At 42.6% G+C, this 115,343-nt stretch carries 95 protein-coding genes, 1 tRNA gene, 1 other RNA gene and 1 pseudogene (1 of these 98 running past the window's edge); 33 read left to right on the forward strand and 65 right to left on the reverse strand.

From position 1 onward, the window contains the following. Positions 1-39: 39 nt before the first annotated feature. Positions 40-1,197 carry a PQQ-binding-like beta-propeller repeat protein gene (locus tag GDK41_RS11320; RefSeq protein WP_232056450.1) on the forward strand — a complete coding sequence of 386 codons (1,158 nt, stop codon included), beginning with the start codon at positions 40-42 and terminating at the stop codon, positions 1,195-1,197. 109 nt (positions 1,198-1,306) lie between these two features. On the opposite strand, the gene GDK41_RS11325 is transcribed toward GDK41_RS11320, so the two are convergent. The 10 genes from GDK41_RS11325 to GDK41_RS11370 form a co-directional block, all read right to left on the reverse strand. Beyond that, a complete protein-coding gene (locus GDK41_RS11325; protein WP_232056451.1) occupies positions 1,307-2,545 on the reverse strand; it encodes a hypothetical protein in 1,239 nt (412 codons plus the stop codon). 358 nt (positions 2,546-2,903) lie between these two features. After that, a complete protein-coding gene (locus tag GDK41_RS11330; RefSeq protein WP_152086519.1) occupies positions 2,904-3,767 on the reverse strand; it encodes a PD40 domain-containing protein in 864 nt (287 codons plus the stop codon). A 190-nt stretch (positions 3,768-3,957) separates the two neighbouring features. Then, entirely contained in the window at positions 3,958-4,362 is a 405-nt protein-coding gene (locus tag GDK41_RS11335) for a DUF6010 family protein (protein WP_197739484.1), read from the reverse strand. Between the two features lie 58 nt (positions 4,363-4,420). Further along, positions 4,421-5,575: a helix-turn-helix domain-containing protein gene (locus GDK41_RS11340; protein WP_152086521.1), complete on the reverse strand. Its 1,155-nt coding sequence runs from the start codon at positions 5,573-5,575 to the stop codon at positions 4,421-4,423. A gap of 67 nt (positions 5,576-5,642) precedes the next feature. Beyond that, positions 5,643-6,116: a DUF1203 domain-containing protein gene (locus tag GDK41_RS11345; protein ID WP_232056452.1), complete on the reverse strand. Its 474-nt coding sequence runs from the start codon at positions 6,114-6,116 to the stop codon at positions 5,643-5,645. A 319-nt stretch (positions 6,117-6,435) separates the two neighbouring features. Further along, positions 6,436-7,620, reverse strand: coding sequence for a serine hydrolase domain-containing protein (locus GDK41_RS11350; RefSeq protein WP_172971603.1), 1,185 nt, complete (start codon positions 7,618-7,620; stop codon positions 6,436-6,438). A 249-nt stretch (positions 7,621-7,869) separates the two neighbouring features. Continuing rightward, entirely contained in the window at positions 7,870-10,335 is a 2,466-nt protein-coding gene (locus tag GDK41_RS11355; protein WP_152086523.1) for a penicillin acylase family protein, read from the reverse strand. A gap of 317 nt (positions 10,336-10,652) precedes the next feature. After that, the gene (locus tag GDK41_RS11360; RefSeq protein ID WP_152086524.1) at positions 10,653-11,027 is read right to left on the reverse strand and encodes a nuclear transport factor 2 family protein; all 375 of its coding nucleotides are present in this window, start codon (positions 11,025-11,027) and stop codon (positions 10,653-10,655) included. A gap of 66 nt (positions 11,028-11,093) precedes the next feature. After that, positions 11,094-11,303, reverse strand: coding sequence for a YHS domain-containing protein (locus GDK41_RS11365; protein ID WP_152086525.1), 210 nt, complete (start codon positions 11,301-11,303; stop codon positions 11,094-11,096). Between the two features lie 57 nt (positions 11,304-11,360). Beyond that, positions 11,361-11,723, reverse strand: a complete 363-nt coding sequence (locus tag GDK41_RS11370; protein ID WP_152086526.1) for a HopJ type III effector protein — start codon at positions 11,721-11,723, stop codon at positions 11,361-11,363. Between the two features lie 168 nt (positions 11,724-11,891). Here GDK41_RS11370 and GDK41_RS11375 point away from each other — a divergent pair, with 168 nt between their 5' ends. Further along, positions 11,892-13,265, forward strand: a complete 1,374-nt coding sequence (locus tag GDK41_RS11375) for a hypothetical protein (RefSeq protein WP_152086527.1) — start codon at positions 11,892-11,894, stop codon at positions 13,263-13,265. Positions 13,266-13,388: 123 nt separating this feature from the next. Here GDK41_RS11375 and GDK41_RS11380 read toward each other — a convergent pair whose 3' ends face one another. Both GDK41_RS11380 and GDK41_RS11385 read right to left on the reverse strand, forming a co-directional pair. After that, positions 13,389-13,739 (reverse strand): outer membrane protein assembly factor BamB family protein, encoded by a 351-nt coding sequence (locus GDK41_RS11380; RefSeq protein WP_232056453.1) that lies wholly within the window; start codon positions 13,737-13,739, stop codon positions 13,389-13,391. Positions 13,740-14,028: 289 nt separating this feature from the next. Continuing rightward, positions 14,029-14,709 carry a DUF4386 domain-containing protein gene (locus GDK41_RS11385; protein WP_152086528.1) on the reverse strand — a complete coding sequence of 227 codons (681 nt, stop codon included), beginning with the start codon at positions 14,707-14,709 and terminating at the stop codon, positions 14,029-14,031. Between the two features lie 331 nt (positions 14,710-15,040). Here GDK41_RS11385 and GDK41_RS11390 point away from each other — a divergent pair, with 331 nt between their 5' ends. After that, positions 15,041-16,918, forward strand: a complete 1,878-nt coding sequence (locus GDK41_RS11390; RefSeq protein ID WP_152086529.1) for a winged helix-turn-helix domain-containing protein — start codon at positions 15,041-15,043, stop codon at positions 16,916-16,918. Positions 16,919-16,961: 43 nt separating this feature from the next. Here GDK41_RS11390 and GDK41_RS11395 read toward each other — a convergent pair whose 3' ends face one another. Beyond that, positions 16,962-18,416 carry a hypothetical protein gene (locus GDK41_RS11395; protein WP_152086530.1) on the reverse strand — a complete coding sequence of 485 codons (1,455 nt, stop codon included), beginning with the start codon at positions 18,414-18,416 and terminating at the stop codon, positions 16,962-16,964. Between the two features lie 308 nt (positions 18,417-18,724). On the opposite strand from GDK41_RS11395, the gene GDK41_RS11400 reads away from it, so the two are divergent. After that, positions 18,725-19,135, forward strand: coding sequence for a MerC domain-containing protein (locus tag GDK41_RS11400; protein WP_152086531.1), 411 nt, complete (start codon positions 18,725-18,727; stop codon positions 19,133-19,135). 354 nt (positions 19,136-19,489) lie between these two features. Here the strand turns inward: GDK41_RS11400 and GDK41_RS11405 are convergent, their stop codons facing one another. The 5 genes from GDK41_RS11405 to GDK41_RS11425 form a co-directional block, all read right to left on the reverse strand. After that, complete coding sequence (locus GDK41_RS11405; RefSeq protein ID WP_152086532.1) at positions 19,490-20,494, reverse strand: sphingomyelin phosphodiesterase; 1,005 nt, start codon at positions 20,492-20,494, stop codon at positions 19,490-19,492. 900 nt (positions 20,495-21,394) lie between these two features. Beyond that, complete coding sequence (locus tag GDK41_RS11410) at positions 21,395-21,667, reverse strand: hypothetical protein (protein ID WP_232056454.1); 273 nt, start codon at positions 21,665-21,667, stop codon at positions 21,395-21,397. A gap of 151 nt (positions 21,668-21,818) precedes the next feature. Next, positions 21,819-22,169 (reverse strand): hypothetical protein, encoded by a 351-nt coding sequence (locus GDK41_RS11415; protein ID WP_152086534.1) that lies wholly within the window; start codon positions 22,167-22,169, stop codon positions 21,819-21,821. A gap of 547 nt (positions 22,170-22,716) precedes the next feature. Next, on the reverse strand, positions 22,717-23,115 hold the full coding sequence (locus tag GDK41_RS11420) for a hypothetical protein (RefSeq protein WP_152086535.1): 399 nt from the start codon (positions 23,113-23,115) through the stop codon (positions 22,717-22,719). 19 nt (positions 23,116-23,134) lie between these two features. Then, positions 23,135-26,326 carry an nSTAND1 domain-containing NTPase gene (locus GDK41_RS11425; protein WP_152086536.1) on the reverse strand — a complete coding sequence of 1,064 codons (3,192 nt, stop codon included), beginning with the start codon at positions 26,324-26,326 and terminating at the stop codon, positions 23,135-23,137. Positions 26,327-26,702: 376 nt separating this feature from the next. Between GDK41_RS11425 and GDK41_RS20230 the strand changes: the two genes are divergently transcribed. Beyond that, complete coding sequence (locus GDK41_RS20230; RefSeq protein ID WP_197739485.1) at positions 26,703-28,493, forward strand: phosphatidylinositol-specific phospholipase C domain-containing protein; 1,791 nt, start codon at positions 26,703-26,705, stop codon at positions 28,491-28,493. Positions 28,494-28,743: 250 nt separating this feature from the next. On the opposite strand, the gene GDK41_RS11435 is transcribed toward GDK41_RS20230, so the two are convergent. From GDK41_RS11435 to GDK41_RS11455, 4 genes are all read right to left on the reverse strand, one after another. Next, positions 28,744-29,232 (reverse strand): GNAT family N-acetyltransferase, encoded by a 489-nt coding sequence (locus GDK41_RS11435; protein WP_152086537.1) that lies wholly within the window; start codon positions 29,230-29,232, stop codon positions 28,744-28,746. A gap of 343 nt (positions 29,233-29,575) precedes the next feature. Next, positions 29,576-29,875: a hypothetical protein gene (locus GDK41_RS11440; RefSeq protein ID WP_152086538.1), complete on the reverse strand. Its 300-nt coding sequence runs from the start codon at positions 29,873-29,875 to the stop codon at positions 29,576-29,578. A gap of 125 nt (positions 29,876-30,000) precedes the next feature. Further along, a complete protein-coding gene (locus tag GDK41_RS11450) occupies positions 30,001-30,612 on the reverse strand; it encodes a LysE family translocator (protein ID WP_152086539.1) in 612 nt (203 codons plus the stop codon). Positions 30,613-30,781: 169 nt separating this feature from the next. Then, positions 30,782-31,492: a hypothetical protein gene (locus GDK41_RS11455; RefSeq protein WP_152086540.1), complete on the reverse strand. Its 711-nt coding sequence runs from the start codon at positions 31,490-31,492 to the stop codon at positions 30,782-30,784. Positions 31,493-31,614: 122 nt separating this feature from the next. On the opposite strand from GDK41_RS11455, the gene GDK41_RS11460 reads away from it, so the two are divergent. Beyond that, positions 31,615-32,769, forward strand: a complete 1,155-nt coding sequence (locus GDK41_RS11460) for an IS110 family transposase (RefSeq protein WP_152086541.1) — start codon at positions 31,615-31,617, stop codon at positions 32,767-32,769. 410 nt (positions 32,770-33,179) lie between these two features. Here the strand turns inward: GDK41_RS11460 and GDK41_RS11465 are convergent, their stop codons facing one another. The 4 genes from GDK41_RS11465 to GDK41_RS11480 form a co-directional block, all read right to left on the reverse strand. Next, positions 33,180-33,596 (reverse strand): hypothetical protein, encoded by a 417-nt coding sequence (locus GDK41_RS11465; protein WP_152086542.1) that lies wholly within the window; start codon positions 33,594-33,596, stop codon positions 33,180-33,182. A 111-nt stretch (positions 33,597-33,707) separates the two neighbouring features. Further along, the gene (locus tag GDK41_RS11470; RefSeq protein WP_152086543.1) at positions 33,708-34,136 is read right to left on the reverse strand and encodes a hypothetical protein; all 429 of its coding nucleotides are present in this window, start codon (positions 34,134-34,136) and stop codon (positions 33,708-33,710) included. Positions 34,137-34,268: 132 nt separating this feature from the next. Continuing rightward, positions 34,269-35,717, reverse strand: a complete 1,449-nt coding sequence (locus GDK41_RS11475; RefSeq protein WP_152086544.1) for a hypothetical protein — start codon at positions 35,715-35,717, stop codon at positions 34,269-34,271. Between the two features lie 133 nt (positions 35,718-35,850). Next, positions 35,851-36,258, reverse strand: coding sequence for a hypothetical protein (locus tag GDK41_RS11480; RefSeq protein ID WP_152086545.1), 408 nt, complete (start codon positions 36,256-36,258; stop codon positions 35,851-35,853). Positions 36,259-36,471: 213 nt separating this feature from the next. Between GDK41_RS11480 and GDK41_RS11485 the strand changes: the two genes are divergently transcribed. Continuing rightward, the gene (locus GDK41_RS11485) at positions 36,472-37,362 is read left to right on the forward strand and encodes a tyrosine-type recombinase/integrase (protein ID WP_152086546.1); all 891 of its coding nucleotides are present in this window, start codon (positions 36,472-36,474) and stop codon (positions 37,360-37,362) included. After that, a complete protein-coding gene (locus tag GDK41_RS11490; protein ID WP_152086547.1) occupies positions 37,359-38,450 on the forward strand; it encodes an IS91 family transposase in 1,092 nt (363 codons plus the stop codon). Before GDK41_RS11485 ends, GDK41_RS11490 begins: the two co-directional genes overlap by 4 nt. A 263-nt stretch (positions 38,451-38,713) precedes the next feature. On the opposite strand, the gene GDK41_RS11495 is transcribed toward GDK41_RS11490, so the two are convergent. From GDK41_RS11495 to GDK41_RS11505, 3 genes are all read right to left on the reverse strand, one after another. Further along, positions 38,714-39,145 carry a hypothetical protein gene (locus GDK41_RS11495; protein WP_152086548.1) on the reverse strand — a complete coding sequence of 144 codons (432 nt, stop codon included), beginning with the start codon at positions 39,143-39,145 and terminating at the stop codon, positions 38,714-38,716. A gap of 690 nt (positions 39,146-39,835) precedes the next feature. Continuing rightward, positions 39,836-39,932, reverse strand: an RNA gene (gene ffs / locus GDK41_RS11500) — signal recognition particle sRNA small type. A 123-nt stretch (positions 39,933-40,055) separates the two neighbouring features. Continuing rightward, on the reverse strand, positions 40,056-40,955 hold the full coding sequence (locus tag GDK41_RS11505; protein WP_152086549.1) for a DUF3014 domain-containing protein: 900 nt from the start codon (positions 40,953-40,955) through the stop codon (positions 40,056-40,058). Positions 40,956-41,111: 156 nt separating this feature from the next. Here GDK41_RS11505 and GDK41_RS11510 point away from each other — a divergent pair, with 156 nt between their 5' ends. Next, positions 41,112-42,266: a patatin-like phospholipase family protein gene (locus tag GDK41_RS11510; protein WP_152086550.1), complete on the forward strand. Its 1,155-nt coding sequence runs from the start codon at positions 41,112-41,114 to the stop codon at positions 42,264-42,266. A 7-nt stretch (positions 42,267-42,273) separates the two neighbouring features. Here GDK41_RS11510 and GDK41_RS11515 read toward each other — a convergent pair whose 3' ends face one another. Further along, positions 42,274-44,241 (reverse strand): cation:proton antiporter domain-containing protein, encoded by a 1,968-nt coding sequence (locus tag GDK41_RS11515; RefSeq protein ID WP_152086551.1) that lies wholly within the window; start codon positions 44,239-44,241, stop codon positions 42,274-42,276. 144 nt (positions 44,242-44,385) lie between these two features. Here GDK41_RS11515 and GDK41_RS11520 point away from each other — a divergent pair, with 144 nt between their 5' ends. After that, positions 44,386-45,282, forward strand: a complete 897-nt coding sequence (locus GDK41_RS11520) for a GGDEF domain-containing protein (RefSeq protein ID WP_152086552.1) — start codon at positions 44,386-44,388, stop codon at positions 45,280-45,282. A 45-nt stretch (positions 45,283-45,327) separates the two neighbouring features. Here GDK41_RS11520 and GDK41_RS11525 read toward each other — a convergent pair whose 3' ends face one another. The 19 genes from GDK41_RS11525 to rpsB form a co-directional block, all read right to left on the reverse strand. Further along, positions 45,328-45,678, reverse strand: a complete 351-nt coding sequence (locus GDK41_RS11525) for a hypothetical protein (protein WP_152086553.1) — start codon at positions 45,676-45,678, stop codon at positions 45,328-45,330. Beyond that, positions 45,668-46,984 (reverse strand): tRNA lysidine(34) synthetase TilS, encoded by a 1,317-nt coding sequence (gene tilS / locus GDK41_RS11530; RefSeq protein WP_152086554.1) that lies wholly within the window; start codon positions 46,982-46,984, stop codon positions 45,668-45,670. Before tilS ends, GDK41_RS11525 begins: the two co-directional genes overlap by 11 nt. 52 nt (positions 46,985-47,036) lie before the next feature. Further along, positions 47,037-47,993 carry an acetyl-CoA carboxylase carboxyl transferase subunit alpha gene (gene accA / locus GDK41_RS11535; RefSeq protein ID WP_152086555.1) on the reverse strand — a complete coding sequence of 319 codons (957 nt, stop codon included), beginning with the start codon at positions 47,991-47,993 and terminating at the stop codon, positions 47,037-47,039. Positions 47,994-48,009: 16 nt separating this feature from the next. Continuing rightward, entirely contained in the window at positions 48,010-51,501 is a 3,492-nt protein-coding gene (gene dnaE, locus GDK41_RS11540; RefSeq protein ID WP_152086556.1) for a DNA polymerase III subunit alpha, read from the reverse strand. 2 nt (positions 51,502-51,503) lie between these two features. Further along, positions 51,504-52,100 (reverse strand): ribonuclease HII, encoded by a 597-nt coding sequence (rnhB, locus tag GDK41_RS11545; protein ID WP_152086557.1) that lies wholly within the window; start codon positions 52,098-52,100, stop codon positions 51,504-51,506. Next, a complete protein-coding gene (lpxB, locus tag GDK41_RS11550; protein ID WP_152086558.1) occupies positions 52,090-53,244 on the reverse strand; it encodes a lipid-A-disaccharide synthase in 1,155 nt (384 codons plus the stop codon). Before lpxB ends, rnhB begins: the two co-directional genes overlap by 11 nt. A gap of 81 nt (positions 53,245-53,325) precedes the next feature. Further along, positions 53,326-54,096: an acyl-ACP--UDP-N-acetylglucosamine O-acyltransferase gene (lpxA, locus tag GDK41_RS11555; RefSeq protein ID WP_152086559.1), complete on the reverse strand. Its 771-nt coding sequence runs from the start codon at positions 54,094-54,096 to the stop codon at positions 53,326-53,328. A gap of 2 nt (positions 54,097-54,098) precedes the next feature. Next, positions 54,099-54,551, reverse strand: coding sequence for a 3-hydroxyacyl-ACP dehydratase FabZ (fabZ, locus tag GDK41_RS11560; RefSeq protein ID WP_152086560.1), 453 nt, complete (start codon positions 54,549-54,551; stop codon positions 54,099-54,101). Between the two features lie 15 nt (positions 54,552-54,566). Next, a complete protein-coding gene (gene lpxD, locus GDK41_RS11565; protein WP_152086561.1) occupies positions 54,567-55,607 on the reverse strand; it encodes a UDP-3-O-(3-hydroxymyristoyl)glucosamine N-acyltransferase in 1,041 nt (346 codons plus the stop codon). Then, complete coding sequence (locus tag GDK41_RS11570) at positions 55,607-56,098, reverse strand: OmpH family outer membrane protein (protein WP_442960211.1); 492 nt, start codon at positions 56,096-56,098, stop codon at positions 55,607-55,609. The genes lpxD and GDK41_RS11570 overlap by 1 nt, the downstream gene beginning before the upstream one ends. Positions 56,099-56,135: 37 nt before the next feature. Next, entirely contained in the window at positions 56,136-58,607 is a 2,472-nt protein-coding gene (gene bamA / locus GDK41_RS11575) for an outer membrane protein assembly factor BamA (protein ID WP_152087576.1), read from the reverse strand. Positions 58,608-58,678: 71 nt separating this feature from the next. Next, positions 58,679-60,031 carry a sigma E protease regulator RseP gene (gene rseP, locus GDK41_RS11580; protein WP_152086563.1) on the reverse strand — a complete coding sequence of 451 codons (1,353 nt, stop codon included), beginning with the start codon at positions 60,029-60,031 and terminating at the stop codon, positions 58,679-58,681. 3 nt (positions 60,032-60,034) lie between these two features. Beyond that, positions 60,035-61,228 (reverse strand): 1-deoxy-D-xylulose-5-phosphate reductoisomerase, encoded by a 1,194-nt coding sequence (gene ispC / locus GDK41_RS11585; RefSeq protein ID WP_152086564.1) that lies wholly within the window; start codon positions 61,226-61,228, stop codon positions 60,035-60,037. Further along, the gene (locus GDK41_RS11590; protein ID WP_152086565.1) at positions 61,225-62,091 is read right to left on the reverse strand and encodes a phosphatidate cytidylyltransferase; all 867 of its coding nucleotides are present in this window, start codon (positions 62,089-62,091) and stop codon (positions 61,225-61,227) included. The genes ispC and GDK41_RS11590 overlap by 4 nt, the downstream gene beginning before the upstream one ends. Before the next feature lie 12 nt (positions 62,092-62,103). After that, complete coding sequence (locus GDK41_RS11595; protein WP_152086566.1) at positions 62,104-62,877, reverse strand: isoprenyl transferase; 774 nt, start codon at positions 62,875-62,877, stop codon at positions 62,104-62,106. Positions 62,878-62,953: 76 nt separating this feature from the next. Then, positions 62,954-63,511, reverse strand: a complete 558-nt coding sequence (gene frr / locus GDK41_RS11600; protein WP_152086567.1) for a ribosome recycling factor — start codon at positions 63,509-63,511, stop codon at positions 62,954-62,956. Positions 63,512-63,534: 23 nt separating this feature from the next. Further along, entirely contained in the window at positions 63,535-64,272 is a 738-nt protein-coding gene (pyrH, locus tag GDK41_RS11605) for a UMP kinase (protein WP_152087577.1), read from the reverse strand. A 172-nt stretch (positions 64,273-64,444) separates the two neighbouring features. Further along, positions 64,445-65,296, reverse strand: coding sequence for a translation elongation factor Ts (gene tsf / locus GDK41_RS11610; protein WP_152086568.1), 852 nt, complete (start codon positions 65,294-65,296; stop codon positions 64,445-64,447). Positions 65,297-65,400: 104 nt separating this feature from the next. Continuing rightward, positions 65,401-66,129: a 30S ribosomal protein S2 gene (gene rpsB, locus GDK41_RS11615; RefSeq protein WP_152086569.1), complete on the reverse strand. Its 729-nt coding sequence runs from the start codon at positions 66,127-66,129 to the stop codon at positions 65,401-65,403. A 268-nt stretch (positions 66,130-66,397) separates the two neighbouring features. Here rpsB and map point away from each other — a divergent pair, with 268 nt between their 5' ends. Genes map through dapD form a run of 3 tightly spaced genes read left to right on the forward strand, consistent with a single transcriptional unit; the run spans position 66,398 to position 70,650 of the window. After that, the gene (map, locus tag GDK41_RS11620) at positions 66,398-67,183 is read left to right on the forward strand and encodes a type I methionyl aminopeptidase (protein ID WP_152086570.1); all 786 of its coding nucleotides are present in this window, start codon (positions 66,398-66,400) and stop codon (positions 67,181-67,183) included. A gap of 9 nt (positions 67,184-67,192) precedes the next feature. After that, on the forward strand, positions 67,193-69,811 hold the full coding sequence (gene glnD / locus GDK41_RS11625) for a [protein-PII] uridylyltransferase (RefSeq protein WP_152086571.1): 2,619 nt from the start codon (positions 67,193-67,195) through the stop codon (positions 69,809-69,811). 11 nt (positions 69,812-69,822) lie between these two features. After that, entirely contained in the window at positions 69,823-70,650 is an 828-nt protein-coding gene (gene dapD, locus GDK41_RS11630) for a 2,3,4,5-tetrahydropyridine-2,6-dicarboxylate N-succinyltransferase (RefSeq protein WP_152086572.1), read from the forward strand. 57 nt (positions 70,651-70,707) lie between these two features. Here the strand turns inward: dapD and GDK41_RS11635 are convergent, their stop codons facing one another. The 9 genes from GDK41_RS11635 to pspA form a co-directional block, all read right to left on the reverse strand. Continuing rightward, positions 70,708-71,451: a pteridine reductase gene (locus GDK41_RS11635; protein ID WP_197739486.1), complete on the reverse strand. Its 744-nt coding sequence runs from the start codon at positions 71,449-71,451 to the stop codon at positions 70,708-70,710. 280 nt (positions 71,452-71,731) lie between these two features. Continuing rightward, on the reverse strand, positions 71,732-72,076 hold the full coding sequence (locus GDK41_RS11640) for a 4a-hydroxytetrahydrobiopterin dehydratase (protein WP_152086573.1): 345 nt from the start codon (positions 72,074-72,076) through the stop codon (positions 71,732-71,734). An 11-nt stretch (positions 72,077-72,087) separates the two neighbouring features. Further along, complete coding sequence (gene phhA, locus GDK41_RS11645) at positions 72,088-72,885, reverse strand: phenylalanine 4-monooxygenase (RefSeq protein ID WP_152086574.1); 798 nt, start codon at positions 72,883-72,885, stop codon at positions 72,088-72,090. Between the two features lie 218 nt (positions 72,886-73,103). After that, positions 73,104-74,282: a methionine gamma-lyase gene (gene megL, locus GDK41_RS11650; protein ID WP_152086575.1), complete on the reverse strand. Its 1,179-nt coding sequence runs from the start codon at positions 74,280-74,282 to the stop codon at positions 73,104-73,106. A 150-nt stretch (positions 74,283-74,432) separates the two neighbouring features. Continuing rightward, a complete protein-coding gene (locus tag GDK41_RS11655; RefSeq protein WP_152086576.1) occupies positions 74,433-75,491 on the reverse strand; it encodes a TIGR01620 family protein in 1,059 nt (352 codons plus the stop codon). Then, positions 75,488-76,894 carry a YcjX family protein gene (locus tag GDK41_RS11660; RefSeq protein WP_152086577.1) on the reverse strand — a complete coding sequence of 469 codons (1,407 nt, stop codon included), beginning with the start codon at positions 76,892-76,894 and terminating at the stop codon, positions 75,488-75,490. Before GDK41_RS11660 ends, GDK41_RS11655 begins: the two co-directional genes overlap by 4 nt. A 77-nt stretch (positions 76,895-76,971) precedes the next feature. Continuing rightward, the gene (pspC, locus tag GDK41_RS11665) at positions 76,972-77,373 is read right to left on the reverse strand and encodes an envelope stress response membrane protein PspC (RefSeq protein WP_152086578.1); all 402 of its coding nucleotides are present in this window, start codon (positions 77,371-77,373) and stop codon (positions 76,972-76,974) included. Next, complete coding sequence (gene pspB, locus GDK41_RS11670) at positions 77,370-77,603, reverse strand: envelope stress response membrane protein PspB (protein ID WP_152086579.1); 234 nt, start codon at positions 77,601-77,603, stop codon at positions 77,370-77,372. Before pspB ends, pspC begins: the two co-directional genes overlap by 4 nt. Before the next feature lie 75 nt (positions 77,604-77,678). Beyond that, positions 77,679-78,341 carry a phage shock protein PspA gene (pspA, locus tag GDK41_RS11675; protein ID WP_152086580.1) on the reverse strand — a complete coding sequence of 221 codons (663 nt, stop codon included), beginning with the start codon at positions 78,339-78,341 and terminating at the stop codon, positions 77,679-77,681. 186 nt (positions 78,342-78,527) lie between these two features. Between pspA and pspF the strand changes: the two genes are divergently transcribed. From pspF to GDK41_RS11705, 6 genes are read left to right on the forward strand one after another with little or no spacing between them, the layout of a single operon-like run. Beyond that, positions 78,528-79,619 (forward strand): phage shock protein operon transcriptional activator, encoded by a 1,092-nt coding sequence (pspF, locus tag GDK41_RS11680; protein ID WP_152086581.1) that lies wholly within the window; start codon positions 78,528-78,530, stop codon positions 79,617-79,619. 2 nt (positions 79,620-79,621) lie between these two features. After that, positions 79,622-81,226 (forward strand): ABC transporter substrate-binding protein, encoded by a 1,605-nt coding sequence (locus tag GDK41_RS11685; protein WP_152086582.1) that lies wholly within the window; start codon positions 79,622-79,624, stop codon positions 81,224-81,226. Next, positions 81,226-82,260, forward strand: coding sequence for an ABC transporter permease (locus GDK41_RS11690; RefSeq protein WP_152086583.1), 1,035 nt, complete (start codon positions 81,226-81,228; stop codon positions 82,258-82,260). Before GDK41_RS11685 ends, GDK41_RS11690 begins: the two co-directional genes overlap by 1 nt. Next, positions 82,247-83,140 (forward strand): ABC transporter permease subunit, encoded by an 894-nt coding sequence (locus GDK41_RS11695; protein ID WP_152086584.1) that lies wholly within the window; start codon positions 82,247-82,249, stop codon positions 83,138-83,140. The genes GDK41_RS11690 and GDK41_RS11695 overlap by 14 nt, the downstream gene beginning before the upstream one ends. Continuing rightward, positions 83,140-84,147 (forward strand): peptide ABC transporter ATP-binding protein, encoded by a 1,008-nt coding sequence (locus tag GDK41_RS11700; protein WP_152086585.1) that lies wholly within the window; start codon positions 83,140-83,142, stop codon positions 84,145-84,147. The genes GDK41_RS11695 and GDK41_RS11700 overlap by 1 nt, the downstream gene beginning before the upstream one ends. Then, the gene (locus GDK41_RS11705; RefSeq protein ID WP_152086586.1) at positions 84,132-84,893 is read left to right on the forward strand and encodes an ATP-binding cassette domain-containing protein; all 762 of its coding nucleotides are present in this window, start codon (positions 84,132-84,134) and stop codon (positions 84,891-84,893) included. The genes GDK41_RS11700 and GDK41_RS11705 overlap by 16 nt, the downstream gene beginning before the upstream one ends. 42 nt (positions 84,894-84,935) lie before the next feature. On the opposite strand, the gene GDK41_RS11710 is transcribed toward GDK41_RS11705, so the two are convergent. Together GDK41_RS11710 and GDK41_RS11715 are read right to left on the reverse strand one after the other, a co-directional pair. Next, on the reverse strand, positions 84,936-88,112 hold the full coding sequence (locus tag GDK41_RS11710) for an amidohydrolase family protein (RefSeq protein WP_152086587.1): 3,177 nt from the start codon (positions 88,110-88,112) through the stop codon (positions 84,936-84,938). A 107-nt stretch (positions 88,113-88,219) separates the two neighbouring features. Further along, positions 88,220-89,050: a M90 family metallopeptidase gene (locus GDK41_RS11715; protein ID WP_152087579.1), complete on the reverse strand. Its 831-nt coding sequence runs from the start codon at positions 89,048-89,050 to the stop codon at positions 88,220-88,222. Between the two features lie 104 nt (positions 89,051-89,154). On the opposite strand from GDK41_RS11715, the gene GDK41_RS11720 reads away from it, so the two are divergent. The 4 genes from GDK41_RS11720 (at position 89,155) to GDK41_RS11735 (ending at position 97,264) form a co-directional block, all read left to right on the forward strand. After that, a complete protein-coding gene (locus GDK41_RS11720) occupies positions 89,155-91,482 on the forward strand; it encodes a helicase-related protein (protein ID WP_152086588.1) in 2,328 nt (775 codons plus the stop codon). A 120-nt stretch (positions 91,483-91,602) separates the two neighbouring features. Next, positions 91,603-93,399 carry a hypothetical protein gene (locus GDK41_RS11725; protein WP_152086589.1) on the forward strand — a complete coding sequence of 599 codons (1,797 nt, stop codon included), beginning with the start codon at positions 91,603-91,605 and terminating at the stop codon, positions 93,397-93,399. 51 nt (positions 93,400-93,450) lie between these two features. Next, positions 93,451-94,641: a hypothetical protein gene (locus GDK41_RS11730; protein ID WP_152086590.1), complete on the forward strand. Its 1,191-nt coding sequence runs from the start codon at positions 93,451-93,453 to the stop codon at positions 94,639-94,641. Between the two features lie 406 nt (positions 94,642-95,047). Then, positions 95,048-97,264 carry a TonB-dependent receptor gene (locus GDK41_RS11735; protein ID WP_152086591.1) on the forward strand — a complete coding sequence of 739 codons (2,217 nt, stop codon included), beginning with the start codon at positions 95,048-95,050 and terminating at the stop codon, positions 97,262-97,264. 201 nt (positions 97,265-97,465) lie between these two features. Here the strand turns inward: GDK41_RS11735 and uvrB are convergent, their stop codons facing one another. Together uvrB and GDK41_RS11745 are read right to left on the reverse strand one after the other, a co-directional pair. Beyond that, positions 97,466-99,475: an excinuclease ABC subunit UvrB gene (gene uvrB, locus GDK41_RS11740; RefSeq protein ID WP_152086592.1), complete on the reverse strand. Its 2,010-nt coding sequence runs from the start codon at positions 99,473-99,475 to the stop codon at positions 97,466-97,468. Further along, on the reverse strand, positions 99,475-100,851 hold the full coding sequence (locus GDK41_RS11745) for an MATE family efflux transporter (RefSeq protein WP_152086593.1): 1,377 nt from the start codon (positions 100,849-100,851) through the stop codon (positions 99,475-99,477). The genes uvrB and GDK41_RS11745 overlap by 1 nt, the downstream gene beginning before the upstream one ends. Before the next feature lie 1,027 nt (positions 100,852-101,878). Between GDK41_RS11745 and GDK41_RS11750 the strand changes: the two genes are divergently transcribed. The 9 genes from GDK41_RS11750 to nth all read left to right on the forward strand — a co-directional run bounded on the left by GDK41_RS11750 (position 101,879) and on the right by nth (position 110,971). After that, positions 101,879-101,955: transfer RNA gene (locus tag GDK41_RS11750), tRNA-Asn, on the forward strand. A 123-nt stretch (positions 101,956-102,078) separates the two neighbouring features. Continuing rightward, positions 102,079-104,022 carry an EAL domain-containing protein gene (locus tag GDK41_RS11755; protein ID WP_152086594.1) on the forward strand — a complete coding sequence of 648 codons (1,944 nt, stop codon included), beginning with the start codon at positions 102,079-102,081 and terminating at the stop codon, positions 104,020-104,022. A gap of 195 nt (positions 104,023-104,217) precedes the next feature. Further along, positions 104,218-104,799: an electron transport complex subunit RsxA gene (rsxA, locus tag GDK41_RS11760; protein WP_070993143.1), complete on the forward strand. Its 582-nt coding sequence runs from the start codon at positions 104,218-104,220 to the stop codon at positions 104,797-104,799. 2 nt (positions 104,800-104,801) lie between these two features. Continuing rightward, entirely contained in the window at positions 104,802-105,356 is a 555-nt protein-coding gene (gene rsxB / locus GDK41_RS11765) for an electron transport complex subunit RsxB (protein WP_152086595.1), read from the forward strand. A 9-nt stretch (positions 105,357-105,365) separates the two neighbouring features. After that, entirely contained in the window at positions 105,366-107,936 is a 2,571-nt protein-coding gene (gene rsxC, locus GDK41_RS11770; protein WP_152086596.1) for an electron transport complex subunit RsxC, read from the forward strand. Beyond that, positions 107,933-108,991 carry an electron transport complex subunit RsxD gene (gene rsxD, locus GDK41_RS11775; protein WP_152086597.1) on the forward strand — a complete coding sequence of 353 codons (1,059 nt, stop codon included), beginning with the start codon at positions 107,933-107,935 and terminating at the stop codon, positions 108,989-108,991. Before rsxC ends, rsxD begins: the two co-directional genes overlap by 4 nt. Beyond that, positions 108,988-109,623: an electron transport complex subunit RsxG gene (gene rsxG / locus GDK41_RS11780; RefSeq protein ID WP_152086598.1), complete on the forward strand. Its 636-nt coding sequence runs from the start codon at positions 108,988-108,990 to the stop codon at positions 109,621-109,623. Before rsxD ends, rsxG begins: the two co-directional genes overlap by 4 nt. Further along, positions 109,623-110,321 carry an electron transport complex subunit E gene (locus tag GDK41_RS11785; protein ID WP_152086599.1) on the forward strand — a complete coding sequence of 233 codons (699 nt, stop codon included), beginning with the start codon at positions 109,623-109,625 and terminating at the stop codon, positions 110,319-110,321. The genes rsxG and GDK41_RS11785 overlap by 1 nt, the downstream gene beginning before the upstream one ends. A gap of 17 nt (positions 110,322-110,338) precedes the next feature. After that, complete coding sequence (nth, locus tag GDK41_RS11790; RefSeq protein ID WP_152086600.1) at positions 110,339-110,971, forward strand: endonuclease III; 633 nt, start codon at positions 110,339-110,341, stop codon at positions 110,969-110,971. A 325-nt stretch (positions 110,972-111,296) separates the two neighbouring features. On the opposite strand, the gene GDK41_RS11795 is transcribed toward nth, so the two are convergent. The 3 genes and pseudogenes from GDK41_RS11795 to GDK41_RS11805 all read right to left on the reverse strand — a co-directional run bounded on the left by GDK41_RS11795 (position 111,297) and on the right by GDK41_RS11805 (position 114,305). Then, positions 111,297-111,704 carry a S41 family peptidase gene (locus GDK41_RS11795; RefSeq protein ID WP_172971604.1) on the reverse strand — a complete coding sequence of 136 codons (408 nt, stop codon included), beginning with the start codon at positions 111,702-111,704 and terminating at the stop codon, positions 111,297-111,299. 171 nt (positions 111,705-111,875) lie between these two features. Next, a pseudogene (locus GDK41_RS20465) lies at positions 111,876-113,363 on the reverse strand (methyl-accepting chemotaxis protein); the annotation flags it as partial. Positions 113,364-113,789: 426 nt separating this feature from the next. Beyond that, on the reverse strand, positions 113,790-114,305 hold the full coding sequence (locus GDK41_RS11805; protein WP_152086603.1) for a hypothetical protein: 516 nt from the start codon (positions 114,303-114,305) through the stop codon (positions 113,790-113,792). A 165-nt stretch (positions 114,306-114,470) separates the two neighbouring features. Between GDK41_RS11805 and GDK41_RS11810 the strand changes: the two genes are divergently transcribed. After that, positions 114,471-115,343 carry the 5' portion of a helix-turn-helix domain-containing protein gene (locus tag GDK41_RS11810; RefSeq protein WP_152086604.1) on the forward strand. Its footprint extends 174 nt past the window's final position, so 873 of the gene's 1,047 nt are visible here — the first part of the coding sequence; its start codon is at positions 114,471-114,473; its stop codon lies beyond the right edge, outside the window.

The following is a 115,343-nucleotide window of genomic DNA, read 5'->3' on the forward strand; positions in this document are numbered from 1 at the left end:
ATCGCGTTTAAGGTTTGCACAAATCACTAGGAGAACATGATGAAAACAACTAAAAAACTAAAACACTTAACAGCCGCCCTAGCCTTATCGTCTTGTTTGATGAACATCGGTTTTGCAGCCAGTGGCGATTACCTTTATAGCTTCAACGTTGGCGCTGAAAACTGGGGAAGCGTAAGCTATAAAGATCACACAGCCTACTTTGGCAGCGACGATGGCAAGTTATATGCTCTAAATGTTGAACAACCCTATTTAAAATGGACTTATAGCACACAGGGCATCGTTCGCTCCAAGCCGGCAATTAGTAATCATCAGCTGTTTTTTAGTAGTGATGACGGCTATTTATATGCGCTAAACCGTTGGAGCGGCACACTTTTATGGAAAGCGAATTTAGATGATGCAGATATACCCAGATACTTACCAGCCAATCATGCTCCATGGGAGTTTGACTACGCCAAGTCAAGCCCCATAGTGAACGGGGCTCATGTTTATGTGGGGAGTGCGAACGGTAAACTGTATGCATTATCAGCATATAGTGGCCAAGTTTTGTGGACCTTTGATACCAAAGGCAAAATCAGATCAACACCTATCATTAAAGATAATTTATTGTATATCAGCAATTTCAACGGCACGACCTATGCCATCAATAGATTTACTGCAGATCAAGTATGGAGCCACCAAAGTAGTGGTGCCATTACCTCACATCCAGAAATTGTAGATGATGCCTTGGTCATCGGTTCAAGAGACACAAAACTCTATGCTTTAGACTTAATAACCGGTAAGGAGCATTGGCATTTACAGTACCCTGAAGCTTCTTGGGTCGACTCATCGGCAAGCGCAGATCCCAATGGCAAGTACTTCTATATCGGCAGTTCAGATCTCAACATGTTGTACAAAATCAACATTGAAAACGGTGATATTGAATGGCAATTTAATACCGGAGGATGGGCTTGGGGTAAACCACAAGTGAGCAAGGGTGTGGTTTATATGGGCAGTGTGGGCCATGATGAACCTAATTGGTATGATACAAAACGGGGGTTTTACGCAGTAGATACCCAAACAGGCAAATTGAAATGGCAGTATAACCCTGAAAAAATCAATCAATTTGTACACGGCGGTGTGCATGGCACCCCAGCCATTGGGTACGGTAAAGTGATCGTCCCAGATCTTGACGGCTATATTCACGTATACGAGCAATAATAAATTAATGCCCAGGTAATACAAAACCTCAATTTTACTAAATAACCTCAGCTGAGGTTAAATAAAAGCCCAGGCAAGGCTAGTCTGGGCTTTCGTTATCATACTTAAATTAGAAAATGCGTGTTAATTGAGATTCAATTTCACCGTTTTCTTCTAAAATAGCCAATGTATCATCTTCAACACTCACCTTAAATTCACCGCTTTCGCAAGGTGACGACTGAGTGCCAGTACATTGCAAACTCTCACCCCAGTAAGAGTAAGTAATAACGAACGATAGTGTATTGGCATCAAATGTATATTTACCCACCTCATATCCAGCTTCAAAATGCCCTTCTTTATCAAACTCTACTAAATAATACTCACCTTGTGCTGTCAAAGTCATGTATTGAACTTCGTACTCACTTTCAAGTAACCAAGTCCCAGCAACTGACTCATCACTTACAGAGACATTTGCAATTTTAAGTGGCTCTTCTGAGTTTGGCGCTAAGACGATATCTCCATCTGATAGAGCAAAATCAAGCGTTAAGTCGTCAGTACATAACTCTCCACGAGGAGCACTACAAAATAGCGCTTCGCCATCACTGTTACCTGTTGTGTGAAAAGTGACTTGTGTGTCGGTAAGGGTATAGTCGCCATTTTCAACGCCTATCCAACCTGCATCTTCTTGCCACTGCATAGCAAGGTATTCATTATTATTGAAAAAATGAAATAATACAGACTCATCTTCGATTTTGTATACACCTGCAAAAGAATCGAATGCAACGCCACCTTGCTGTAGTGTATTAGTAAAATGTGAAACGGCCTGTTGAGGTGTAATTAACGATTCAACGAAACTATCTTGACCGCCATTTTGTACCAGGTTAACTACATCTGGGTTTGTCGCAAACTCGTCTAGAGCTAGATTAAAATCAACAGGCACTGCTGTCGCTTTAGCAGTATCAGAAATGGTAATACCATTTTCTGGGTTTGCGTCTGTATCCAACGTTTGTAGCAAGCGCAACATATTAACCACATTGGGTGCGTTAACGTTCTCAGTACCGGCAAGAGTTAATGGCGTCACAACACTTTGAGCATTTACAGCAGGAAACTCAAGGAGCCCTAATGAGAATGTCACTGTTTCACCATCAGCATATTCAAACTCACCTTGCGCGTTGGTAACACCAGATAAAGTTTGTGTCTTGTAGTCAATGTTAGCTACGGCACTGTCCAAAAACAGGCCTTTTTTTGTAACGACGACAGGTTGCACAACCTCTTCTTTAACTTCTTCTTTAATCTTATCGCTGTCGCTGGAGCACGCAGTCAAAGCAAGTAGCACCGCAGAAATAGAGAGTGTGTTTTTTACATTCATAGTAAGCCGCTCATTAAAAAATATCATAATAAATACCTATAACGCATCGGTTATAGGTTACAAAAAGCGGCGAAATAGTAATGAACCAGAAAAAAATCGCAATAGCAGCTCACGACAAAAAATGCACAAAGCGAAACTATCAATATGTTACAGCAGTATTTCACTGTATATATTTACAAACGTTTACATTGCATATTCCATTCACGCTAGCTGAACCGAATAGCTAACCAACCTACATATAGAGTCTTCTGGCTCTATTTTCGCACACCAAAATGAAGCCAAACATAAAGGTGTACGTGCAAAAACACTCAAAACAACTATTTACTTATCAACAACAAAAGCAAATATACAGCCACAGTTAGTTCGCTGGGCGCAATTGCTCTATAAAGTCTGCACTAACCCAGAATATATCGATATCTCCCTCTTTGGATACTTTTCGATTGAAGAATAAATACTTACCGTCAGGTGTTACGCTGGCAAGTGCTTCCCATTCATTGGTATTTATCTTATTGCCTAAATTAATTGGTGTGCCCCATGTGCCATTTTTTTGTTTATAACTAATGTATAAATCAGATCCCCCAAAACCACTCTCTCGGGTACTATCAAAAATGAGGTACGATTCATCGGGTGCAATAAATGGATGAAAGCTTTTGCCGTTATTAATTTCTTTATTCAGCAACTTGGGGGCTTGATATTGGCCATTCACTCGCTTTGAGTAACGAATATCGCCAGTCAGGTCGTTTTTAAACTCATCAAAAAATACCGTGCCATTCGCTGAGGCAGATAAACGCATGATCCGCCAAGTATCTAGCGCTTCAGCTAATGGCTGTAACTCAGACCAGCCGTTTTCAGTGCGCTTTCGATAGCGCTTACCCAAATGCATGATGTCACCATTTGGAGAAAATAACGGTGTGCCATGACGAGGGGAAAATATACTTTCGTGCCAAACCCCATTTTTACTCTTAAACTCAACAATTTCTTGCTTGTTGCTCTGTTCATTGTTGCGAATATAGTAAAAGGCTGAGAGATCAGGCGTAAATACACCACTGACTTCCCATCCATTGGTAGACACGATATCGGGAGCAAACACGGTAGGCGCAGAGCCCGGTGGTATTTGTCCAAGATAAGGTCCCGTTAAATTTTTATGGGTTACTTCTTTACTAAGCCCATCGAAACTGATTGCCAACAAACACAAAACAAATAGACAACTAATACAACGCATCTTAATTTATCCTTACTTTTCAATAAACAAGATCAACAACGTGCGGCGACGCTACACTGAGCTACATATTAAAAAATGTAAGAATAAAAAACCTGATGTCTTGATGAATTATGTCTGATTTAACGTTGTGGCCACTCATTTTGTAAAACCAAGTGATTAATGGCCTTGCTCGCTCACATTTAAAATCCGGCTAGAGAGCGACTTTTTGCCTTTTGAACAATACAATTAAATAGCCACCTACAGTGATGTCGAAGGAAATACACATAATTGCGTACCAGTTAGGTGCAAAATGAGTGTCAGGCCAGTATAAATGCAGTACCACATCCCACACAGGATGAACTAACCAACCGAGCGCTAAAAAGTATCTGCTGTGCGTACGCGACAGCATAACCATTATGCCAAACAGCAACACGCCCACCGTTTCTATCAAAACCCAAGCAAGCTCAAATGCCAAAACCGCAAAGCCAACATAAATCAGCGATGCGATGATCAACGCATAAGCAAACAACGCCATTTTTGACTGCAAAGAGCGAGATTGGCCAAACCGAATCAATATCAGACTCGTTGCAAACCCAAACGCTAACCAAAAAGCCACACTCACTATCTTGCCCCCATACAAAATCTTTCCATTTTACGAATTATAGAGCAATGGATCAGTTATCAGTTTTAGTGAGCTTTACTTGTTTTCTGTACGCTGATGGTGTTAAGCCTACGGCATTTTTAAATGCCGTATTAAAAGTAGAGCGCGAATTAAACCCTGATTCTAATGACACATCGATAATAGAGCGCTCTGTTGTTGCTAACAAATGCTTGGCCTCTGCAACGCGATACTCGTTTATTAGTTGAAAAAAGTTGATCCCTAAGTGCTGGGATAAAGTTTCCGATATATGATTCTCTGACACATTAATCGCACTAGATAAGCGGCTCAGAGACAGTTCATTATCACTGAACAAGCGGTCTTGCTGCATGATATTACGTAACTTATCGGCAATGCGCGTCATGCGTTGCTGATCCAAAATAGCAACCCGCGGCACAGTTCCTGTCTCTTGGGTTTTATGTTCTTCATCTAACACCGGTTGATTTAACGCCAATTGAGCAAAAGCCACGAGTAACGCAAATTCAAGTAAAGGGATCGCAACACCTGAGCCAAACCACTTAAAACCAACAAAACCCAAAAAGTACTCAATTGAGTAAAGTGTCCAAGCCGCCCCCCACAAAAGCAGTATAATACGCAACCAATCTAACGATTTTTTCTCTATGTCAGAAAAGCGCTGCATAAGCTGCTCTCTGTGTTTAGCCTGCAGCACATATGCAGCTCTAAAATATAATAACGTGGTACTTAAAAACACCAAGGTGGTAACTAAGCACGTTAAAAGTGCAAACCGATAAAGCTCGGGATCTCGCGTTGCAGGGTTTGCCAGCGCAAGTTTTTGTTCAGCGCTAAGCAGCAGAGCAAAAGGCATAAAGCTGAGCATAACCAACAGCGGTCCTACGCAAGCGAGTAAAATAGACTTGCTGCTTATTGCACTCGAACGCAGTATTAAAGAGCGCGCATAAAAGTAAAAGGCAGGCCCAATAAAAGTAGTTAGTGGTAATTGTAACCCAACCAAATTTGGCACATAACGATAGCCACCCGACACTATCATTAAATCGCCAAGGGCATGTATAGAAAACAAAACCAATACAGCCGCCAAAAAGTAACGATATTTTTGCAGGTCATCATGACCAAAAATTGTTTGGGAAATCGCTAATCCAGCAACGCCTAACTTGGCAGAAAAAATAATCGTTGGAAATATCGCAATGCTCATAGGTTATCTTATTAATTGTTTGGTTTTTGAGGGCTAGCTTATTTACTCACACGTGACGCTATTAAGATTATACGCGACTTACTTTACAACAAAAGCAGCCGGGGCTTGCATAATGAAGATGAATATATTCAACGCTCGGGTTAGCGAACGGCACCTGCAGCTTTAATTTAAGCTCAGAGCCTTCACAAATATCGTGAGCAATCATCATATTTGTTGCGTCGTATGCTCTAATTGACAATAACCTATGCTCTAGCATTTGTGGTACCTCATTGATACCTAACTGTGCAGTTTGGGCAAATTCTCTGACGAGAATAGTCCCCATAGCTTTATACGCCGAGTCGACATTGTGATGCCAATAAGGCAAAAACAACACTCGCTCACCGATTTTAGCGTCTTGCATAGATACTCTGCATGGATAGCCAGGCTCTTCATCAACAATCATCCACTTCGCATGGCGAGCTGCCAACTCAGTATCATCTAACGCCTTAAACTCGATAAAATCATCCATTGCTAGCGGAATAAATTGAAAATCCGTTGCCACAGGTTAGTTGCTCCTCAATTGATATTAACGTCGTTTGCACAATCTAACATGTTGAAAAAAATAAAAGTAGTAAACTGAGCAATATAGCTTTTTACACAGGCAACAAGCAGTCCAGAACTTACTTAACCTCAGCTATGGATAAGAGTTTTGGTAGTTCACAATAGAAACGTTATAACCCCTTCAACATCCAATGATGATATTTCGCTCAATATCAAGGCATTTTCGCGAAGTAATAGCGCGCTATTACAAGTAAAAATAACGCAGAGAGTGAGCGAAATAGCTTTATTGGGCAAATTCACTTATGTGCAACTGAGGTTACTTATCTAATTTGTAAAAACGAATCGACTACGGCAAAAGTAAAGTCTTGGAATGCCGATTCGCAACGTGAATTTACCCCACAATTTACAAACGCGGTTATACTCACATCCCCATCTGGAATATAAATATTCTGGGTGTAATACCCAAATTCAGTGCCGCCGTGGTGATAAAACTTTTTTCCTGCGATTTCTTCAACCCATACACCTAGCCCATAGCGAAACTTAGACGCGCTATAAAAACGCGGACCAGATGAAGCCACTAAGTACTGCTCTCCTATCATCTGGTTTCTTACCCAATCACTGATCACTTTATTATTGCGCACTATGGCTCGCAGTAGGTTCGCCATGTCAATAACACTTGATGCCAGAGGGGCATCGGATGTCGCTGTTGTACCAATGATCTGTTTCATATCTACCCATGTATTCATCGGTATGGGAAAATCAGGCTCCTCATCATTAATAAAAAAGCCCGAAGCAAGCGCGGGCTGATGGTCCTCAACGCCTTTTGAGTAACTAGATGTCATACCCAGTGGCTGTAAAATCTGACTTCTAATTGCGCTTGCTGGATGAGCCTTTAGCACGTTTTCTAGTATCACTCCTGTCAGTGCATAGCCCGTATTAGAATAAGAAAACCCCTCAGTTGGTTTAAATTCCGCATCTTGGTTTAGCGCAAAACTCAATGGAAACTCGTCTGTAGTGACTTCGTTTTGCTTTGCGTATTGCGCTTTAAAAAACGCATAGTCTCCCACATCGTTGTATTCAACAATGCCACTGGTGTGGTTGAGTAACTGCCTTAAGGTCATGTTTTCTGAGTGATGGATTTGTCCGAGTAGCTTTTTGTCTAAATAACGGCTGATAGGCGCATCCAGATCTAGTAAACGTTGCTGAGCAAGCATGGCCACCAGCAGTGCAGTGAGCTTTTTACCAGCACTCCCATTGGGGATCACTATATCCGTTGTCATTGGCTGTTTTTGTTGCAAGTCTTTATATCCTGCGCTGCCCAAAAAAAGCCCTTGCTCTGACTCAATATAAAGCACCGCACCGGGTATATGCTCTGAAACCAGTTTATCTAGCAAAGGTTGATATGTGGCTTGGTAATTTTGCTGTGTACTTGTATGAGTCCGTGCGATTAGTTGACATGACGTCAACAAAACAAGCCATGCAATAATGATTATTCCTTTATTCACAGGTGCGTCCTTAAAATCGTTATTTCGTATTTCATGCCCAATCAAATCGGCAAATAGCTTCAACAGTAATCGTACCACGTATTAAACAACTTTCCCGATATCACGCTCGTTACTTCTGGTACTAATGTTTGTAGCCAAACCATAGTTCATTAAACTCATAGACATGATTTGATGAAGCGCTCACAAAAAAGCACCTTGCAGCAGTGCTAAAATGCCCGCTGCTAGGTGCTTGCTAACTATCATGCCAACCTATGGGATCAGCTTAATTTGCTCTACCGTGTTCTCGTCAATTAAGTTACTCGAATAAAACAACGGTATGCTCTCATCTGCAGCCCATTGCTGCGCTAGGTTTTGATAAAAAGAACTACTTGGGTCGCCCGATTGCCCGGGTGCATTCATCACTTTTGAGTTATCCCACTGACCGACATCGATCACCATACGCCATGTGGTACCAGCCACCGTCGAGAAGTTTCCTGTTAGATTATACGCATGCCAATTGGCATTTACCGTATCCATTGACCCTCCTCTTTTCAGGGTTTGCCAAGGATTAAAGTAACTGTGATAAGCCTCTGGTAATAGAGGCGTAATCGGATGTACTAACCTAGCCGCATGGCTTTGCCCCCAAGAGGTTGTTAAGTTTGTCGGCTCTGATGCACACGCCAACAATGTATTTGTTATTAGACTTGTCATCTGCGCTTGAGTTGTTTCATCCGAGCTTAAAAAGGCCGTTTTAACCATATTCAGCAGCACCGCTTGGTCGCCAAAGCTAGACAAGTCTGCTAGATAAGGAAATGCCTCGTTTGGAGCGAGTGTACTAACAATGGTTGGGCGTAAATAACGATGCCACCACGTACTAAAAAAGTTTGCTTGTGTGGATGAGCTTGTCATTTGCTTATCCCATAGCTGCAGGTTGATCAGTAATTGTTGTGCAATCGGGTTGCTAATTTTGGCAAGAGGGATCGCCTCTACTAGCTCTTTAGCTGGCAGCGATAAGGTATCTGCCTGCAGCGCTAAGCTGTCTGCAATACTGTGTTCGTTGCTCTCATCAAGTACTTGCGCTATGCGTCGATAACGGTAATCTCCAGCCCATTCGTACCCCACATGAAACGGCATACTACTTGAAAAATTCATCTCGTTTGCAGACGCAACCCAACCTTTTGCAGGATTATGTTGATAAGGTAAAAAGTCGATAGGTAAGCGCCAAAACCACTCATAGTCGCCGTTGCCTGGCACTGGTAACAAACCATCCCAACTATCACGAAATGGCACGTAGCCCGCTGTTTTTAAAGCAATGTTACCATCAGTGTCTGCATATACGTGGTTTTCTGATGGGTTTTTAAAAGCCGACAGCGCAAAGCGATACTCCCACCAGTTTTGTGCCTTTTGATACTCCAAACTTGCTAGATAAGGCACCATCCCGGGCTCTAACCAAGCCGCTCTAATCGCATACAGCTTATGGTTGATATCGTCACGATAGATAACCGGGCCATGTACCGTAAACTCCAGCTCAACCTCCTCATCAGCTTGGCCTTTTACTGGAATAGACTCAGTTATCTTATCTACAGGTTGCCAGTAATGTTGGTATTTGTATGATTGACTGTCACTAGGATTGACATCGTAAAAGTACAAATCTTCTTGGTCAGCCGAAAATACCGTAAATCCAAATGCAATATGACCATTATGACCTAAAGACACGCCAGGGATATAGGGCTCCCCTGCGCCAATCACATTCATGGTGTCAGACTTTAAATGCACCGCATAACGCCCCGATGGCACCGTATTCACACGGTGTGGATCAGAGGCAAGAATGGCACGACCCGTTGCTGTTTTAGCAGGTGCGATAGCCCAGTTATTACTGCCTAACTGTCGCTGTGCACTTGCAGCCAATGCTTCGTTTTCAATTTGCTTTAATAAATGTTTACCCTTTTGGGCGTGAGCAAACGATTGCGATGCGACTTCTATTTGCTGGTTTGAAAAGCGCACTCCTGACGTTGCTAACGTATACAGCTTAAGTACGTCATCAGGCAGAGTTTCGTAGCTTGCGCCTTTGGGCACACTGAGGGTGTGCTCAGGTTCAAGTTTGACTCGCAATGCGTCTAACTCGATACTAAAGTCTCTGATCAATTTTGCCCGCGTGACTTCACTATTTACATTGCGACTTAGCCCGTGACTACGAATTTTTAAAATATCGTCTGCATGCCACTTCAGCGGTTGATAACCTAGCAGGGTGAACTCGCTGGGCAAAGGCACTTGAGCGTCGTTTATCAGATCAATATAGTGATTGATGCCAGCAACAAAATGCTCTAGCGCAGATGCTGCACTATAACCATACTGCCAGCGCTCATGTTCCATATTGCCACGAAATAAAAACAACCGGCTGGCTTTATCTTGCTCTATAAAAGCAGGCCCAAACGCCTGTGATAAAAGCCCCAGCCCTTTTCTGCGCCACAAATCTATTTGCCACAGTCGCTCTCTGGCAATATTAAACCCTTGTGCAAAATACACATCTTCATCACTGCTGGCGCTGATATGGGCAATGCCATATTTATCGATTTGAATGGTCGCGGGCTTACTCAGTTGTGGAGCGGTTAGTTCTGTTGTTTTAAACGAGGATTCATTGGCTTGGAGCATGAATGGCACGAAGCCAACGAGCATAAACGCCGTTATTTGAGCCAGACGCCTTCGAGTGGCCCTATTTATAGTTTGTTGTTTCACTGTGTAGTTCTCCTTAACGTGAATGTTTGTGGTTAAAATTGGGGTGTTTTTCGTACCATTTTAGGTTACATAAGTTTTATGAAATTAAAATATTCATATTACTGTTTTTTATTTCATCAACCTATTAAACAAAAGTAGGTACAACCACACCGTTAAGTGTGCAAACATCAACCGTCGGGGTGCATTAAAAAACAGGGTAAAGTCAAAAAGGTGGGCCTACAAAGTGCATCGATGATATGCACGCAAATTTTACCTATAAAAAGCAGTGGCTGTTTGTTTGTTTTTGTATAGGTAAAAACTACTCACAACCGCACAACTTAGCACTTTAGCGCAAACGGTGGGCATGCAGTGCCTTGATGGTACTTCAATTGCCAACGCGTATCTGCAAAAATCCAAATTGAACTGCGTTTGGCAAAATCACTAACAACACCTAAACCATTAACAAGCGCTGACTGGTATTTTAATAAGTACACGCCTGGTGCCAGTTTAATGCATTCATACTGCTGCGAATGTACACGAGTATTGGCTGGCGACTCTGCAGCCATCATTTGGAGAATTGAGGTAAAATCATAATGCTGACCAGACACCCCAACTTCCGTAAAACTGCTGTGGAGCAGACGCGCTAAGTCTAATTTACTCTGACGAATATGATATTGATGCAGTTCAATTTCATGTTTAATTAGAATATCCATGCAACTCTCCAAACGTGGTAGCTGACATTTCCTGCTCTTTTTTAACGAGGTAACTCACGCCATCAATCAAATGAGCCTGCGCTCTTTGATAAGCACATCAAAATATTGTGAGTCATGTGGCCTGTCATTAATATTGGTAGCAAAGTCATCTCTGCATCTAGGGTTACAAAACCCAACCGTTAAACCCCGATAATGCGTTAAAGAGTCTAGCTCAACAGGCTTACCAGAGCGAGGGCAAAACTGATTGATAACCGCTTTATTCGCTAAATAGTCCACTGGCTGTTTCCTTCTATTCCAAAAAACTGTAACACCAATTGCTAGCTTTATAAGCTATTAAAGTGGTTCAAGCGCCGGCTCTTTAAAAGACACGCCTTGCCAACCATATTTCATAAAGTTTCTTATATTGCCATGATCAGCACCACTTGGGTTTTGCAGTACATCTTCTCGATAAAACTTGCCAAAGCAATTTAGCGTTGCTTGTTCATTAAGCTGTTGCATGTGAGCAAATGCTAGTATTTTGCACGACCCTAGATTGGTTCCCACCTCATTGTGTTGCTCCCCATTTACAAAGGCAACAGGCGTAAACCTATAGTGGCTATCTATCAATGTTATTGTCTGCTCAAATTCAACACTGTGCCCATCACTATTGAGCTGAGCTATAAATGCTGTGATCTCAGTTTTTTGTTCATTTGACATTGGTGTGCTCCAAGTAAAAACAGAACATTATCACTTTTAGGGACTCGACATCACCGTTTTCTGCTCTGACCTGTGCATTGGCAATAATATTGACAAACTTGACCTGCTGTAATGTAGCCCACTGTGCTAAACTTAAAATGTATATATTTCAGGGAGTAGTAACTAAGAGTGAGCAGAGCAACGCTAAGCCAAGATGAAAACTTATCCTTTAAAATTCAGTGCCAACTCCTACCTAAAGAGGCCAGTAAGCTCGACCTATACTTTTCAATCCCAACCGACATGGGTATTAACGAAAGTACGTTAAACGAAGTTGATTTTTTTAATGCCAATATAAAAAGCCATAGTGCTTATTACTCAGAGCAATTGCACATACCACTGGTGCAAAGCCGCTTTATAAGTCAAAGCAAAGGGCAAAAGACCAGCTACCGAGTGAACTTAAACCTATTTTGTTATCAAGTTAGAATTGCGCTAGATGCCGATGTAAAAAGCACGCTGCAACTTAAAGAACCAGAGGCGTTTTTTCCAGAAGCCGCACTGTTAGTTGAACAAACACAAGGGCTTTTAAAAAAGCTCAGGCGTTATACACCACCCGACAACAAGCTCAAGTCGTATTTTCAAAATGCCGACAACTATTTAAGCTGGCATACGGAGCAAGCTTTTTTAAAACTGTTAGCCAATGGTCCAAAATCCAGTGAGTTTAATGATGAACGCGCCATTCTTGTCGACTTTTGCCAACAAGAAAATCAATATCGTACTGAACAAACATATAATTCGCAGGTCACCTTAGATGATCCGAATCGGATCACGAATAAAATGAAGTTGCTCGAACGCTTGATAGAGTACGGCGTGGTGTTTAATAAGCAAACAGTTGACTTAACCTTGAATTTAAAACGACTAGTAAAAGGTCTTGTAACTGGCGTAATCATGGCCTTTGTGATGTTTATTGTGCTTAATGCTCGCTCTAGCTTTCAAGAAGTAACGATAGCGCTGATCGCCCTACTTGGTGCAATTTACGGGCTCAGGGAAACCTTTAAAGAAGATTTAACACAATGGGCTTGGCGTTTGATCCAACGCGGTCGCCCAAAGTGGCGCAATAAATTTAAAAACTCGGTCAGCGATGACATTATGTGCACACAAACCATCTGGCTTGAACACATTCGCAAAAAAGACCTACCGACAGAAGTAAACAAGTTACTTAAACAAAGACGTCAGCAAAACAAACAAGCGGCAAATTTGATGCACTTTTGCAGTAAAAACCAAGTCAATGTCAGCGAGTTTTTGCCCGGATACGACGAAATACAACAGCGCATTACCTTTAATATGGCATCGTTTGTTCGTTACTTAAAAAAGGGGGCCGGAAAACTCTACACTTTAGATGGTCAAAAGGTATCGAAAAAATCGGTAGAGCGTCGCTATCAAATTAACCTTGTGTTGCGCTTTACCAGCAACGAGGACGTGCAGTTAGAGCGGTATAAAATAACCATGAACCGCTCTGAAATCGTTGCCATTGAGTTGATGGATGCCGAGGTAAGTAAAAGCTAAAAAGGCTAAAAGCGCCCACATGATACGTGTGCTTGAATTTGTTAGTTACGCGGCGCATTCATAGCTCAACCATCAACTGTGTATACATTCAATAGCGACTATTCAATCAGAGTAACTAGGCAGTTAGCTGCTTCCTTGGCTCACGCTAGCCCCCACGACAGCAGTGGTGCACGCTGCAGATGCTTGCTGCGCCGCAGAGTGAGCCGTAACCGCCGATACATTTTGCACTTCAGTGCCAATAATACACGGGCCATACCCCATCCCCTCTAATTTGTTCTCCCACTTGATATCACCGCTGTGAATATCTAAACAAAACAAGTGGCCACCCGAATACGCAAATACCAAATCACCGTCAACAAACATGTTAGTTACCCCTGACGTGGCCTTTAATTTTGTTGACCAAATTTTATTCCCTGTGTGTTTATCCAAACACACAGCATGACCTTTAATACCGAGTAATAGTTTATCCATCATGTTTCTCCAGTACTGTCGTTGATAGCCTGCGATAACTCAAGCATATTTAACCTCAGCGATGGATAAGCAAGTTTTCTTAATAACGCTGTTTTGACCACGCTAGGCGCTGCTTGGATCCAAACCAGAGGTTGTTTAAGTATGCTTTAAAAAAACAGAATTACGTTTAAGTCGCAACCCTTAGTACCTAAAAAATTAAAATAAAACTGTTATCAAATATGTCAAAGTAAGCTTTAAATTTAATAATAACAGCGCTTTACACCTATTTAAGATGTAAAGCGAAACTTATTGGTTAACAGCTCTGGGGGTTAGGCTTATGGCTCAAATCAAAACCCTTAAATAGTAACCAAATGGGAAGTAAAAACTCGAACAGGCCGCCAGGTATATACATCCAAGTTCCACTAATGCTGACATCTAAAAAGTCAAAAATAACTTTTAACAGAAGCATTGCATATCCAACTAACCCTAAACCAGACAGCAGACGCGGAACCATCCGATATTTAAAAAATGTAACATTTAGGGAAAAACCTGCCAGCGCCAGTGATAACATCCCCATTGAGAAAGTGGCAAATCGCTCATGCTTCAAAGCGGTTCCCATGACATACAACTGCTCAACTTGATCCAGTGATCCCGCTAGCATTTTTTCACCCATGGCACTGAGCGTGATCAAAATGACCGCCGCTGGTAGTAACGTCGCAGCCTCAATTAAACGGCCTGATAAATAACCTATCGCAACCCTTTGACTATACGGCTTAATAATCGGGTAAATTATCACTGAAATACCGACAACCGCAGCGCAGTTTACAAACTCAAGTAGCGCTGCAAGCGACAATGACCAACTGTTTTTACCAAGTTGACTCAAAAAGTCAGAGGCGACTAGAAACTCGTAGCTCAACGAGTCTGCAATGGTATATGAGCTTGTAGAAATTAAAAAAAGTATCGCAATAATTCGCGCTGCTAGTAGATTAGACATAGTCCAAATTCCTTAAAGTTATCATTTTTTAACACAGCACACTCTCTTAAAACGAGCAGTGCTTATCAGTCTTGAGATAACTCAATTGTCTAGCAGCGGATAATTGTTGTCGTTCAAATGGGCCTATTCAAACATTTTATTCATCTATTTATTAGCAAGTTACTCGAAGTAAGATTACTTAAGTTTATAAATCAAGCCGATAGCGCATATCGGGTGCCACTCATTAAACCCGCTACCAATATATCGATTTTCTACTACAAAGCCTCGCAAGTGGTGAAACAATACCGCGTTACCTATATAATTTGCTGATAAATAATATCTTGAGCTTGCGATGTATCTTTATTTTGAACACTTTCGGTATGATGTTGAAAAGCAACAACTATACAAAGACGATGAGTTAATTCCGCTCAAGCGAAATCAAGCGGCCATGTTGGAGTGCTTCCTTGGTGATCAAGAAACGATACATAGCAAAGATGACCTGTTAAACGCCGTTTGGGGTGATCAAGTCGTATCTGAACAAGTTATTTTTCAAACTATCAGTCAGTTAAGAAGTATTTTTGGTAGCAAGGCAATAAAAACGTTCTCAAAAAAAGGCTATAAGTGGGAACTTAAAACGACAGATGCACCGCCAAAAAGCCAAGCTGATGATGCTATTGTGGTAACTGAACCAGCCCCTTCCCAAAACAAAGTCAAACTAAAAAGCGCCATTGCAGTGTGTATTGTTTTGTTAGCCATCGTTTTTACATACATGCTGTTAAAGACAAATAAAAGCTTAACAAAGATAGACTTACACCTACTAACATCAGACGTACCGGAAGGGCATTCGACGTCTGTACCGCTGATAATGCAAGCTATTTCTCATTCGCCCTCTTTTAACCTTTATGAGCTGAACAAACAGCTATCACCTTATCAAGCATTCGCTTCACCAAAACACATCTATGCACAATCGGGTATCGCAACCGATGATTGGCTGGTTGGGGGGACTACCTACTTCTCTGAGCAAAGCGCTGTTTTTCAGTATGGCCTCTTTGCATCGCACATGCACTGGCAAGGCTATGTACAAGCCGACTCCGTAAACCAGCTTACCAGTGCGGTGTCGATGCGCTTTGAGCAACTACTAAAAATGGGGTTATTTGACGCTAACTCTGACTCATGGACACACAATCACGTTCGTGCGTTGCTAAAGCTGTATCCTGACGACCCCGACTTATTACTTCTCGCGGCTCAAAAATATGAGCATATGCAGCAAAACGATGTAGCAATGAGTTACTTACAGCAACTAGTTGCCCTGCCCTCAATTAAAGCATCTAGCCCTTATAGAGCCGTTGCACATTGGAAAATGGGAATGATTTACAAAATGCGCGGCCAACACATACAAGCTCATAATAGCTTAGCGGCTATGTCTGACGTGCTAGCGCTAAGTCCTTTGGGGCCTTTACACTTTAAATACATAAAAACAAAAGCTTGGTTAGCATATAGTGAAACAGATCATGCAAGTATGTATGAAACGCTAAAAAAAGGGTTCAGCTATTTTGAACGTGCAAACGCGAACCTACCATTGATAAAGTTCAAAATGCATATATTAAACTCAATACTCGCGCAAAAAGTATCTGATCATGAAACCAAGTATCATCACTTGAGTGAGGCGCAGGCCTTGTTGCTAAAACATAAGCTAGATGAATCAAATTACGCCCTTGTTTACTATCATCATGCGTTGTTCTCTCAATTAGCAAACACGCAAAATAGCACGACTTCAGAGGGCGTAGGAGCAAACGATAATTACGTTGCTTACTTGGACAAAATCCTTGAACTACCGAGAACCATGGATAATTTTTGGGTGCATGATGAAGCAATCGCGTTGTTGGTCAGTCATTATATTGAACAACAACGTTTTAAATCAGCCCATGGCGTGCTTTTGAATAAAGCAGCGACGCCCAAGCGACAATTTTTAAAAGCGAAAATACAATTAGCACAAGGACATAATGCAAACGCAATCCAATTGCTTGAAAGCGCCTACCAGCAAGCAAAAATTGATTATGACTCCAGAACCGCCATCGAATCGGCATTACTGTTATATCAGCTGTCTAACGACGCTCCAAAAAAACGGGCCGAATATCTCGCATATTTAGAGGTAAATACCAAAGCAGATTGGCTAAAAGAGCAACTTACACTTGTACATGGTCAAACTGCTCCACTGAGCTTTAATTAATGAGCCAGAAAAAGTATTTTCTGGCTCTGGGAATAGCGCCTTTTTAACCGTTGGCGCAAATATCATAACCTGCAGGGCACACTTTTTCTTCAAAGTCTTTAACCCACTGGCTAAAGTCATCCATCGAAATAGTTCGCCAACTGCGTGTATCAATTAGCTGCTCTACTTCAATATTCAGCGCATCAAGAGCATTGCCAAAAATGACCATATCTTTGTAGATACGAGGTTTGCCACTCACTAAGTTCGTTTCGTAGTGCTCCTGCGCTATGACCATTTTATGTTTAGGCGAGAACACTAAAAGGTAATGCAAAGAGTGTGCGGTCGCAATATCAAACAGCTCTAATTCGCCTAATGAGAATGCTTTTCTATCATTAATAATCAAAAAGTTATCTTTTGAGTTCGGCTGCGAAAGAGCGTTTTCAATCACCTTTTTATGAGCATGAGTAACTACTAACTTAGCCCCTAGCGCAATCGCATTATCAAGCCCGTTCAAATTACCCCGATGATGGTGCGTAACAACAAAATAGCGCAGTGGCTTATCGCTATTAGTTAACTTTTTTAAAGCGTCAAAATTGGCTGGCAGCTCATTGGCATCACCCATTGCAATATAATGATTTGCTTGTTCAATAAATACTGTTTGCGCCCTATCTTTGCCTATTTGGTAAATATGCTCAGCTAATTGCCTTGTGCTAAATTCGGTATCATCAAACGTGTCTCCCCAAGGTTTAAAATCTGCCAACGGCTTAAATGCTTCTGTGATACTAGGGTTAAGCTCTAAATCTCGAAAAACCGAAGTTAAACGTAGTTCACCATTAACAAAAAAGTTCATATCACGCGCGTAGGTAACGCCATCAGTTTGTGTGTGGTTTGAGAACACATAAATGAGGTCAGCACTTGGGTGATGGCGCACTGCTTTATTTATTAAGGCGCTGTTTTGTTCAATAAAATAACTGAATTTTAAGCCAGAGTTGAGTGTCGCCGTTAAGATGTAATGCGCTTTACCCCGATAAAACTCATCACCTGTATAACTTACTTCACTTAAATCTGTATGTAAGAACTTGGCATGCATCGTATCACTGGAGCGAACAACCGAGCCACCAAGGTTGTGATAAGAAACCCACTCTTCGTATGAGTATTTTTTATGCAAAATATCGTATTTAATGCCTTTTTTACCATCAAAAATCCATTTTTCTAAGTCGATGGTTGTTCTAGGCACTCGATAGGACAATAACGACTTGCGCTTGTTTACAAAATCTATCGTCAGAGCTTCGTTGATCCGCCAGATCTCAGGAACCCCTGGGTTTTCGCTCTCGCCCGGCCAAGGCCCTTTGTTATGATCAGTAATGCTTATAGCCTTAGCATGGGTTAGTTTTTCACCCCCATATGCCTCTATAACCTTATTGATGATAACTGATGCTTTATTGGTACTCGCAAAGCTGCCAAAACTTGAACAACAAAGTATGACAACAGCAAAATAACTTAAACAGACCCTTTTCAAAATGTATTCCTCTTATCATTTAAAAGTTGCAATAAACTTAGCGATACACCTTGCTGGGGTCTTATTGATTTCCTATTTCTTCAATGGATAGAAAATCGATAGATTTTTTACCCCAGATTGAGATGGCCTCAAGGTCGTATTATTTCGTTTAAACACTGGTTGCCGCATTACGCGTATTAATATGTTCAACTTGCTCTCTTGTTAACTTTAATCACGTTATGTTATGTTATAACAAAATAAGAACACATCTGCTCAATAGCGCGATGATCAATTAAAGCCCCAAGTCTAGAATCAACAGGAACCGTTAAATGAAAAACGCACAAAGTATGACCGACAAATTTTCTATTGGACTATCGGTGATGTGTGTCATGCACTGTTTGATGTTACCGGTACTATTATCGTTACTACCCACTCTTGCAGGGCTACCACTTAACAGTGAGCTATTTCATGTTTGGATGGTTGCAGCCGTTATCCCAAGTAGTATTTTTGCGCTCGCGCTTGGCTGTAAGCAACATAAACACTACAGACTATTAATAACAGGAGCATTTGGCTTAGGGATGTTAGTTCTGGCGATTAGTTTAGGTGAAAATCATATTGGTGAAGCTGGAGAAAAGCTATTAACACTGATAGGCTCAGCATTTGTTGTCATCGCGCACCTACGTAATTATAGATTGTGCCATACAAATAAAACGCAAGATTGCGCTTGCCCTAATGCTTAAAAGAGGGGTCAAATTACAGCGTTGAAGAGGGCTTGTACTTTTTGCTTTAAAATTAAACGCACAGTAAAGCAAAACCAGCCCATTACTCTCTTCAACCCCCAAACGTTATCAAAGCACACTAATCAGATAGCATGCTTTTTTACTTAATTAACCTCAGCTGCGGATAATAGTTTTGATAGCTCACAAGAGAGACATTGCAACCCCTTCAATATCCAATGACGATATTTCGCTCACTATCAAGGCATTTTCGTGAAGTAATAGCGAGCTATTACAAATGAAAATAACAAAGAGAGTGAGTGAAATAGCTTTATTGGGCAAATTCTCTTATGTGCAGCTGAGGTTAATTACCAACGCCTATCTAAACTCAAAATTAACTTGCACGGGGTAATGATCTGATAACTCATCGTAATAACCATTGTGGTAGTATTGACCATTGCTTAGGTTCCACCTTCCTTTTAAATAGCTCCAGTACCAACTACTGTTTGCTTTAGGGTATCGAACGGCCATGCTTGGATTATTTGCTGGCTGTTTGTAGTCGCGATGCCAAAATACGTAATCAAGTGTATCATTGTAATCTAGGCTGTACTCAAAGTAGTAAGCGTTGGCTCTGGTAAACCAGTTATAGTTTGCAGGAAATGAACCTATGACTGGTGTTTTAAAATTCAATTGTCCACGCGCTGTTTGTAGCATGTCAGCGACTTCATGTTGCTTACTCCACTCAACATTCATATCGCCGCCAATAATAACAGGCTCACTGGTTGAAATGTTTTGAGCATGTATAAAAGCCTGAATTTCACTTAACTGCCCCATACGCACACGGTGCTCTTCCTCGGTGTTACCATCATGGGTTGCCTGTAAATGGGTGCCAACTAAGTGATAGCGCTGGGCATTTTTTTCAATCTCTACATACGCAAAGCCCTTGTTAGCCATATAATCCCAGCTGCCACGCAAACTATGATTAAACACATGGGCCTTTTGAGTAATAATGGGATACTTAGAGAGGATAACCACCCCACCACGAATAACAAACGGGCTATTTGAGCACTTCCCCGTTAAAGCATCCCAGCCACTGCCGCTACAATCTTGCCCTACGTTGGGCGTTTGATATGGGTATTGGGCTGCAAGTTCAGCCAAAGCCTGCTCACCTTCGCTATTAAATACTTCGCTCACCAAAATAACATCTGGGCTATCGTTTAACGACATCAACGCTGCAGGTAAGCGTTGAGCTCTATTAGCTTGATCCCAATCCTGCACACTTAATTGCATAATGTTATAGGCCATTACTTTAAGCGAGTCAGCTGCGCTGTGCATGCTTACCAACATCAACGTACATAACACCATATACTTAGTCAGGCTCATTTTGCTCTCCCGTACTTAATTTTTTAGTTTTAATTGCACATTCACGAACTAACTTGCTGACTAAAAACAAGTAAATCGCAAAATAAGGAGGCCAAAGGTAACGGTATTTGATGTAAGAACGATTGCGTTAAGTTAGCTTTTTTATGAAGGTTTTTTGGGTTTTTTAAGACTTTTTAGATGTTTTTTTAGGTTGGCTCGCCAGTATCTCAACTATACGACTATTGCACCATTAAGAGCCCTGCAACTTGGTAAACTGGTTTAAAGTGTTCAAGTTTCTTAATCAACTGGTAACCATTTCTAATCACTAAAAGAACTACTTTGACCAAGCAATTTTGAGCATAGATTAAGCAAAAATATTAAGTACGACATTTCCACTCCTTTTATAGAGAGCCCTTGTAATGAAGCGATTGAACAGCATGTAAAAGAGTTTTAGAAGTTGCATAGCCTTGCAAAATACCTCTAAAATTCGCTTGGGCTGCATCACCAGACGTGGTTATGCCCATTCTCTGATCTTATTGTAATCATCTTGAGTGTGGGTAATAATTATCAACGGTGGTAGTGTTTCCAACGGGTAAGGGTTGTATGCACTGCATATATGATGTGAGTTCGAGTCTCACCCTACCACCAAGTTTTATAAATGTCGCCTTTGCACCTCGTTAAATTGCAGTGCTTTCAATTTTTGAGACTTTAACTTTGAACGCCTGTCTGTTTATATATTTACAATGAGAATGCAATGTATCTACTAACCTGATTTAACACTTCCTTGCTAATCACATCGTTCACCATTTGAACTTAGTATTTGAATTGATTTTGAAGAACTAAAAGCGTAGACAAGGCATACCAACATGCAAATTGGAATGACAGCCCAGAGACACACAGTCCCGTCAATTTATTGGCTTGTTAGCATTTATTGAAACCTTCGATAAAAAACTCAACTTTACCGCAAGATTTACATGCATACATATCTAAGTTTTCTTTATTTACAAGTAGCTCTCCCAACCCTCCAAGAGCGCCCCAACGCGTTCCTTCATGGAAATTTTTTGTTCCAAGAAAAGTTAAACTTTCATCACATCTAGTACAGTCAGGAATTTTTTTAATAAAGTCCCGTTCTGGTTTTAACTCTCCTTTTCCACAACTACAATTCCAACAGATTTCAAATGAATCATCATCCATTACAGTGTTGCAGTTTTGGCACGTCCACGACATCAAATCTCTCCATGAATGCTAACGCTTGCCTAACAGGCGTAAAATAGTTGGCTAAAATTAACGACGAAGGAGCGCAAACCAGCTGTTTTGCGCCCTTTGGTTTAGGTTCTTGTTAGGGTTACTTTTCAGTAAAGCTTCTGAATACTACTTCAATAAAAGAACCAATTTCATTAAACCCTATAAACCAATGTTTAAAACCTTCCTCTGCTGCTATTTCATCACACTGAATTAAATTTTCCAGTAGATCTGAGCTTTGAACTTCATAAACTTGATCATCACTTAAGTTAGAAACAGTGCTTTCATCGCTACTTAGAAACTTAAAATGGGGTACGTCGAAGAAATTAAGTTGAACATCTTCGTTCATCCAATTTTTAAACCGAACGCTTAAATCAAAGTTACTCCATTCAACCGTAGGCTGCTCTTTACAGTCAGCAGTTGATGATCTTAAATTTATCGATTTAACTTCCATCTTTCAGTAACTCTAACAGCTTATTCTCTCCCAAAATGCCGGAATAAATACCGACAAAACGGCTCATATCACATGTTCCCATTTTTACACGCAAAAACTTCAATGTAAACGAAGCATAAGAAACAGCATCTTTTAACAAATGGGATTGTTTATAAAGTCACCCTTTTTAACTGTGGTATCTGAATGCCTGTCCACTTAACTTATTCGCTCTTTGAACTTAGAGTTTGAAGGACTAAAAGCGTAGACAAAGCAGCATTTGGCGTGAATTAGCGTTAATGTTTTACCCACTAGCCCTACATCACACCAATTAACAGATTTAATTGCGTATCAATAGCTTTCACTCAATAGTGGGCACCTTCTACAATCTCTTAACGCATTGTTCACGGGATAAAACCATGGATATTTTGCGATGTTTACTTATCCCTGTATAAAACCCCATTGTGCGCGCCTATTTTTAAATTATTCGCTGCAATAAAAAAGCTCAGCAACGTGCTGGGCTTTTGATAATTAAGAATAAGTAGGCTTTCCAAAGTTAACCCTTGCGTTGTTACATGTCTACCACTGGTGGCTCAGCTGTGTTCTCTACTTGTGGGTCGCAGGGGATTGACTCTGTTGGATTATTAGCGTCTTTACACCAAACTCGAAAATAGAAGGTTTCATTCTTGGTATGACTATCATTAAATACGATTTGATTTGGTTTAAACGCCACTATTGTTAATTGGTTTGTATCATTTTTGTCGAACGATTGCGTTGCACCAACAATGGTAATATTTTTGTCGGTATCATCATCGAGTGTAACGGAAATATCACCCGCACTGTACATAACTAGTTGTTGTGGCATTGGCACCTTCTTGCCATTTTCACACAAATAGTATGCATATTGGTATTTGCCATTGCATGTATTGCCATTTCCATTTGCTTTTTGAACACTTAGCATCAGTTCCATAACAGTTCCTCTATTTTAATTAAAATAACAATGTAAACTCATCTGGCCGGTAGCCAGATGCCTTAAATGAGTCAAGTAATTCAGGGGTAAGAGGTTTATTGAGCAATCTTTGCAACAATAAATAATGCCCTACTATCTCCCACTTTATGAATTGGTCTTCACCATTTTGATGCGCCTCTATCAAAGGCCGATATAGCGTTAACCATTGTTCTGCTTTTTGTTTGTGTATTGAGTCAAAAGTTTCGTGCTGTGTAGCTAACAGCTCAAGGTAGCGTGTAAAAACAACAAACTCTGACAATGTCAGAAGGTTCGGCTCGGTGCCTTCAGGTACGGCAAGTTGAATACTTTTGAGATACGCAAGTGCCACTGGCACCGAGCGGTTAGCCAGCGAGTAAGCTCTTTCCAGTTCAATTTTTTTCAATGTTGAACGGGCTAATATCGACAATTCAGAATTTGGCGGTTTCAACCCGCTATTGTCCAGTGTCGTCAGATTAAGCATTACCTGCTCATCCTGATCGGTTTGTCGCAAGGCAATTAATTCGATCAGGGTATTGATCAACGACTTTTCGTTGTGCGATACGTTTTCCCTATCAAGGTCCTGCAGCTGAGTGATTAAGATGTGACTGTTGTTAAATTCATCCAGTACTCTTTGATATTGGCCCAAACTCAATAACGTTGCGCTCTTTTTCTGCAGCACATCAAACAGTCGGATCATGCTGAGTGTATTTTCAGTATCCTTGTTATAAATAACTTTTCTAAGTTCTACTGCTTTTTCGTAATAGGGTAACGCTTTATCAATCGCGCCTTTTCTATCCTGAATATTACCTTGCCACGAATAGGTGCCAGCAATGTCTGAGATAAGCGCATTATTACCCGGCTGATATTTTAACAGGTCAGACTTTAAATCCAGTGAGCGATTAAAATATTGCTCTGCTGCCAAAATATTATTTTGTTTGTAAGCCACTGAGCCGAGGTTATTAAATGCATAAGACAGCTCCAATTGATAATGTTGATTGTCTGGCTGCAGCGCCAGTAAATGTTGAGCATTGTGTAAGTAGCCTTGAAAAGCCTGTTGTGCAGTGTCGTATTGTTCTTGTTGATAATGCAGCTGTCCTAACCAAAAGTAATTCAGCATCTGCTGCTCTAGCAGCGGCTCTGCATTGGGGGCTTTGTCCAGCTGTGTACGCAATGCCTGTGCACCTTGGCGAAACAATTTATGTGCCTGCTCAAATTGCCTTTTTTGATAAGCAACCTGACCAAGTAACGTAAACGCATCGGCCAATTGAATGGCTGCGTTTTGGCTAAGCTGTTCGCTGCCCTGATCCGCAAAGTACTGTAACGCCTGATTAGCCACCATAGACAATAGCTCTAACTTACCGATGGGTTCGAGTTTCGCTTTAAGATCAGAGAGCATAAATGAAATAAGGTTCTCTGCTGCCTGATTAGCCTCGCTGATCTGTGTATTTTGTTGCTGTACTTTAATGCCAAAAAATACCAACGCACTGCTAGCCAATAGCAATACTGCTGCAACAGATTGCTTTAAGCGATTACCAGCTCGATACTTTTTTACGCTCAGAGCGAGATACTCTCTTATATTACGATTAATGAGTAGTGAGCTACTTTTCATTAAGCTGCTCTTGGCTATTTTCTGCAACTGACTAGGATTACTAAGCAAATAGTCACGATGGCGGTTTTGCCCCTCCCAGCGGCTATAGGCGATGGTAATATCTTGTGTTAAAAATAACTCATGCAAATTACGCTCGATCCAGAGCGATAGCATTTCCCACTCATCCAGCAACAAATCGCAAGACAGCATAAAAGCAACTTTTTCGGTCCCGTTTTGCACATACTTTGACACCGGCATCAGTAAATCACTTTCAACCAACAAAGTAATACTGTTCATCGTTAGCGCTTGTGCATTGGCATCCAAAACCAGCGTTTGCCTGACTCGCTGATGGTGATCTTCACTGGAGATAGTCACAAGGCTAGGAAACAACGCAGTAAGTTCGGCTTTGTCAACATCGCTCAGTTGCTGCATTACCTGTGTTGTGTACTGCTTTAAAAACCGCGCAAACGTAAAACGCGGATAACTTTGTGCGCCTAACGGAGTGTTGCTGTGGTTCATAAATAACTGCTGCAAATACCGCTGCAATAGACCTATTGCATAGCCATGAGTAGTGACATCTTCGAGTATCAACTCATCTATCGCCCCCGCAGCATGCAATGAATGGCCTGCCAATTCAAAAGGACGGCTGATAAGCTGGTACAGCTCTGCGTAATTAAATGCAGGCATGGCTGTTAGCGCTTGCTCATATGCTTGGGTGTCGTCAATCAGGCCAAGGGCTTGAAGTTGTTTAAGCGATTGCGATTCAGACCAAGTTGCACAGGGGATAACCCAATGAACTCGAGCCACAGAGGCAAACTCTTTAAGCCGTGCCAGTATCTGGGCAGACGCATCTTGCTGATGTAAATTATCTATATCATCCAGCAAGATCAGCAGCCTTTCAGCGCTACCAAGCTGCGTCAAGGTTGCCGCAATCTCATTAAATACCAACGCAGGCTCACAAGTAACACAGCAGTAAAACACCGCCTTAAAATTGTTACTTTGCTGCAAGGTCAACTTTCTAAATGCAGGATATAACCCAGCTTGCAGCAAAGATGTGCTGCCTTGCCTAGGCAATGTACTAATAATCTGTAATCGTTCTTCTAAACTGCGCGTCACACATTGGCGAATAAAGCGCTGCCTGCCCATAAAAACATCTTGTAAGTGCAACTCATAAGCCCCCTGACCAGGATACGGGTTACCACTGAGCCACTCAGAAGTTGGGCTACTCGACACGTTCATTGCACCACCGCTTTGCTGTGCGCTGTGATCAACACAAGTAACATTGGCTACCAATAAGTAACCTTTTTTAGGCAATGTTTTTATATAGTTAGGGTGGGCTTTGTCGTCTTCCAGTGCTTTTCTTAATGACGCGATACACTTGTGCAAAGGGCTATCACTGATATATTGATTTGGCCAACAGTTTTCGATCAACGCTTCACTGGTTACCAACTCTCCCGCATGGTCAGCAAAATAACACAACACATCCATTTGCTTTGGTTGAACCGTGATTGAGTGGCCAGCTCGTTCCAGCACATTCTTATCTGGTATCACCAACGTATTATTGAGGTAAAAAGGACTATGCTGTTTAGATGTTGGCCCTGTCATTATAATTGTTGCAACTCACTAAAACGCCTTATATTTTTTTATCTTAGCGTACCCCTAATGCGAAATCATTAAAAAAAATATAAATAATTTAATTTTATGTTGCACTTTAGGTTAATGGTTTTGTTCCTTATGTTAGCTTTGCGATCACACTACACTGTGCGTTATCAACGCCACTAAATTGCAATTTTATTTACCCTGCATTAATTTAACTATTTGATAATAAACAATATAAAAACAGGTAAGGTAAAGGTAAGAAAAGACCAGCCAGCCGTAAGGTGTTCCTCTACTCATTATTCTAATTTGTAAAGCATTGGACGAGGCAAGCAAAACGCTTCGAGCTAATAAACAAATTTAAACAACACAGAAGGAACAGATCATGAACCTAACACATACATCTCGCACAATTAAAGTAATCGCAAAACGTTCTATGATTGCTACAACATTATCTGCCTTGAGTATGGCAACCGCGTTTGCTCACAATAACCCAGGCTACTCACACGACGATCACATTGGCTATACCAATACAAATTGGATGGCCAGCATACAAAATGGTGCGCTACTGAGCCAGTTATCTATACCTGGCACCCACGACTCAGGTGCTTATAAATTTGGTGGTGACGCTGTTGAAACGCAAACGATGTCGCTATCAACACAGCTTAATTCGGGCATTCGTGCCTGGGACATTCGCCTAGGCTCATGTTTGATAGAAATTCCCAGTTCATTATGTGTTTACCACGGCGTAGCCCCGCAGGGAATTGGTTTTGACAGCGTGCTACAAGACGCCGCCAACTTTTTATCAAACAACCCCAGCGAAACCGTATTGATGCGTATTAAGCATGAAACAGGCACAGAACATTACTTTGAACACTTCGTAAATCAAGACCTTGATCGGTTTGACCACCTCTTATACAAAGGACAAAGTGACAACCCAACAATGGGCGAAATGCGCGGTAAAATCGTAATTTTACAAGACTACGACGGTGCAGATAAAGGGATCCCATGGGACAGCTTCAATACACAAGATAACTACCACCTGAGCACCAACTGGGACCTATATAGCAAATGGGAATCCGTTAAGTACCACCTTAGTAGTGCATCAAGCGGTGCCATGGCCAGCAAATACATTAACTTTTTAAGTGGTTCTGGCGGCTCATTTCCTTACTTTGTAGCAAGTGGTCACTCTAGCCCAGGAACAGGCGCATCAAGGCTTTCAACAGGTAAAACGATTGGTGTTTTTCCTAATGATTACCCTGATTTTCCGCGTGTAGCATGTGCGTTTAATCCATTCATTATGGGCGAAGACTGTACAATTGCATTTGAAGGTACAAATACCCTAACCATGGATAGAATTACAGGCGGTCATGTTAGCCGTGCTGGTATTGTCTATGCTGACTTTCCTGGGAGCGGTCTGATTGACTCAGTGATAGGCTTAAACTATACGCTGACTTCACGGGTAGCTCGTGTCAATAACGTGAACTTTACCTGGAGCTCAAGTGGCGCAATTCCATTTATGCACTGTACTCACATTGTTGAAACCGCAGATATTAACGGCTGGCATGACAACTACTTCTGTAGTTCGCAAGACATTGGCATGCGCTGGAGTAGTGCAGGTCCTATCGCTGATATGAAATGTACTCAAATTGTAGAACCTTCTGACCCACACACTTGGAATGACAACTATCTGTGTTTGCCTAATTCTTCTGAGTTTGGTTTCCAGTGGAGTTATGCAGGCAGTAACAGCGCCAACGCCGTACAGTGGTCAGAGCCAACAGATCCGCACACATGGCATGATAACTACCTAACGGTAACACATGGCGATGTTCTAAAAGCAGGTCAATTTTTAGAGCTGGGTGAACAGTTGGTGTCAAACGATGGCCGTCACATACTAGCAATGCAAGGCGATGGCAATTTAGTGATTTACTCAGGTGGCCAGCCTATTTGGGCAACCAATACAAATGGCTCTGATGCCATAAGAGCTCACCTATCAACAGGCATCTTTGGCATCAACAGTGGTAACCTGACACTGCTCAATGCTAACGGCTCGGTGGTTTGGCAAAGTAACAGCAACGGCGTATTATCAAGCTTGATTATGCAAAATGATGGCAACCTCGTTATCTACGATGTTAACGGTACACCTATTTGGGCTACTAATACCTGCTGTCGCTAATTGAGTTGTATACACAATAAAAGCGCGAAAGCCTGCCTTTTATATACAAATCCTCGCTGAGTAATTAGCGGGGATTTTTTGTTGCCACACGCAAAGCAGCTTTTTGCGCGTTCTGCCAAAGTAAACTGCCCACGCTTAAATTAATTGCTGAAAATGCTACAAAAGAGCTTAAGGATCACGTCTTGTATTGTGAGACCCACTTGATTGCTGATAGGTCAAAAAGCAAGACCTGACCCCGTTGCTTTATGCTTTATGTGTGGACTGACTGATACACGTTATTTTCTATTAAAGCCCCTGCAAACTCAAAGGTTAGAAGCCCTATTCGATTCAACCCCAGATGCTCATAAAAGCCATTTGATTCATTTTCAACCCAAGTGTAAAGCCAGTATTTATTACCAAACTGATTCTCAACTTCATTCAATAGCTTTCGACCTAACCCTTTTCCTCTGAAAGTATAATCTATATAAAGCTTTTCTACTTCAAAGCCATTACTAGGTGTTTGATAATGGGATTCAAGATTAACCTTTACATAGCCTTGCAGAACCTCATGCTCTTCACTTACAAACACACGATATTTAGTCGTATTCAATATTTCAAAGAAGTAGCTTGCAGTGAAAGTGGACAAGACATACTCAGCGTATTCAGTTTTGATACCTTCTCTAGCATATGTGTCTAGCCATACCTTAATAGACAATACCGCTAATTTTACGCAATCGTCTTTTGTCGCTTCCCTAATCACTTTCCCTCCAAACACATAACGAACCTTTTGAGTTACTCGTTTTTAATACATTAGCCATTATTATATCAACCTTAGCTGAGTTCATTATTTTGCTTAAGTGCTTCGAGGGATATCAGCATGATAACCGACAACATTACTTGCTTCATCCTATGCGTTAACTCTCTCTAATTCGAGTTAAGAAATTATGGCTTATAGTTAGGCAAGGATCAGTGTGTTTAACTTGACAGTGGGAGTCATACCAACGCCCATTTATGGGGCGAGCTTAGGCTTGCTAAAATTAGTGAGGAACGAACCCGAGCAAGCCATGGCGAATCCCTTCATAAACCGCTTGTTATACATGCCGCTATTTTCTAAAAATTGACCAGAGTGTATTTTCAGCACGTCTAATATTAGCAACATCATTTCGAGTAACTAAATTCAACACAACTCCCACGGCGATAAAAATCACTGGTAGGAAAAAGCTCATTAGCTTCGCTTCAGCATCCGAACGTTCTACGCCGTTTATTACAACCGTAGCTGCTGGATTTGAAATTAGCTGAAATGCATCATAGCCAGACAATACCCCAAATATGATACATAGGACTCCAAAGAATCTCAGGTATTTGTATTTTAAATTGTCGTTCAGTCGCATCAATATTTCCATGGTATGTACCAACGCCCGCTTAAGTGGTGAGCAACGCAATACGATGCTTCCGCATACCACCTAAACCACTAAAATAAACGCATGACAAAAACGCCACGCGTTGCGAATCCGTCTTAAAGCGCTTGTTAGGCTAACTGTTCGATGATTTCGCTAGCAACTGGAACAACTGACAAGACCAGTAACCCCGACATTACATAGTTAAAAGCAGCTCTGCTCCTTGGGCTATTGAGCGCATTTTTTAGCATAGAACCAAACATTAACCACACACCTACACATGGAAACGAAACCAAGAAAAATGTTGCTGCTATCATTAAGTTTTGACTAAAGAAGCTAGCCCCTACCGTTGTAAACGCAGCTATTGCACCTGTAGCGACCACCCAAGCTTTAGCATTTACCCACTGAAATAGCGCGCCTTTCATAAAAGTAAATGGTTGAGATTGTTCACTTGATTCAACTTTACCCGCGGAACGCACAATAAGGTAAGCAAGGTATAACAAATAAAGTACGCCAACACACTTGATGATTAAGTGTAGGCTAGGAAACTTTACGAATAACTGCGCAAAACCAAGACCTACAAGCAGAAGCATAACTGTAAAACCAACACAAATACCTGTCAGTAGAGGTAAGCTTTTCTTCACGCCAAAATTCAGCCCCGATGTCATGACCATAATGTTGTTCGGGCCGGGAGTCACTGAAGATGAAACGGCAAACAAAACAACAGCATAGAGGTGTTCCATGTAGCATTCCTTGTTTATCAATTCCTAAAACCTACACATGTGGTCAGCTCAAAGAGTAATCAAGCTTTCTATTGGTACCAACGCCCTGTTAAGGGGCAAATTGTAGTTGGCTACAATGTGAAGCGGAGCGGAACCAGCCAACTGTTATTTGTCCCGCTTGAACAGCTTGTTATAGCTTATTTGCTACAGTAATACACTTCTTACTTACATCATCATTTTCAAAGTATGGATGGGAAGACATTAACTCTAATGATCTTTTTAATTTAGTTTGGTCTTCTGGGCTTATAAGTGAAACCTCATTTTTATTGTTTAAGTTAATTATTGAATCTATTGCCATAATAATCCTGAAGGCGACTTTTAATCTAAATGGTTTTAAATCTCTAGTTGAAGCAAGCTCTTCAATTAGAGAAATTAAAGAAGATAAAAGGTGAAATTGAGGCCTAACATGAATTGCGCATGCTGCACCAAGAATTTTTCCTTGCGGGGATTTTATGGATAATTCATTAAACAAGAAATCTATAGAGGAAAGTCCTTTAGCTTTGGCTTTTAATTTTGAAGCAAGTTTATCTAAATCTTCACTTTCAGCAGTAACTCTAAATTCGTCACAGGATTCTAGGTATTCTTCTTCTAAAGCAGAGTACCTAACTTTAAGGTTATCTAGCTCTTGTTCTGTTTTCTCAACTTTTCCTTCTAGCTCTCGAAATTTAGCCTCAAAGCCTCCCATTTTTATACTCGATAGCCACTCTGAAACCCAAGGTATAATACCAATACAAATTAATACTATTGATATTTCATCTAAAGATACATCATTTGGATATTCATGAATAATTAAGCCGAATAATGCTATCAAGGATATTACAATTTTTGGAGTATTACTCATGAGCCTTCCTTAAGCTATAGACATAATGACTCCCACACGGTGCTAGCCTCCGCATTTTCGTGGGTTAGCTTAAAGCCAGAGCCATAATTAGTTTGTCAAATAACTAAATAGCAGAGGCTAGCATGACTAAACATAACATACTTTTCATTGGCTTAGATACTCATAAAGAGTTCATTGAAGTTGCCTACATCGAAGATAACCGCGGCGCACAACCCATTCATTTCGGTCGCATTTCTTCTGCTAAAGCCGCTATTAAAAAGCTTATCAGGCAATTTGAATCTAAATACCCAAACGCAACTCTGCATTTCGTTTATGAAGCTGGCCCTTGTGGTTACTGGATTTACCGCTTAATCACTTCTCTTAGGCACTGTTGTTACGTTGTTGCACCTTCGCTTATTCCTAAAAAACCTGGCGAGCGTGTAAAAACTGACAAGCGTGACGCACTTAAACTGGCTAAATTACTTAAGTCTGAAGACTTAACTCCTATTTATGTGCCTGAGCCAGAAGATGAAGCTATTCGTGATTTATCTCGTGCTCGAGAAGTCGCGATGAAAGACTTAAAAGATGCAAAGTACCAGCTAAAAGCACTGCTGCTTCGCAACAATATTAACTACGCAGGCACTGCAAACTGGTCTCTTAAACACTTACGTTGGCTCACTGAACTGGTGTTGCCACACCCCGCACAACAAATCGTTTTACAAGAGTTTATTCAAACTATAAACGAGCGAACTGCACGATTAGAGCGACTCGACAATGAACTCTCTCACCATGTTTGTCAATGGCGATACTATCCTGTTGTTAAAGCCATTCAGGCTATGCGTGGCGTTCGCTTACTCGTGGCCGCTGGCGTTGTGGCTGAGCTTGGCGACTTAACCCGCTTCGACCATCCGCGTAAATTGATGAGTTACCTTGGCCTTGTACCAAGTGAGCACTCGAGCGGTGGTAAAAGGCACATTGGCGCAATTACTAAATGTGGCAATGGTCGTGCAAGGCGCTTATTGGTCGAAGGTGCTCATAGTTACCGTCATGCAGCCAACATATCGACCGAGTTACAAAAACGACAAGAAGGTTTACCAAAACAAATTGTTGATATCGCATGGAAAGCACAATTAAGACTGTGTAAACGTTATAAAAAGCTCATTAATAAAGGCAAGCATTACAACTTGGTTGTCACCGCCATTGCCCGTGAAATGATTGCTTATATCTGGGCAATCGCTAAACAGATTGTACTCTCACCGATAAATCCTAAATTACGATTATCAAGAGTACCTGCTTAATATGAACGAATTTGAGTTAATGCATTGGGTCAAGCATCGGGTGTGGCACAACCACCGACGGCGTTAGGATGGCAATGTTGTTACCGCGGCATTGAACCACGAACATAGACTGAAGATAGGTGCCACGTCGAGTTAAGTAAGGTCTGCTCTGTTACTAGAAATAGTAATAACCAACGAATACCAGCATGAAAACCGACGAAATTACTTGCTTCATCCTATGCGTTAACTCTCTCTAATTCGAGTTAAGAAATTATGGCTTATAGTTAGGCAAGGATCAGTGTGTTTAACTTGACAGTGGGAGTCATATCAACGCCCCAATAAGGGGCTGATAATGCTTGGCTAAAATGTGAAGCGGAGCGGAACCGAGCCAAGCTTTAGCAGTCCCGCCTTAATTGGCTTGTTATGTTTCTTTACTCAATATTCACGTCAAATTTGGAAAATACTCTATCTATACTCTCAGGTCGAGGTAATTGAAAACCAATAGCGACTTCTTCAATACATTTCTGTTTTCTTTGCTTATTTGCTCGTTGGTCTTTTGACACATACAACGCAGAAGATATAACACCTTGCTCTGTTAAGTCATAAATAACAATACCGTTTAATGGGATACTAACTAATTCGGCAAAGTTTAGATTTTTACTATTCATCCTTTTAAACACGCATTCATTATTGATTTTTGCCGATAACTCTTCGATTTTATTTCCATGAATTATATTATAGGCACTCATTGCTTCGTAGTTTCGTTCAAAATACTCTACTTCTGGAGGTGTTGACTTACAGCCAAACAGCCCCAGTAAACAAAACACCAATGAGATACTTCTGCTCATAAATTCTCCTTGAAACATAACGCCTCGCTTAACCGGCGCAAAATAGCAGGCTAAAATTAGCGACGAAGGAGCGCAAGCCTGCTGTTTTGCGTCCTTTGGTTTAAGCGTTTGTTATACCTTCTTTATTGCCAAATCACTTATTTTATATATTGCTATTGGCCCTCTACAAAAAGCAATTAAATCACCTTCAACCTTCTTAGGCATGTAATATACAGTAAGAAAAGCTTTATCAAACACCTGTTGATTACTTTCAAACTCTGAGTAGTTATAACCTTTTAAATCAATTTTTGTCTTTGTTGTATCTGAAACAATTGTAGATGATGTAAAAGACGGGTTATCAAAGTCATCTCCAAATGAAATCTTTGCGCGAAATGCTTTAGCCCCTAAGTACTCTGAAGGATAATAAATAGATACATGATATAAATCAGAATATTCTACTTTTTCTTTAATGATAAAAGTATTTAATTCCTCTTCAGCTTCAATCTCTACACAAGCTAGGCTAGGTAATGAGATAAATAAAAATAAAGCTAAAATCTTCACCAATCCTCCTTGAAGGTATAACGCCGTTTTAAGCGGCAAATTGCAGTTGGCTAAAATAAGTGAGGTACGAACAAAAAGCCAACTGTTATTTGTCCGGCTTGAAAACCCTTGTTAGGTTTTTGGTTTTTGCAGCTATGTAAGCTTAACCCAACCTTTATTCGGCATTCCCACATGTGCTTCCGGAACAGATGCACCAGAAAAATTAATTTCGAATTTCAAAGGCTCAATTGTTAAAGACACATTTGAGACAACTTCAATATATCTAATTAAAACAACCAAACTGACTTCTTTTAACGCTCTATAATCAGATTCATACTCATACTGCTTTGAGACTGGTTTGGATTCCGTTGGAATAGCCTTAGGAAGCCCAGCAAAATTTTTTCCATCCATATTTTGAGAGAATTCCTCAAATCTAATATTAGCGCCATGGACATAGCTTGAACGATGATCGTTATATATTTTTTTTGACCATTTATCTATACTTCCTTCTTGTTCTGAATACGATAGAAGTTTAACTATCGTTTGGACCAAAGCCTTTCTAGAACCGTGCTTATCTCGAACTTGAGGACAATACTCTTTGGCTATAGCATCAAGACAGGCGACATAACTAACTAGCGCTACGGTCTTATTTATTGCTTCTGTTTCTCTCGCAGAATAATAAGAGAATGCAATATTCACTATTTTTCTTTTAGATTTTTTACAACCAAGATTGTCTATAATTTCAATAACTTTAGTTATAAATTCACTATTGCTTTTTGTGAAACTCTGTTTTATTCCGGTCATTCCCTCTTTTATTTCAGGATAAAAATCATCGTAATTCATATCGGAAATTTTTATTGTTTTATCTGGAGGGGAAATATGCGATGGAAGTTTCTCCATATTAACCAACTTTGCTTTATCAAGTATTAATGATAGCAACGCACAAGTTAAATTAACCCTCTCATCCCCGAAACGTTTTGCAGATAAATATGAATGGCCTAGCTTATTTATTACAACAGCGGAAACAATCTTGCCATCAACTAGTCTTGAAGGTAGAACTTTAACATCTGTAGCTAGTTCAATGAGATCTAAAACAGGAACATTTAATTCAATGTAATATAAGATATTGAAGGATTTATGGAGATCTAGTTCAATTCTATTGTTAGCTTCTTCAATACTTTCGTGAATATACTGTTTAATTTTTTCATATTCATTACCATCAATTGAATATTCCTTTCGTTCATCGTCCTTCTTTTTATAATGTTCATGTGGTACGACATAATAGCCAATATCTGTAATTTTTGAATTAGCTACCTTAAAAGACAAACCCAAACGAAGTTCATACGGATTTCCAAGGTAATCATAATGCCATTCAAATCTGCATAAATTACTGCCTGTTTCAAGATTGGGGTAAAAATACGAAAACCCATTTCTCTCCATAGTGATAAAATATAGATGCTCAACAAATTTTGCGACGTTCATTTTCTTTATGTTCGGAAATGATTCTAACTTTGACAACGGAGGCATAAAATTAGGCTGAGAATAAATGGCAGTATTGTCATCATTTTGGTCTAGTGGGTTTCCACCAATAAATATATTCATCATGCCTCTTTAGTAGAGCTATGCAAAAAAAAACCTAACGCCTTACTAATGGGCGTAAAATGCTTGGCTAAAATTAGCGACGAAGGAGCACAAGCCAAGCGTTTTGCGTCCTTTTGAGTAACTTGTTAGTTGCCTACTGTTCTAGACTTTTTAGAATCTGTTCAGCTTCCTTATCTAAGTACCTTACCCAAACTCTAGAGCCTTTTTTCAGTAAAATTCTTCTGTCCATTAACTCTCCTGAAAATGAACAGCTAGTGCTCGTTTCGTTAATTTTATTTGCTGTTCCTTTCAAGGAACGCTCTGTAATTAACCTAACACTCTTTTGAACAGGAATGATAATACGAAATTCAATTTCCTCTGGTGGTTCGTTTGAATCATTTAGCAATACTGCCTCAGCTTCTGGAGAAAAGATTCCAGTGATGTAAGCTATGGCAACAACGTCAGCTTCAGCAACCTCTTTTGCAAGATCAAACGGCGCTGGTCGACATGCCAGCAATGGGAAACAAGTTATGGAGAGTAATAAAGCCAGAATCGTACGCATATTCTTCCTTGGCAACTAACGCCTTAATAAACGGCGGAAAATAGCAGGCTAAACTAAGCGAAGAATGAGCGCAAGCCTGCTGTTTTGCGTCCATTGTTTAATTAATTTGTTGAACGAAGCCGCTGCGCGGCAGAGTTAAACACACATCTTCCCACTGATATTTAATACTTTCTAGATGCCATCTATCTCGGTGGCCTTTCTAGGAGTAATATCATGAACTCGTCCGAACAACTTCGGTTTAATCACCTTTACCAACAACATCTTACCAATTTAACCCTGCAAGGCAAGCGCCCAGCTACCATCGATGCCTATAGCCGCGCCGTGCGTCGTATCGCTGCTTTCTTTGATTGCTGCCCTGATAACTTAACCACCCAGGACCTTAAAGCGTACTTTGCACAGCTCATTGCCTCCCATTCTTGGAGTACCGTGAAGCTCGACCGCAATGGGTTGCAGTTCTTTTATCGGCATGTGCTCAATAAAGAGTGGCAATGGCTTAATATTGTAAAGCCCCCTCAATCTAAAACTCTCCCTGATATTCTCACTGCCAATGAAGTGGCTGCTGTTATTAACCACACCCGACAACTGCGCTATCAGGTCTTTTTTTTGACGCTTTATAGTATGGGACTTCGGTTAGGTGAAGGTGTCTCTTTGCAAGTCTGTGATATAGACTCAGCACGTATGCATGTGCATATTCGCAATGCTAAAGGCGCTAAAGACCGCTTTGTGCCTTTGCCTGAGCGTACGTTATCTGCGTTGCGGTTTTATTGGCAGACTCATCGCCACCCTACTTTGTTGTTCCCCGGCAAAGGCGCTAAACCTGACGCTGTGATGGATAAAGGCGGTGTGCAAAAAGCCCTTAAACGCGTGTTGTGTGATTGCAACATTGCCAAGTCCATTAGTCCACATAATTTACGTCATAGTTTTGCCACTCATTTACTAGAGCAAGGCGTCGATTTACGCTCTGTACAGACTTTACTTGGTCACAACAGTCTCAATACCACCGCCCGCTATACTCGGCTGACCCATATTACTTGCCTTAATACCTGTGATGTCATCAATCAACTGGCCAATGGGTTAAGTTTGTCTTGGGAGTGTGAGTTATGAGGTTCAGTGATATTTTACGCACCCATCTCGATGCGTTTGTTGCCGAGTATTCTGCGCAACTTACCCCACCCATATATCAGGCTATGGCGGCCATTTTACGCTGTCGCACTGAAACGGCGCAGCGTAGTCACTGGCAATGCCGTGAATGCGTTACTCAGTTGGACTGCCCGCTATCGTGTGGTCCCCGTAGTTGCCCACAGTGTTTGTATAACACCACCTCTGATTGGTTGGCTAAACAGCAGAGTAAACTGCTCCCCGTTCATTACTATATGGTGACTTTTACCTTACCGTATGAGTTCAGAGGAATGGCGCAACACCACCCCGATACGCTTTATCGCGCCATGTTTGTTGTAGCGGCCGATGTGCTTAAGTCATTTGCTTTACGCGCTAAACAACTACAAGGGAAGATTGGCTTCACAGGTGTGCTTCATACCCACAATCGTCGACGTGACTTGCACCCGCACATTCATTTCATTGTGCCTGCCGGCGCGTTTGATAAAGCTAAAATGCAGTGGCGTAAAAGTCGTAACCGGTATTTGTTCAACGCTTTTAATCTTGCCGCTGTGTGGCGAGCTCGGCTATTAGATTACCTGACTCAGCGCACAGCTCTCACGCTACCATCCAATTTACCTAACAAGTGGGTGGTTGATTGTAAATATGTGGGCAAAGGCTTGCCTGCACTCAAGTATTTATCTCGCTATTTATACAAAGGGGTATTGCCTGATAAAGACATACTCAGTGACGCCGATGGGAACATATGCTTTGCTTATCTAGATAGCAAAACCAATACCCGTAAAACGCGCACCTTACCCGCCACTCAGTTTTTATGGCTGATATTACAACATGTGTTACCTAAGGGATTTCGGCGAGTTCGTGATTATGGCTTGCTGCACCCAAGCAACACCGCGCTTCGACAGCGAATACAAAACTTGCTCGCGTTAATGAGTAATACTGCCCCTGCAATTCAAACCGAGCCGCGAAAGAAAGCCAAATTCACTTGCCCTTGCTGCAAAAAGCCCATGCAGTTTATGGGCATTCAAGCACGAACGATAAGCTTTAAGTCAGACTCACAAAGCGGGTCATCTTAAGTTCACTAAAGAAAAGCTGAAAACACTTAAAGTGCTTTCAAAAGGAGGTAAGTAAAAATAAACGACTGATTAAACGATAAATTTTAATTAGCGCGCAAAGCTAAGGGTTGACTGCGTTTAAAAAAAAGAAAGTAGGAGTCAACCACCTTCAATATACCTCTATTTTTACATCGCTATTTACTATATAGAAGCATCACACAGAGCGGCAGGGCTTGTTCAACACCCAGATAAGGTGTCGGCTTCGCGACACCTATCCTTATTTGTTATGTGGCTGCACTTTTATACTTAAACCGAATTGTTAAACAGTTTTGGGTTGAAAGTGCTGAAATCGCTAAGTTAAGACTGTCACTTGGAACTGGAATTTGACTATTGCCTAAAAAGGTTGCCACGACATCACCGTTAACTACCGCACTCCACGAATGATTCCTACCAGCAACTGATGCAAGATAGTTTCTACTGCTTAAATGCGAAAATATTGTACTTAAAGAAGTATTAGCTTCAGCACTAAAGGAATAGTAATGAGGGGCTTCAACATCGTCGCCCATGCAAACACTATCCCTTGTAACTTGTATCTCGATGTTACTCATATCTACGTTGCCACATAACAGTGTATTAGCGTGAATTCGCGTTAATGTCTTACCCACTATCACTACATCACACCAATTAACAAATTTAATTACGCCGAATATTAGCATGTTAAACTCTATTTAGTCCTCAAAAAATCAACAACCACTCTAGAACAAAACGAGAATCTACTTAAACGAGAATGAGTCAATTTATCTTAAAGATCGAATCTAATTAGAATCAATTAGATAGGCCATCTTTCGAGTCTTCGGTCGTAAAATCGAAACAAAAATTAACGGGGCCCCTAGTTGCAAAGTTTAATGCCTTAAATTATACCTGTATAAAACCACAGTAAATGGATTTACTATGAACAAGTCACTTTTTTAGAGTCAGTGCGCGTCTACAGGGTCAGATCTCGTAATTTGATACAAACTTGCTCGCTGGTAAGTCAAAAAGCAAAACCTGCTGCTTTCGTTCTTTTTTACCCACAACTTATCTACTCTCAACTTTGCATAACTTGAGCCCAAGGGATACCGCTACAAATCACCTAAGCAAATTAAGTTGCAGCTTGAGAAACCTACATGGCCAGTCGATCTCTCGCTGTTTTTTCAAAGTAAGATAGGATAATTTTAAATAGTTGAGTTATGCCAGAGCTAGACAGTAGCACTGTGAAATTAGTAGAGAAAGTACCATTGATTTAATGAGCTAAGAATGAGTTTTTTATTGGGCTTATAAAGGAATGAGTATGTTTTAGTATAGGTTTAAGTGCTATTAATAAAACTTACACTTCAAACAACAAAGAAAAAAGAGTTGGGTGGCAGTCTTACCAGCCACATCTCGGCACACAAGTCACAAGCTGTGGCTGCTCCCTTCCGGGCCTGACCAGGTTCACCTGCTATTGTTGCGAGAGGACCAATAAGACTACCATTGAGGGCCTTGTTTGGCGCGGAAAGGATTATCTCTACTTTCGACTTGAGTTTCAAGGGAAAACTCATTTATTCGCACCGACTGCTGGATGTTTAAGCAGTCGGTGCCTGTGAGTTACTGATTAAGTGATTTTTGTAATGCACTTAAACGTTGTTTTATTTTTTCCATATTTTCTGGACCCATACGCAAAAACTGCTTTTGCGCTTGCGATAACTGCTCCCACTCAGGGTAGGCATAGCGATACGTTACAGAGTCTTTGATAAGGGGCACGCTGCTTTTTGGAATTGGCGTGTTTAGCAACTCCGTAATAGCCTTGTCGAGTGTGGCATTAAAGTCACTGCCCTCGTAGCCAATCTCTTCGTAAGCTTGTGTTATTAAAGGTTTAAACTTATCTAACATGCGCATTACTTGAGCCGTACTCATACTGGTGAGTATATCGACATAAGGCGTATAGCGCTCAAAGCTGTTTGGATCAGTTATTACTATGTCGCCTTCAAGGGCCATAAATGGTTCTTGCGGCTTTTTAACGGGTATATGCTTTTGCGCAATTTCACCCTTGGCTAGGTTATCAACAAATACCACACCACGTCTTACCAAATCATCACTAACAATTAACGCCAACGCTTTTTCGGTCATAATTTCAGCAACGGTTTGTTTTACCAGTTCATCACTGTTATCAAGACTAGGCAAAGGAGGCGCACTTGGCTCAGCGGTTGGCACATCGACGGGCGTTTCATCGCGCTCAATTTGTGAAGGTTGCGCAACGGGTTCTGGTGCTTCAATTGGTTCTGGCTCAACAGGCTTTGATTGAGCCGTGTTAATTGGCGCGCGCGCTTGCGGTTGCTCAGCTACCACATCTTGCGCGTACTTTGTGTTGGTTTTCGTTTGCTCATTTTGCTTTGAAAGCACAAATATCAACACAATCACAAGCGCGACTATAACTGTAGCGGCAAGCAATAATTGACTACGCGATGGTTTTGCTTTTTGAGAATGTTCTGAACCGGGCTCTGACATAACAGCTCCATAAAATTAGCTTGAAAAACAATATTCTTTTGAATATTTAAAAATTAAAACATAAAGTAAAAGTTATAGCACTTATAATGCGATGATAGCAGGACTAATTCTACTGACGAGCAATATAGTAAAAAGTTCATTGTTTTTCGAGGATTTATGAATTTAAAACAACGTTTAGCCAAACGCCCGCCTGTCGCCCTATTATTAACAGGTGGTGGTGCTCGCGCTGCTTATCAGGTGGGAGTATTGAAGGCACTCGCTTTGAGCATGCCTCGCACCGCTCCGATCCCATTTCAAATTATTAATGGTACATCGGCAGGCGCAATTAACTCTGCGGCATTAGCCTGCTACGCCTCATGCATGCACCTGGCGGTGCGTAAAATTGAATGGGTTTGGAAAAACTTTCACTCTCATATGGTATATCGCAGTGACTTTATCGGTGCCTTTGGGCATTTGTTAGGTAACGTAATGCGAAGTTTCCAATCAGGGCATTTAAATCATCCGCCAGCGAGTTTACTAGATAACTCACCACTGCGAAATTTGTTAGACGAGGTGCTCGACCTAACTCGTATCGAGCGCAACATTCATAAGGGCTACCTAGACGCTGTGTCGGTTACAGTATCAAGTTACTCTACAGGGCGCTCTGTGGCCTATTACCAAGCCAAAGAGGCGCAAGCTTGGCAACGCGCTAAACGGCAAGGTGTACCAGGGCGGATCTCTTTAGATGTGTTAATGGCCTCAAGTGCCATACCAATGGTGTTTCCAAGCGTACGCGTTAAACATCATTACTACGGTGATGGTTCTATTCACCAACTCTCCCCGCTAAGCCCCTCAATTCATTTAGGCGCTGAGAAAATTTTTGTTATTGGTGTAGAGCAACCTAAGATCCGCGCCCCCTTAGGCTATGAGCCACATTTTCCGGGTATGTCTGCCATTGCAGGTCACTTACTTGATAGTGTGTTTAGCGACACACTCCAGTCAGACTTAGAACGCTTAGAGCGCGTAAATCGCACAATCGGCCTTTTGCCCACAAAAGCCCGCGATAAACATAAAGAGCTTAAACCTATCAACACATTGGTTGTTAACCCAACGGTTAACTTTAGAGATATTGCCGACCAGTATTATGATGATATGCCATTAGCCATAAAGTTATTGCTACGTACGATTGGGGTAAAACGTCATTCAACGTCAAGTTTAACCAGTTATTTATTATTCGAGCAAAACTATACCCGACACTTGATTGATATTGGCTATCAAGATGGCATGGCAAGGCTAGACGAAATACGCCATTTTTTAGAGTTAGATGCTTAGTGCTGCGTTAACCATTAAGCAAGTATTGCTCTGCGCGCTCTACTCGCCTTGGTTTACCTTTAAGCAACAGCACATCGTTGGCCTTAAGCACCATACTTAATTGCGGTGCGGCCAGCTCTTGACCGTCTCGACGCAATGCAGTAATTGCTACTTTTTGTTTCTCTAAACTCAGTTGTTCAATGCTTTTATCAACAGCAAAAGCAGACTCAGGTAATGCCATGGCATGCAAATACTCCAGCTTATCGATACTATCGCCCACAGGGTCTTGATCATCGCCTGCAAAAAAGCCATGCAGATATTCGTAGCGATTGTGCCGCTCTTTACTCACACGCTTAAAAATACGCCGCATCGGCACCCCCGACATATGAAGCACATGCGATACCAACATTAAACTGGCCTCTAAGGCCTCTGGAACCACCTCTGTCACGCCTAATGCTTTTAGCGCATCAAGATTACTATCATCTGTTGAGCGCGCCAGTATTTTAACCTCAGGCGCTACACACTTAATTGCATCAATTACCTCATGGCTTTGATCAAAGTCAGAGCAAGTGATGATCACAAGTCGGGCTTTATCTACGTTGGCCTGCTCTAGTAAAGCTTGTGAACCTGAGTAACCAAACATAACCGGCTCACCTGCTGTTTGGGCCTCTTCAACTAAGCGTGGGTTACGCTCTATTGCCACATAAGGTATGGCTTCTGGTTTTAAAAACCGAGCAATGGTTTGCCCCACTCGCCCATAACCTAAAATAACCACATGATCAGTTATGCTTTCATTAAAATGAGTTTGGCTAAAGTCATGCGAATACCGTTCACCATTTACTTTGAGTTTTTGCAAAATAACGGGGGTTCGTTCAATTAAATATGGCGTTATAGCCATAGATAAAACGCCCAAAGCAATCAAAAACGATGCACTATTTAATGCAAGCAAATTATGTTTGCTGGCAAGCGCAACCAGCACAAAGCCAAACTCGCCCATTTGCCAAAGCAAAATACCCGCTGCAACCGCATCTTTTTTACGCTCTCCCATTAGCTGTGCTAACAACGCTATAATGAGCACTTTAAACAATAATAAAGCGGCTAGCGCCAAGACTATGTAGGCAATTTTATCTATCACATAAGGAATATCTAACTGCATACCAACTGTCACAAAAAACAGCCCCATCAAAATATCACGAAACGGTCTAATTTCAGCTTCTAGTTGATGACGATACTGGCTTTCACCAAGCATCATCCCCGCCAAAAAGGCCCCTAAAGCCATCGACAAACCAAACTGATAAGTCAATCCACCAGCGCAAAGTGCTACCACTATTGTTGTTAGAACAAACAACTCATCAGTACGAACAGAGGCCACTTCATTAAAGATTTTCGGTAAGAACCATTTACCAATGGCCCACAGCAAAAAGCATACAAACGCCCCTTTGGCTAATGCAAACATTAACGCGCCGAACAAAACTTGATTATCTGATTGTGCAATCAGTGGCAGAGCGATAAGTAGTGGCACAACAGCAATGTCTTGAAACAACAACACACCTATTGCAAGCTGACCACGTCGCAAGTTGAGGTTGCCACTTTCTTTTAAAATTTTAACTACTACGGCAGTTGACGACAGCGCCATTAAACTGGCGATAATAAAAGCGGTTTGCCAGTCATAGCTCAGCGCTTTGATCACAAGCATACCTGCTACGGTGGTAACCAACACTTGTAAACTACCTAAGCCAAATACCAAGTTACGCATTGCCATAAGCTTTGGCACCGAAAACTCAAGCCCCAAACTAAACAGCAAAAACACAATGCCAAGCTCAGCAATAAAGTGCATTTCATAGCTGATACTCATCCAACCTATGCCATGGCTGCCGGCTAAAACGCCAGTAACCAAATAAGCCAAAATAGCGGGTAGGCCAATACGCTTAAAAAGCCACACCAACACCACAGCGGCAAACAATAGGGCAAAAACCTCGGCAAAAATACTCTGCAAATGGCCTCCAAAGCGTCAAAAATGTGGAAATGAGCGAGAGTGCTCGTCATTAACTATAGCAAGCAACTGTTTTTCAGCCAGTTTAATTTATTGGCATGTTTTTCGCTTAAAGTAAGTAAATAGTAGTAGTTAGGGGAATACTCGATGGAAAATGTCCATATTTTGGCTCAACGCGTATCAACACGCGGCGATTATTTGCCGTTCGATACCGAGCAATTCGTAACCACAAATGCGGATCCCATCTATAAGCTTGTAGAGCAGTTACAAACCACGCTGCACATCGACGAGCTGCTGACCGTATTTGCCGAGCATGCTCAGCGAATAATTAAACTATCAGGGCTACAGTTCCATTCATCTTTGGGCGTAGCACAAATGCATCAAAGCGATAATCAGCATGTACCCTATAAGTTTGATTTAGAACTCAACGAAGAGCATCTTGGGCAACTCGTTTATTATTGCCAGTACCAGTTAAGCGAAAGCATAAAGGCAAAGTTATGCCGTTTGCATAGCGCGTTGCTGTATCCTTTACGCAACGCACTTACCTACAATCGAGTGCTAAAGCTTGCCACAAGAGATGCCTTAACGGGGCTAAATAACCGTAGCCAGTTTAGCGATAACCTGGCACAGCGTATTGAACGAGGCCGCCGCTTACAAAGCAAGTTTAGCTTAATGTTGCTTGATTTAGATAACTTTAAACAAGTTAACGATAAGCATGGCCACAGCACGGGTGATGAAGTATTAACCAGGTTTGCTGAAATTCTAAAACTGTCTGTACGCAGCACAGATACAGTGTATCGGTTTGGCGGTGATGAGTTTGCGATTATTATCGACGATCCGGAGTTTACAACTAACAAGGTGATCGCAGAGCGGATAATGCAAACCGTACGTTCGTGTCACATGCTTTCCAAGTATGATGTCACAACCAGTATCGGATTTACTTTATCAGCCGCCCAAGACTGTGAAAACAGTATTTTCTCGCGCACCGATAAAGGCCTTTACCGCGCCAAAGCGGATGGCCGAAACTGCGCAAGAACCATGTAATTTATCTATACCGGCTCAGCACCCCTAGCTGAGCCGATTTCACGACTAACGCGTTGCTTTTAAATACACCAACTTGTAGAGCAACAATAGCAATGCAAAGCCACAAAAGTAGCCATTAATAAGCCAAGCCAAGGCGATAAAGCTGGTTAACTCGCTGACAATGATGAGCAGCAACGGCATCAATAAAGCCAAAATGAAAAAGTGCGCCCCTTTTTCATGCCAGTAGCCCAGTAATGTACCAGCACTCGCAAGGCCAAATAGCACGGCATAGAGCATATTACTTACAACGGGTGCACCATCTACCACCGCCAGCACAGCAAACACTAAAGTATTAAACAGCAATGCCCAGATAGATTTATCTGCCAACGAACGACCAATCTCTTTTTTATTTATCATCAACGATTTCCCAACGAATACCCTGTTGTGACTCAAAAGCGCAATGCTCAATATAAAAGCCAACGACTTGAACTAATTGTTCATCATAAAAAACCAACGGTACTTGCGCTCTTTGCCAACTTGGTACCCCTGCCTCTTTAAGCCAGTGTTTAACCGTATTCCTGCCCGGTTTATTGCGTGGCCTGATCTTGGTATTAAGCAACCCAAACTGGATAGATACTCGCTCACCACTTAACGGTAGCCTAAGTCCAGCGCCATGCTCTGCCCTCATAGTACGACCATCGCTTAAATAAATAGGGTCAAAACCAACATTTATGCATGCTTGCGGCACTTTAATATCTTTCACAAAATACAGGTAGCCTCGGTATTTTTTGATACTTCCTTTTTTCATCAAAATGTTTACTTGTGCATCGTCTTTACTGGTTAATGCTTGATGAATTAACTGATCTAGTTGCACTTTTGAAGGCATGTTTTCGCCCTGTAAAGACAGCCATGCACGTAACACATTCGCTTGCCTAAGTTCACTCAGTGACCCTAGCATATGCAAGTTAAGTTTATCTGTATCTTGGCTGCAGGCAGTAAGATCTTGCTGGGTAAGCTCTGCGATAAGGCTTTGCTGCTGCTGCAATATGTCGATACTGCGCAGCGCACTTTGTAAAAACCCGTTAAAGCGAGATTTCAGTAAGGGGATCACTTGATTACGCAAAAAATTACGATCAAAGCGATTATCTTTATTCGAGTGATCTTCAATGTGTTCGATGGAAAAGGTACGCGCAAATGCTTCGATCTCTTCTCGAGAAGCGCTGAGCAACGGCCTGATACACACCCGACCTGAGTCTAGAACCCGCTGCTTACGCATCGACGCTAACCCCTCAAGGCCGGAGCCGCGCTTTAAACGCAGTAAAAAGGTTTCTAGTTGGTCATCACCGTGTTGGCCCAATACAATTAAGCTATTTGGCATTGCCATTGAATCGAGCGCTGCATAACGTGCATCGCGCGCTTGCGCTTCTAGGCTATGGCGTGCTTTTTGCTCAACCTCAACGGCGCAGGTTTTAAACTTAATATTAAGCGACCCACATAAATTCTGACAAAATGCGCGCCACGTATCAGCATCTTTAGACAAACCATGATCGATATAAATGGCTTCTATCTGGCGCTCGGGGGTTTGTTCACGTAACGTGTAACACAAATGCAGCAAAACAACCGAATCCACGCCGCCAGACAACGCAATGCTCAGTGGTTTTTGATGAAAATTTGGCCCGTTTATCGCAACAAAAAATTTTTTATAAAGCGTGGTATTTTTCATAATTCATAACGTAAAAAAGCCGCTTAAGCGGCTTTTTTAGTTTAGCATTTACTTAGCAGTAACCAAAAGACATCAGCCTTTGGTAACGCTGTTCAAGCATGGTGTCTGTGCCTAGCTCTTCTAGCTCAGCCAAATCACGCTTTAGTTGAGCTTTAAGGTTTTTCGCCATAACGTCGTAATCACGATGTGCGCCACCTAATGGCTCTTCTACAATGTTATTGATCAAGTCTAGCTCTTTAACGCGTTGCGCTGATACGCCCATCGCTTCGGCTGCTAGAGGGGCTTTTTCTGCACTCTTCCAAAGAATTGATGCACACCCTTCTGGAGAGATAACCGAGTACGTGCTGTATTGCAGCATGTTTACGCGGTCGCCTACACCAATTGCCAATGCGCCACCTGAGCCACCTTCACCGATAACCGTACAAATAGTTGGTACTTTTAGCGCCGCCATCACTTTTAAATTACGAGCAATCGCTTCGCTTTGACCACGTTCCTCTGCACCTACACCTGGATATGCCCCTGGCGTGTCAATAAAGGTAATGATTGGCATTTTAAAGCGTTCAGCCATTTCCATTAAGCGTAATGCTTTACGGTAACCTTCAGGCTTTGGCATGCCAAAGTTGCGCTTGATTTTTTCAGCGGTATCGCGGCCTTTTTGCTGCCCGATCACCATAACTGGCTTGCCATCTAAACGCGCTACACCACCTAAAATAGCAGGGTCATTAGCAAACGTACGATCACCAGCAAACTCATCAAACTCCGTAAAAATACGCTTGATATAGTCGCGAGTATATGGACGAAGCGGATGACGAGCTAATTGAGAAACCTGCCAAGCACCCAAGCCTGAAAAGACCTTTTCGGTTAGCTCAACGTTTTTCTCCTTCAAACGCGTGATTTCTTCTTCTAGGCTCAGATCTAAGCTACCTGAGCGGCTAACATTTTGTAACTCTTTAATTTTCGCTTCCAATTCTGCAATTGGAAGTTCAAAGTCAAGATAATTGAGGCTCATGCTCTAAACTACCTAATTAGTTAAATTCTAGTTCTATTTCTTGCGCCGCCATTTGTGATAATCGAGTCAAAAGATCATCAGTTGGCGTCACACACCATTGGGTTCCCAGCGTTAGCTCTGCTAAAGCGTCCGGTCGTTGATACATAATCTTTATGGGACATGTACCAAATTTATACGGTTCTAACACTTTTCTTAAATTTTCGAAGAAGTTTGCTTCAATTTGAACCATATTTAATGTCATTTTTATTGCTCTGATCCGCTTTTCTCGCGCCTGAGCTATAGTACATACGTCTCTGGCGGTCATTGTAATGCCCCCAGAGAAGTTATCAAAGCTGACCTGTCCGGTTACAACCAAGATTTGGTTAATTTGCAGCAATTCTTGGTAAACTTCAAACTGTTCAGGGAATAAGCGTACATCAATCCGGGCACTCTTGTCATCTAAAGTTATCAGTCCCCAGCGATTCCCTTTCTTATTTATTAACGTTCTTGCATTAATCACCAACCCTGCCGCGGTTGATTGCACATCACGGTTAGTCGGTTGCAAGTCAATAAGTCGACCCGATGTATAATGTTTGAGCTCTTTTCTATATTGATTAATCGGGTGACCCGTCAAATACAGACCTAATGTTTCCTTTTCGCCGTCTAACCACTGATTATCAGTCAAAGGTATGGCACTAGTAAATGCCTGCTCAACTTGCTCAGGCTCAACAGCCAATAAACCAAACAAATCAGATTGTCCGAGCGATTCTGCTTTGTGGTGCTGCTCAGCTGATTTCATCGCGCCACTTAAGCTTGCAAGCAACGTAGCACGACCAGGTTGGTTTTTCTCAGGTCCCAGTTTATCTAGTGCCCCAGCGTAAATAAGCTTTTCTACAACACGCTTATTAAGCCGCTTTAAATCAACTCGGGCACAAAAATCAAAGAGATCTCTAAACTCACCGCCTTGCGCTCTGGCTTCAAGGATAGCCTCAACAGGGCCCTCACCCACGCCTTTAATAGCACCAATACCGTAAACAATTTCGCCTTGGCGGTTAACGGTAAATTTATACACCCCAGCATTTACATCAGGTGGCAGCAGTGTCAACTTCATGTTTTCACACTCATCCACCAAAGTCACGATTTTGTCGGTGTTATCCATATCCGCAGACATAACCGCAGCCATAAACTCTGCTGGATAATGCGTTTTCATCCACAACGTTTGATACGACACTAAAGCATAAGCGGCTGAGTGAGACTTGTTAAAGCCATAACCTGCGAACTTCTCTACAAGATCGAAGATTTTCATTGCAAGTTCGCCATCAACTCCATTGGCGATTGCACCTTCTTCAAAGGTTGAGCGTTGCTTGGCCATTTCTTCGGGCTTTTTCTTACCCATTGCACGGCGTAACATATCAGCGCCACCAAGCGTGTAGCCTGCGAGCACCTGTGCTATCTGCATAACCTGCTCTTGGTATAAAATAATACCGTAGGTTGGCTCAAGGATCGGAATAAGGCTATCGTGTTGCCACTGTACGTCTGGGTAAGATAACTCTTCACGGCCATGTTTACGGTCGATAAAGTTATCTACCATGCCTGATTGCAATGGCCCAGGTCGAAATAGTGCCACCAATGCAATCATATCTTCAAAGCAATCGGGCTTTAAACGACGAATGAGGTCTTTCATACCTCGGGATTCTAGCTGGAATACCGCGGTGGTTTCAGCCCTCAGTAACAGCTCAATACTCTTTCTGTCATTTAGGGGGATCGCGTTAATATCGACTGGCTCTTTGCCTTCTCTTGCCAGTCGCTCGTTGGTCATATCCAATGCCCACTGCAAAATCGTTAGTGTTCGCAGACCCAAGAAGTCGAATTTAACCAAACCCGCAGTTTCTACATCATTTTTATCAAACTGCGTAACCGGAAACTTACCTTCTTCATCACAATACAAAGCGGCAAAATCGGTGATGGTGGTAGGCGAGATAACTACGCCCCCTGCGTGTTTACCCGCGTTTCGTGTACACCCTTCTAAAATTCGGCACATATCGATGAGATCTTTCACTTCTTCATCGCCGTCATAGGCCTCAGGAAGACGAGGCTCTACATCAAACGCTTTAGCAAGGGTCATACCTGGATCGCCCGGTACAAGCTTTGAAATACGGTCAACAAACCCGTATGGATGACCAAGTACACGCCCGACATCACGAATAACGGCTTTTGCCGCCATGGTACCAAAGGTGATGATCTGCGATACAGCTGCTCGCCCATATAGCATCGCTACATGGTCAATTACTTCATCTCGGCGGTCCATACAAAAGTCGACGTCAAAGTCGGGCATCGAGACACGCTCAGGGTTTAGAAATCGCTCGAAAAGTAAGTCAAATTCCAGCGGATCTAGGTCGGTAATTTTGAGCGCGTAAGCAACCAAAGAGCCGGCACCTGAGCCTCGCCCTGGGCCTACAGGAATGTTGTTATCTTTACTCCACTGGATGAACTCCATTACGATCAAAAAGTAACCAGGGAATCCCATTTGGTTGATAACGTCTAGTTCAATCTGCAATCGCTCGTCGTATTCTTTACGTTTTTCTTGGCGCTCTTGCTCATCGGGAAATAAAAACTGTAAACGCTCTTCGAGGCCATCACGCGATACTTTAACTAAAAAGTCTTCAATTTTTAGATCCCCAGTTGGGTAATCTGGTAAAAAATACTTACCTAACTGTACGGTAACATTACAGCGTTTTGCGATTTCAACAGAGTTTTCTAATGCCTCTGGAATATCGCTAAAAAGGTCGAGCATCTGCTCAGGTGTTTTAAGGTACTGCTCTTTTGAGAAACGTTTTGGGCGGCGCTTATCTTCTAATGTATAACCGTCATGAATCGCAACTCGAATTTCGTGCGCTTCAAAGTCTTCTTCATGTAAAAACACCACTTCATTAGTGGCAACAACCGGTATGTCGCGCTCACTTGCAAGCGCAACCGCTGCGTGTAAATACTCTTCTTCTTGTGCGCGACCGGTTCGTGTAAGCTCTAAATAAAAGTGGTCTTCAAAATGCTGTTCATAAAACGACAGCACATCACGCGCTAGTTGCTGATTGCCTTTTAGTAAAGCTTTACCGACATCACCATCTTTAGCACCAGAGAGTAAAATCAGGCCCGCTTTGTACTCTGCAAGCCATTGCTTATCAACTACGGGGCGATGGAAAACATGCCCCCTTTGATACGCTTTTGAGATCAACAAAGTGAGGTTTTTATACCCTTCGTTATTTTTGGCCAGCACCACAAGACGACACGGCTCATCTGCAAATTCATCGCTTTTGAGCCAAATGTCAGCACCGACTATAGGCTTGATCCCCGCGCCATGGGCAGCACCATAAAACCGTACCAAACCGCATAGGTTCATTTGATCAGTGATGGCAAATGCTGGCAGCCCTAACTCTTGTGCTCTGGCAACGATAGGTTTCGTTTTCGCCAGTCCATCCACCATAGAAAAGTCACTATGCACACGTAAATGAACAAACTGGGGCGCAGCCATAATTACAACTCCTTCATCGCTAAAATACGTTGCACCGGTTTAAAGCTCTTTCTATGGTGCGGGGTAATACCATGCTGCTCAAGCGCTGCAAAATGCGCTTTGGTTGGGTAGCCTTTATGGCCTGCAAATCCAAATTCTGGGTACAGTGCGTCCAACTCCATCATTTCTTGATCTCTTGCTACTTTTGCGATGATTGAGGCTGCACTGATTTCAGCTACCAAACTATCGCCTTTAACCACGCTTTGTGCGGCCATATTAAGCGAAGGTAAACGGTTGCCGTCCACAAAGACAAAATCGGGTGTGATACTCAACCCCTCAACGGCGCGGCTCATCGCTAGCATAGTCGCATGAAGAATATTAAGCTCGTCGATTTCATCAACTGAGGCGCGAGCAATGCAATAACACAGCGCTTTTTGTTTTATCTCTGTAGCTAGCAGCAGACGTTTTTTTTCAGTTAACTTTTTAGAGTCTGTTAACCCTTCGATAGGATTGTTGGGGTCAAGAATAACCGCAGCCGTGACAACATCACCCACTAACGGCCCTCGCCCCACCTCATCTACACCCGCAATGTATCGAACATTAGGACGCTCAACTTGCATCAATCAACTCCTCAACTGCGTTTGCCGCTTGTTTGCTGGCATTTAGGCGGATATTACGGTGGATATCATAAAACTTCTGAACAAGCGCGTCGTTGTTACCCTTTAACATAGGGTATAGCGCATCGACCAAAGCATCAGAATTGCACTCTTCTTGTAAAAATTCTGGCACCAAAGGCGCATCGGCGAGCAAATTAGGTAACGAAAAATACTTAATATTAAAAGTAAAAAAATGCTTAAAAATCCAATAACTCACTGGCTTAAATTTATAGCCCACCACCATAGGCTTTTTATACAGCATCGCTTCTAATGTGGCAGTACCTGAGGCTAATAATACCGCATTTGCCGCCGCCATCACTTTGCTTGACTGACCATCAACTAAAATGGGGGATAGGCTAGGTGCTACCTGTTGCAAAATGGCTTCAAATTGCGCGCGACGCTTGGCATTAACAAGCGGCACAATAACTTTTAAATTTGGTAAGCGTTGGCTTAATTTCACAGCGGTTTGAAGATAAGTTTCACTCAATAGCCCAACTTCTGAACCACGGCTACCCGGCAGTAATGCCAGAACCAGATCGTCTTGAGCCAAACCGAGTGCTTGTCGCGCCGCACTGCTATCGTGATCGAGCTCAATTTCATCAGCTAATGTATGACCCACAAACTTACAAGGCACATCGTGCTTGTCATAAAATGCTTTTTCAAAAGGCAGTAATGAAAGCACTAAGTTCGTGGCTTCGGCAATAGTGAAAATGCGCTTTTGACGCCATGCCCATACTGAAGGGCTCACGTATTGAACGGTTTTAATACCCGCTTTTTTAAGTGGCTTTTCAACTCGAAGGTTAAAATCCGGTGCATCAATACCAATGTAAATATCCGGCGGATTATCGATAAAATACTGTACTAATTGCTTGCGTATTTTCAGGAGTCTAGGCAAGCGCCCCAATACTTCAACCAAGCCCATCACCGCCAGTTCTTCCATATCAAACAACGTTCGGCATCCTGCTGCCTGCATTTTAGGACCTGCAATACCAACAAACTCTGCATGAGGATACTTTTCCTTCAATGCGTCAATGAGTCCAGCCCCTAAAATATCACCTGACAATTCACCTGCCACAAGGCCAATAGTTAACTTTTTGTTGTTCGTCATCACATTAATCTATTTATAAATAAAAACGCCATACAAGGCATCGTATGGCGTTTATCAGCATCTTGCTATTACAGGCATTATCTAGCGAATAATGCCGCGATCTGAGGTATCTAAAAAGTCTATCATTTGCTGAACAGCAGCAAACTCAGACGCATCGTCTTGCATTGCTGCAACTGCGTCCTCAAGATTTAAGCTCTTGCGAAACAGCGTTTTATATGCGCGGCGCACAGCCATAATTTCTTCGCTACTAAATCCGCGGCGTTTCATTCCTTCGGTGTTAATAGCAGCTGGCCTTGCTGGTGTGCCTGTAGTAGTTACAAACGGTGGCACATCTTTACTCACTCCTGAGTACATACCAATAAAGGCATGTGCTCCGACTTTGCAAAACTGATGAACACCCGTATTGCCAGCTAAAATCGCCCAATCACCTACATGAACATGGCCGGCAACACTTGCTCCATTTGAGAAGATAACATTGTTGCCAATCACTGCGTCATGTGCCACATGCGTGTATGCCATAAACAGGTTATTGCTGCCTATTTTGGTTACGCCTTGATCTTGAATAGTACCACGGTGAATAGTGGCACACTCACGAATGATATTGTTATCACCCATGATAAGTTGAGTCGGTTCATCCTTGTACTTTTTATCTTGGCAGGCCTCACCCACTGACGCGAACTGGTAAATGTGATTACCAGAGCCAATGGTTGACGGTCCCTTAATTACCACGTGTGATTCGATGATACAGTTATCACCTATCACTACATCATTCCCGATGTAACTGTAAGGACCCACAGAGACGTTCTCGCCTAACTGTGCGCCAGATTCAATAATCGCAGTAGGATGGATCACTATTAAAACTCTCTTCTTGCACACATTAGGTCTGCACTACAGACTACTTTGCCATCAACCTTAGCTTCGCCGTAAAACTTCCAAATATTGCGACGCTCTTTAACAAAATCAATGTGTAAGTGCATAGTATCGCCAGGAAGCACAGGCTGCTTAAAGCGTGCATTGTCAATTGCTGCAAATAAGTATAGCTCGTTCTCGCTACGATTCTCGACTGTTTTAAAGCCCAATAAACCGGTAGCTTGCGCCATTGCTTCTAAGATCATTACACCAGGAAAAATTGGTTGATCTGGAAAGTGCCCTGTAAAAATAGGTTCGTTTACCGTGACGTTTTTTACTGCATGCAGGTATTCACCCGCTTTGTAGTCGATCACTTTATCAACTAACAGCATTGGGTAGCGATGCGGTAATAACTTCAAGATTTCTTGGATATCAAAACCATTCAGTTCGTTTGCCAAAATAGCGTCCTTTTATTATTCGTCTATTGTTTTGAGCTGTTCTGTTAAAGATTCTAAAGCTTTTAAGCGCTGTTTAAAATCAGTTAGATTTCGTAAATGAGCCATGTTACGACGCCACTCTTTATTGGTGCTATGAGGCACACCTGAAGAGTAAACACCCGCTGAGGTGATGGATTTGGTGATCATTGTCATACCAGTGATGATAACACCATCACAAATCTCCATGTGTCCATTGATACCTACAAGCCCAGCAATTTGGCAATACTTACCAATTTTGGTGCTGCCAGCAATTACCGACGCACCAGCAATAGCAGTGCCTTCGCCAATTTCAACATTGTGTGCAATTTGAATCAGGTTATCTAAAATCACGTTATCATGAATAATCGTGTCATCGAGTGCGCCACGGTCAATAACCGTGTTCGCGCCGACTTCGACACTATCACCAATAATCACGCGTCCAACTTGCGGTATTTTAACCCATTTACCGGTTTGGTTAGCGTAACCAAAGCCGTCACTGCCCACCACAGCCCCAGACTGAAATAAACAATCTTTACCAATCTCGACTTCGTGATAAACACTGACATTAGCCCAAAGCTTTGTATTTTCGCCAATTTTTGCGCTATTACCAACAAAACAGCCGGCACCAATTTGAACATTGTCACCCAGTACTGCATTTGCTTCAATTACCGCATTTGCCGCTATCGCGACATTTTTGCCAAGTTTAACACTTTGATGAACTACAGCACTTGGGTGAACGCCATCGGCAGCCCTTGGTGTTGTATCCATTAACTGTGCTAATTTGGCATAGGCAATATAGGGGTCTTTTACGACCAATTTATTGCCTTCAAAGTGCTTAGCGTCAGACTCAGATAAAATAACAGCACCCGCGTTGGTTGTTTCCAACTGGGTGCGATATTTGCTATTTGCTAAAAAGCTAATATCTGTGTCTGTCGCCTGTGTGAGTGTCGCTATTTTATTAATTTGACACTCACTGTCGCCAACCAACGTTGCATCAATCGATGCTGCCAGTTGAGCTAAACTATAATGTCTGGTCATTACTTTTTGCTTACCGCTTCAACAACTTCGTCAGAAAGGTCCGCTACTTTATCAGGGTTGAAGTAAATTGTCGTATCTTTTACCTTAACCTCGTCATACTTACCTTTTTTAGCTACATCTTCGATAACATCAATGATCAGCTTTTGTACTTTAGCCAGCTCTTCATTTTGGCGTTGTTTGATAGCTTGCTCTAAAGGACGGCCTTTTTCAGCTAGCTCTTTTTGCATGCCTTGAATTTTAGTACGTAAAATTTCTTTATCGGCATCGCTCATGGTTGCGCCTTCGCGTTGAAACTTTTCAACTTCAAAACGAATATCGCCTTGTAACTTCTCAAGCGCTTGACGGCGCTCTGCAAACTCACTTTGTAACTGTTGTTCTATTTTAGCTACTTGAGGAATTTGCTTATAGATACTCTGCATATCTACAATACCCACTTTGTGAGCCAGCGCACTTGCTGAAGTTCCCATCATTAGTGCTGCCATTAAACCCATTGCTGTCGTTTTTATAAATTTGTTCACAATTAACTCCTTAAAATGTATTACTGATATTAAAACTGATCGTTTTCGTTTCGTCATCATCTTCTTTTTTGAGTGGATAAGCGAAGCTGATCAGCATTGGGCCCATCGGTGAGATCCACTGAATAGATAAACCGGTAGAAACCCTAAAACGGGTTGGATCTGAGTAATCCGAGAGCTTTTTATACTGGTCTTCATGTAGATTTGAATATCTATCTACATCGAATTCTGTATCCCATACGTTGGCTGCATCTACAAACAGGCTCGTACGCACGGAGCTGGTATTTTCTTCATCCAAAAATGGCGTTGGTACAATAAGCTCTGCACCTAAAGTAGCTTTCGCGTTACCACCAATACGGCCTCCTTCGAATATTCTATCAAACTCCGTATTACCGCCTATGTCAGAGGTTGTAGTACCATCAGGCAGTGTTGAACCAGGGATCTCCGTCATGCTGCGCTGAATGGCTCTTGGTAATATGGTGTTGCGCTCAAAGCCTCGAAGTTCATTTTCAGAGATTCTGAAAAACTCTTGAAAAGGCAGTGTTTGCTCAAAACCGTTCGTTTCACCATAGCCATTACCATAAGCAAGGCCAGCTCTAGTTGAGAAAACCCACTGATGATCATTACTGATTGGCCAGTAATAACGTGAATCGTAGTCAACCTTAAAGTAATTAAGGTCTGAATTTGGTGTTGTAGCCCTAAAGGTTAAGTTTTGACGAGAACCAGCTGTTGGGAACATACCGCGGTTTACAGTAACACGAGACCACCCTGCACTGAGTTCATATTTGGTGAAGTCGTACGCACCATCAGGATCTTCGGGGTTCAAAAACGCCAGACGTAAAATACGCGTCTGTTCATAGTCGGCAATATAGTCTAGCTTTTCGTCAATCCAACGGGCACCAAAGTTAATACGGTTAATCGCATTAATTGGGAAACCAAAACTGGTACCAACACCGTATTGACGAGAGTCATAACCAATTAGGCCGACCTTGCTACCATCAAAGTTACTATAGAAAATACTGCTACCTTGAGATACACCATCAGGCGTAAAGTAAGGATCGGTATACGAAATATTGTAGCTATCTGAACTTCTAGAGGTACTGATGTTAAATGCCAGTTGGTTACCTGTCCCTAAGAAGTTAGACTCACTGACACCCACATTAAATTGCAAACCACCGTATGAGCCATAAGCAACACCCGCTTGGAAGCTACCCGCAGGCTGTTCTTTAACCGTAAAATCCACATCAACTAAGTCGTCAACGCCGGCAATCGGCTTCACTTCAAAATCAACTTTTTCCATGTATGGAAGACGCTGAATTTGCAGTTTAGAACGCTCTAGACTTTGGTTTGAAAGCCAAGCGCCTTCAAGCTGTGTCATTTCGCGGCGAACCACCTCATCAGCAGTCACTTGGTTACCATTAACCAAAATGCGTCGCACATAAACGCGTTTGCCTGGATTAACTGATAAGGTCAGCTGAACTTCTTTATTTTCGTCGTCAATTTCAGGAATGGTGCGAACTTCAGCGTTTGCATATCCAAAGCGCGCAAGATAGCCCTTGATAAACTCTTCTGATGAAGTAACGATTGACCCGTTATAAAGCTCACCTGATTTAAGTGGAATTATGCTCTTAATTAGCTCTTCTCGGCCCAGTAAATCACCGATAAAGTCGTAGCCTTTAACGGTATATGTCTCACCTTCTGTGATATTAGCAGTAACATAAACTGATTCACGTTCAGGGCTAACAGACACTTGGGTAGAATCTATATTGAAACGCAGGTAACCGCGGTCCATGTAGTAGCTGCGAATTTTTTCCAAGTCGCCTTCAATGGTTTGCTTTTGGTAGCGGTCGTTTGACATAAACTTCCACCATGGCAGGTCTTGTTGTGACTCTACCAACGCTAACAGCTCTTCATCCGAAAACAGCTCATTACCAACGAGGTTAATTTGGCGGATAGACGCGGCATCGCCCTCATCAAACTCTAGCATTAATCGTACGCGGTTACGCGGCAGCTCAACAATGCTAACGTCAATCTTAGCGTTGTATTTACCAATACTATGAAAGAACTCAATAAGTCCTTTTTCGATGTTGTCTACAACGGTTTTATCAAGCGGCTCACCAACACGAATATTTTGCTGCTCTAAACTTTCATTTAATTGTTCATCTTTGATGTCTTTATTGCCATCAAAGTCAATCCCAGCAATGGTTGGTCGTTCTTGTACCTTGAAGATAATTTGGCCACCCTCACGGTACGCTACGATGTTATTAAAATGGCCAGACTTGTACAGCGACTTAATAGTTTGAGAAATAGTGTATTGATCAACTGAATCGCCTACGTTAATTGGAATATGCGTTAAAGCAGCTCCCAATGCAACGCGCTGTAACCCTTCTACTTTCATATCTTCAACGATAAAGGAGCTTTGCCCGACAGCGGCAAAACTAGCGCCAAGTAAACTCGTTACTGCAAGATGTTTTTTTATAGGCATTTTATTATCTTTATCCTTTACAACAGTTCGCGCTAAGCGCGCTTTGATGGGCGTCATATACGCCATTCGAGTTACAACCTCGAGACATCGTTAAGTAATGCAAAACAAGTTAAAGCAATAAGCACTATCGCACCTACCTTAAACCCTAACTCTTGTGTCTTTTCAGAGACTGGTTTTTTGCGAATTAGTTCAATTATGTAATACATTAAGTGCCCACCATCTAAGACTGGCAGAGGCAATAAATTAAAAACACCTAGGTTGACACTAATCAGCGCTAAAAAGCTTAAAAACGCAACAATACCGTAACTGACGCTATTGCCTGCCCCCACTGCAATACCCACGGGCCCACTTAAATTCTTTACTGAGACTTGCCCGGTAAGCAAATTACCTATCATGTCAAAACTTAAACGGACCAGCTCAAAAGTTTTCTCAGCGCCGAGCACCATACTATCCAACGGCCCATAATGTCTAGTTTCTATGTAACCGTCTGGCCATTTTTCAAGCAAAGGAACAACCCCTAAAAAGCCCTGCAATGTACCATCTTGTCCTTGACGTGCTTGTGGGACTATCGAGACATTTTGATTTATACCGTTTCGCTCAATGCTAAGAGTCAGTTGCCTGTTCGGTGAAGCTTGAATCACTTGCACAAATTGTTGCCAATTTGCTATTGGCTTATCGTTTAAAGCTTTGATTGTATCATTAACTTTAAGTCCAGCTAACTCAGCTGCAGACTCTTTTGCAATGTGCCCCAAAGTTAGAGTAACTGCAGGCCTATAGGGTGTGATGCCAATGGCTGTCAAAGGTGCTTCATCTTGCTTATCTAGCTTCCAACCGTCGATATTTATCTGTCGAATTGCAACTTGTTGCTGAGCATCTTTTACCTTTACTTCGATAACGTCTTCGCCCAGATGGCTCATCAAACTAAACGTGACATCCTGCCAAGTATTCACTTCTTTACCTGACATACTTAAAATATGATCGCCACTTTGCATGCTTGCCATAGCTGCACGGGAGTTTGTTTGTACTTGCCCAACCACGGGTTTAGCACTTTGCACGCCTATCATATACATGGCAGCCAGTACTAAGATGGCAAATAAGAAGTTAGCGATGGGTCCAGCCGCAACAACAGCAATACGCGACAAAACAGGTTTGTTATTGAACGCTAAATGACGTTTTTCGCTAGGAACATCGTCAACACGCTCATCAAGCATCTTTACGTACCCACCAAGTGGGATCATCGCAATCACATATTCGGTACCAAATTTGTCATACCAACGGCACAAAGGCTTGCCAAAGCCGATAGAAAAACGCAGAACTTCTACTCCAGCTTTGCGTGCCACCCAAAAATGACCATATTCATGAACTGTGACGAGAATGCCTAAAGCAAGAATAAATGAGCCGAGATTCCACAAAAAATCAAACATAAATTACCTTATTCGATTCACAACGTCGCGGGCAAGCACTCTGGTTTGAGCATCTAGCGCCATGATTTCGCGTACCGATTTTAAAGAATGTAACGTCGATTTATCAAGTACCTGAGCATTCACTCGATAAATATCACAAAACCCAATTTGCTTATTTAAAAATGCCGCTACTGCTATTTCGTTTGCCGCATTGACAATGGTTGTTGCTGCCTGCCCTGACTGACATGCGTTAATAGCCAACGCCAAGTTGGGATAACGCGCAAAGTCGGGCTTTGTAAACGTAAACTCAGCTAATGATGAAAAGTCTAGCGGCTTTACTCCGGCGTCAATGCGCTCTGGATAGGCAAGTCCGTATGCGATGGGGGTGCGCATATCTGGTTGTCCCATTTGTGCGACAATCGAGCCATCAGTGTATTGCACCATAGAATGGATCATACTTTGCGGGTGGATCACCACTTCAATATCTTGCGCCTGACAAGCAAAGAGCCATTTTGCTTCTATAAACTCAAGCCCTTTGTTCATCATGGTTGCTGAGTCGACAGAAATTTTTTGCCCCATAGACCAATTGGGGTGCGCCACAGCCTCTGCCACTGTTACATCTTTAAGTGTATTGATATCGCGGTTTAAAAATGGACCACCGGAGCCTGTCAGTAATATTTTACTCACCCCAAACTTGTCTAACCCTTGCTTTGCATCTTGTTGCAATGCGATAGGTAAACATTGATAAATTGCGTTGTGTTCACTATCGATAGGTAATAATGTCGCCCCGTGGCGTGCAACTTTATCCATAAATATCTGGCCCGACATGACCAAAGACTCTTTATTAGCCAAGAGCACCTTTTTGCCGGCTTCAACCGCTGATAAAGTCGGAATTAAGCCTGCCGCCCCAACAATTGCAGACATCACGATATCAACGTCGCTGTGTGCAGCTATCTGTGCCATTTGTTCGGTCCCAGCAAGCACTTCTGTGGCAAGCCCACTAAGGTGCTCCCTAAGGCGCTTTGCCGCATCTTCACAATCCATAATGGCAAATTTTGGCTGATGCACTAAACATTGCTCAGCCATCTTCTCGACATTGCGCCCTGCAGCCAGAGCAAACACCTGATAACGCTCACTGTTACGAGCGATCACATCCAGTGTAGATAAACCGATTGAACCCGTCGCTCCGAGAATAACAACCTGTTCTAGTTGACTCATAAAGTCACCGTCCACGCATAGCATAAAGCGAAAATTGGGGCTGCCGCGGTCAAACTGTCTATTCTATCTAATATACCCCCATGGCCGGGCAAGCACGCACCAGAGTCTTTTAAACCAACCTCACGTTTAAACATACTCTCAAGCAAGTCGCCAATGGCTGAAAATAACGCGATAAATACCGTCATAATCGCATAAATTGGCCATAATTTTTGTTCAACCTGCGCAAAGTGACAAAATACCACCACAAAAATCACTGCGGTGATCACGCCCCCAATCAGCCCTTCAATTGTTTTATTTGGGCTCACATTTGGCATTAACTTGTGTTTTCCGAAATTCTTCCCCGCAAAATACGCGCCAATATCAGCACTCCAAACAATCCCCAACACCACCATAATGAGTGTTGAGCCATATTGATGAGCTTGCTGATATTCAGCACTGCGTAACACGTTGAGTGCTAGCCAAAGAGGTACTAACGTAAGTACCCCTGCCACCGCGCGCATTACTATACCTTCATTCCAAGCTCTCGCCTTAGCGGGATACTTGAAAACAAGAAACGTTGCGACGAGCCACCACGCAAAAGCCAGTGTAAACACATAATTGGCATCCGCTTGCAGATGCCCACTTTGCCAAAGTGAGGTGATGGGCCAATGCCAATGTAGCAGCCCGATAATTCCCGCCATAAGCGCAACAAAGCCGCCACGGGACTTCGCGCTAGACAAACCCATAAACGCAGACCATTCCCATGCGCCCAGTAATACGATCGCAGCAGCGATAAAACTAAATAGCGCTAGCGGTGTATAAAACACCAACAGCATTGCCAGAGGCGCAAGCACCACTGAAGTTAAAATACGTTGTTTTAGCAAACTAATTTACCTTTAACTTGTTGTTTTGGACGCAGCGAGTAGTTGTTTTATTTGATCGCCGGTGCAGCCAAAGCGTCTCTCTCTTGACACATAACATGCGATGGCCTCTGAAAAAGCTTCATCATCGAAATCAGGCCATAAAGTATCTGTAAAATAGAGCTCAGCATAAGCTGCCTGCCAAAGCAAAAAGTTACTAATACGATAATCACCACCGGTGCGTATCAGTAAATCAAGTTCGCTTTGGTTTGCCATAGTAAGATGTTTTGATATTTCTTCTTCCGTGATTTGTTCGGGTGTTAAAGTTCCTTCAGCCACTTGTGCTGCCAAGATTTGGGCTGCTTGAGTGATATCCCAACGACCGCCGTAGTTAGCAGCAACATTAAGTTGTAGTCCAGTATTCTCTCTCGTCAACTGATGAGCGGCGTTAACTCGCTCCTGTAACGATGTAGGAAAGCGCTTTAAGTCACCTACTACCGTCAACTTTACATTGTTTTTATGAAGTTTCTTCACCTCTTTTGTCAGGACTAATAAAAACAGCTCCATCAGTGTACTTACCTCGTCCTCAGGACGACGCCAGTTCTCACTACTAAATGCGAAGAGTGTCAAAGATTCAATCCCTAAATTCGAGCAAAATTGAACCGCATTACGAACTGAGTCCACACCCTTTTTATGTCCGTAAGTTCTAGGTCTGTTGCGCGACTGTGCCCAACGACCATTACCATCCATAATGATGGCAATATGCTTGGGCAAAGATTGCTGTGAAATCGTTTCAGCGTTTAAAACCATAATCCCGATTTAGATAAAAAAAAACGCCGCCTAGTATACCCTAGACGGCGTTGCAAAACTAATAAATTTGAACTGCTTAGATTTCCATCAACTCAGCTTCTTTCGCGCTCAATTGTGTGTCCATTTCTTTAACAAACTTATCTGTTAGCTTTTGAATTTCATCTTCTGCTTGACGTGCTTCGTCTTCTGAAATCTCTTTATCTTTTAATAAAGATTTAATATCACCATTGGCATCACGACGAATGTTGCGAACCGCAACACGACCACTCTCCACTTCACCACGTACAATTTTGATAAGGTCTTTACGACGCTCTTCTGTAAGTGGAGGAAGAGGTACACGAATAATTGTACCCGCAGACATTGGGTTTAAGCCTAAGTCTGAAGACATAATCGCTTTTTCTACAGCTTGTGCCAAAGACTTATCAAATACACTGATTGTCAGCGTACGTGCATCTTCAGTTGATACATTGGCCACTTGGTTAAGTGGTGTATCTGCACCGTAGTAAGAGACAGTAATACCATCTAAAAGAGCTGGGTGAGCACGGCCAGTACGGATCTTAGATAATTGGCTAGCAAGTGCTGCTACGCTTTTTTGCATGCGCTCCTGCGCATCTTTTTTAATATCGTTAATCACAATTCAATCCTAGTCTTAACTGATTATTCCGAGGCTGCAGAAGAAATCAAAGTACCCTCTTCTTCGCCCATTATCACGCGTTTTAAGGCGCCTGGTTTGTTCATGTTAAATACGCTTAATGGCATATCATGGTCACGGGCTAGCGTAAATGCCGCTAAGTCCATTACCTTTAATTCTTTTTCTATAATCTCATTATACGTCAAATGACGATAAAGTGTGGCTTCAGGGTTCTTGACAGGGTCATCGCTGAACACGCCGTCCACTTTGGTTGCTTTAATTACAGTATCGGCTTCAATTTCAATACCACGCAAACACGCTGCTGAGTCAGTGGTAAAAAATGGGTTACCAGTACCTGCTGAGAAGATCACCACGCGGCCTGATTTTAATAAACTGATTGCTTCTGCCCAGTTGTAAGCGTCACACACCCCATTAAGTGGAATGGCAGACATTAAACGACAGTTTACAAACGCACGGTGCAACGCATCTCGCATAGCAAGGCCATTCATAACAGTTGCTAGCATGCCCATATGGTCACCAACAACGCGGTTCATTCCCGCCTCTGCAAGTGAACCGCCGCGCAAGAAGTTACCACCACCGATAACTAAACCCACTTCTACGTCGAGCTCTACAAGTTCTTTGATTTCTTGTGCCATGCGATCCAACACTTTTGGATCGATACCAAAGCCTTCATCTCCCATTAAAGCTTCACCGCTTAATTTAAGAAGAACGCGTCTAAAAACAGGTTTTCGATTGATAGTCATATTTTCCGGGCCATTTGTGAAAGTGAGATAAAAAATAACCGCGCTTATGATATTCATAAATGCGCGGCTATTTTAAAGAATTTTCAGCATCGAAGCAAAAGCAAATCAACAATTACCCTTGGAGTCACTCCTAGGATAAATCTGCGGTGTTTACTTTTGCGACTGAACAAACTTATTCGCCTTTTGCAGCAGCGATTTGTGCAGCAACTTCTGCAGCGAAGTCTTCTTCTTTCTTCTCGATACCTTCACCAACTTCTAAACGTACGAAGTTAGATACTGTAGCGCCTTTTTCTTTAAGAATTTCGCCAACAGTTTTCTTAGGTTCCATGATGAAAGCTTGACCAGTAAGAGAAACCTCACCAGTGAACTTCTTCATACGGCCAACAACCATTTTCTCAGCGATTTCAGCAGGCTTACCTTCGTTCATCGCGATGTCGATCTGTACCGCTTTCTCTTTTTCTACTACATCAGCAGGTACGTCTTCTGGGTTTACGTACTCAGGCTTAGACGCAGCTACGTGCATTGCAACGTGCTTAAGTGTTTCTTCGTCAGCTTCACCTGCAACAACAACACCAATACGCTCACCGTGACGGTAAGTAGCAAGGTTTGCACCATCGATGTACTCAACGCGACGAACGTTGATGTTTTCACCGATTTTAGCAACTAGTGCAACACGCGCTTCTTCAAACTGTGCTTGTAGGTCTGCAATCGTTGTTTTAGATGCAGCAGCAACGTCTAGTACAGAGTTAGCGAACGCTAGGAAGTTTTCGTCTTTAGCAACGAAGTCAGTCTGACAGTTAACTTCTAATAGTGCAGCGAAACCTTCGCCTTCTTTGATAAGGATTGTACCTTCAGCAGCGATGTTACCCGCTTTTTTAGCAGCCTTTGCAGCACCGCTCTTACGCATGTTTTCAATCGCCAGCTCAATGTCACCATTGGTTTCAGTTAGCGCTTTTTTACAATCCATCATGCCAGCGCCAGTACGCTCGCGTAATTCTTTTACTAGGGCAGCAGTTACAGCCATTAGAATATCCTCAAATATGAATTCTGTTTTAGGGAAGCGGAATAACCGCTCTTCAAGAATATCAAGTCTTCATCTCATTAAGATGAAGACTTGATGACAGCTAATTACTCAGCTTCTACGAAATCGTCGTTTTCTGCTTGAGCAACGATGTTGCTTTCACGACCTTCAGTGATAGCAGTCGCTACAGCGCCAGTGTAAAGCTGGATAGCACGGATAGCATCGTCGTTACCAGGGATGATGTAGTCAACACCATCTGGGTTCGAGTTAGTATCAACTACAGATACTACTGGAATACCTAGGTTGTTAGCTTCGCGGATTGCGATGTGCTCGTGGTCAGCGTCGATAACGAAGATAGCGTCAGGAAGACCGCCCATATCTTTGATACCACCAAGGCTCTTTTCAAGCTTTTCCATTTCACGAGTTAGCATTAACGCTTCTTTTTTAGTCAGCTTCTCGAAAGTACCGTCTTGGCTTTGAGCTTCAAGGTCTTTAAGACGCTTGATTGATTGACGAACTGTTTTCCAGTTAGTCAACATACCACCTAACCAACGGTGATTTACGAAGTACTGATCACTTTGAAGAGCTGCTTCTTTAACTGCTTCGCTTGCAGCGCGCTTAGTACCTACGAAAAGAATTTTACCTTTGTTAGATGCTGTGTTCTGTAAGAACTTAAGTGCATCGTTGAACATTGGAACTGTTTTTTCAAGGTTGATGATATGTACACGGTTACGAGCGCCGAAGATGAAAGGCTTCATCTTAGGATTCCAGTAACGAGCTTGGTGACCGAAGTGAACACCTGCTTGAAGCATATCGCGCATTGAAACGTTTGCCATTTTAAATTTCCTCTAATAGTTTAGGGTTAAGCCTCCACATATCCCATAGCACCAACATGCTTAGCGTTTTACCAAGACATGCACCCAAGTGTATGTGTCGATATGTGTGTGTGTTAATATGAATGTGTTTATCTTAACTACAAACAACCTCGTAAGATTTATTTGTAAAAAGACGGCGCGCTTTATACCATATAAAAGAGCGTAACTCAACGATAAGTACAAAATTTGTGCGTTGTTGCTAACTTAAAAATATCGACTTGGAGTCTCAATGAGTGCAGTGATTAAAACCCCTGAAGAAATCGAAAAGATGCGTGTTGCCGGGCGTTTAGCCGCAGAAGTATTAGAAATGATTGGGCCATATGTAAAGCCTGGGGTCACTACAGATGAGCTAAATACAATTTGTCACGATTATATTGTGAATGAACAAAATGCGATACCCGCGCCGCTTAATTACCATGGCTTTCCAAAGTCAATTTGTACGTCGGTAAACCATGTTATTTGTCATGGTATTCCAAACGACAAACCACTTAAAGAAGGCGACATTATTAATATCGATGTCACAGTGATTAAAGATGGCTACCACGGCGACACCTCAAAAATGTTTTATGTTGGCACACCAACCATTCAAGGTAAGCGTCTAAGTGAAATTACCCAAGAAAGCCTTTATCTTGCAATTAAGATGGTAAAACCAGGCGTGCGCTTAGGTGATATTGGCGCCGCGATCCAAACATTTGCTGAAGGGTTTAATTACTCGATCGTACGCGAATATTGCGGCCACGGTATTGGTAAAGAATTCCACGAAGAGCCGCAAGTGATGCACTACGGCAAACCAGGCACTGGTGAAGTGTTAAAAGCAGGCATGTGTTTAACTATTGAACCTATGGTCAACGCAGGAAAACGCCAATGCAAGCTGTTAAAAGACGACTGGACTGTTGTTACTAAAGACCGTAGTCTATCTGCCCAATGGGAGCATACATTACTGGTCACTGACAACGGCGTAGAGATTTTAACTCTACGTAGCGATGAAACCATTGACCGAGTGATAGAACACTAGGAGCCTTAGGTGGCACTGCCTAACAAAGTAAAAAAGCTGCTCGACACTTCCGAGCAGCTTGCTGATTATAAAGATTGTTCGGCTTATTTTTATAAATGGCTGAACAACGAATTTTCTAAACAACCTGTTCGTAACTTGATCAATGCTCGCGCCGAGTTCATCGACCGCTTGCTCATTAAGCTTTTCAACGATACCGAACTAGCGCTTTTTCCTGAAATCGCACTAATCGCGATAGGCGGGTATGGTCGAGGGGAGCTTCACCCCTATTCCGACATCGATTTTTTATTGCTTGTCGAAACCCCACCCAATGAGCAACTACAAAGCAATATCGAAGCATTTGTAACCATGTTGTGGGATCTTAACCTTGAAATTGGCCATAGCGTTAGAACACACGAACAAGTACTCGAACAAAAAAAACAAGATGTTCACTTTACTACCAGCCTATTAGAAAGCCGTTTGATATGTGGTAACCACATTGAATTTGAGCGCTTGAAAAGCCACATCGTAGAAACGCCAATTTGGCGATCTGATGAGTTTTTTATTGCCAAAGTAGATGAACAAAAAGTACGGCATAAAAAGTGCCATGGTACAGCCTATAACCTTGAGCCAAATATCAAAGAAAACCCTGGTGGGCTGCGAGATTTACAAACTATTTTTTGGGTTGCTAAAAAGCATTTTCATGCCGAAACTCTTGAAGAGCTTATCAGTCACGGTTATTTAACCCATGAAGAATATCAAGAACTTTTAGAGTGCATTGAGAATTTATGGAATATTCGTTTTGCATTGCACTTGGCAGCAGGTCGTAGCGAAAACCGGTTGCTGTTTGATCACCAACCTAACGCAGCTGAATTACTCGGTTTTGGTGCTGAAGGCAAAGCTTCAGTTGAGCGCATGATGAAACGTTTATTTAGGATCATGAGTCGCGTGCGCGAAATGAACCAAATGTTGCTTTCTTACTTTGAGCAAAGCATTTTGCCCGATCATGCTGCACAAGCAGTCGTTCCACTTGATAGAAACTTTGAGCGTGTTGGGAATAAAATTCGCGTTAAAAATCCGTCAGTCTTCTTTCGCCGTGAGCAATTATTTGTGTTGTTTGAGCACATCGCCGACAACCCAGAAATCGTTAATATCGACCCGAATACAATTCGCACCATGCGCCAAGTTCGTCGTCGTTTGTTAGGCGACTTACAAGACTATGCCGGTTGTCGAGATGCTTTCCTGCGCTTGCTTAAGCACCCGAATGGCATGGGCAGAGCATTTACCTTAATGCACAAACACGGCTTGATTGCAGCTTACCTACCACAATGGCGTAATATCTTTGGACAGATGCAGTTTGACTTGTTTCATGCTTACACCGTGGATGAGCATACGCACAAGTTAATCAACAATATTTATAAGTATTTTGATAAAACTCAGCCAAGCGATTTTCCAATTTGTAGCGAAATCGTCACCCGTATGGACAAGCCTGAGCTATTGTATTTGGCAGCGATATTTCATGACATTGCCAAAGGCCGAGGTGGTGACCACTCTGAACTTGGCGCCGTGGATGCGCTTGCCTTTTGTAAAATGCATGGCTTTACGACGTCTGACTCACGCTTAGTTGCATGGCTGGTAAAAAGCCATTTATTGATGTCTGTCACAGCTCAGCGCAAAGATATTAATGACCCTGAGGTGATTAATGAATTTGCCAGCCAAGTAAAAAATGAGCGCCAACTCGACTACTTATATTGCCTCACCGTGGCGGATATTCGCGCGACTAACGACAACCTGTGGAACGATTGGAAAAATACGCTTTTACGAGAGCTCTATCTACATGCACAAAGAGCACTGCGTTTAGGTCTAGAAAATCCCATGGACATGCGTGACCAAATTCGCGATAAAAAGCGTCAAGCCAAGCAACGCCTTATCAACAAAGGCTACGAAGAAGAGTTCATAGACTTAAGTTGGGCGCGCTTTAAAGCTAACTACTTTACGGCTTTTAGTGAGCAACAGATCTCTTGGCATAGTGAACACTTACTTAAGTCAAAAGATTTAAGTCAAGCAAGTGTCGTGGTCAGCGAAAAACCCATGCATGGCGGAACACAAGTGTTTGTGTATAGCCCTTACGAAGCAACATTATTTACCAAGCTGGTGAGCGTGATTGGCTCTAAAAAAGCGCAAATACAACACGCACAAGTGATGACCACCAAAGATGGCTATGTAGTGTTTAGCTTTGTAATTTTGGAAGTAAGCGGCAACCCTGTAGCCAGCGCGCGCGCCGACTCAATTCGCAAAGGCATTGAAGCTGTATTAGACGACCCTAAGAAAAAAATACGCTTGAAAAAGAACCGCTCTCAGCGCTTTAAAGACTTCAATATCAAGCCTAAAATTATTGTTCGTCCACACGCTTGCAGCGATAGAAACTTAATCGAAATTCAAGCGATAGATATTCCAGGTTTACTCACAAAAATTGCCGAAGTTTTTCAAGCAAACTCACTGCATATTCACGCTGCACGAATTACAACGGTAGGCGAGCGCGCAGAGGACTTCTTTGTGGTATCAGATGAAAATTATCACGCTTTAAGCGAAGAGCACAAAGCAGAATTACACCGTGATTTAATGAAAAAATTAAACGCTGAATCAGAATAAAAGAGGACATCATGTCAGATCTAAAATTAATCATTGAACAAGCGTGGGAAGAGCGCGACAGTATTTCACCTTCAAGTGTTTCAGAGCCAGTAAAAAGCACCATAATCCAAGTACTCGACTTGTTAGACTCTGGCGCTGCTCGCGTTGCAGAGAAGATCAGCGGAGAATGGGTTGTTCACCAATGGTTAAAAAAAGCAGTATTGCTATCGTTTCGTATTCGCGACAACCAACCTATGCATGATGGTGTTAGCCAATACTTCGACAAAGTACCGCTAAAATTTAGTGACTATACCCCTGAGCAGTTTCAACAAGGCGGCATGCGTGTTGTACCAAATGCGGTTGCGCGTCAAGGCAGCTTCGTTGGCAAGAATGTGGTTTTGATGCCCTCTTACGTTAACATTGGTGCTTACGTTGACGAAGGCACCATGGTCGACACATGGGCCACTGTTGGCTCGTGCGCGCAAATTGGCAAGAATGTACACCTATCGGGCGGTGTGGGCATAGGAGGCGTACTAGAGCCACTACAAGCCAATCCAACTATCATTGAAGATAATTGTTTTATCGGCGCTCGCTCTGAGATTGTTGAAGGGGTGATTGTTGAAGAAGGCGCGGTGATCTCGATGGGCGTGTATATCTCGCAAAGCACCCGAATCTATGACCGTGAAACGGGTGAAACACACTACGGACGCGTGCCAGCCGGTGCGGTTGTTGTTCCGGGTTCTCTACCAAGTAAAGACGGTTCGCACAGTTTGTATGCTGCAATTATCGTTAAAAAGGTAGACCAACAAACCCGCGAAAAAGTGGGGATCAATGCCCTACTTCGCTCTATTGACGAATAAGCTAGGCTGCTTTAAATGGGAGCTGTTTCAGCTCCCTAAAATACTTTAAAAGCCAATCTATAACCCTTTACCGCCATCAACATTAAGCACCTGCCCTGTCACATAATCAGCATCAAATGCAAGAAAGTAAGCGGCTTTTGCGATATCTTCAGGCGCACCTTGTTTGTTCATCGGGATCTGTTTCAGATGCTGTGCTTTTTCTGGTTCACTCAACGGGCACTTCGACGGCCACAGGATATTACCCGGCGCAATTGCATTTGCTCTGATATGCGGTGCTAACTCCTTTGCTAGCGATTTTGTAACACTGGCAAGCCCAGCTTTAGCTGCGCAATACAGCATATGCTCTCTAAGTGGCGATTGAGCATAGATATCAAGCATATTAATAATGCAACCCTCTGTCTTTTTTAACTGTGCTGCCAGCGCCTGAACTAACAAAGCTGGCATTATTAAATTACTGTGCAATAGATTTTCAGCATCGCTTGTACAAGTAGAGCCAATTGGCGTTGGAAAAAAGCTAGAGGCATTGTTTATAAGAACATCTATGGTCCCCCAAACTTTGCAGACTTGAGCCGCAAAGTGATGATAATCACTGTCAGACTCGAAAATACCATGTACAGCAACAGCGCTATTTGCTCTGCGCTTATTCAAACGCGCTTCTAGCTCTAGGGCATCACACTTTGAATGCTGATAATGAATAACAACATTACATCCACGTGTGTGAAAATACTCACATAAATATGCACCAATGCGTTTAGCCGCGCCGGTAACAACCACCACTTTCACAAGATCAGCTTGTTCCACTATAAAACCTTTCAGTAAACTGCTAAGACATTTATACCAATTTTATTAATACATTGATCATTCTAGCGAGCTAAATAACTCATTAACTGCGTTAAATATTTCTCATGTAGAATAACTACATAGCGAAATATTTGCCTTGTTACTAAGCCATTTATCTGTCGCAATATCTGATCACCAATTTAATGCTATTGGTATTATTCAACTCAACAGACTATCAGTCACGCCGTAAACGGCAATAAAAAAGGGCCTCAATTGAGGCCCTCTTCATCAAACTTAATGTTTACAGCGCAGCAAATACATCATCGGTTTTCGCTGCACAAACAAAATCATTTTTGTGCAAACCTTTGATTGAGTGGCTCCACCAAGTCACTGTTACTTTACCCCATTCGGTAAGTAAACCTGGGTGATGACCTTCTTCTTCAGCCATAGCACCCACTTTGTTTGTGAACTCAAGTGCTTGTTTAAAGTTTTTGAACTTAAATACACGCTCAAGCTGCATAATACCGTCACGTACCTCAGGCACCCAATCTGGAATTTGCTTGATCAGTACCGCTAACTCTTCATCTGACACTTTAGGCGCATCAGCACGACACGCTTCACATTTTTGTGCACTTAAATCAGACATTCAATAAATCCTTAACTTGCTAATTTTTCTTTAGGGGGAAATTTTGGCTCAAATAAGCCTAACTCTTTTGCTTTTTCAACCAACGACATGATATCCATTTGTGAAATATCAAACAAATCATGGATTGAGTTTATGGTGTAGTATACTGGCTGCATAATATCAATACGATAAGGTGTACGCAGCACATCAAGTACTTTTAATGGTGAAATATCAGGCTTATCAGTGTAAACGTATTGTGTTTCGCCAGGACTCGATAAAATACCACCGCCATAAATACGTAAACCGTCTTTAGTTTGCATTAAACCAAACTCAACTGTAAACCAGTACAAACGAGCAAGGTACACACGGTCTTTTTTCGCAGCGGCTAAGCCTAGCTGACCATATTTGTGCGTAAACTCTGCAAAGTCTGGGTTAGTTAGCATTGCACAGTGGCCAAAAATTTCATGAAAAATATCTGGCTCTTGCAAATAATCAAACTCTTCACGTGAGCGAATAAACGTCGCTACTGGGAACTGCTTATTTGCTAATAAACGGAAAAACTCATCAAAATCTATCAAAGCTGGTACTGGCGCAACTTGCCAACCTGTTTCTTTACCTAGCACTTCATTTAGTTCGTGTAGCTGCGGGATTCTGTCTTGTGGTAGGTTAATTTTTTTCAAGCCATCCATGTATTCATCGCAAGCTTTGCCCTCAATACACTTTAGCTGACGAGCCACTAGCTCTGACCAAATTTTATTTTCTTCATCGCTCCACGCAATGATGCCATTCGCATCAGGTTGCTTAGAAGTATATTTGCTTGATTTAGCCATTTTAACCTTCTTATTACATCGTCGATCTATGTAGATCGCACTTCAACTTGTGATCTAGATACTAAGTAAAAGTTAGGAAAAGTTTAATAGGTAGTCCAAACAATGCACTTTGAAGAAAGGGTAAAAACGTACAGTTTTAATTACAATTTTGTACTTTAAAATAAACACCCGCCAAATTGGCGGGATGCAAGGAGTTTTAATGTAAATTATATTTTACATTAAAACACTTTAAACGCGTTTTCTAGGTCTTCTATTATATCTTGCACATCTTCTAAGCCTATCGAAATACGAATTAGCCCATCTGAGATCCCTGCCGCTTGGCGCTCTTCTGGTGTGTAAGGTGAGTGCGTCATTGAGGCTGGGTGTTGAATAAGTGTTTCAGGGTCGCCAAGACTCACAGCCAATGTACAAAGCTCTGTGGCATTAATAAATGCTTCACCGTCTTGCAAGCTCCCTGCGATTTCAAATGCAATAACACCACCTGCACCTTTCATTTGTTCACCGAGGAACTTATAACCCGGATGAGACTCTAGACCTGGGTAAAATACTTTGCTCACTTTTGGGTGCTGCTCTAAGTATTCAGCTACTTTTTGGGCACTTTCACAATGACGTGCTATTCGCACGGCTAACGTTTTCAAACCACGATTAATTAACCAAGCATCGTGCGGGCTGATAGTTGCCCCAATGTCTTTTAAAACGGTTAGTTTGATCAGCTCAATATGCTCTTTAGAACCACATACAACCCCTGCAACAACATCACCATGGCCATTTAAATACTTGGTTGCACTGTGGATCACAATATCAATGCCAAAATGCTTGGGCTTTTGCAAAAGTGGTGTCATAAAGGTGTTGTCTATCACACTGATTAAACCATGTTGCTTAGCGAAGTTACCTAGCATGGTGAGATCTAACACCGTCATGTTGGGGTTTATAGGAGTTTCTGCAAATAGCATTTTACTATTGGACTTAAGCGCGGCTTTTAGCTCTGCTTCGTTTGTCATATCAACAAAGGTTACTTCAATGCCAAACTTAGGCAGCATGTGCGCAAATAATGCAAAGCTGCACCCGTACAGCGCACTCGACGCAATAAGGTGATCGCCTTGCTGTAAAAAGCTCAACACAGATGCCGACACAGCCCCCATACCTGTGGCGGTTGCTGCCGCATCTTCCATTTCTTCTAATTGCGCAAGCTTTTGCTCTAGCTCTCGCGTTGTTGGGTTACCCAAGCGTGTATAAATATAGCCAGCCTCTTCTCCTGCAAAGCGCGCTGCACCTTGTGCTGCATCTTTAAACGAGAAGGTAGAAGTTTGATATAGAGGGGCCGTCAATGCGCCATGCGGGTCGTTAAAATGTTCTGGGCCGTGAATACACTGAGTGTTGTCATGATACTTCTTCATAAATTAACCTGTTAACTTATTATTCTTGAATTGATTTCTCTAATAAATAAGTCAGCAAGCTAAAATGCACAAGCAAGCCAGACGCTAAGATGGCTAGCTTGTGCTAATCGCTTATAGATAGGTGTACAAAATTGTTGTCACCTTCTAACGTTAATTCTTTTTCTCGCTACCCTCTGCTCGTTTGAGCAGCGTATTCACCACATGGTTGACTGTTGACTTTAACAAGCTGGGTTTATGCGCTAAGCGCGGTAAGGGTCGGCATAACTCCATCGCTTTATAGCCTAAACGGGCAGTAAAGACTCCGGCGCTCAGCCCTTGGCCGGCACGAGCTGAAAGCTTGCCTAACAACTCGGCCCCTAAACTGGTCGCCGCCAGATCAGATACCAGCTCTGTAGCGCCAACAAAAACCATTTGCTTAACGAGTAATTTGTACAATGTAATGCGGCTACGATAACCAAGCTTAATGCCATAGTGCTGTGTGATAGCTTCAATTAAATGCACACCACGCCAAAGCACCGCGAGCATATCAACCAATGCTAAAGGGCTCATCGCCACCAGCATGGCACTCGTTGTTGCATGCTGATTGATAATTTGTTTGGCTTTTTGATCTTGCGATTGCAACAAACTGGATTCATACAGTTGCAGTACTTCTTTATCGGTATGATGCGCTTGAATGGCAGCCTTGAACTGTGCTACCTGCTGCTGAGGGTGATGTTTTAGTATAGGCTCAAGCCAACTATGTGCTTCACCAATTTGCGTGCTGTTGAGCAAACGCAGCCCGGCTTGTTGATGATGTTGATGGTGCTTCAAGCGTTTCAATGCAACGGCTTCTCGAATGACAAACACCATTGCGCTGGTTATTGCCAAAGCCAGTACCCCCACATAAAGCAAAGCGAGTAACCAAGACTCGTTCATAGCCTCTATGACGCTATAGACACTCTCAACAACAATAAGTACTAATAAACTGATGATGAATAACTTGCCGAAACTGAAACGCCTTTTACCACGAGAAAAAACATGTTCCAGCTCAATGTCATTGTGTGCAGACACATCGAGATCAGAGCTGATATTGATGTCATTGACATGGTTTTGCTCCCCTTCAAAGCGTTTTCCATACGCCTTCTGTGCGTTCTCATCTGCTCGCTCAAGCTCTGATCCATGTTGAGTTTCAATACGCCTACCCGCACGCAGTGCATCACCTTGCTTCATACTAACTTATCTCCAATTAAAAACTGCAGTGCGTGATCGAGTCGAACATGGTTCAAATTACCTTGGCGCGCTTTTTGTGGATAAAAGGACAAAAATTCAAAACCATGATCAGGCCATTGCTGAGCAGACAAACAATGATTGGGCGGCTGAGGGGGCAAATAAGTTGTCCACTGTTGCTCACCTAGTACTTTGCCATACACACATTCTAGTTGTTCACCTGCGTCGTTAACCAACTTCGCTTGCGTGCTTTGTACAGACGAGATAGCCATCGACTCTACCGATACACCAGCAAAGCGCAAATCGTTGCTTTGTTCACCCAACATATCGTTGAGCAATAGCGCTATATCGGCTTGTTGCGAAGGAGTCACATGGTCGCATTTATTAGCAGCAAACAATACTTTATCTATTTTGGGGTAAAACAACCGTTTTAAAAAACCCGACTTACCATAATTAAAAACCTGCATTACATGCGCTAGCGCTTCTTGCTGCTCTTGCAGTGTATCTGGCCCGTCATTTAGTGCACTGAGCACGTCAACTAACACCAGCTGCCTATCAAACTGACAAAAGTGCTGCTTATAAAAAGGCATGACTACTTGCTGTTTATAGGCCTCAAACCGCGCTTGTAGTTGCTGATATTGCGTATGCTCAGTTATCTCTTTAAGTGGTTTTACAGGAAAGAACTGCAGTATCGGCGCACCTGCTAAATCAGATGGTATAAGCATTCTTCCTGGCTGTAGCTGAGCCAGCTTGGTTTCATTTTTTAGAGTAGTCAATAACTGCTGATAGCTCTGTGCCAAGTTTTTTAAAGCTTGTTCATCTACTTTTTCGTTGGGGTCAAATGTAGCAAGCAACGATAAAAATGAGTCGCTATAACTTTTGTAGGCATCGCGCTGTAGCAACTCTAGCGTTGCTTCGCTCCAAGCTTGATAATCTTGAGATAACATGGGTAAGTCAGCTAACCACTCACCAGGATAGTCAATCAGCTCTAAATATACGGTGCTAGTTGGTGATAAATGTGATCGCAAGCCACTTTCGCAGTTAAATTTCAGTGCCAACGTTAGCGTGTTGATACGCTGTGTTGAGGCAGGCCATGTGGGTTCATCAGCCAATAAACAGGCACTTGCTGCTTGATAGTCAAAAGTGGGAATGTCTAGGGCTCGCTGCGGTACCTGTTTTGCCGCAATTAATCTACCTTCTCTAACTACATCAAAAAAAGGGAGATTTTGCTTGGTTGCTTGACTGGTTAAATGTTTTACAAGGGCGGTAATAAAGGCGGTTTTTCCACTGCCACTAAAACCTGTGACAGCAAGTTTAATATGTCGGTCTAAACTTCGGTTAAGTGCTTTTTGCGTATTGCTTTTGAGTGTTTCGAGGGCTTTTTGGGTCACTAATTTGGCTTTCATAAAAACGTAGATTCCCTCTTTCTGATATTAAGCGCTGTGGCGTTTATACGCCACATCTGCTTTAAACTTGAGCATCTTTATAGCTTATTGATTTCTCTACTAACAGTAAACTCACTTGATGTTACATATGTTTCCATACTCTGAATGCGCGTATCAAGGCGTGTTAATCGCTCTTTTAAGTCAAATAATGCACGTCTTGGAGGCTCGCCCTTTTGCCATACTTTAAACTTCACTGAAATAGGGTCTTCGTCTGGCTGAGCATTTTTAGTTGTATGCGTTAACGGTTTGGTATCTAAAATGAACCAACACGCAATGTAAGCAACAACAAACAACGGACCACCTGAAAGCAGTACTGCAGTAATAACTAATATACGTACCAGCCATAACTCCATATTAAAGTAATCACTTAGACCAGCACATACCCCTGCGATTTTTCCGCGTTTTGGGTCACGATATAGCTCACGCTTGGTATTACTCATACTTTACGCCTCCACTCTGGTGCCTCTTGATCAAGCAGAGCTTCTAATGTCTCTACGCGTTCAGCCATTTTTTCTGCTTTGCTCGCAAGCTCAGACAGCTGACGATGCTCATGCTCACTTAATCCCTGACTTACTTGCTTTTTACTGCGGTAGTGTAAAATGAGCCACAACGGGGCTACTACCAGCATAAAAATAATAATCGGGGCTACTAAAACCTCTAAGTCCATAATTGCTACTCCAATGGGTGTAATTGGTTGTGGGGCATCTACTGAGTGTTAATTGAGTTCAGCAGATGCCACATAAGTTCACTTATTCTTTGCTAGCTTTTTCTTAAGCTCAGCTAACTCGTCGTCAATTTTTTCATTTTTTTGCAGATCCGCAATCTCATCTGCCAATGACTTTTTACCTAAGTCATACGACTCTATTTGAGATTCTAGACCATCAATCTTGCTTTCATAACGTTCAAAGCGATTAAGTGCGTCTTCAACTTTTGAGCTGTCTAACGCTTTTTTAACTTCTAAGCGAGATTCAGCTGAACGCTGACGCAGCACAATTGCTTTTTGTCTTGCTTTTGCATCTGCCAGCTTCTCTTGTAAAGTAGCCACTTCTTGTTGCAGCTTTTCAATGTGTGTTTCAACGTGCTCCAGCTCAGAATTAACGCTTTGTGCTGCCTCTTCTGACTTTTGCCTCTCAATAAGCGCTGCGCGAGCTAAATCATCACGATCTTTACTTAACGCAAGCTCAGCCTTCTCTTGCCATTGTTGCGTTTGCTCGTTTAACTGCTCAACACGACGTGTCAGCTCTTTTTTCTCTGCTAAGGTTTTAGCAGAAGTCGAACGCACTTCAACTAATGTATCTTCCATTTCTTGAATGATAAGGCGAACCATTTTTTCAGGATCTTCCGCTTTATCTAAAATGGCATTGATATTAGAATTAACGATGTCCGCAAAACGTGAGAAAATTCCCATAATCTTTACCTCTTTGGTTTATAAATTTAAATTACTTACCAGGTATGTATCAAATTGCTTGCCAACTTTTCAAAAGTATAAAATGCAATATTTATCATAGCGTTACATCTATTTAAAAAACGCTTTAGTTACGTGCTTTTTTCAAATACACTAACAGTTAGTAAAAATAACTAAGAGTTAGGCAATATGAGCCAATTTCGCCAACAGGATAATCTACTCGGTCAATCAGACAGCTTTTTAGCTGTGTTAGATCAGGTCTCACAACTGGCACCGTTAGAAAAACCCGTACTCATTATTGGTGAACGCGGTACCGGTAAAGAGCTTATTGCGGCACGCCTACATTATTTGTCAGAGCGTTGGGAACAAAACTATATTAAGCTAAATTGCGCTGCACTCAACGAAAACTTGTTAGAAAGTGAATTATTTGGCCATGAAAGCGGCGCTTTTACTGGAGCGAGTAAACGTCATGAGGGCCGTTTTGAGCGAGCTAATGGCGGCACGCTATTTTTAGATGAACTTGCCAATACCTCCGCCATGGTGCAAGAGAAGCTTTTGCGTGTTATCGAATATGGTGAATTTGAGCGTGTTGGTGGTAAAAGCACAGTTAAAGTTGATACCCGTCTAGTATGTGCAACTAATGAAGATTTACCCACACTTGCCGATAACGGTGAGTTTAGGCATGACTTACTCGATAGATTAGCATTCGACGTTATTACCCTGCCGCCCCTTAGAGCCCGCCAAGAAGACATTTTGTTGCTCGCCGAGCAGTTTGCCATCAACATGGCCCGCGATTTAAATTGGTCATTGTTCAGTGGTTTTACACGCAAAGCCACTGATAAACTATTGGAGTATGATTGGCCGGGTAATATCCGAGAGCTAAAAAATGTTATCGAGCGAAGCCTATATCGTCATGGTAGTGAAAGCTTGCCAGTGCACAACATCGTTTTAGACCCTTTTGAAAGCCCTCACAGACCCACGCAACGTGTAAAGGCTAAATCCGCTAATACAGTAACACCAACAACAGCTGTGATTGCACAAAGCAGTGAACAAAAAGCAACCAAAAATGAAGCATCAGCACCCCAAGAAAGTATCGCGTTTCCTTGCGATCTGAAATCGCTGTCTAATGAATACGAGATTAATTTAATCCAAAGTGCTTTAAAAGAGAGCCAGTTTAACCAAAAGAAAACTGCACAAATGCTCGGTTTGACGTATCATCAGCTGCGTGGATATTTGAAAAAATACAATCTGTTAGACTCAGGTCAAAAACAAGAGGCATAGATGTGCGTAATTTGCTACTAGGTGCGTTGTGTACGTACTTACTGGGCTGTATTGATGCAAGCCAACAAACCATTAGAAAAACGCAAGGACTAGTTTATTGCGCCGAGGCTAACCCTGTGTCATTCAACCCGCAAGTTACCACAACAGGCTCAACCATCGACATTATAGCTAGCCAACTATACGACACATTGCTGAGTATTGACCCAGAAACTGCCGAGTTTAAGCCTGAACTTGCTACCAGCTGGCAAGTTGCAGATAACGGTAAAACGGTGACCTTTCACCTACGTAAAGACGTACAATTTCATCACACAGACTATTTCTCACCAACTCGTACACTCAATGCCGATGATGTGGTGTTTTCATTTGGTCGACTATTTGACGTTTATAACCCATATCACTTTGTAGGTGATGCCAATTATCCTTACTTTCAGAGTGTTGGCTTAGATCAGCTAATAAGACAAGTGGTTAAAGTTGACGATTATACGGTACGTTTTGAACTCTTTAATTCAGAGAGCAGCTTCTTATCAAACTTAGCTACTGACTTTGCGGTTATTTTATCCAAAGAATATGCTGATAATCTGGCAGAGGCTGAGCAAAAAGACCGATTCGATAATTATCCGATTGGTACCGGCCCCTTCAAATATAAACATTATTTGCGCGATAACCTCATTCGCTATCATCGCAATGAGCACTATTGGAAACATGCAGTGCCGATGCAACAGTTGGTTTTTGATATAACAACCAACGGTACTAGCCGCATTGCAAAGATGCTGACTAAAGAATGTGATATCACAGCTCACCCAAGTGCCACTCAATTAAGTGTGCTCAATGATCGCGAAGATATCCATGTTGAAAAAGCCCCTAACTTAAACATTGGGTATTGGGCTTTTAATACCGAAAAGCCACCGTTTGACAACTTGCTGGTACGCAAAGCACTGGCCCACTCCGTTGACTTTGAAAAAATCATGCAGGCGGTGTTTTATGGTAATGGGCTACTAGCCCGCTCACATTTACCCCCCTCATCGTGGGCGTTTGAGCCACAAAGTGACATGCCAACGTACAACCCCGAGTATGCAAGGCAACTTCTGAGCGAAGCCGGGTTCGAAGAGGGCTTTAGTATGACTCTTTGGGCCATGCCTGTATCGCGTATTTATAACCCGAACGCTCGCAAAATGGCCGAGCTCATTCAAAGTGACCTAAAACAAATCGGGATCACCGCACGTATTGTTGAATATGAGTGGAATACTTTTTTAGAACGTGTGGGTAATCATGAACATGACAGCGTATTGCTTGGCTGGGCAGCAGATACACCCGATCCAGATAACTTTTTTAGCCCGCTACTAAGCTGTACAGCTACATTTAGTGGTAAAAACCCCGCCAACTGGTGCAACCCTGAATTTGATCTATTGCTAACACAAGCGCTTGATGTGACGGATGTGGAACAACGCAAAGTATACTATCGACAAGCTCAGCAAATGATTATTGAGCAGCTCCCACTTGTGCCTATTGCGCATGGGATGCGTTTTCAAGCGACCAGCAGTGATCTTAAAGACATTTCGCTACGTCCTTTTGGTGGCATCTCTTTAGGCAGAGCGAGGCGAGACTAATGCTGTTTGAATATCTATTAAGGCGCTTCAGTTTATTGTTATTTATGGTCTTTACTTTGACCGTATTTACCTTTTCACTCAGTTATATGTTTCCGGGCGAACTGCTTAGTAATGTCACAGGACAAGTGAACCCAACGTACGATCAAACTCAGGCATTAACACAAAAATACCACTTAAATGACAGTATATTGATTCAGTACCTGGCATTTTTAGAGCGAATTCTGCATGGCGATTGGGGATTGTCTTTATCCTCTGGCCAACCCGTTTTTGAACATGTGGTTAAGTTGTTCCCCGCTACATTAGAGCTGTGTATTTATGCCTTAGGCGTGGCAATTTTATTTGGTATTCCAGGCGGCATCATCGCCTCGGCTTATCACAAGCGCTGGCCCGAAAAAATTATTAACTCTTTAAGCTTACTGGGTTTTTCTGTGCCTATTTTTTGGCTTGCCTTATTACTGATCATGGTTTTTTGTTTAGGGTTGGGTCTGTTTCCTATGTCTGGGCGTATTGGCTTATTGTATGAAGTTGAGCCAATCACCCATTTTATCTTGATTGACATTGTTCTTCAGGGTTTCCCTTATGAGGGGCTAGCTTTTGTTGATGCATTGCACCATATGGCACTGCCAACGGTCGTATTGGCGATGTACCCAACCACAGTCTTGATCCGCTTTACCCGAGATTCTATGCTCGACGTATTAGAGCAAAATTATATTAAAACCGCGCGAGCTAAAGGTTTAAACCGCCGCCAATTAATCATGCATCATGCGCTAAGAAATGCGCTTTTGCCCGTTATCAAACAAATTGGTTTGCAATTTAGTACATTGATCACCTTGGCGATGATCACCGAAATTATCTTCTCATGGCCTGGCGTAGGTCGTTGGTTGATAGATAGTATTTATCAACGAGATTACCCTGCGATTCAAGGTGGGTTACTTGCGGTGTCTATGTTTGTTATTTTAGCGAATATGCTGGCTGAATTTAGTCATACATTGTTCGATCCACTATCGAGAAATCAAGCTCATGGCAAAGTTTAACTTATTTAGTGAAGAGTCAAACCGCTCTCCACTGTCTCGCTTGTGGCGAAAGTTTAAATCTAATCACCCGGCACTGGTTGGTCTTTGGGTATTTGTCGCTCTGACTTTATTGGCCATGACAGCACCATTTATTGCCCCTTATGGTATTAACCAACAACATGGCGATGCGCTATTATTGCCCCCCTCATGGCATGAACTCGGCGATGTACGCTTTATTCTCGGCACCGACGATTTAGGCCGCGATGTGCTCTCTAGATTAATGAATGGTGCTACCTTTACTTTTGGCCTATCGATAGTAGCGGCATTGGTAACAACATTAATAGGTGTCGTCTTAGGGACTTTTGCAGGGATCAGTAAAGGTTTTCGCTCTAGTTTGTTAAATCACTTACTTGATATCACTTTGTCGATCCCCTCTTTGCTGCTGGCTATTATTATTATCGCGGTACTTGGGCCTGGACTACTCAACACCGTATGGGCCATCATTTTTGCATTGCTGCCACAGCACGTACACTCTGTTAGAAACTTAGTGGTTGAAGAACTCAATAAAGATTACATCAGTGCGTTTCGCTTAGATGGGGCATCCAAATGGCAAATACTCACCAGAGGCGTACTACCCAATATCTATGAACACATTGTGGTTATTTTTACGATGGCGTTGTCGACCGCCATTTTAGATATCGCCGCTTTGGGGTTTTTAAAGTTAGGTGCACAACCCCCAACAACAGAATGGGGGGCAATTCTTGCCGAAAACCTAAGCTTAATTTACCTTGCACCATGGACTGTAGGACTGCCAGGTGTGTTATTGTTTATCGCAGTGCTCTCTACCAACTTGGTTGGTGATGGTTTAAGACAAGTGCTAAAAGGTCGAAAGGTAGATTAATGCAACTATTAGATATTCGTAATTTGACTATCGAGTTACATACTGAAGACGGTGTAATAAGAGCCGTAGACCGAATAAACCTGAGCCTCAAAGAAGGTGAAGTACATGCATTGGTTGGCGAGTCTGGCTCTGGCAAAAGTTTAATCGCTAAAGCAATTGTTGGGGTGTTAAATAAGCGCTGGACGGTTACCGCAGATAGAATGCACTGGCAAGGTGTGGATTTGATGCGGCTAAACCCCGAGAAACGCCGAAAAATAGTCAGCCGAGATATGGCCATGATCTATCAAGAACCGAGCAGAAGCCTTGACCCAACGGCAAAAATCTATGAGCAAGTAGCCGAATCCTTACCTGATAGTAGTTTTAAAAGTAACTTTTTTTCTCGTAGCAATGAGCGCAAAGATAAAGTAAAGGCGCTGTTGCACAAAGTTGGGATCCGTGATGATAAAAAGGTTGCCAGCAGTTACCCCCATGAATTATCTGAAGGGGTGTGCCAAAAAGTGATGATAGCCATGGCAATCGCACGTAGCCCTAAACTCTTAATTGCCGATGAGCCAACCACGGCGCTTGAAAGCGTAGCTAAAGCACAAATTTTTAGGCTGTTAAAAAGTCTCAATCAATTAAAAAACATGTCGGTTTTAATGATTTCTCATGAGCTTGAAGAGATCACAGACTGGTCGCACGCGATGCATGTTTTATACTGTGGCCAGATGGTCGAAGCGGGTCCAACCAACAAAGTATTTAACACCCCTTACCACCCCTATACTCAAGCACTGGTGAAAAGTTTACCCGACTACGCACAAGGCTTAGCGCACAAAGAACCCTTTTATGCTCTCAAAGGCACGATCCCGCCGCTGCAACACTTGCCCATTGGTTGCCGCCTTGGTCCTCGCTGCCCACAAGCTCAAAAACAGTGCGTTGTCACCCCAACGCAAAGCAAGGTGCACAGTCATACATATGCCTGTCACTTTCCGCTTGTAAAGGAAAAAACCAAATGCAACCGCTCTTAAAAGTACAAACTCTCAATAAGTCATTTTGCACCCGAGCGGGCGTATTTAAACGCAAGCATGCGCAGGTACTACGTGATATATCCTTCTCTGTTGGTCATGGTGAAACTTTGGCTATCATTGGTGAGACTGGCTCGGGCAAAAGCACCCTTGCCCGCGTACTCGCAGGAGCCGATCACGCTGATAAAGGGCAAATATTACTTGATGGGAACACCATCGAAGATGATGGTGTGCGATGTGACGAGTGTCGCCATATCCGCTTGATTTTTCAAGACCCTACTCGCTCGCTCAATCCGGGCTTAACGATAGGAGACATGCTTGATGACTGCCTTCGACTCAATACCGAGCTGACCAAACAACAACGCGACAAAAAAATCAAACATACGTTAAGTCGGGTAGGTCTGTTAAGCGAGCATTATGAATATTACCCTCATATGTTCAGTGGCGGTCAATTACAACGTGTTGCACTTGCCAGGGCGTTGATCTTAGACCCGAAAGTCGTAGTGTTAGATGAAGCATTGTCTTCTTTAGACCCATCGGTAAGAGCGCAAACAGTGAACCTGTTGCTTGAGCTGCAAAGAGATTCAGGGTTGAGTTATGTGCTGATCACCCACCACTTAAGCTTGGTTAAGCACATGAGTGATCAGTTATTAGTATTAAATAAGGGGCAAGTTGTTGAATATGGCGACACGCTATCGATTTTTTCAGCCCCTCAATCACGTGTTATGCAACGCTTGCTGAACGTATAAAAAAAGGGAAGATGAGCTCTTCCCTTTTTTGCTTAGTTAAAATTATTCAAAAAACAATTTATCGCGCTGCTTTTTACCTACTTCGTTCATTGTCGAAGCATCAAACAGTCGGCCGTTGATCATCGTATATGAGACCTTGTCAGTATCACGAATATTGCTCAGTGGATCACCATCAATAACCACTAAATCAGCCAGCTTGCCCGCTTCAATTGAGCCAATGTGTTTGTCTAAGCCAACATATTTTGCAGGGTCTAACGTTGCAGCACGCAGTGCTTCAAGTGGTGTCATTCCACCTTGCGCAAACATCCAAATCTCCCAGTGTGCTGCTAAACCTTCACGTTGACCATGCGCACCTAAGTTAACTAACACGCCTAAGTCTTGTAGCTCTTTAGACACTCTGGCGTTATTGAAGTGGTTGTAATGATGCTCAGGTGCTTTTACGCGACGCATAGAACGCGGTAACAATTGGTTTTTAGGCACGAACTTGCTTAAGCGTGGGTGGTTCCATACATCGGTTTTGTCATACCAATAGTTTTCACCCCAAATACCACCATAAGCCACGCCAAGCGTTGGTGTATAACCCACTTCGCTTTGTGACCAAAGCTGCTTCACATCATCATAAATGTTTGCCACCGGAATTGAGTGCTCAACACCCGTGTGCCCGTCTACCACCATAGTGAGGTTATGTTGTAGTAGAGAACCACCTTCTGGCACAACCATCATACCCAACTCACGAGCGGCTTCTACTACTTGCTGACGCTGCTCACGACGCGGCTGGTTATAAGACTTAACACTAAATGCGCCCACTTTTTGTAAACGCTCAATATGGAATTTAGCATCATCTAAAGAATCAATATGTGCGGTATAGCCTGGTACATTGGCACCATATAAAATCGTACCCGTTGAGAAAATACGTGGGCCGACGATCTTACCTGCTTTTTGCATTTCGCTGGCTGCAAAAATCTCAGTAGTATCGTTAGATGGGTCGTGAATTGTAGTTACCCCTAACGACAGGCCAGCTAGGTTTTTCCAGTTTTGCTCAGGCACAATTTCATCACTGGCTTGTGAGCCATGAGCATGCGCATCTACCAGTCCAGGAATAATCGTTTTGCCTGCCACATCAATCACTTTAGCGCCTTTAGGCACATTTACTTGTGCAGCCGTACCAACCGCTTTGATGTGCTTGCCATCCGTTAATACCACGCCGTTTTCAATGACTTTATCGCCTTGCATGGTAACAATTTTAGCGCCTGTAAGGGCAATCATGCCTTCTGGCTCTGCCATATCTTGTTTAAAGCCGATATTTGTACCGCTTTTCACTTTAAAGTCAGCGTCTTTGTCTTGTTTGATATCAAACATGCCATCTAGGTTTGCGTGATAAAGCTCAGGACCTAAGCTCCAATAAAGCTTGTCGCCCTTAGTGCTCCAGCTTATGTTCTCACCTGCGCGCACCGATAGCTGCTCAACTGGGAACTGCTTATCTGTTGGAGAAATAGAAATGGTTTTACCCGCTTGCACAAATGGCGTTACAAACACTTTAAAGCGCTCTGCAAATGCTAGGTATTTACCATTTGGCGACACTCTAAATTCTGTAGCATGTTTCGCTTCATATAACACGCGAGACTTCTTGGTTTTGAGTTCAATAGCGCGTAGCTCAGGGTGCTTACCATGACCCATCATGTACAGCGTGTCATTGCTATCGGCAAATTGTGCTTGATAACCATCTTCACTGATAAGCTCAGGTTCGCCGCCTTTGCTTGATACTTGATAAAGCCCCGGCTTCAAAGACCATTGAGGGTCTAAAATTGAGCCGCCACGCGTTTTGCGATACACCACAGTTTCACCGTCTGGGCTAAAGGTAGGTTCTACATACTTGCCCGGCTCATTGGTAATGGTTTTACCCTTACCATTGCTAGCTGAAACAACGCGTACACTGCCTTGCTTGTTGTCATCCCACGTAGTGTAAACAACCTTTTTGCCATCACGAGAAAACTGCGGGAAAAACTCAAAATGCTCATTTTGACTGGTCAAACGCGCCACTTTACCAGACTCTAAATCGCGCTTGTAAATGTGGCCCATCGCTTCAAATATTGCCGTTTCGCCGTTAGGTGAAACTTGCACGTTGCGCAGCATTTTTACATCGAACTGGTCTTGGTCAATATTTTGTGCAAAGCGCAATGCTTTTTGAATTTTCTTGGTGGTTTTAACGGCAAACTCTATGGTTTCGATGGCTTTATTTTCAACGGCTAGCTTATGGATTTTACCACCCGCCCAAAACACAAGATTTTGGTTGTCTGGTGTCCACGCAATTGTTGGGTATACGCCATGTATTGCCCATGTTTCTTGCATATCTCGTTCAAGGTTGCCATACAGCTTGGTTTCTTTACCCGACTCTAAGTCGTATAAATATAAGCTTGTTTGAAAATCGTCACGTTTTACATAAGCCAGTGTTTTGCCATCTGGTGATGGAGTTGGACGAATTGCGCCGCCCATACCCGATAGGATCACTTTGATTTCGCCCGTTTCTCGGTCGAAACGCTTGATTTTATAGATACCCGCTACCGAGTCTTTCGAGTAGTGAAAGGTTTTACCTGGCGTGGCGTCTTGCGAGAAGTAAACATAACGACCATCTGGTGAAAATGCAGGCTCGCCCAAATCTTTCTGGTCGTTATCACGTTTAGTTAGCTGAAAGCCTGTACCACCTGATTTGTGGTACATCCATACTTCACCTGCCCCCAATGAGCGAGTACCGGTAAAGTGCTTACGTGCAACCAAGTAATCTCCGTCAGGGCTCCATGCTGGGCTATTGAGCAAACGAAATGTTTCATTCGTCACTGCGGTTTGTTCAGAGCCGTCGGTTTTCATCACCCAAATATTATCGCCACCACCTTGATCTGAGGTAAACGCGATATATTGACCGTCTGGGCTAAAACGCGGCTGCATTTGCCAACCAATATCAGAGGTTAACTGTTTCGCTTCGCCGCCAGAGATAGGCATGGTATAGATATCACCGAGCAGGTCAAAGACTAATGTTTGGCCGTCTGGGCTGATATCTACATTCATCCAAGTACCTTGTGTTACTGAGATGTTTGCATCTAAAAACTCACCTTGCGGTGCATCAACATTCCATTTTTCTGATTTGGCTTCTTCAGCTTGGGCGCTACCGAGCGCTAATGCGATAGAGAGCGACAGTGCGCTATAAAACTGTTTTTTCTTCATTGTTATACTCTCAACTAAAATTTGCACCATCACAGCAAAAATTAGCTGAAGTTGCCAGTAAAATGCCATCAAATACAAATTTTTTCGGCTGTTGTGCAGTTAAGCGCTTAATGACGCACCCAATCAAGGGGATCAAAGCGAAAATAGCGCATTAGCAAGCGATATAACTCTGGGTCATAACTTTTTAACTCTGCGGGTTTTTCGATAAAAGTTTCGGTCAGTACGGCGAAAAACTCAGCTTCGTTGGTTGCGCCATAGCTGTGGATCACATGGGGCATTTGATAAGCCACATGGCTTTTTAAATTTGCAAATGCTCGACTAAATACACGCGCCCAGTCGGCATAATCTTGTTTACTCGTTAATTGCGGTGTGCCATTTGTTTGCCCTGTTTGCTGATCTAGTTGATGGGCAAATTCATGAAACACTAGGTTATGACCATCCCCAGGCAAGCGGTTGCCTTCCAATACATCGTGCCAGCTCAGCACTAAAGTACCTCCCGGCCACGACTCTCCTTGACGGATAGAAGTATGGTAATTCACAAGACCTGCGCTGTCGGTACTGGTTTGTGGTGCATAGTAACTACTGGGGTAAAGTAACACTTCTTTGACGTTTGGATACAAAGGCCATGCTTGTTTGAGCACTAACAAGCATGCATCTGCCGCAACAATTAACTCCATCGCACGATTTGTTTTAAGCCCATCTCGACCTAAAATGCGCTTTTCGCCCAAAAACCACACTATGTGTTTTTCCAGAGCAGCGCGGTCTGCATCCGTCATTGCTCGGTAAATGGGCATGTAATTAAGTAATACCCGTTTATCAATTTGCGACAACGTGTGAGCTTGATACTTCTTCGCCCAAAAATAATTTTGGATGGCTTGCCAACGCCAGTAGATCATTACAAAAACCACCAGCGCGACCAGCAATAAACCGTTTATCATCATTGTTTACTTATTCATCTTTTTAAACATAGTTGGTACAAACTGCGGCATTTTCAATATAGCTTTGGTAATATTTACCTTCTTTTTCCTACTATTTTTGAGTTATGACATTACCGATTGAAGCCATAAAACCTGAATTTTTAACTGCGCTTGCACATAGCCATGTTGTGGTAAGTGCTGCTACAGGCTCCGGTAAGTCAACCTGTTTACCCTTGTGGGCAAATACGCAAGGCAAGGTGCTTGTTATTGAACCAAGGCGTATTGCTTGTACATCTTTGGCTGACTATTTAGCATCTCAAGCACAGCAAAATGTGGGAGGTAAAATAGGATATGCAATTCGTTTTGAGCATCATTTTGATGAAAACACCCAAGTGGTGTTTGCAACACCGGGCGTCGCCCTGCGTTGGTACTTTGAAAACCAATTGAGCGACTATAAGGTGGTGATGCTCGATGAATTTCATGAACGCCGCTGGGATATGGACTTATTATTGGCTTTACTCAAAAGCCATGCTCAGCATCGTTTAATCGTCACCTCAGCGACACTAAACACAACTCCTCTCATCAACTACTTGCAAGCAACTGCGCTGCACTCCGATGGCAAAATGTTCCCAGTAGAAGAGCGTTTTATTGCCAACGACTCGCGAGCTATGCCGAGCAAATATGATTTAAGCGAACGTATTAGAGAGGCCTGCGAATACGCGCTAGACCATACCCAAGGCGATATTTTGGTATTTTTACCTGGCAAGGGCGAAATTCAGGCTGCAGCAGGCCAGTTGTCGCACTTAGATGCACTAGTAGTACGTTTATATGGTGGCTGTAACCCTGAGCAGCAAAAGCTTGCGCTCAACCCACAAACTCAACAACGCATTATATTAGCCACCAATGTTGCAGAAACCTCTTTGACGATACCCAATGTAAGTTGTGTGATTGACTCTGGACTTGAGCGACGCACACACCTTAGAGCAGGTAAAACCGTGCTTAACCTTGAAGCCATAGCAAAAGACTCTGCCAAACAGCGTCTTGGTCGCGCAGGACGCACTCAATCAGGGTTATGTGTTCGCTTGTATGGTGAACATGCGCCGCTTATTGATACCACACCACCAGAAATACATCGCGAAAGCCTAACTGAGTTGGTACTGGCCGCAGGGTGCTCAAGTAATGGCGTTGATAGTATTGAGTTTATTGAGCCGCTACCGCAGGCGTCCAAAGCCGCTGCCATCGAAAAGCTCATTCAAATAAAAGCCATAGATGCGCAACAACGCGCAACTGAACTTGGCAAACAGCTCTACCCCTTGCCAGTCGATGCCGAGCTGGCCTATTTAATCAATGCCATGCCAAGCAAACAGCTACAACAGGCCATGGTCGATGCTATTGCGCTCCTCAGTGTACCCGCACGAGTGTATCAATTACCAAACTGCGCTGAGCAACTTGATGTGTTAAATAAACAACTCCCCAATCACTGCGATTTAGAATTAGCCATCGCTTTGGTACGAGAGCAACTAGCGTGTGTAAAAGTAGAGCCCGATGCGCTCAACGAAGCAAAACAATTTAGTGACCAATTGCGCAGTGCTTTTGATTTGCCAGAGCGAAAACACGCAGCCAGTTATGATAGAAATCAACTTGTTGCAGCGATAGCCAAAGCCAAGCCCGATTGGTTGTTTGTAAAACGAAACAACCGACGTGGCGCATTTGGCAATGGTAAAAGCGAAGTGATCCCAGCGAAGGAAACTCGAGTCAACGATAAATGCCAAGCCATGTTGGTACTCGATACCTACGCCCTTGCTGGCAAAGGCACCAAACAGGCTATGACGTTAGCAACACTCAATGCCCCTGTAAGCTTAAACTTAGTGACAACCTTGGGTCTTGGTGAGCAACATTTTATCGATGCATGCCTGGTAGATGAGCGTATCATGGCAAAATTTAGCTACGCCTACGCTGGTCTTGAGCTAAATGAGCAGCTTGTAGAAGCATCTGGTGATTTACTCATTGATGCCTGTGTATCTCTGATATTAAAAGGTGAATTACTCGCGCCCGCAGGCAAGCAAATTGTGCAGTCATTAGCTGAGCACCAGCTTTACTATCAAGCCCATAATGCCCCTTTTGCAGCACTTAGCGCTGAGCAATATGTGCAAGAAAAGCTACAAGAGCTGGGCCTTCAAGAGCAAGATGATATTACATTGATTGAGCCACAAGACTTGTTCTATCAAAAAGTAGAGCCTTGGGAATTAGAGCCATTTATTGAAAAACACCCATTGCAAGTAAAGCTCAATGACATGCTTATGCAGGTGGAGTATTCATTCACCGCCAAGCGCATTCTGTTAACCCACATCAGCGGCAATAGAAAAGAAGCCCCAAAAAAATGGGAGCTCCCCGCTTGGCCTGGTTTTAAAGTCAAATACAAAAAAGCCAGTAAAGTGGTCGATGTGAAGTAATCAATTTACATTCTTTTGCATCACAAACAACGGCTCTAAGGGCGTAATGCTCTGTAATTTACATTTTTATGAATTCTCGCGATTATCCAGAAGTACACTTTTAATCGTGGAGAATTTATTATGGCATATGATCTAATTATCAACTCACCTACAAACATAGCGCTGGGCGCTGAATCGTATAGTTTAAGAGAAATACCGAGTTTTAACTCTACGATGGTACAAAAGGAAGTCAGCCAAGTACTCGGCCAACTTAACCTTGGTGAGGTCACAGAAAACCTTGAACTGAGCATTGATTTACTTAATGTTGCCTACCACGGGGTTGCAGGACAAGGCAGTTTAAGGCCAAGAGTCGCCAAGCTACAAAGTGATCTTGGCTTGTTGAGTAACGACTGTATCGTGACAATGACATCCTTTGAGTCACAAACATCAATTATTATTAAACAGCTGATTGAAGTGCACAAATGGCTATCAAAAACCAAAGAAAGCATGGCACTAAAAAAATTACAGCGCTGTAAAGAAGCGTCCAAACGCATGGCAGTAGAAGCAAAACAGCTTGCAGATGCTTTTGTTGTCCTACAAAAAGAATCAACCACCGTTTATACCGATACAATGTACGCTGAAGAGCAAGAGCACGCTAGAAAAGTGAAACTCGAAGAGTCAATTTCAACGCTAGATGCAAAATTAACTGCCCAGAAAAAAAACCAAGAAGAACTCGTTGCTTCAGCCATGCAAGCTGAGCTTGATTATCAAGATGCCAAAGATCGAGAAGAAAGCGAGATCAAGCATACCCGCACAGTACAAATTGTTGGCATGGTTTTATCAGTTTTCAAAGCAGGCCTTGGTGCAGTACTCAATGAGAAAAGTGAAGAAAGCGACACAATAAAAGCACAGCGAGAAAAGCACGCGCAAGCGCAACTAGACGCAAATGATAAGCAGGCTCAGTTACTAGAAGATGAAACACTGGCCAATGAAGCTGCACAGCATCGCGAACAGTTGCAAACGCAATTTGATCAAGCAGCACAAAAACTTGATGCACTTGAGCAAAAACTAGAGAGCAAGCGCAAGCAACCCGATGCCCAAGAAGAAGTAGAGGCTCTGCTAGAACAATATAAAGCGCAGCAAGCAGAGAAAGTTAAGTTGGAAGTTCAGCTTGAACAAGCTTCTAAGGAAGAATCAAAAGCTAAGCAAACTGCAGAAAAATCAAAACGTATTTATGATACCGCCTATAAGGCACTTGAAGGCATTGAGGCTAGCCTTAAACAAATGACAGCAGCGTCAGAAAAAACATTAACCTCATATCGACAAGAAAAAATGGCATTTCTAAAACAGAAAATTGAATTAGAAAAAGCCAAGCGCGAATCTCTAGAAAAGCTCAGCGAGTTCACATCGATGCTGGCCAACAGCAAAGATAATTTTGCCATCAGTGAATCATCAGTACAATCTCTACATGCGGCCGTTGGTGCCATGGGACAAATCGTCAGTAGCCTTACACAAGCAGCGTTATTCTGGGAGCAAATGGCAAATTATTGTGACCGTATGCAAGATGCGGGCTTCCAAGCCATGATAGAAGACGTAAAAGATGAAGATGAGGAAACCAGACAAGAGCAATATGAAGACGAAGCGTTCATCGAAGAGTACTTAGTCTATATTTGTCAATGGACTGCACTTAACTACATTTCCAAAGAATACAAAGATAAAGCCAATGCTGCACAACAAAAAGCCATGGCGCATTTAAAACAAAACCCATCAATAGAACTGTGTCGACAACTTGCCCCTGAGCTTGCCAAAGAAATGGGCAACAAGCTGAGCCGACAAATTGAGTCCTCTAATGAAACACTGGTGCGTTTGCGCACCTCAAGTGAACAAACGCAAGCGCTATTGCCTAGCGATGCTGATCTTTACCAACAAGTAATCTAACTGGAAAACCAAACTTGCACCGATGCACTCCATCGGTGTAAGGAGATAAGTATGGAAAACTGTAAAACTATTTCATTAGACCTACAAAACGCATTGCGCGCTATTCAAACCAATAACGTCATAAAAAGCCAAAATCTGATGGAGGAGGTGATCGCCAAAATCGAATTGGATCTGCAAATTGCAAGTAGCGCTAAATTTAGGGCATTGAGCCAATTAGAACTCATGCAAAGCATGGAGCAAGAACTGTACGCCAAAGAGCACAATGTACTCAAACAAATTGAAGCTACGCAAAAGCAACTCACCACTCAAAAACAAGCATTGAATAAGAAAAAAGTGACAGTTAAAGAGTTGAAACACGTCCTTAGCGAGCTAAGAAGAAAAGTCGAATCCTTAGAAAAGGATTTTGCTGTACAGAAAAAAGCCTTTGAGAAACGGCAAAAAAAACTCAAAACACTGTCTAAAATTCCCTTTATTGGCGCAGTGTTTAAAGTCTCGCAAGGTTTTGACATTTTAAGCACCATGAACTCCATTACACCCTATGTCGAAGAAATTCGCACAGAGGAGGGGCGGCTAAAGCAGAAAAATGAACACGTTGCGGCAACTCAATCAGAAATAGCAATATTGAATACCCAAATAAAGGCGCTTAATTCAGAAAAGGCATTATCAAAACAGCGGATCGAAAACCTCGCTGTTTTGATAGCTCAAACACGAAATAAATCAGCCTTTTTCATTGACCTTGAGCTACACCTAAGAAAAGTTCACAACCAAATGCAAGTGCTCAGCTACAGCGCTGAAGATATCAGTGACTTGCTAGAGTATGTGCAAAGTACTGAACAAAGTATTACCGACATAGACAGTAACGAGTTGATTAGCTTTAGCGATGCACTTGACAAACTTCAAACACTGATGAACCGTTCACCAAAAGAAACTTTTGAGTTTGCTAAACATACAGCATTAAAAGTACTAAGTAACAGTTACCAAACAGCATATTTGATGCCCACTATCAATGGTCTCACCTATTTTCTACAATCTGAAGGAAAAGAAGACTACAGCTGGAATATCATAGCCACTGGCAAACACAACATTGAAGTAAGCGATCAATCAAGCTACAAAGGAGCTGGCATTTTTTCAGTTGGAAGGTATAAAAATTGGTTGTATTCCAAGCACTTGTTTAGCAACCCAGAGGATCTAAAATATGCAATTCAAGTGATGCTCAACCCAGAGTCTATTGTAACGCCATAGCATCGTCATACACATGTAAAGCAACTGTTCTAGCCACTTATGGCAAGGTTTGTTAGGAAAATATTTTACTTAGCAAACCTTCTATATATAACAGATGTTTTTGAAAAAGGCACTAAAAACACAGGGATTTTCATAAAAAATTTGCCTTTTTCGTACTTCGCGTAGTAGTATGTCCTCCCAATCGAATAGCAGCATTTTGCTGACCTTTCATTTTTGTAATTCGCCGTAAAAAATTAAAAATGTATCAGCAGTCTCCAATGGATGATTGCGTTTTTTTGCGCGCGCGTTTTATAAACTGAATAGTTCAGCGGTTGCATTCACGGTTGGCGAGTCCCTCGCGGCGATACCTATCGCAAGAAACCGCACACACGAGATTTAAAAGTTTAACCGTTTCTGAGGAACAAGTATGAGCATCACTGTACGCAACTTATCCCCTATTGCTGGCGCATTAGCAATAGCATTGACTGGCTTATCTTCTGCATCGGCTATGGCAGAAGAAGCACAAGCCGAAAAGTCAAAAATTGAAGCAATCACAGTAACAGCAACTAAGCGTTCGCAAGTTATTTATGAAGTTCCGATTGCTATGAGTGCTTTCTCTGGTGATGACCTTGACTCACAAGGCATTTCAGATATCACTGATGTGGGCAAATTTGTTCCAAACCTAAATATCACAGGCTTCTCAGCAGGCCACAACTCTTCTGCAAACCCGTTTATTCGTGGTATTGGCCTGCAAGATCACCTGATCACCACAGACCCTGGTGTGAGTGTATACGTTGATGGTGTTTACCTTGGTCGCCAAGTTGGTCAAAACTGGAATCTTGCAAACATCGAACGTATCGAAGTTTTGCGTGGCCCTCAAGGTACACTGTACGGCCGTAACTCAATTGGTGGTGCAATTAACATCATCACCAAACAGCCAGATCAAGATGCAGTGACTAAAGTAAGTGCTGAAGTAGGTACTCGTGGCCGTCTTAAAGGCAGCATTTTCACTAACCAAGCTGTAACTGAAGACCTCGCATTTAACTTTAACATGGGCTTTAACCGCCGTGGCGGTCTAGGTGAGTTTGTTAATCTACCTAATGCTGAATACGATGTGGGTGAGAACCAAGAATTCCATGGCCGTGTTTCAATTAAGTACAATGCGAGCGAAGACTTACGCCTAGTGCTCACCGCTGATGCGAATGACGGCGAAGGTGGTACACGCCCTTACACCACATTGATTGACGAGCTCCCAAATGGTCGCTTATACCAAAATGGTCTGCGCAACTCAGACACCACGATTGACCCTTACGACAATGCGACTAGTACAGCTGAAACAGCAACCGTATCTAACAATGCAAATGGCGTATCTTTAACCGCTGAATATGATATCAACGCTGATTTCGGCACTAAGTTCATCTTCTCAAAGCGCTCATCTGAATATAAAGCGGGTCTTGATGATGACAGCACTGCTTTTGCACTTGATCACTACCCTGAGCGCGGTACTGCTGACCAAACTTCTGTTGAATTACAGTTAACTGGATATCTAGGTCGTACTGACTTTGTAACGGGTGTTTACTGGTTTAACGAAGAAGGCTCAAACCGCCAAGACGCATCAGAAGCAAGCTTCAACGGTGGCCCAACAAAACTTGAGCTTGACCAAGAAACAACGAGTCGCGCTGTATTCGTAAACATCGGTTACGACGCAACTGATGACCTACGTATTTCTGGCGGTGTGCGTTACACTGAAGATGAAAAATCAGCGTCAACCAACGTATTCGACCCTGTAGGCACCATTTACTCAAGCCGTGATTGGGATGAGATCTCTTGGGAGCTGGCTGCAAACTATACGTTTGAGAGTGGTTTAAACTGGTACGGTACTGTACAAACGGGTTACCAATCAGGTCAGTACCCTGCTCGCCCTTACTTCTTAATTGGTCAATTCTTCGGCGCCGGCGGTTTTGACAACCCAGAGGCGGCTGCAATTGTACGTGCTAATAATGCCTTTATGGCCAGCGACAACATCAGTGCGATTAACTACGAAACGGGCTTTAAAGGTCAGTTAACAGATGATTTCAGCATGAGTGTTGCGTTTTTCAACACTGAATACGATGACTTACCATATCAAGTAAACGTAGTAACAGACGCAGGTTTTGATACCAACAACCTGATTGTTGAGCAAACCTCACGTGGTGTTGAATTTGAAAGTACTTACTATGTAACTGACCGCTTTACGCTACATTCAAGCTTTGGCTTTATGGATGTAGATGTAGAGGAGCAAAACGGGGTTAAGCCAGTTGCGCCATTAACGCCTGAGTGGACTGCATCAATCAGCCCATCTTATGAGTTTGAACTAAGCAGTGGTGCGACAGTAAACGCACGCATGGATGTTTCATACCGTGATGACATGTATGGTGAGCCAAGCTCAGATCCTCGTCGTATGACGCAAATTGACTCACGTACCACAACCAACTTTGATATCACCTATTCACCAATGAATGCCAACTGGGATATCTCATTGTACGGTCGTAACATCTTTGATGAGCGCTATGACGATGCTCGCTTGAATACCGGCGACTACATTCTAGTGATCAAGAGCAATGATGCTAGCGAGTTTGGTGTACGCTACAAAGCGACGTTCTAAATAAGAACAATACCTGCAGCCAGCCTACAGCTGGCTGCTTCTTCATCGCCGCCCCCAAAAGCACTAACACCACCAAAGAGTCAAAATCTGATTGCAAAAATATGTGAAGACTTATTCCAAGCTAAATAAAGTATATACTCACAAAGCTATTGCTTTAAAGTTTTGGGCAAATCAGTAGCCCCTATAGCCTATAAAAAATACTCACAAACCCAATAACTGCTGTTGTAGCTCATGAATTTGGTCACGTACTTTCGCTGCCTGCTCGAACTCCAACTCACGAGCGTGTTGCATCATCTTCGTTTCAAGTTCACTAATTTGCGCTGCCAGTTGTTTAGGATCAGAGTTAGCCACTGCCACTTTTGGCTTTCTATGTAGTTTAGCTTTGGCAATATCAGCCTGTGACACTTCCTCACCGGTATCCATCACATCGGTGATCTTCTTGATTAAGGCTTGCGGCTCAATGCCGTGCTTTTCGTTATAGGCCTGTTGAATTGCGCGGCGGCGCTCAGTTTCATCGATGGCTTTGCGCATCGACTTAGTAATCACATCACCATATAAAATGGCTCTACCATTGAGGTGTCGAGCCGCGCGACCAATCGTTTGAATGAGTGAGCGTGCTGAACGTAAAAAGCCTTCTTTATCGGCATCTAAAATCGCTACCAAAGACACTTCTGGCATATCCAAACCTTCACGAAGTAAGTTAATGCCCACTAGCACATCAAATACACCTTTACGTAAGTCTCGAATAATTTCCATACGCTCGACCGTATCAATGTCAGAGTGTAAATATCGCACTTTTACATCGTGATCATTCAAATAGTCGGTTAAATCTTCCGCCATGCGTTTGGTCAGCGTTGTGACCAATACTCGCTCTTTTTGCTCTACACGTAAATAAATTTCAGAGAGCAAATCATCTACCTGCGTAGCGACAGGGCGCACTTCTAATTGTGGGTCAAGTAATCCAGTTGGACGAATAACCTGCTCCGCTACATCACCATTGGACTTGTTTAACTCAAAATCACCAGGTGTTGCCGATACATAGATAGTTTGTGGTGCGATTGCTTCAAATTCGTCAAACTTTAATGGCCGATTATCCATTGCTGAGGGTAACCTAAAACCATACTCAACTAGGTTTTCTTTACGGCTCCTATCACCTTTATACATAGCCCCTATTTGTGAGACAGTAACGTGTGATTCATCGATGATCATCAAGGCATCATCGGGTAAGTAATCTAATAAGGTTGGTGGTGGCTCGCCCGGTGCCCGGCCAGATAAATAACGACTGTAGTTTTCAATCCCTGAGCAATAACCCAGCTCGGTCATCATTTCTATATCATACTGGGTACGTTGAGCAACACGTTGCTCTTCAACCAGTTTGTTATTTTCAAGTAACTGCGCTCTGCGCTCTTTAAGCTCAACCTTAATTCTATCAATGGCATCGAGGATCTTCTCTCGTGGCGTAACGTAGTGAGTTTTAGGATAGATAGTGGCTCTTATTAAGTGCTTTTCCACCGCGCCTGTAAGCGGATCAAACATACTTATACGTTCAATTTCATCATCAAACATTTCCACACGAATGGCATACGAGTCAGATTCTGCCGGGAAGATATCTATCACTTCACCACGCACGCGATAGGTGCCACGGCTAAAGTCCATATCATTGCGGGTATACTGTAGTTCAGCCAAACGACGCAACATGTCTCTTTGGTCAACGGTATTGCCCACCTTAAGCAATAACATCATCTTCATGTAAGAATCTGGATCGCCAAGGCCATAAATAGCAGAGACCGAGGCAACAATAATGGTATCGCGTCTTTCAAGTAATGCTTTAGTTGCTGACAAGCGCATTTGTTCTATATGTTCGTTAATTGACGCGTCTTTCTCAATAAATGTATCACTTGCGACCACATAAGCTTCAGGCTGGTAGTAGTCGTAGTACGAGACAAAATACTCAACAGCATTATCAGGAAAAAACTCTTTCATTTCCCCGTACAACTGCGCCGCCAAGGTTTTATTATGCGCCATGATAATCGTGGGACGATTCAAGTTACTGATGATGTTGGCCATGGTAAAAGTTTTACCCGTACCCGTTGCACCTAATAAAGTCTGGTGCGCAAGGCCGGCTTCTAAGCCTTCGCACAACTGGGCAATTGCCGTAGGTTGATCGCCACTGGGGGAGAACTGTGATACCAGTTTAAATTCATCACTCATTATGCAAACTCCCTATCAGATGCATCTTGCATTCTTGCTACACTTTGATTGAACCAAGAGTATGCTACACACGCTGTGACTAAGTTGCCAACAGCCGCACCAATAAACAGCCCCTTAAGATCACCTAATAAAGAACCAATATAAGCAAACGGGACATAAAATATAAATAACCTTATTACACTCAACGCGAGCGCGTTCATAGGCTTGTGTAATGCATTGAAAGACGAATTAGACAATATGATAATACCTTGTAGCCCATAGCTAAGCGGCATGATATAGATGAATAGCTCTATCACTCTGACAACTTCAGGTTCATTACCAAATGTTCGGCTTATCAAACCTGAAAATAACAGTAAAACAAGGTAGATAAAAAATTGCCATATCATTACAAATTTTAATGACTTTTTGTAAGCTTGCTGAACTCTATCATAGCGCCCTGCCCCATAATTTTGACTTATAAAAGGCGGCAAAGTCATTGATAGTGCCAACACAACTAAACTGGCTATCGATTCGATACGGCTGCCCACTCCAAATGCGGCAACGGCTTCTGGTCCATAACTTGCCACGATTGCTGTCATCACAGCCATCGCCATAGGGGTTAACATGTTGGCTCCTGCCGCAGGAAAGCCAATTTTCAGGATTTTTCGACTTGCACTGATCACCCCTTGTTGACCACCGTGCAAACTAAGTAAGCGTTTTTTTACAGCTAACAGATACATTATAATGGCCACAGCCACGGACCAGGCAATGACACTAGCAATTGCTGCCCCTTTAATTCCCATCGCAGGCACAGGGCCTAGCCCAAATATAAGTAATGGATCAAGCGCGGCATTAATTAAACCCGCAAACCCCATAATAAAGCTTGGCGTTTTGGTATCACCACTGGCACGCAATACAGAATTGCCGATCATCGGTGTAATTAGGAACACACTGCCTAAAAACCAAATAGATATGTAGTCGTATATATATGGCATAACCTGGTGATTAGCGCCGAGTAGCTTAAAGATTGGCTCAATTAAAACAAAGCCCAATGCAGATAAAGAAAACACAAACACGGCGGAAATAAGTAAAGCAATAGTCGCGTCAAATTTTGCTTCATCAATTTTATTCGCCCCCAACGCTTTGGCTATAACTGCGGAGGTACCAATACCTAAACCAATCGCTAAACTAATAACGGTGAATGTCACTGGAAAAGTAAAACTCACTGCTGCAAGTTGCTCTGTACCGAGCATACTGATAAAAAATGTATCGACGATATTGAACATCATCAGCGTGATCATGCCGAAGATCATGGGAATGGTCATTCTTTTTAGAGTAGCTGGGATATCCGCGCTTAAGATATCATTGCCTTTATTTGGATTTTGCACAGACGACATATAAGGTGTGTTCTCCTATTATAAGCAGGGCATTTTAGATCATCCCCGCTCTTAAACCCAGTCAATTCATGTTAGATTTTGCAGTCACTTCATTAAATTTAATAAAACCAAGATCAAGTTAGTTTGCTTTGAATAGACCGAGCTACTGCTTAAAAAAGCACAAAAAGCCCGTAAATGACAAATTAGTTACACATTTAACAACCAAGCGTATTTTTTTTGCACAACAAAAGTGCGTTTTGGTCATAAAAAGTTCACTTCTATCAAAATCTGCGCCAATTATATGCTAGATAATTAAAGGTATGATTTTATTAATAAAAAATAATTTAAGAAAATATATTGAAATGCTCGCAGGGCTCTATTTTCATAGCTTTGACACACTTCTTAAATATTAATAAACAATGTTATCCACAGATTCCGTGGATAAGTCGATAAATGCCAATAGAATAAGGCCCTAGCGAGCGATCATTTGCAAGCTGCGGATTCTTACAGTGTGATCATAGGGATAATAACGACCCTAAATTAGTGAAAAACTTGTCTCAAACTTTAAGCTGATGACGTCCCCAAAATTAACACTCTTATTCTGATAATTAGCATAAACTTACAATTCATTGTTTTTTAATAACTTTTGATTCCGGGAAGATAATCTATGCAAAATAAGTTCGTAGAGTGGACTCAAAAACCGCCCGCCTTGGCATATCGTGGACAAATTTCACGCTGCAATCACTGATCATTATTTAATGCATGAGGACAGAGAATTATGATCAAAAAGAAAAGTTCATAAAACACGCTATTTGATTAATAATCCACTCAAAGGGCTAATAATCACACGTTTTAGTCAAAAGTTGAGCATTGGGAAAGATCACCCACTCATTCCCCCCAGCCATCAGCTACAGATTTTTTGCGATAAATTTCAGCAAATCGGATATAAAAGCAGCGAATAAGACAGTTTTTTAATTTTATGTCATTTTATTGGTTGACACCTTGCTATGGGGTCATTAATATTTCGCCCCGTTGAGAGACACACGCTTCCCCCTTAGCTCAGTTGGTTAGAGCGACGGACTGTTAATCCGCAGGTCCCCCGTTCGAGTCGGGGAGGGGGAGCCAATATTACATTTCGATAGACAATTCAAGACTTTTGAACTACCCTACAACTGCTTAAATACAAACAAAATAATTTGATTTAAGACAACTTTTTCCCATTGATAGATTAATAATAATGGCTAAATAATGGCTAGTTTTAAAAAGCTCGTACTATTACAATTTTTTTCGTGGTTAGTGTTTTCTCTGCTAGGTGTGCTCTTCTTCGCATCGAGCTTTGATGCTGCCGTAAGTAAAGCCCAGCAAAGCGCTCAGTCGATGGTTACACAGTATATCCAAGACAAAAGCATGGCTGAGGTAACGCCACAACATATCCAAACAGCCCTTGCAGATGGTAAGGTCTTTTCAACTTTTATTGTGCGCGACTTTAATGGCGAAACCATTTTAAATATCAATCAGCCAAGTGACCTACCATTTATTAGTAGCATCATAGAATCTAATATTAATGCCGTTCGGCCTCAGTTTGCTGTTAATAAAAACAAAGATATAAAAATCGAGTTTGTGATCAATGCCCAAAGCCAAGGTCAAATGCTGCAGCAAGCCATGCTATTAACTTTTGCAGTCACCGCCCTACTCGCTTTTATTCCTATCTTTTATATGCGTACAATTTATCGTCGTCTGATACGCAACGTCAGCACCACCGTAGCTGATGCGGTCGATGTTTATATCACTCGCAATCAAAATTCAGCTAACATCGACAGTGAGTTTGATACCGAGGAGATGCAGTCGCTTGGTGCCGATTTAACCCCCTCGTTCAAACGTCTTGCGCACTTTTTAAAGAGCAAAGAACATGACATTAAGAGCGCAGCGCAAAGCATAAAGCAAGAAGCCTATAAAGATGTGATCACAGGGCTTGGAAACCGCAACATGTTTGTTGAGTTTTACGAGCACAATATTGAAGCCGCAGATAAAAAAACATTTGGCAGCTTAGCAATGATCCGCTGCAGTGAACTTCAGATCATCAACCAAACACGTGGTTATCAAAAAGGCGATGAATATATCAAGTCTGTCTCTGAGATCATCAAGCACGTAAGTGGCACTTATACCGGCAGCCAATCATTTCGTTTAAACAGTTCTGACTTTGCGGTTATCTTACCAAATGTGCCCTCTAAAGAAGCCGAACACTTTGGCGAAACGCTGCAAGCGCGATTTACCCAATTTCAGCAAAACCAAGAGTTAAGCTCTGTGGCAAACACTGGCATTGTGCCTTATGAAACAGGCAAACCTTTAGGTGAGCTTTTGTCGGTTGTCGACAACGCCATGAGTATGGCCCAAAGTAAGCAAGCTAATGCATGGCACATGCAACGTGAATCTGATCTAGTAAACAATGTTGGCGCAGGCTTTGGTAATCAAAACTGGCGTAAAGTGATCAGTGAAGTGATCAGCTCTAAGCGCGTGGCCCTAATGATGCAAAACATTATGCCTGTTGGTAAAAACACCAAAGCATATGCGGAAATTCAAGCGCGCTTTAAAACCGAAGAAGATCAAATGCTGCCAACAGCATCTTTTTTGGCGATGGCTGAAAAACTAGAGATGGCCATCGACATAGATCGCTTGATCATTGATACCTCGCTTGAGCTTATCAAAACACGGAATTTCACCGAAAAATATTTTGGCATTAACGTTACTGCATCAAGCGCACACAGCGATCAGTTTGTGATCTGGCTAGAGCGTCGCTTGTTAAAAGACGCGAATATAGCCTCTAAATTGATTTTTGAAGTCAGTGAGTTTGGCTTGCAACAAAACATCAAAGCCAGTAAACGCTTTATTGATATGGTGCATCGCGTTGGCGCTCGCATCACGGTAGAGCGCTTTGGCGTAGGGTTAACCTCATTTAAATTCTTCAGAGATTTAAAACCTGATTTTATCAAAATGGATGCAAGCTACACCCGAGGCTTAGAAGAAGATAAAAACAATCAATATTTTATGCGCCTTATGGTAGACCTCGCGCACCGTATTGGCGTCAATGTTTTTGCAGAAGGTGTTGAAACACAAGAAGAAAAACACATAGTCGAAACGCTCTGCTTAGATGGTGTACAAGGTTACTACATAGAAAAGCCTAAAGAGATATAACCGCTAACCAATCAACACAAATAAGGCCATATTCACTGGCCTTATTTGTTGTAGCGCCAAAGTGTCAACAATATATGGCACTCTGCGCGGTTAAGTAATTTATAATCGTCGATTTTTATTATGATCTTCGCCAACAAAATTGGTAAAATCTGCGCCATCTGAACCACACCTCAGTTTTTCACAAAAGGGGCTGTAATGACTGAATATATCATGTTGCTTATCGGTACTGTGCTGGTAAACAACTTTGTGCTAGTGCAATTTTTGGGACTATGCCCATTTATGGGGGTATCCGGCAAGTTAGACACGGCTGTGGGTATGTCGTTGGCAACCACCTTTGTTTTAACTCTTGCTTCGGTAACTAGCTATTTAGTCAATCAATATATTTTACTGCCGCTTGAGCTAACCTTTCTAAGAACCATGAGCTTTATTCTTGTAATTGCTGTGGTTGTTCAATTTACTGAAATGGTTGTACGTAAAACCAGCCCAACCTTATATCGCTTACTGGGGATCTTCTTGCCGCTGATCACCACCAACTGTGCCGTGCTTGGCGTGGCGTTATTAAACATCAAAAAAGACCATACCTTCATTGGCTCAGCGGTTTATGGTTTTGGTGCTGCGGTTGGCTTTTCTTTAGTGCTCGTGCTATTTGCCGCAATGCGCGAGCGTTTAGCTGCAGCCGATGTGCCAACGCCTTTTAAAGGTGCATCGATAGCAATGATCACAGCAGGTTTAATGTCTCTAGCCTTTATGGGCTTTTCAGGATTAGTGAAATTATAACCATGACTTTGTTTTATGCCTTAATTGCGCTTGGCTCATTAGCGCTTATATTTGGCCTTATTTTAGGCTACGCCGCGGTAAAATATCGTGTTGAAAGCAATCCGATTGTTGATCAAGTCGATGCGATTTTGCCACAAACTCAATGTGGCCAGTGTGGCTATCCTGGTTGTCGCCCCTACGCCGAAGCCATTGCAAACGGCGATGAAATTAACAAGTGCCCTCCAGGAGGTGAAGCAACCGTTAAAAAGCTTGCTGATCTGATGGGTGTAGAGGCTAAGCCATTGGCTGGCGGAGAAGAAGCGGAGCCAGTCAAAACAGTTGCATACATTCGTGAAGACGAATGTATAGGCTGCACTAAGTGTATTCAAGCGTGCCCTGTCGATGCCATTGTTGGTGCAACTCGACAAATGCACACCGTAATTGATGACGAATGTACCGGATGTGATTTGTGCGTAGAGCCCTGCCCTGTTGACTGTATTGACATGTTACCTGTTGAACAAACCAAGCAGACTTGGAAATGGCAGCTCGATGCCATCGCCGTAAAGCAAATAGATTAAGAGGTTTAAGTGGACTCGTTAGTTGAACAAATTGAACGTGGCACCCTGTGGCAGTTTCCAGGCGGCGTGCACCCACCTGAACAAAAGTCGTTGTCAAACCAGCACCCGATTGTACGACTTCCTCTGCCAGACAAAATTGTGTTGCCGCTTAAACAGCACATTGGTGCGAATGGCCAGCTGCTAGTCAGTAAAGGTGATAAAGTACTAAAAGGTCAAGCACTAACCAAGCCAAGTGCCAATTGGTCATTGCCAGTGCACGCACCGACCTCGGGAGAAGTGGTTGATATTACTCATGCTCCGTCAGCCCACCCCTCTGCGCTGCCTGAGTTAAGTATCATCATCGCACCCGATGGTGATGATAAATGGTGTGAACTGTATCCGATTGCTGACTTATCAAGTCTAACTCATGCGCAACTTATTGATGCTCTACATAATGCAGGCATAGCAGGTATGGGAGGCGCTGGCTTTCCAACCTATATCAAGGCTGATAGTCACCAGCCTATTGAGTACTTGATCGTTAATGGTGTGGAGTGTGAGCCTTATATCACCGCTGACGATCTGTTAATGCAAGAGCACGCTAAAGAAATAGTGCAAGGCATTGAAGTTATGCAGCAGCTACTAAAACCACAATATGTGTTAGTCGGTATTGAAGACAACAAACCGCAAGCTATTAGCGCCATGAAGCAAGCTTGCGAGCATAATGATGCAATTTTAGTACGTGTAATTCCAACTAAGTATCCGTCAGGTGGTGAAAAACAGCTTATCCGCGTACTGACCTCAAAAGAAGTGCCTAGCGGCGGCATACCTGCAGATATCGGTGTGCTTGTGCAAAATGTGGGCACTTTATTTGCCGTAAGCGAGGCTATCTACAAAGGCAAGCCTCTTATTGAAAGAGTTGTAACAGTAACAGGTAATACAATTCGCAAAGCACAAAATGTATGGGCATTAATTGGCACTGAAATTAAGCATTTGCTAGATTGCCAAGGTTTTACACCAGTATCTGAACAGCGCGTTGTAATGGGGGGACCCATGATGGGCTTTACCCTACCCACCGTGCGCATTCCGGTAGTCAAAACCACCAACTGTATTTTAGCGCCTGATAATCAAGAACTGGCGCAACCTAGCGACGAGAAAGCCTGCATTCGCTGCAGTGCTTGTGCCGATGCGTGCCCACAAACTTTGCTACCACAACAATTGCAATGGTTCGCTAAGGCAAAAGAGTTCGATAAGCTTGAACAGTACAACCTATTTGATTGTATAGAATGCGGCGCTTGCTCTTATGTTTGCCCGAGTGAAATCCCACTCGTGCAATATTACCGTGTTGCAAAAGCGGAGATCCGCGAGCAAAAACTCGATCAAATTAAAGCTGAACGAGCTAAAGAGCGCTTTGAAGCGCGTAAAGAGCGTTTAGAGCGAGAGCAGCAAGAAAGACAAAACCGACATAAACGTTCAGCAACAAAAGCGGCCAAACCTGATGCAGAGAAAGCTAAAGTGGCTGATGCCCTTGCTCGCGTAAAGCAAAAGCAAAAGCAAGGCGACAAGTCTGCCGTACAAGCTGCAATTGAACGTGCAAAAGCTAAAAAAGCCGCAGATGGGTCTATTGAGCCAGACAATAGCGAAGTTGCATTAGAGCGTGCTAAACGCAAAGAGCAGGCACGCTTATATAAAGAACAAAAACAAGATACTCAAGCTACAGAGCAGCCAGTAGACAGTAAAAAAGATGCTGTAGCTGCAGCTATTGCTCGTGCCAAAGCCAAAAAAGCGGCGCAACAAGCTGAGCAATTAACGCCTGATGAGCAGCCAAATACAGAAGAAGCCAAAGCAGATCCACGTAAAGCTGCCGTGGCTGCTGCCATTGCCCGTGCTAAAGCCAAAAAGGCGGCTCAGCAAGTTGAAGAAACACCACAGGACGCAGCGTCTGAACCCGAGCAAGCTAAAGCAAGCGAGGAAGACCCACGTAAAGCCGCCGTCGCTGCGGCCATTGCCCGTGCTAAAGCCAAAAAAGCCGCAAAGCAAACTGAAGAAACACCACAACACGCGGCTTCTGAACCCGAGCAAGCTAAAGCGAGCGAGGAAGACCCTCGCAAAGCCGCCGTCGCTGCGGCCATTGCCCGTGCTAAAGCCAAAAAGGCAGCTAAGCAAACTGAAGAAACACCACAAGACGTGGCTTCTGAACCCGAGCAAGCTAAAGCAAGCGAGGAAGACCCACGCAAAGCCGCCGTCGCTGCGGCCATTGCCCGTGCTAAAGCCAAAAAAGCCGCGAAGCAAGTTGAAGAAACGCCACAACACGCGGCTTCTGAACCCGAGCAAGCTAAAGCAAAACAGGAAGACCCACGCAAAGCCGCCGTCGCTGCGGCCATTGCCCGTGCTAAAGCCAAAAAGGCAGCTAAGCAGGCCGAAGAAAACACCTCAGATGCTGATTCTCAATCAGTCGAGCGGCAACAATCACCTGATGACAAAACAGGCGACAATCCCCCGCAAACACCTGAACAAAAACGTCAGGCTGCCATAAAAGCAGCCGTCGCTAAAGCAAAAGCTAAAAAGCAAGCTAAAGAACAAGAAGGAAATGACCCGTCATGAAGCTAACCATGGCCTCATCGCCCCATAATCACAGCCATAAAAATGTCAGCAAGTTGATGCTGAGTGTCGCAGCCGCTTGTATTCCAGGCATTGCTGCTCAATGTTACTTTTTTGGTTTCGGCGTAATCGTTCAGCTTTTTATCGCACTATTAACAGCCAGTATGAGTGAAGCACTCATGCTTAAGCTACGTGGGCGCTCAGTGTGGCCAAGCCTAAGTGATGGCAGTGCTTGGTTAACCGCCGTTTTGCTTGCGATTAGTATTCCACCATTAGCACCGTGGTGGGTTGTAGTGGTTGGTACTATTTTTGCTATCGCCATGGTAAAACAGCTCTATGGAGGTTTGGGTTTTAACCTATTCAACCCAGCTATGGCGGCTTATGTACTGCTGTTAATCTCATTCCCAGTGCAAATGACCAGCTGGAATGCGCCAAGTGAGTTACTGTCGCAACAAATCAGCATCGCCGACACACTATCACTGATTTTCTTAGAGCAAACAGGCACAGAGCAAAGCCTCATTAGCGCAATGAAGGGAGTGGACGGCACCACCATGGCAACCCCATTAGATGCAGTAAAAACTGCAGTATCGCAAAACTTTACGGTATCCGAAGCAATGGCTGCTCCACAGTTTGGAGAATATGCGGGTATTGGCTGGATGTGGATTAACATCGCCTTTTTAGCGGGTGGATTATTCCTTTTAAAAACCAAGGTGATCAATTGGCATATTCCTGTTGCGATGCTTGGCGCTTTGGCCTTGTGTGCCGCCATCGGCTTTATTATCGCACCTGGCACACACGCTGGGAGTATCTTTCACTTACTTAGCGGTGCCACTATGTTGGGGGCGTTTTTTATTGCCACCGATCCAGTATCGGCTTCTACCACTAATCAAGGTAGATTAATTTACGGCGCTTGTATCGGTGTATTGGTGTACGTTATCCGCAACTATGGAGGCTACCCTGATGCGGTAGCATTCGCTGTATTAATCATGAATATGGCTGTGCCCTTGATTGATCACTATACCCAACCTAGAACCTACGGACATGGAGCAGCAAAATGATAGCGCAATCTATGTATCGCAATGGTGCTATTTTAACGGCTTTCGCTTTAGCAACGACAGGCTCAGTTGCACTGGTTCAATCAATGACCGCAGAGCGCATTGCATTGCAAGAGAAACAACACTTAATGCAATTACTCGCTCAGGTACTCGATACTGATGAACATGATAACCTACTGTATTTAGACTGTACCACCAGCAACGCTCCAGAGCTTGGCCCCGGTGGCCCGCACCTTATTTACCGTGCAACCAAAGCGGGCGAGCCTTCTGCCTTGCTGGTCCGCCACATTACGCCAAAAGGCTACAGTGGCAACATTGACATATTAACGGCGGTTAAAGCAGATGGCAGCATTGCTGGTGTGCGGGTAACACGCCACGAAGAGACTCCCGGTCTTGGCGATAAGGTAGAACTAGCGAAATCAGATTGGATCACCACATTTAATGGTATGACAATTTCAGATAGCAATGCCAAGCAATTTGCAGTCAAAAAAGATGGAGGCCAAATTGACCAGTTTACAGGCGCTACAATCACGCCACGCGCTGTCGTTAACTCTGTAAAACAAGCCGCTATGTATACTCAGCAAAACTTTAATACCTTATTTGCAGGTGAAAATATCTGTGATGGAGCGTCATAATGAGTCAATTTAAAACCTTATTCAAAGACGGCATGTGGGCAAATAACCCCGCCCTTGTACAGCTTTTGGGACTATGTCCGCTGCTTGCTGTAACCAGCACTATTACTAATGCAATGGGGTTAGGACTTGCCACATTGTTGGTATTAGTTGGTTCAAACGTGACCGTTTCATTGGTTCGCAATTGGGTACCTAAAGATATTCGTATTCCGGTGTTTGTAATGATCATCGCCGCATTTGTTACAATTATACAACTGCTCATGAATGCCTATACGTTCGGTTTATATCAATCACTCGGTATTTTCATTCCGCTTATCGTTACCAACTGTGCCATTATCGGCCGTGCTGAAGCCTTTGCCTCAAAAAATAACGCACTACTAAGTGCCTGGGACGGCGTCATGATGGGCCTTGGTTTTGCTATGGTACTCATTGTATTAGGCACCATGCGCGAGCTAATCGGTCAAGGCACTTTGTTTGATGGTGCAGACTTACTACTAGGTCCATGGGCTGCAAGCCTACGCCTTGAGATATTTGAATTTGATAGCCAGTTTCTGGTTGCAATCTTACCACCAGGTGCGTTTTTAGGCATGGGGCTACTGATCGCCGCTAAAAACGTGATTGATGCGCAAATAAAGGCCAAAGCGGCACCAAGTAATGAACCACAAAAAGCACCACGTGCCCGTGTTACCAGCTTAACCTAGAATAAAAAGAAACAGTTATGAACAAACAAAAACGTATTGAAATACTCACCCGCCTGCGCGATGACAACCCGCATCCAGAAACTGAACTTGAGTACTCGTCGCCGTTTGAGTTGTTAGTAGCGGTCACTTTATCTGCGCAGGCAACCGATGTGGGCGTAAACAAAGCCACTCGCAAATTGTTTCCGGTTGCCAACACCCCGCAGGGTATTTTAGATCTGGGCCTTGAGGGGTTGCGAGACTACATCAAAACCATTGGTTTATTTAATTCAAAAGCCAATAACGTATATAAGATGTGTCAGATCTTAGTTGAAAAACACAACAGTGAAGTACCCGAAAACCGCGAAGCCCTTGAAGCCCTACCTGGTGTGGGCCGTAAAACCGCCAACGTGGTATTAAACACCGCCTTTGGCTGGCCCACCATCGCCGTAGACACGCATATCTTCCGCGTTTCTAACCGCACCAAGTTCGCAATGGGTAAAGATGTGGTTGAAGTAGAAAAAAAGCTCGAAAAAGTAGTACCCAAAGAGTTTAAAGTAGACGTTCACCATTGGCTTATTCTACACGGGCGTTATGTTTGCACCGCTCGTAAACCTAAATGCGGCTCGTGTATGATTGAAGACTTGTGCGAGTTCAAAGAAAAAACAGACTAGATAAAAATCATTGTGAGTATCAAGAGACCGTCAGCGTAGCTCGATATCAAATTAAATTTGCGATCAATGTGAGCGGAACATCGCTATGTTTAAAAGTGTGTAATACCAATTGCATTAAATTGGTGATCAGATATTGCGACAGATAAATGGCTTAGTAACAAGGCAAATATTTCGCTATGTAGTTATTCTACATGAGAAATATTTAACGCAGTTAATGAGTTATTTAGCTCGCTAGAATGATCAATGTATTAATAAAATTGGTATAAATAGTCGGCATATCAATTAAGTGATTTAGGGCTGAATACCGACTGTACCGACAGGTTTATCAATTTAGACTGCAATCGCTAATCATGGACAACGCGACATCCATCGCATCATTCGCAGGAACGCAAATGTGCGGTTTCACGCCATTACCTTCAATACGACCAGAATTGACAGAGTAATAATCTGCGATAGGCAAAAAGATCTGCAAACCACCTGTTACATCATACATTTTTTGTGACAGCATCTCGCCCGCTGTGGTTTCACCTATTAAGGTTACATGAGGTGCAGCTAAGAGTGCGTCGGCCGCTAGTTCACCCGCACTGGCAGTGTTTTTACTTATCAACACGTACACTTTGCCATCAAAATAAGGGGCAGCAGGTTGAAACTGAATTCTGGTTATCTTGTTATTTTGAGAGTCATGCCAAAACGTTTTAATCGACCACCCTTCCCAAGCTTCACGCCTTTTCACTTCGTCATGTTTTGTCTTATAACTGCTTTTTGTCTTTGTCCATTTTAACACTAAAAGACGATCAGCTATTTGTGACAAAATCAGACACTAAGAAGCCAGGAAGTTTGACAAGCCATTCACATGCTCTTGAGTCTCCTGGATCAGCCCACCAATCTGACTCGCTGCATCTGTAGACGTTGAGGCTAATGCTCGCACCTCATCAGCCACAACGGCAAAACCACGCCCAGCTTCACCTGCTCTAGCTGCTTCTATTGCCGCATTTAACGCAAGTAGGTTGGTCTGTTCCGAAACCGAATTTATGGTTTTCACAATGCCTTGGATACGATCTAAAACTTGACTCATCGCTGTGTGAGTATTTTCGATTACGGAGTTTCTATCTGTAATATTGTCGCCAAACGCAATAAATTTGTGCACTTCTCCATTTAAGTTAACGATTGGTGTAACAATACAGTCGAGTAAAATAGCTTTATCATCTTTATTCAACTGCAAGTTCATAGTCAGGTTTATCGACTGCCCACTTTTTAGTTTATGCTTGTCTTCATCTGATGTGTGCCTAAACAAGTTACCTATCATATTACTGGCGGTAGATGATGACTGTTGCTTTAACTGATTTAAGCAAAACTCATTCGCTTCTTTTAATTCCCCTTCGAATTCAAACTCCATCACCACAGAGTTCTTATCAACCGCATCTCTTTGAGTAAGCTGTTCAATAACTTGACGCTTAATATCGCGTATATCAGAGCTTACTCCCACAAAGCCTGTGTGCGTGCCATTTTTATCAAACGTAGGATTTACTGACAACACTATCCAGTATGGGTTACCTTGCTTGTCAAAGTTTAAGATCTCTTCATAAAACGGCTGTTTTCTTTTTAGATTTGCAGAGATCCGAGCAACGGTATCTTTGTCTGTCTGCTCTCGTTGCAGCATGCTACCAGGGCGTTTACCCATAACTTCAGACGCGTCATAGCCTGTCAGTGTCTCAAAGCCTCGGTTAACATACAAAATTTCCCCCTTGGCATTCGTAACAATGACTGAGCAAGTCGTGTTTTCTACGACCCGTTTCATCAACTCAATATTCTGAGCTGCGCCTTCGTTTTGCTCTATTTCTATAAATTTATATAATCGCGCACTTCCAATGTGGGGGAGTTGATAACAAACCACTTCAAATGTTTTATCATTCAATGTTATATTTTGAGTGCGTGCAACATTAGCCAATAACGCTTTTACATCAAGGCCATCAATGAACGGCTCAAACGTGGTAGAGCATTTTAAGACAGAACCATGTTCCCCTATTAAACAGTAGGCACCATTATCGGCCGCTAAAAACTCGTCGAGGAATTCATCAACCCCCACCAGTAATTTATCTAGTTCAAATTGCAAAAACCACAATTGGTTTTTTTCACTGTTGATTTTAGATACCGTTGCTTTGTAAACACTTCCATCAACCACAGTTTCTTGGTGTCCCTCAGTTAATTGTACGGCGGGTAGAATGCTGCTCAAAGTCATCCCTTCTTGCACTTGCGAGGAAGGTAAAAATTGCTGTGCCGATTTGCTAGCAGCAAGGATGTTGGCATTATGATCAACCAATAATGCGTGTCCACTGAGGCTGTTAACAAATTGAATGTTTGCCTCTCGGACGATATTTTTTTTGAAGAACATGAAACCCACCAGAGATACTTGGAAAATTACGAATTATTTTAATAACACTATATCACTTACGAAAAAGAACCAAATTTAGTTCACAGCCTTACTAATGATAATTCTGCTCTGCTGCCTGCTATTCCAAGCAACGCTATACCTATCTGATATGCAAACCTATTATTGACTCCTTTGCTTCTTTACCTATCTCGCAACTCTTCTTAGGTATTTGCAACGCAAAGGTGGGGGGGGGTTATCAAGCAAATCATGCGATTCTGATTTGACCAAATCTTTCTTTATTTTATGCTACCACTCATTAAAGTACCTTTAGACGGTCTTTGAGTACTACCACGGGTGCAAGTTCTTGTTGCTAGAAAGCGGTAATGAAGGTGCACATGCGTCATAACCAAAACATCACCGCTTTTATCGCTTCAATTCATATTGTACTTATTCTGTATTGTCGCTCTTTTGCTTTTTGCGTCTCCAAGGCTCAATTGGCTGAGCAAAGTATCGCCACCATACATACTTCCATGGGATCACAATCATTATTAAGCATATACCAATGATTGATCCTTTTACGCTGACAATACCAGGGATCTCCTCACCTGACAGCCAAGGCGGTAATGCAACCACAAATAACCACACCGCCTTCCACACAATTTCATAAATCATAATCGGTAAAAACGCCAATGGACGAAAAAGCCCCCCAATCGCAAATACAGCAAGCGCGAATAACATCGAATGACCCAGCCCCCGCCAGTTTCCCCACTCTGAAGCGCCCTCAAGAATGTAATTAAACTGGTTTGAGCCAAGCACTACCACCATTCCAGCAAAGAACACGCGAAGCCCCCACGTTTTCCAAAGTGGTACTGGTGGTGCCCCCTTTGCTATTGAGCCACACTCACTGTTATTATTTTCACTTACGTTAATACCTTCATTATTGGTGTCAGATTTACTTTTCATAGCCATACCTCATTTTCTAAATTTCGCCTTCATACTGCCACTCTTAAAGGCTTGTGGAGTGTCGAATTTGAAATTCGATGCATGAAAAAGACAGTAAGTCAGAAGATCCTCGAAAAAAAACGGGATTAATGTAAAATCATGGATACAAACATTGGGGAGTAGAAGTTGGAACTGCTAAAAGTCGCGCAATTAACCATTGTTTTACTAAGTATGGTTTTGGCCATTACGCATTATCGCCTTCGAGAAAAGCATGTTTTACATCTCGCTTTCGCTGTTTTTTGTGCTTCATCGTCCATGCATATTGCGAGTAAATTCGCCAGCGACTACTGGACTCCCTATCACCACTTAATCGGTATGCTGGGTTTCGCTACCTGCAGTGGGTACTGGCTATTTGCTCGTGCATTTTTCCGCAAAGCAAACCCCATCAATCAGCATCACCTCTTGCTTGTAGGTATCTTGGGGGCATGCCTGATACTACAACATGTCTTACGCTTTTTTGAAAAGATGTGGCTGGCAAATACGGATTGGCTGCCAATGCTAACAACTGTTTTATCCGAGGCCATTACAATATTGTCGTCAGGTATGCTCATTCTCGCGTTTTGGGAAGGTTACCGTGTCTTGCCAAATGCAACTGCTACACAACGTAAAATATCCACAATTTACCTCTGCTCGCTCATTACTGGCATTGTCAGTGTTATGTTAATTGCCGCTGCATTACCAAGTAATGTATTAGCTGGAGCAGGACGAGACTGGCTCGTGGTTTTTGCATACCTACTAATATTAGCTAGCACACAAGGCTTGATCCTATTTCGTCAAAAGCAGATTAACCAAAAAGAAAATAGCACCGATCTATCCGCTCAAGATGAGAGCTTACTTGCTAATCAAATTCATGTGCTATTGGTCGATGAGAAGCGCTTTTTGGAATCAAATTTGCGTGTTGCCGATATTGCTCGCGAACTAAACGTTCCTGAATATCGTATCCGCGCTATTATGCTCAATCATTTCAATGCCAAAAACTTTAATCACTATGTGAACCAG

Source organism: Pseudoalteromonas sp. A25, assembly GCF_009176705.1.
Lineage (GTDB): Bacteria > Pseudomonadota > Gammaproteobacteria > Enterobacterales > Alteromonadaceae > Pseudoalteromonas.

Bases quoted from the DNA above. Each gene is read 5' to 3' on its own strand.
- GDK41_RS11715 (WP_152087579.1), bottom strand. From the start codon at position 89,050: ATGATAAACGGTTTATTGCTGGTCGCGCTGGTGGTTTTTGTAATGATC.
- GDK41_RS11655 (WP_152086576.1), bottom strand. From the start codon at position 75,491: ATGAAGCAAGGTGATGCACTGCGTGCGGGTAGGCGTATTGAAACTCAA.
- GDK41_RS11495 (WP_152086548.1), bottom strand. From the start codon at position 39,145: ATGCTAATATTCGGCGTAATTAAATTTGTTAATTGGTGTGATGTAGTG.
- megL (WP_152086575.1), bottom strand. From the start codon at position 74,282: ATGAAGAAGTATCATGACAACACTCAGTGTATTCACGGCCCAGAACAT.
- GDK41_RS11520 (WP_152086552.1), top strand. From the start codon at position 44,386: ATGGAAAATGTCCATATTTTGGCTCAACGCGTATCAACACGCGGCGAT.
- GDK41_RS11320 (WP_232056450.1), top strand. From the start codon at position 40: ATGAAAACAACTAAAAAACTAAAACACTTAACAGCCGCCCTAGCCTTA.
- GDK41_RS11480 (WP_152086545.1), bottom strand. From the start codon at position 36,258: ATGCGTACGATTCTGGCTTTATTACTCTCCATAACTTGTTTCCCATTG.
- GDK41_RS11465 (WP_152086542.1), bottom strand. From the start codon at position 33,596: ATGAGCAGAAGTATCTCATTGGTGTTTTGTTTACTGGGGCTGTTTGGC.
- GDK41_RS11805 (WP_152086603.1), bottom strand. From the start codon at position 114,305: ATGAAAAGTAAATCTGACACCAATAATGAAGGTATTAACGTAAGTGAA.
- phhA (WP_152086574.1), bottom strand. From the start codon at position 72,885: ATGGCTAAATCAAGCAAATATACTTCTAAGCAACCTGATGCGAATGGC.
- GDK41_RS11505 (WP_152086549.1), bottom strand. From the start codon at position 40,955: ATGTCAGAGCCCGGTTCAGAACATTCTCAAAAAGCAAAACCATCGCGT.
- map (WP_152086570.1), top strand. From the start codon at position 66,398: ATGAGTGCAGTGATTAAAACCCCTGAAGAAATCGAAAAGATGCGTGTT.
- pspA (WP_152086580.1), bottom strand. From the start codon at position 78,341: ATGGGAATTTTCTCACGTTTTGCGGACATCGTTAATTCTAATATCAAT.
- GDK41_RS11460 (WP_152086541.1), top strand. From the start codon at position 31,615: ATGACTAAACATAACATACTTTTCATTGGCTTAGATACTCATAAAGAG.
- GDK41_RS11785 (WP_152086599.1), top strand. From the start codon at position 109,623: ATGAGTCAATTTAAAACCTTATTCAAAGACGGCATGTGGGCAAATAAC.
- GDK41_RS11400 (WP_152086531.1), top strand. From the start codon at position 18,725: ATGAAAAACGCACAAAGTATGACCGACAAATTTTCTATTGGACTATCG.
- tsf (WP_152086568.1), bottom strand. From the start codon at position 65,296: ATGGCTGTAACTGCTGCCCTAGTAAAAGAATTACGCGAGCGTACTGGC.
- rsxA (WP_070993143.1), top strand. From the start codon at position 104,218: ATGACTGAATATATCATGTTGCTTATCGGTACTGTGCTGGTAAACAAC.
- dnaE (WP_152086556.1), bottom strand. From the start codon at position 51,501: ATGGCTGCGCCCCAGTTTGTTCATTTACGTGTGCATAGTGACTTTTCT.
- GDK41_RS11455 (WP_152086540.1), bottom strand. From the start codon at position 31,492: ATGAGTAATACTCCAAAAATTGTAATATCCTTGATAGCATTATTCGGC.
- pspF (WP_152086581.1), top strand. From the start codon at position 78,528: ATGAGCCAATTTCGCCAACAGGATAATCTACTCGGTCAATCAGACAGC.
- pspC (WP_152086578.1), bottom strand. From the start codon at position 77,373: ATGAGTAATACCAAGCGTGAGCTATATCGTGACCCAAAACGCGGAAAA.
- GDK41_RS11440 (WP_152086538.1), bottom strand. From the start codon at position 29,875: ATGGAAATATTGATGCGACTGAACGACAATTTAAAATACAAATACCTG.
- GDK41_RS11340 (WP_152086521.1), bottom strand. From the start codon at position 5,575: ATGAGCATTGCGATATTTCCAACGATTATTTTTTCTGCCAAGTTAGGC.
- GDK41_RS11725 (WP_152086589.1), top strand. From the start codon at position 91,603: ATGGCATATGATCTAATTATCAACTCACCTACAAACATAGCGCTGGGC.
- GDK41_RS11410 (WP_232056454.1), bottom strand. From the start codon at position 21,667: ATGGATGATGATTCATTTGAAATCTGTTGGAATTGTAGTTGTGGAAAA.
- GDK41_RS11640 (WP_152086573.1), bottom strand. From the start codon at position 72,076: ATGTCTGATTTAAGTGCACAAAAATGTGAAGCGTGTCGTGCTGATGCG.
- rsxD (WP_152086597.1), top strand. From the start codon at position 107,933: ATGAAGCTAACCATGGCCTCATCGCCCCATAATCACAGCCATAAAAAT.
- lpxD (WP_152086561.1), bottom strand. From the start codon at position 55,607: ATGACCAGACATTATAGTTTAGCTCAACTGGCAGCATCGATTGATGCA.
- GDK41_RS11690 (WP_152086583.1), top strand. From the start codon at position 81,226: ATGCTGTTTGAATATCTATTAAGGCGCTTCAGTTTATTGTTATTTATG.
- GDK41_RS11405 (WP_152086532.1), bottom strand. From the start codon at position 20,494: ATGAGCCTGACTAAGTATATGGTGTTATGTACGTTGATGTTGGTAAGC.
- GDK41_RS11755 (WP_152086594.1), top strand. From the start codon at position 102,079: ATGGCTAGTTTTAAAAAGCTCGTACTATTACAATTTTTTTCGTGGTTA.
- ispC (WP_152086564.1), bottom strand. From the start codon at position 61,228: ATGAGTCAACTAGAACAGGTTGTTATTCTCGGAGCGACGGGTTCAATC.
- bamA (WP_152087576.1), bottom strand. From the start codon at position 58,607: ATGCCTATAAAAAAACATCTTGCAGTAACGAGTTTACTTGGCGCTAGT.
- lpxB (WP_152086558.1), bottom strand. From the start codon at position 53,244: ATGACGAACAACAAAAAGTTAACTATTGGCCTTGTGGCAGGTGAATTG.
- GDK41_RS11390 (WP_152086529.1), top strand. From the start codon at position 15,041: ATGTATCTTTATTTTGAACACTTTCGGTATGATGTTGAAAAGCAACAA.
- rsxB (WP_152086595.1), top strand. From the start codon at position 104,802: ATGACTTTGTTTTATGCCTTAATTGCGCTTGGCTCATTAGCGCTTATA.
- GDK41_RS11720 (WP_152086588.1), top strand. From the start codon at position 89,155: ATGACATTACCGATTGAAGCCATAAAACCTGAATTTTTAACTGCGCTT.
- GDK41_RS11450 (WP_152086539.1), bottom strand. From the start codon at position 30,612: ATGGAACACCTCTATGCTGTTGTTTTGTTTGCCGTTTCATCTTCAGTG.
- pyrH (WP_152087577.1), bottom strand. From the start codon at position 64,272: ATGACTATCAATCGAAAACCTGTTTTTAGACGCGTTCTTCTTAAATTA.
- rseP (WP_152086563.1), bottom strand. From the start codon at position 60,031: ATGTTTGATTTTTTGTGGAATCTCGGCTCATTTATTCTTGCTTTAGGC.
- GDK41_RS11510 (WP_152086550.1), top strand. From the start codon at position 41,112: ATGAATTTAAAACAACGTTTAGCCAAACGCCCGCCTGTCGCCCTATTA.
- GDK41_RS11475 (WP_152086544.1), bottom strand. From the start codon at position 35,717: ATGAATATATTTATTGGTGGAAACCCACTAGACCAAAATGATGACAAT.
- GDK41_RS11420 (WP_152086535.1), bottom strand. From the start codon at position 23,115: ATGGAACTGATGCTAAGTGTTCAAAAAGCAAATGGAAATGGCAATACA.
- uvrB (WP_152086592.1), bottom strand. From the start codon at position 99,475: ATGAGTGATGAATTTAAACTGGTATCACAGTTCTCCCCCAGTGGCGAT.
- nth (WP_152086600.1), top strand. From the start codon at position 110,339: ATGAACAAACAAAAACGTATTGAAATACTCACCCGCCTGCGCGATGAC.
- rnhB (WP_152086557.1), bottom strand. From the start codon at position 52,100: ATGCAAGTTGAGCGTCCTAATGTTCGATACATTGCGGGTGTAGATGAG.
- GDK41_RS11660 (WP_152086577.1), bottom strand. From the start codon at position 76,894: ATGAAAGCCAAATTAGTGACCCAAAAAGCCCTCGAAACACTCAAAAGC.
- GDK41_RS11415 (WP_152086534.1), bottom strand. From the start codon at position 22,169: ATGGAAGTTAAATCGATAAATTTAAGATCATCAACTGCTGACTGTAAA.
- GDK41_RS11370 (WP_152086526.1), bottom strand. From the start codon at position 11,723: ATGTCAAATGAACAAAAAACTGAGATCACAGCATTTATAGCTCAGCTC.
- GDK41_RS11385 (WP_152086528.1), bottom strand. From the start codon at position 14,709: ATGTCTAATCTACTAGCAGCGCGAATTATTGCGATACTTTTTTTAATT.
- GDK41_RS11700 (WP_152086585.1), top strand. From the start codon at position 83,140: ATGCAACTATTAGATATTCGTAATTTGACTATCGAGTTACATACTGAA.
- GDK41_RS11490 (WP_152086547.1), top strand. From the start codon at position 37,359: ATGAGGTTCAGTGATATTTTACGCACCCATCTCGATGCGTTTGTTGCC.
- GDK41_RS11325 (WP_232056451.1), bottom strand. From the start codon at position 2,545: ATGAATGTAAAAAACACACTCTCTATTTCTGCGGTGCTACTTGCTTTG.
- GDK41_RS11570 (WP_442960211.1), bottom strand. From the start codon at position 56,098: ATGGGTTTAATGGCAGCACTAATGATGGGAACTTCAGCAAGTGCGCTG.
- GDK41_RS11485 (WP_152086546.1), top strand. From the start codon at position 36,472: ATGAACTCGTCCGAACAACTTCGGTTTAATCACCTTTACCAACAACAT.
- GDK41_RS11595 (WP_152086566.1), bottom strand. From the start codon at position 62,877: ATGGTTTTAAACGCTGAAACGATTTCACAGCAATCTTTGCCCAAGCAT.
- GDK41_RS11710 (WP_152086587.1), bottom strand. From the start codon at position 88,112: ATGAAGAAAAAACAGTTTTATAGCGCACTGTCGCTCTCTATCGCATTA.
- tilS (WP_152086554.1), bottom strand. From the start codon at position 46,984: ATGAAAAATACCACGCTTTATAAAAAATTTTTTGTTGCGATAAACGGG.
- GDK41_RS11525 (WP_152086553.1), bottom strand. From the start codon at position 45,678: ATGATAAATAAAAAAGAGATTGGTCGTTCGTTGGCAGATAAATCTATC.
- GDK41_RS11730 (WP_152086590.1), top strand. From the start codon at position 93,451: ATGGAAAACTGTAAAACTATTTCATTAGACCTACAAAACGCATTGCGC.
- rpsB (WP_152086569.1), bottom strand. From the start codon at position 66,129: ATGGCAAACGTTTCAATGCGCGATATGCTTCAAGCAGGTGTTCACTTC.
- dapD (WP_152086572.1), top strand. From the start codon at position 69,823: ATGTCAGATCTAAAATTAATCATTGAACAAGCGTGGGAAGAGCGCGAC.
- GDK41_RS11695 (WP_152086584.1), top strand. From the start codon at position 82,247: ATGGCAAAGTTTAACTTATTTAGTGAAGAGTCAAACCGCTCTCCACTG.
- accA (WP_152086555.1), bottom strand. From the start codon at position 47,993: ATGAGCCTCAATTATCTTGACTTTGAACTTCCAATTGCAGAATTGGAA.
- GDK41_RS20230 (WP_197739485.1), top strand. From the start codon at position 26,703: ATGAACCTAACACATACATCTCGCACAATTAAAGTAATCGCAAAACGT.
- GDK41_RS11735 (WP_152086591.1), top strand. From the start codon at position 95,048: ATGAGCATCACTGTACGCAACTTATCCCCTATTGCTGGCGCATTAGCA.
- GDK41_RS11705 (WP_152086586.1), top strand. From the start codon at position 84,132: ATGCAACCGCTCTTAAAAGTACAAACTCTCAATAAGTCATTTTGCACC.
- GDK41_RS11425 (WP_152086536.1), bottom strand. From the start codon at position 26,326: ATGACAGGGCCAACATCTAAACAGCATAGTCCTTTTTACCTCAATAAT.
- rsxG (WP_152086598.1), top strand. From the start codon at position 108,988: ATGATAGCGCAATCTATGTATCGCAATGGTGCTATTTTAACGGCTTTC.
- GDK41_RS11330 (WP_152086519.1), bottom strand. From the start codon at position 3,767: ATGCGTTGTATTAGTTGTCTATTTGTTTTGTGTTTGTTGGCAATCAGT.
- GDK41_RS11360 (WP_152086524.1), bottom strand. From the start codon at position 11,027: ATGGATATTCTAATTAAACATGAAATTGAACTGCATCAATATCATATT.
- GDK41_RS11745 (WP_152086593.1), bottom strand. From the start codon at position 100,851: ATGTCGTCTGTGCAAAATCCAAATAAAGGCAATGATATCTTAAGCGCG.
- GDK41_RS11380 (WP_232056453.1), bottom strand. From the start codon at position 13,739: ATGATGGATAAACTATTACTCGGTATTAAAGGTCATGCTGTGTGTTTG.